The 87,693-nt window shown below is 40.8% G+C and carries 79 protein-coding genes; 68 read left to right on the plus strand and 11 right to left on the minus strand.

What is annotated here, in order from left to right:
• Positions 1 to 183: IS66 family insertion sequence element accessory protein TnpA (gene tnpA, locus BM398_RS12705; RefSeq protein WP_442857307.1), on the minus strand; the 183-nt coding region annotated here is incomplete at its 3' end.
• A gap of 323 nt (positions 184 to 506) precedes the next feature.
• Between tnpA and BM398_RS12710 the strand changes: the two genes are divergently transcribed.
• The 8 genes from BM398_RS12710 (at position 507) to BM398_RS12745 (ending at position 7,824) form a co-directional block, all read left to right on the plus strand.
• The gene (locus BM398_RS12710; RefSeq protein ID WP_242949816.1) at positions 507 to 764 is read left to right on the plus strand and encodes an IS3 family transposase; all 258 of its coding nucleotides are present in this window, start codon (positions 507 to 509) and stop codon (positions 762 to 764) included.
• 208 nt (positions 765 to 972) lie between these two features.
• Positions 973 to 1,776 (plus strand): hypothetical protein, encoded by an 804-nt coding sequence (locus tag BM398_RS12715; protein ID WP_092337995.1) that lies wholly within the window; start codon positions 973 to 975, stop codon positions 1,774 to 1,776.
• A 41-nt stretch (positions 1,777 to 1,817) separates the two neighbouring features.
• Positions 1,818 to 2,582 carry a class I SAM-dependent methyltransferase gene (locus tag BM398_RS12720; protein ID WP_092337996.1) on the plus strand — a complete coding sequence of 255 codons (765 nt, stop codon included), beginning with the start codon at positions 1,818 to 1,820 and terminating at the stop codon, positions 2,580 to 2,582.
• Positions 2,583 to 2,798: 216 nt separating this feature from the next.
• Entirely contained in the window at positions 2,799 to 3,404 is a 606-nt protein-coding gene (locus BM398_RS12725; RefSeq protein ID WP_092337997.1) for a DUF6088 family protein, read from the plus strand.
• Positions 3,401 to 4,399: a nucleotidyl transferase AbiEii/AbiGii toxin family protein gene (locus BM398_RS12730; RefSeq protein WP_092337998.1), complete on the plus strand. Its 999-nt coding sequence runs from the start codon at positions 3,401 to 3,403 to the stop codon at positions 4,397 to 4,399. Before BM398_RS12725 ends, BM398_RS12730 begins: the two co-directional genes overlap by 4 nt.
• Positions 4,400 to 4,617: 218 nt before the next feature.
• Positions 4,618 to 5,649, plus strand: coding sequence for a S66 family peptidase (locus tag BM398_RS12735; protein ID WP_092337999.1), 1,032 nt, complete (start codon positions 4,618 to 4,620; stop codon positions 5,647 to 5,649).
• Between the two features lie 79 nt (positions 5,650 to 5,728).
• Positions 5,729 to 7,123, plus strand: coding sequence for an MATE family efflux transporter (locus BM398_RS12740; RefSeq protein WP_092338000.1), 1,395 nt, complete (start codon positions 5,729 to 5,731; stop codon positions 7,121 to 7,123).
• A gap of 218 nt (positions 7,124 to 7,341) precedes the next feature.
• Complete coding sequence (locus tag BM398_RS12745) at positions 7,342 to 7,824, plus strand: hypothetical protein (protein WP_092338001.1); 483 nt, start codon at positions 7,342 to 7,344, stop codon at positions 7,822 to 7,824.
• Between the two features lie 81 nt (positions 7,825 to 7,905).
• Here BM398_RS12745 and BM398_RS12750 read toward each other — a convergent pair whose 3' ends face one another.
• The gene (locus tag BM398_RS12750; protein ID WP_026512717.1) at positions 7,906 to 8,271 is read right to left on the minus strand and encodes a metal-dependent transcriptional regulator; all 366 of its coding nucleotides are present in this window, start codon (positions 8,269 to 8,271) and stop codon (positions 7,906 to 7,908) included.
• A gap of 391 nt (positions 8,272 to 8,662) precedes the next feature.
• On the opposite strand from BM398_RS12750, the gene BM398_RS12755 reads away from it, so the two are divergent.
• The 20 genes from BM398_RS12755 to BM398_RS12855 all read left to right on the plus strand — a co-directional run bounded on the left by BM398_RS12755 (position 8,663) and on the right by BM398_RS12855 (position 34,760).
• Positions 8,663 to 8,875 (plus strand): FeoA family protein, encoded by a 213-nt coding sequence (locus tag BM398_RS12755; protein ID WP_026655145.1) that lies wholly within the window; start codon positions 8,663 to 8,665, stop codon positions 8,873 to 8,875.
• 47 nt (positions 8,876 to 8,922) lie between these two features.
• On the plus strand, positions 8,923 to 10,914 hold the full coding sequence (feoB, locus tag BM398_RS12760; RefSeq protein ID WP_092338002.1) for a ferrous iron transporter B: 1,992 nt from the start codon (positions 8,923 to 8,925) through the stop codon (positions 10,912 to 10,914).
• A gap of 43 nt (positions 10,915 to 10,957) precedes the next feature.
• A complete protein-coding gene (locus BM398_RS17620; RefSeq protein ID WP_092338003.1) occupies positions 10,958 to 11,107 on the plus strand; it encodes a FeoB-associated Cys-rich membrane protein in 150 nt (49 codons plus the stop codon).
• Between the two features lie 151 nt (positions 11,108 to 11,258).
• Positions 11,259 to 12,302, plus strand: coding sequence for a substrate-binding domain-containing protein (locus BM398_RS12770; RefSeq protein ID WP_175531941.1), 1,044 nt, complete (start codon positions 11,259 to 11,261; stop codon positions 12,300 to 12,302).
• Complete coding sequence (locus BM398_RS12775; RefSeq protein WP_092338005.1) at positions 12,295 to 13,776, plus strand: sensor histidine kinase; 1,482 nt, start codon at positions 12,295 to 12,297, stop codon at positions 13,774 to 13,776. Before BM398_RS12770 ends, BM398_RS12775 begins: the two co-directional genes overlap by 8 nt.
• Positions 13,777 to 13,797: 21 nt before the next feature.
• Positions 13,798 to 15,393 carry a helix-turn-helix domain-containing protein gene (locus BM398_RS12780; protein ID WP_092338006.1) on the plus strand — a complete coding sequence of 532 codons (1,596 nt, stop codon included), beginning with the start codon at positions 13,798 to 13,800 and terminating at the stop codon, positions 15,391 to 15,393.
• Positions 15,394 to 15,398: 5 nt separating this feature from the next.
• Complete coding sequence (locus BM398_RS12785; protein WP_175531942.1) at positions 15,399 to 16,466, plus strand: sugar ABC transporter substrate-binding protein; 1,068 nt, start codon at positions 15,399 to 15,401, stop codon at positions 16,464 to 16,466.
• Between the two features lie 216 nt (positions 16,467 to 16,682).
• Complete coding sequence (gene chvE / locus BM398_RS12790) at positions 16,683 to 17,831, plus strand: multiple monosaccharide ABC transporter substrate-binding protein (protein WP_026655140.1); 1,149 nt, start codon at positions 16,683 to 16,685, stop codon at positions 17,829 to 17,831.
• A gap of 96 nt (positions 17,832 to 17,927) precedes the next feature.
• Entirely contained in the window at positions 17,928 to 19,475 is a 1,548-nt protein-coding gene (gene mmsA / locus BM398_RS12795) for a multiple monosaccharide ABC transporter ATP-binding protein (RefSeq protein WP_026655139.1), read from the plus strand.
• Positions 19,475 to 20,665: a multiple monosaccharide ABC transporter permease gene (mmsB, locus tag BM398_RS12800; protein WP_092338008.1), complete on the plus strand. Its 1,191-nt coding sequence runs from the start codon at positions 19,475 to 19,477 to the stop codon at positions 20,663 to 20,665. The genes mmsA and mmsB overlap by 1 nt, the downstream gene beginning before the upstream one ends.
• 139 nt (positions 20,666 to 20,804) lie before the next feature.
• Positions 20,805 to 23,045, plus strand: a complete 2,241-nt coding sequence (locus BM398_RS12805; protein WP_092338009.1) for a DUF3160 domain-containing protein — start codon at positions 20,805 to 20,807, stop codon at positions 23,043 to 23,045.
• Entirely contained in the window at positions 23,036 to 24,598 is a 1,563-nt protein-coding gene (locus BM398_RS12810) for a CapA family protein (RefSeq protein ID WP_092338011.1), read from the plus strand. The genes BM398_RS12805 and BM398_RS12810 overlap by 10 nt, the downstream gene beginning before the upstream one ends.
• Positions 24,599 to 24,734: 136 nt before the next feature.
• Positions 24,735 to 25,898: a WG repeat-containing protein gene (locus BM398_RS12815; RefSeq protein ID WP_175531943.1), complete on the plus strand. Its 1,164-nt coding sequence runs from the start codon at positions 24,735 to 24,737 to the stop codon at positions 25,896 to 25,898.
• Between the two features lie 503 nt (positions 25,899 to 26,401).
• Positions 26,402 to 27,133 (plus strand): hypothetical protein, encoded by a 732-nt coding sequence (locus BM398_RS12825; protein ID WP_092338017.1) that lies wholly within the window; start codon positions 26,402 to 26,404, stop codon positions 27,131 to 27,133.
• A gap of 346 nt (positions 27,134 to 27,479) precedes the next feature.
• Entirely contained in the window at positions 27,480 to 29,156 is a 1,677-nt protein-coding gene (locus BM398_RS12830) for a M3 family oligoendopeptidase (RefSeq protein WP_026655137.1), read from the plus strand.
• Positions 29,156 to 29,728: a GNAT family N-acetyltransferase gene (locus BM398_RS12835; protein ID WP_092338019.1), complete on the plus strand. Its 573-nt coding sequence runs from the start codon at positions 29,156 to 29,158 to the stop codon at positions 29,726 to 29,728. Before BM398_RS12830 ends, BM398_RS12835 begins: the two co-directional genes overlap by 1 nt.
• A gap of 4 nt (positions 29,729 to 29,732) precedes the next feature.
• Positions 29,733 to 30,545: a TrmH family RNA methyltransferase gene (locus tag BM398_RS12840; protein WP_242949813.1), complete on the plus strand. Its 813-nt coding sequence runs from the start codon at positions 29,733 to 29,735 to the stop codon at positions 30,543 to 30,545.
• A 13-nt stretch (positions 30,546 to 30,558) separates the two neighbouring features.
• Positions 30,559 to 32,253, plus strand: coding sequence for a phospho-sugar mutase (locus BM398_RS12845; protein ID WP_092338024.1), 1,695 nt, complete (start codon positions 30,559 to 30,561; stop codon positions 32,251 to 32,253).
• 84 nt (positions 32,254 to 32,337) lie between these two features.
• Positions 32,338 to 33,768, plus strand: coding sequence for a GGDEF domain-containing protein (locus tag BM398_RS12850; RefSeq protein ID WP_175531944.1), 1,431 nt, complete (start codon positions 32,338 to 32,340; stop codon positions 33,766 to 33,768).
• Positions 33,769 to 33,800: 32 nt separating this feature from the next.
• Positions 33,801 to 34,760, plus strand: coding sequence for a D-2-hydroxyacid dehydrogenase (locus tag BM398_RS12855; protein WP_092338028.1), 960 nt, complete (start codon positions 33,801 to 33,803; stop codon positions 34,758 to 34,760).
• Between the two features lie 46 nt (positions 34,761 to 34,806).
• Here the strand turns inward: BM398_RS12855 and BM398_RS12860 are convergent, their stop codons facing one another.
• Positions 34,807 to 35,058: a hypothetical protein gene (locus BM398_RS12860; protein ID WP_026666643.1), complete on the minus strand. Its 252-nt coding sequence runs from the start codon at positions 35,056 to 35,058 to the stop codon at positions 34,807 to 34,809.
• A gap of 163 nt (positions 35,059 to 35,221) precedes the next feature.
• On the opposite strand from BM398_RS12860, the gene BM398_RS12865 reads away from it, so the two are divergent.
• Positions 35,222 to 36,079 carry a hypothetical protein gene (locus tag BM398_RS12865; protein ID WP_092338030.1) on the plus strand — a complete coding sequence of 286 codons (858 nt, stop codon included), beginning with the start codon at positions 35,222 to 35,224 and terminating at the stop codon, positions 36,077 to 36,079.
• Positions 36,080 to 36,175: 96 nt separating this feature from the next.
• Here BM398_RS12865 and BM398_RS17190 read toward each other — a convergent pair whose 3' ends face one another.
• Together BM398_RS17190 and BM398_RS12870 are read right to left on the minus strand one after the other, a co-directional pair.
• The gene (locus BM398_RS17190; RefSeq protein WP_155833748.1) at positions 36,176 to 36,349 is read right to left on the minus strand and encodes a hypothetical protein; all 174 of its coding nucleotides are present in this window, start codon (positions 36,347 to 36,349) and stop codon (positions 36,176 to 36,178) included.
• 176 nt (positions 36,350 to 36,525) lie between these two features.
• Positions 36,526 to 37,992, minus strand: a complete 1,467-nt coding sequence (locus tag BM398_RS12870; protein ID WP_092338032.1) for a methyl-accepting chemotaxis protein — start codon at positions 37,990 to 37,992, stop codon at positions 36,526 to 36,528.
• A 173-nt stretch (positions 37,993 to 38,165) separates the two neighbouring features.
• Here BM398_RS12870 and BM398_RS12875 point away from each other — a divergent pair, with 173 nt between their 5' ends.
• The 13 genes from BM398_RS12875 (at position 38,166) to BM398_RS12935 (ending at position 55,296) form a co-directional block, all read left to right on the plus strand.
• The gene (locus tag BM398_RS12875; RefSeq protein WP_242949814.1) at positions 38,166 to 39,086 is read left to right on the plus strand and encodes a glycosyltransferase family 2 protein; all 921 of its coding nucleotides are present in this window, start codon (positions 38,166 to 38,168) and stop codon (positions 39,084 to 39,086) included.
• 96 nt (positions 39,087 to 39,182) lie between these two features.
• Complete coding sequence (locus BM398_RS12880) at positions 39,183 to 40,412, plus strand: EAL and HDOD domain-containing protein (protein ID WP_092338036.1); 1,230 nt, start codon at positions 39,183 to 39,185, stop codon at positions 40,410 to 40,412.
• Positions 40,413 to 40,445: 33 nt separating this feature from the next.
• Positions 40,446 to 44,228 (plus strand): EAL domain-containing protein, encoded by a 3,783-nt coding sequence (locus BM398_RS12885; RefSeq protein ID WP_092338038.1) that lies wholly within the window; start codon positions 40,446 to 40,448, stop codon positions 44,226 to 44,228.
• 14 nt (positions 44,229 to 44,242) lie between these two features.
• On the plus strand, positions 44,243 to 45,001 hold the full coding sequence (locus tag BM398_RS12890) for a response regulator (RefSeq protein ID WP_092338040.1): 759 nt from the start codon (positions 44,243 to 44,245) through the stop codon (positions 44,999 to 45,001).
• A gap of 4 nt (positions 45,002 to 45,005) precedes the next feature.
• On the plus strand, positions 45,006 to 46,934 hold the full coding sequence (locus BM398_RS12895; RefSeq protein WP_092338042.1) for an EAL domain-containing protein: 1,929 nt from the start codon (positions 45,006 to 45,008) through the stop codon (positions 46,932 to 46,934).
• Positions 46,935 to 47,184: 250 nt separating this feature from the next.
• Positions 47,185 to 48,306, plus strand: coding sequence for a PrsW family intramembrane metalloprotease (locus tag BM398_RS12900; RefSeq protein WP_092338044.1), 1,122 nt, complete (start codon positions 47,185 to 47,187; stop codon positions 48,304 to 48,306).
• 128 nt (positions 48,307 to 48,434) lie between these two features.
• The gene (locus tag BM398_RS12905; RefSeq protein WP_026655121.1) at positions 48,435 to 49,511 is read left to right on the plus strand and encodes a TRAP transporter substrate-binding protein; all 1,077 of its coding nucleotides are present in this window, start codon (positions 48,435 to 48,437) and stop codon (positions 49,509 to 49,511) included.
• Positions 49,512 to 49,611: 100 nt separating this feature from the next.
• Positions 49,612 to 50,136: a TRAP transporter small permease gene (locus BM398_RS12910; protein WP_092338046.1), complete on the plus strand. Its 525-nt coding sequence runs from the start codon at positions 49,612 to 49,614 to the stop codon at positions 50,134 to 50,136.
• Positions 50,136 to 51,434, plus strand: a complete 1,299-nt coding sequence (locus BM398_RS12915) for a TRAP transporter large permease (protein WP_092338048.1) — start codon at positions 50,136 to 50,138, stop codon at positions 51,432 to 51,434. Before BM398_RS12910 ends, BM398_RS12915 begins: the two co-directional genes overlap by 1 nt.
• A gap of 11 nt (positions 51,435 to 51,445) precedes the next feature.
• Positions 51,446 to 51,916, plus strand: a complete 471-nt coding sequence (locus tag BM398_RS12920; RefSeq protein WP_092338050.1) for a YcxB family protein — start codon at positions 51,446 to 51,448, stop codon at positions 51,914 to 51,916.
• Between the two features lie 42 nt (positions 51,917 to 51,958).
• On the plus strand, positions 51,959 to 53,497 hold the full coding sequence (locus tag BM398_RS12925) for a sensor histidine kinase (RefSeq protein ID WP_242827147.1): 1,539 nt from the start codon (positions 51,959 to 51,961) through the stop codon (positions 53,495 to 53,497).
• 3 nt (positions 53,498 to 53,500) lie between these two features.
• The gene (locus BM398_RS12930) at positions 53,501 to 54,286 is read left to right on the plus strand and encodes a response regulator transcription factor (protein WP_092338052.1); all 786 of its coding nucleotides are present in this window, start codon (positions 53,501 to 53,503) and stop codon (positions 54,284 to 54,286) included.
• Positions 54,286 to 55,296, plus strand: a complete 1,011-nt coding sequence (locus tag BM398_RS12935) for a TRAP transporter substrate-binding protein (RefSeq protein WP_092338054.1) — start codon at positions 54,286 to 54,288, stop codon at positions 55,294 to 55,296. Before BM398_RS12930 ends, BM398_RS12935 begins: the two co-directional genes overlap by 1 nt.
• Positions 55,297 to 55,306: 10 nt before the next feature.
• On the opposite strand, the gene BM398_RS12940 is transcribed toward BM398_RS12935, so the two are convergent.
• Both BM398_RS12940 and BM398_RS12945 read right to left on the minus strand, forming a co-directional pair.
• Complete coding sequence (locus BM398_RS12940; RefSeq protein ID WP_092338056.1) at positions 55,307 to 55,870, minus strand: accessory gene regulator B family protein; 564 nt, start codon at positions 55,868 to 55,870, stop codon at positions 55,307 to 55,309.
• 26 nt (positions 55,871 to 55,896) lie between these two features.
• A complete protein-coding gene (locus tag BM398_RS12945; RefSeq protein WP_092338058.1) occupies positions 55,897 to 56,637 on the minus strand; it encodes a LytR/AlgR family response regulator transcription factor in 741 nt (246 codons plus the stop codon).
• 226 nt (positions 56,638 to 56,863) lie between these two features.
• Here BM398_RS12945 and BM398_RS12950 point away from each other — a divergent pair, with 226 nt between their 5' ends.
• Both BM398_RS12950 and BM398_RS12955 read left to right on the plus strand, forming a co-directional pair.
• Positions 56,864 to 58,177, plus strand: a complete 1,314-nt coding sequence (locus BM398_RS12950) for a sensor histidine kinase (RefSeq protein WP_092338060.1) — start codon at positions 56,864 to 56,866, stop codon at positions 58,175 to 58,177.
• Positions 58,178 to 58,284: 107 nt separating this feature from the next.
• Positions 58,285 to 58,422: a cyclic lactone autoinducer peptide gene (locus tag BM398_RS12955; RefSeq protein WP_092338062.1), complete on the plus strand. Its 138-nt coding sequence runs from the start codon at positions 58,285 to 58,287 to the stop codon at positions 58,420 to 58,422.
• A 73-nt stretch (positions 58,423 to 58,495) separates the two neighbouring features.
• Here the strand turns inward: BM398_RS12955 and BM398_RS12960 are convergent, their stop codons facing one another.
• The gene (locus tag BM398_RS12960; RefSeq protein WP_092338064.1) at positions 58,496 to 60,196 is read right to left on the minus strand and encodes a hypothetical protein; all 1,701 of its coding nucleotides are present in this window, start codon (positions 60,194 to 60,196) and stop codon (positions 58,496 to 58,498) included.
• Between the two features lie 183 nt (positions 60,197 to 60,379).
• Here BM398_RS12960 and BM398_RS12965 point away from each other — a divergent pair, with 183 nt between their 5' ends.
• The 14 genes from BM398_RS12965 to BM398_RS17540 all read left to right on the plus strand — a co-directional run bounded on the left by BM398_RS12965 (position 60,380) and on the right by BM398_RS17540 (position 77,866).
• Complete coding sequence (locus tag BM398_RS12965; RefSeq protein WP_092338066.1) at positions 60,380 to 60,634, plus strand: hypothetical protein; 255 nt, start codon at positions 60,380 to 60,382, stop codon at positions 60,632 to 60,634.
• Positions 60,635 to 60,823: 189 nt separating this feature from the next.
• On the plus strand, positions 60,824 to 61,096 hold the full coding sequence (locus tag BM398_RS12970; RefSeq protein WP_092338068.1) for a hypothetical protein: 273 nt from the start codon (positions 60,824 to 60,826) through the stop codon (positions 61,094 to 61,096).
• A gap of 154 nt (positions 61,097 to 61,250) precedes the next feature.
• A complete protein-coding gene (locus BM398_RS12975; protein ID WP_092338070.1) occupies positions 61,251 to 63,038 on the plus strand; it encodes a methyl-accepting chemotaxis protein in 1,788 nt (595 codons plus the stop codon).
• 50 nt (positions 63,039 to 63,088) lie between these two features.
• A complete protein-coding gene (locus tag BM398_RS12980) occupies positions 63,089 to 65,164 on the plus strand; it encodes a methyl-accepting chemotaxis protein (protein ID WP_092338072.1) in 2,076 nt (691 codons plus the stop codon).
• A gap of 38 nt (positions 65,165 to 65,202) precedes the next feature.
• Positions 65,203 to 67,248, plus strand: a complete 2,046-nt coding sequence (locus BM398_RS12985) for an ABC transporter substrate-binding protein (RefSeq protein ID WP_092338074.1) — start codon at positions 65,203 to 65,205, stop codon at positions 67,246 to 67,248.
• Positions 67,249 to 67,289: 41 nt separating this feature from the next.
• Positions 67,290 to 68,693 carry an ElyC/SanA/YdcF family protein gene (locus tag BM398_RS17535; RefSeq protein ID WP_092338076.1) on the plus strand — a complete coding sequence of 468 codons (1,404 nt, stop codon included), beginning with the start codon at positions 67,290 to 67,292 and terminating at the stop codon, positions 68,691 to 68,693.
• A 249-nt stretch (positions 68,694 to 68,942) separates the two neighbouring features.
• Entirely contained in the window at positions 68,943 to 69,701 is a 759-nt protein-coding gene (locus BM398_RS12995; RefSeq protein WP_092338078.1) for an amino acid ABC transporter ATP-binding protein, read from the plus strand.
• A 45-nt stretch (positions 69,702 to 69,746) separates the two neighbouring features.
• Positions 69,747 to 70,610, plus strand: a complete 864-nt coding sequence (locus tag BM398_RS13000) for a transporter substrate-binding domain-containing protein (protein WP_092338080.1) — start codon at positions 69,747 to 69,749, stop codon at positions 70,608 to 70,610.
• Positions 70,611 to 70,627: 17 nt separating this feature from the next.
• Positions 70,628 to 71,326: an amino acid ABC transporter permease gene (locus tag BM398_RS13005; protein ID WP_092338082.1), complete on the plus strand. Its 699-nt coding sequence runs from the start codon at positions 70,628 to 70,630 to the stop codon at positions 71,324 to 71,326.
• A gap of 4 nt (positions 71,327 to 71,330) precedes the next feature.
• Positions 71,331 to 72,041 (plus strand): amino acid ABC transporter permease, encoded by a 711-nt coding sequence (locus BM398_RS13010; RefSeq protein ID WP_092338084.1) that lies wholly within the window; start codon positions 71,331 to 71,333, stop codon positions 72,039 to 72,041.
• 21 nt (positions 72,042 to 72,062) lie between these two features.
• Positions 72,063 to 73,379 (plus strand): nitrogenase component 1, encoded by a 1,317-nt coding sequence (locus BM398_RS13015; RefSeq protein ID WP_092338087.1) that lies wholly within the window; start codon positions 72,063 to 72,065, stop codon positions 73,377 to 73,379.
• Positions 73,380 to 73,394: 15 nt separating this feature from the next.
• Positions 73,395 to 74,855, plus strand: coding sequence for a nitrogenase component 1 (locus BM398_RS13020; protein ID WP_092338089.1), 1,461 nt, complete (start codon positions 73,395 to 73,397; stop codon positions 74,853 to 74,855).
• 64 nt (positions 74,856 to 74,919) lie between these two features.
• Positions 74,920 to 75,660 (plus strand): LppM family (lipo)protein, encoded by a 741-nt coding sequence (locus tag BM398_RS13025; protein WP_092338091.1) that lies wholly within the window; start codon positions 74,920 to 74,922, stop codon positions 75,658 to 75,660.
• Between the two features lie 178 nt (positions 75,661 to 75,838).
• Positions 75,839 to 77,866: a glycoside hydrolase family 11 protein gene (locus BM398_RS17540; RefSeq protein WP_092338093.1), complete on the plus strand. Its 2,028-nt coding sequence runs from the start codon at positions 75,839 to 75,841 to the stop codon at positions 77,864 to 77,866.
• A gap of 110 nt (positions 77,867 to 77,976) precedes the next feature.
• On the opposite strand, the gene BM398_RS13035 is transcribed toward BM398_RS17540, so the two are convergent.
• Positions 77,977 to 78,852, minus strand: coding sequence for a YitT family protein (locus tag BM398_RS13035; RefSeq protein ID WP_092338095.1), 876 nt, complete (start codon positions 78,850 to 78,852; stop codon positions 77,977 to 77,979).
• Between the two features lie 87 nt (positions 78,853 to 78,939).
• On the opposite strand from BM398_RS13035, the gene BM398_RS13040 reads away from it, so the two are divergent.
• The 10 genes from BM398_RS13040 (at position 78,940) to BM398_RS13080 (ending at position 86,381) form a co-directional block, all read left to right on the plus strand.
• The gene (locus tag BM398_RS13040) at positions 78,940 to 79,368 is read left to right on the plus strand and encodes a hypothetical protein (protein ID WP_092338097.1); all 429 of its coding nucleotides are present in this window, start codon (positions 78,940 to 78,942) and stop codon (positions 79,366 to 79,368) included.
• A gap of 21 nt (positions 79,369 to 79,389) precedes the next feature.
• On the plus strand, positions 79,390 to 80,415 hold the full coding sequence (locus BM398_RS13045; RefSeq protein WP_139233824.1) for a hypothetical protein: 1,026 nt from the start codon (positions 79,390 to 79,392) through the stop codon (positions 80,413 to 80,415).
• 80 nt (positions 80,416 to 80,495) lie between these two features.
• Complete coding sequence (locus BM398_RS13050; protein ID WP_092338101.1) at positions 80,496 to 80,846, plus strand: hypothetical protein; 351 nt, start codon at positions 80,496 to 80,498, stop codon at positions 80,844 to 80,846.
• A 318-nt stretch (positions 80,847 to 81,164) separates the two neighbouring features.
• On the plus strand, positions 81,165 to 82,340 hold the full coding sequence (locus BM398_RS17195; protein WP_242949815.1) for an HNH endonuclease domain-containing protein: 1,176 nt from the start codon (positions 81,165 to 81,167) through the stop codon (positions 82,338 to 82,340).
• Complete coding sequence (locus BM398_RS17490; protein WP_255367732.1) at positions 82,322 to 82,453, plus strand: hypothetical protein; 132 nt, start codon at positions 82,322 to 82,324, stop codon at positions 82,451 to 82,453. Before BM398_RS17195 ends, BM398_RS17490 begins: the two co-directional genes overlap by 19 nt.
• Before the next feature lie 56 nt (positions 82,454 to 82,509).
• Positions 82,510 to 83,499: a hypothetical protein gene (locus tag BM398_RS13060; RefSeq protein WP_092338103.1), complete on the plus strand. Its 990-nt coding sequence runs from the start codon at positions 82,510 to 82,512 to the stop codon at positions 83,497 to 83,499.
• A 227-nt stretch (positions 83,500 to 83,726) separates the two neighbouring features.
• Positions 83,727 to 83,966, plus strand: a complete 240-nt coding sequence (locus BM398_RS13065; protein ID WP_092338105.1) for a hypothetical protein — start codon at positions 83,727 to 83,729, stop codon at positions 83,964 to 83,966.
• A 58-nt stretch (positions 83,967 to 84,024) separates the two neighbouring features.
• Entirely contained in the window at positions 84,025 to 84,456 is a 432-nt protein-coding gene (locus BM398_RS13070; RefSeq protein ID WP_092338107.1) for a hypothetical protein, read from the plus strand.
• Between the two features lie 20 nt (positions 84,457 to 84,476).
• Positions 84,477 to 85,595 (plus strand): ankyrin repeat domain-containing protein, encoded by a 1,119-nt coding sequence (locus tag BM398_RS13075; protein WP_092338109.1) that lies wholly within the window; start codon positions 84,477 to 84,479, stop codon positions 85,593 to 85,595.
• A 261-nt stretch (positions 85,596 to 85,856) separates the two neighbouring features.
• Positions 85,857 to 86,381: an L-2-amino-thiazoline-4-carboxylic acid hydrolase gene (locus tag BM398_RS13080; protein ID WP_175531946.1), complete on the plus strand. Its 525-nt coding sequence runs from the start codon at positions 85,857 to 85,859 to the stop codon at positions 86,379 to 86,381.
• Positions 86,382 to 86,412: 31 nt separating this feature from the next.
• On the opposite strand, the gene BM398_RS13085 is transcribed toward BM398_RS13080, so the two are convergent.
• On the minus strand, positions 86,413 to 87,351 hold the full coding sequence (locus BM398_RS13085) for an IS3 family transposase (protein ID WP_092338113.1): 939 nt from the start codon (positions 87,349 to 87,351) through the stop codon (positions 86,413 to 86,415).
• Entirely contained in the window at positions 87,315 to 87,614 is a 300-nt protein-coding gene (locus BM398_RS13090) for a transposase (RefSeq protein ID WP_092338115.1), read from the minus strand. Before BM398_RS13090 ends, BM398_RS13085 begins: the two co-directional genes overlap by 37 nt.
• Positions 87,615 to 87,693 lie beyond the last annotated feature (79 nt).

The following is an 87,693-nucleotide window of genomic DNA, read 5'->3' on the forward strand; positions in this document are numbered from 1 at the left end:
CATCGGCTTTGGTACAGCATAAGCCTTCTGACGAAGTCGCTTGATCGCACTGTATAAAGAATACTTTTTGATGCCGTTACATAAGCACCACTGTTCATCACTAAGACCGCTCTGGCGGCATTGAGTGACGAGTTTGTACCACTCATCAAGTGTTCTACGTTGTTCTTTGCTTGAATCTGACATAATAAACCTCCGGGATGTGACACCAAAGTGTTGTCTATTAGTCTTATACATAGACCACTTAAGTGACACCAAAATGTAGTTTATAGTTCAGATTCATTATGAAGGATTAACAGGCGGTTTTATATCCGTCGAAATATTTTGCGCTTACTTTTCAGCTTAGTGAATCACTTGAAATAGACTTTGTTCTTGAAACAGTGCGTCAACTAATGAGGAATCACTTATACTCATTGAATGCTACTACATTCATCCACAGTGACCAAGGCTGTCACTATACTAGCGTTAAGTTTAGAGATCTTATCAATGACACAATCCTCACACAATCCATGTCCAGAAGAGGAAACTGCTGGGACAATGCTCCACAAGAGAGTTTCTTTGGACATATGAAGGATGAACTTAGCCCATATATAAAAACCTGGAAGACATTCGATGAAGTCCAGAACAGAATAAATGACTGGATTAACTATTACAATAACGATAGGTATCAGGTGCAACTACAAGGGATGGCACCAAATGAATACTATCATTATAAAGTAACCAATCAACTACCATCAGCATTGGCAATAAATACTGCCAAAAAATAATGCGTGTGTCCTTGACACGGGGTTCACTTTAGATATGTATCACCTGTTGGAAATTTGAATATCCTTAATATCAACAGTGTGAGGAGGTGAAGAGGGAAAGTTGAAATCAAGCAAATTGGAATGATTACATGAAAATCAGACAGCATTTTGAAACATAAGAAAATCCAAATAACAAAACAAAACGTAAGTAAAGGAAAATCAATAAACAATGGAAGGTTTAAAAGAGCTTATATTGAAGGAAGAAAAAAGATTAAAGAGGATTAAGGAGATAGTAGATTCAAGGCTTGCAGATGTTCCTGAAGGAACACTTAGAGTGACTACATCAAAGAAAAATATTCAATATATACAATGTGTTGAAAATGGTACGGAGCAGGGGTACAAATTGTCCTACATCAAAAAGAAAGATATGCCCCTTGCTTATCGCTTAGCACAAAAGTCATACGATCAGAAAATAAAGAGACTTGTGGACAGGCGCGTAAAGCAACTGGATAAGCTTGTAAAAGAGTATGAGGATAATGAGGTAGAGGAGATTTATGATAAGCTTCATCACATCAGGAAGACGATGATCAATCCGGTAGAAATTCCATGGGAGAAAAGACTTGCAGAATGGAAGAGTGTTCCGTATGTTGGGAAAGAGTTTAAACCTGGTATGACTGAAATCTATACTAAGAAAGGCGAGAGAGTTCGTTCCAAATCGGAGAAAATTATGGCGGATACTTTCTATGATTTAGGAATAGAGTACAAATATGAATGCCCTTTGAAGCTAAAAGGCTATGGCGTTGTGTATCCTGATTTTACATTCTTGAGGAAAAGAGATTTCAAGGAAGTATACTGGGAACATGACGGAAAGATGGATGATGCGGATTATGCTGAGAAAGCAATACGGAAGATAAATACTTATATCGCAAATGGAATATTTCCAGGAGATAATTTGATAGTGTCTTTTGAATCATCAGGCGTTGTGATCAATGATAAGATTATTAAACAACTAATCAGTAAATATCTATTATAATATACTGATGAATAATAAATCGATAAAGAGGGAGACCACCTATGAAAGACTACACGGTTCAACATAAAAAAGCGTGGGAATACAATGCGTATGATTTTTGGGTAAAGACAGTAGGAACGCCTAAAGAGAGGGCGATAGAGGATAAAGAGAATCCGATAGAAATGCTTAAACAATATGCAGATTATTTTGATTCTTATGAAGGAGTGAAGGTTGCTAATATCTGCGGGTCATGCGGGAAGAAAGCAATTCCGCTGGCGTTATTGGGGGCAGAAGTTACTGTTTTTGATATTTCGGAAGAAAACAAGAGGTATGCGATTGAAGTGGCTGATGAAGCAGGTGTACATATTGATTTTGAAGTATGTGATATTATGGAAATCAATCTGCAAAAGTATACCGAATACTTTGATGTTGTGTTTATGGAAGGTGGAATACTTCACTATTTTCATGATATAAATGCTTTCATGGATGTGATGAAGGGCTTGCTTAAGCCGGGCGGGAAGATGATATGCAGTGATTTTCATCCTTTCACCAAGATTTCCGATATGTTAAGACTTGAACAGCCTACTATGAGCTACTTTTCTACTGACATCTTTGAGGCCGAGATGGCACATGCCAGATTTTACGATGCGGAAATTCGTAAGCAGATGCCAAAATGTCACTACAGGAAGTACACAATAAGCGAGATTATTAATTCTATAATTGAGAACGGATTTACATTGAAAAGATTTGATGAGCATCCTTCTTGGGATGATGGAAGACTTCCGGGAGAATTTACAGCAATTGCAAAAAAAGAATATCTAAAATGAAAAAGGATAAGAGAATGTATTTTTATTTATGTTATAGATATAAAAAGAAACGAGCAACCCGCTTGAGCACCTAGGTGCTGTACACGACACAAAACCCATTCCTTGATTCTTAAGGTACAAAGAATTTTGGGGTTAGTCAAGGTTTTTTTGAAAGAATTAGTCACATTGCAATTTCGTCAGATAAATTATATAATTTATCTGACGAAAGGGGCCGAGATGAGAGAAAAATACCAGAATGAAATCGAAAAAAGAATAGAAGATGCTGATTCAGGGTATGCTTTTTCTGCGATAGATTTTGCTGATATAGCAGGAACTGATCCTACTAATAAGGCTTTGGCTAGGCTTGGCGAAGCTGGAACGATACGAAGAGTCATAAAAGGAATATATGACAAGCCATTGTACAGTAAGCTATTGGCAGAGTATAGTTCGCCAAATATTGAAAAGGTGGCTCAGGCGCTTGCCAGAAAGTATAATTGGACAATTGCTCCTTCAGGAGAAACAGCTCTTAATTTTCTGCATTTATCAACACAAGTTCCTAATACATGGAGCTATATAAGTGATGGACCTTATCGTAAATATGATATTGGTTCGTATCAGGTTGAGTTCAAGCATTGTGCTAATAAAGAAATTTCTGGGAAAAGTTTCATTACGATTTCTATCATTCAGGCAATAAAGTATATAGGTAAAGATAAAATACAGCAGGAAGATAAAGAAAGATTATCAAAGGCGCTGTCAAGTTCAGATAAGGAGATTATTTTAAAAGAGGCAATAACAACGACTGCGTGGATATATAAAGTAATAAAGGAGATATGTAGTAAGTGAAGAAAATAGCATTACTTGGTAAAGAAGACAGGGAAGTCCTTTTTTCTCGTACAGCAGAGAAAATGAAAATGCATCCATCCATTGTGGAGAAAGATTTTTGGGTTTGCTTTATGCTAGATCATCTTTTTTGTGATTGTATGTACAAAGATGCATTTGTATTTAAGGGAGGGACGAGCCTTTCAAAGTCTTACCATGTGATAGAGCGTTTTTCTGAAGATATAGACCTGATCTTGGATTGGAGAAAGCTTACTAATGACACTGATCCTTGGGATGAAAGATCCAAGACCAAACAGGACCGGTATAATAAGGAAATAAATTCACAAGCGGCAGTGTTTTACAGAGAAAAATTGGTTCCGGCTTTGAATAAGGAATTGACTTTTAAGCTAGGTGAGGGTGATTGGGTTGAAGTTGATGCCAATGATCCTATGGTTGTGAATTTTAAGTATCCGAGAGATTTTTCTATGGAATATTTAGTTCCGGTGGTTAGGTTGGAGATAGGCCCTTTGGCTGAATGGATGCCATCTCACGTGACTGTGGTTGAGCCTTTTGTGGCCATAGAGTATCCAAATGCCTTTGAGCAGAGAACAACAGATATTCTGACTATAGATATTGAGAGGACTTTCTGGGAGAAACTTACCATACTCCATAAGATGGCATACTTCCCACATGGAAAGATTCTACCCAGAAGATATGCAAGGCATCTTTATGATGTTTATTGCATGGCAAATAGCTGGGTTAAGGAATCTGCTTTTGCTCGAAAAGAATTGTTACAGAAGGATGTTGTGTTCAAGCAAAAGTTCTATTATGCGAAGAGTGCACATTATGAAACTGCTACACTCAAAGAAATAAAGCTGATTCCTGCAGATTATATTATGGATGAAGTAAGAAATGATTATGCGGCCATGAAGAACATGATTTATGGAAACTATACCGATTTTGATAGTATCTTGAACTACCTAAATGACTTAGAAGTTGAGATACATGATCTCGCTTAAAGAGGCGATTCTTTCCAAAATGGAAAAATCGTATAAAAGGGAGGAAGGTGGCAATGTACAATATGTGTTGAAAATGAGTATGTAATGCCTGGAATTTATTGTAAAAATGTACTCAAAATCAACTTGATGTCATAAAAATCATGTGTATACGATGTCATTGTGAAATGCAGATAAAAAGAATTAGTTACCTTGTATCCTAAAAACAACGGAGGACCAAAATGATAAAACCAAACAGATTAACCCCCGGTGATAAGGTTGCGATAGTGAGCTTATCATGGGGTGGATTAGGAGATAAAGAGCTGATACATAAATATTATATTGCAAAAGAGCGTCTGGAGAAGATCTTTGGTCTGGAAGTGGTTGCTATGCCGCATGCTCTCAAAGGAAGTGACTTTGTATATAATAACCCTGAGTTGAGGGCAAAAGATCTGATGGATGCTTTTAAAGATCCTACAATCAAGGGAATTATCAGCGCAATAGGCGGAGACGATTCGGTACGAATCCTGCCTTATATTGATTATGATGTTATTCGTAACAATCCCAAGATTTTTATGGGGTATTCAGATACAACGGTTACTCATTTTATTATGAACAAATCAGGTGTTGTATCATATTACGGTCCTTGCATTATGAAAGAGTTTGCAGAATATGGTCAGATGTTTGATTATACCGAAGAGGCTGTAAAAAACATTCTTTTCTCCGATGCAGAAGGATATGAAGTTCCATCTTGCGATTATTGGTCTAATGACCATATCGAGTGGGCTGAAGAGAATATCAATGCCCGGTACAAGACTATTCCTGAAACGCATCATTATGAGGTGTTATCCGGAACGGGTAAGGTTTCGGGGCAGCTACTCGGAGGTTGCCTGGATGTATTTCCTATGATTGTCGGAACAGATATTTGGCCAAAAGTCGATGAGTGGAAGGGAAAAATATTGCTTCTTGAAACCAGCGAGGAAAAGCCAAATCCGGATTATGTGACATATTATTTACGGAACCTTGGCACGCAGGGAATATTGAATGCAATCAACGGAATAATCGTCGGAAAACCTCAAGATGAAGAATTCTATGAAGAATATAAGGCGGTTTATTTGTCTGTTTTAAAAGAATTCAATTGTGAGAACTTACCGATCATATACAACGTTAATATCGGACATGCTGTTCCTATCGGAATTCTTCCGCTCGGGATAGAATATGAGATGGATCTTGATAAAAAAATAATACGATTTTCTGAATCGGCAGTTATTTAAATATACTTCGCAAAAAAGATATAACCATAGAAACATTTGCAGATACAGTATAAGAGTAGATCGATAGAAAGTGAGACCAATGACAAAAGACACAGACTTAACAACGGGGAGTCCTTTTAAGCTAATTTTTTCGTTCGCTGCTTCAATGATGATCGGAAATATTTTTCAGCAGTTATATTCGGTTGTTGACAGCATTATTATCGGGAAAAAGATTGGACCTATAGGGCTTGCGGCGATAGGCGGGACGGACTGGCTGATATTCTTGGTAAATGGATTTCTGATCGGACTTATTCAGGGCTTTTCGGTACTTTTGGGAAATAAGTACGGTGAGAAAAATGAGAAGGCTTTTAAGCATTACTACAAAAAGGCGCGGCTAATATGTATTGTAATATCTACTATTCTTGTATTGATTCTGACCGCAGGTTCCGGATTATTGCTTGGAATTATAGGAACAAAGGCTGAAGCATTCGAGTATGCAAAAACATATGTAGATATAATCTTTTTGGGAATTCCGTTTCTTGTTTTCTATCAGCTTTTTGCCGCAACACTGAGAAGCCGAGGAAATAGCCATATTCCTCTGGTTGCAATGACAGTATCATCAATTTGCAATATTGTATTTGATTATCTTTTTATATGTGTGATACACCTTGGAATTGCGGGAGCGGCGCTTGGAACGATTCTGTCTGAATGCGTCGTTATGTTAATCTGCGGCTATTATATGTATAAAAACCGAAACGCCAATTTTAATGAATCCGGCGATGATAAGATAAATGCGCAAAGAGAAGATAGTGCATCTAAAGAAGACATAATAGAAGACATAATAGAAGACGGCACATATAAGAAACTGCTCACAGTCGGACTTCCCATGGCTTTGCAGAGCGTTATTACCGCAATCGGCGGGCTTATTGTCATAAGTAATGTCAACAGATATGATATTGATTTTTTGACAGGATATACGATTGCGGGGAAAATATATGCATTGCTTGAAATCGCGGCATCGTCTTATGGAATGGCTGTTGTTGCGTATGTTTCACAGAACTTTGGGGCAAAAGAGTATGTCAGGATCAGGCAGGGAGTAAGAGTAAGTCTGTTACTAGGTATTGCTACAGCTTTGGTGTGCTCATTCATTATGATATTTTGGGGTGAAAAGAGTATGCATCTGTTTGTTGATGCGGAAAATATCTCAGGCAGAGTTTTTGAATATGGAAAAGAGTATCTGTTTATTCTGGGGCTCTTTTATCCGCTTCTGTATATGCTGTACATTGAGAGAGCATCTCTTCAGGGAATCGGAAATACACTGGTTCCGATGATATCGAGCGCGGGTCAGCTTATTATGAGAGTTTTCTGTGCGGTAGTTGTGACAAGAATGATAGGATGCAGCGGCATTTATTTCGGAGAAATCGGAGCATGGGTACTGGCAGATATTATACTTGCAGTCACATATATCCGTGAAATTCGGCGCATGAATGCTTAGATTACCGGCATGTCTATAATCCCATAAATTGCATATGAGATAGCTTATGTATTGTGTTGGCGTCAACCGTCAATGTTTGTACATGCTGTTTGCTCAAGAAATCTGTAGTTTACGCAGTCGTTGTAAACTACAGAATTTTTTTGTGTAAAATAAATCTTGTACCAAATGTTGAATATATTGAAAAAACGGTTATATATTACATTTTGAGGGAGGCTTGAATGTTGGAAGAAGAGGGTACGAGTAAGACCGGCAAAGCAATAATGGTGATAGCAATTTTTGGTGTGGCAATATGTTATTTATTCTTTTCGGTTGCTGTAAGGAGGGTATGGGATTCACAGTATAAGAACGGGATATATCATCAACCTTTTTGCGGAGACATTGATGAATCGGGATTGACACTGCTTGGAGAAATTGATGGATGCGATGTCTACAAATACAACATGGATGATCTGTCATATGTAACATATATGGGAGACCGCAAGCCAATGGAGCAGGTCCTTGAGGATTTTAAGGAAAACAAGAAGGAAGATATTTTTCCGATTGACGGAGAAACAGAGGTGGAGATAATTGACGGTCATCCTGTCAGGGTCAACAGATATGATACTTTGGTTACCCTTGATCTTGGCGGAGCGTTGATATTCACGCATTATTCGCAAGATATAGAAAAAGCTTACAGAGAGCTTGATAAGAAGTATGATTGATCCGGAAATATAAACAAAAATACCGCCGAATCTCTTTTTAAACAAATGAGATTCGGCGGTTTATTTTCTTTAATCAGTGTTTTAGTGTTTTGCCATATGGGTCTTTATTGCTTCGAAGGACTCGTCGCTGATGTAGTGCTCAATACGGCACGCATCTTCTGCGGCGATCTTTTCATCTACTCCCAGATCGACAAAAAGCTTTGTAAGGACCGTGTGTCTTTCGTAGATACGCTTGGCAAGTATAGTTCCTGCTTCAGTAAGTTTTACAAAACCATACTCGTCTATTTTGACAAGTCCTTCGTCTTTTAACAGGTGCATGGCACGGCTGACAGATGGTCTTGAATAGCCTAATTCCTCACCTATATCGACTGATCTAACGTTTGTGTGGCTTTTTGAAAGCACATAAATTGTTTCGAGATACATCTCGCCTGATTCCTGTAACGCCATCGCTTTTTCACCTACTTTCTCTGCTTTTAAGAATACTACAAGAGATGCATAAACACAACCAAATGACAGAAAGAAAAAATCAATAATTTGATTTAAGGGTTGACATATGTGTTAGCAGGTGCTAACATTAACATCGTTAGATAACCTAACACGTGACATACATAGTCATAAGAAATCTCCTACCTGAAAAGCCGCATCTTGCCAGTGCGGCTTTTTTCTTTGCTTGAGGACTTTGGGAAGGTCGTTTATACGTATGAAAAAAGGATAAAATAACATAAAAATTCAGTGCCCCTATTGACAATAATTCTTAATAAGAATATTCTATGTTAGGAAAGTTAGCAATGACTAATTATGATTAACTATTACTAACCTGTTTTTTTAGGAGGCATATATGACACTTAACAATGCAGAGCTTGGCAAAGAGTATATGATCAATGCTGTTAACACAGATGGGGATGATGAGATGGAGAGCTTTTTATTCTCACTTGGTTGCTACAGCGGAGAGAAGATCACTGTTGTAAACAAGAAGCGCAACCTGGTGGTCGCTATAAAGGATGCCAGATACAACATCGATCCTGAGTTAGCTGATGCTATCAATATCTGATACTTTTGGTAGCGGATACCGATCATATATTTTTTGGAGGAACTGTAATGAGAATCGCACTGGCGGGCAACCCCAACAGCGGAAAAACGACCATGTTTAACGCTTTGACAGGAAGAAGCGAGAAAATCGGCAACTGGGCAGGGGTTACTGTTGATAAAAAAGAGAGTGTTATAAAGAAAAACTACTATGATGGTGACAAGGAGCTGATCGCTGTAGATCTTCCCGGCGCTTACTCAATGTCACCATTTACTTCGGAAGAGAGCGTTACAAGTGCTTATGTAAAAAATGAGCATCCCGATGCAATCATCAATATTGTTGATTCGACCAATCTGAGCAGAAGCCTTTTCTTTACAACACAGCTCTTGGAACTTGGGATTCCTGTTGTTGTCGCACTTAACAAGAATGATGCCAACGATAAAAAAGGAAACGAAATAGACGAGAAGCTTTTATCGGAAAAGCTCGGCTGTCCTGTAATTAAGACGATAGCAACTTCAGATACAGGTCTTAAGGAAGTTATAAAAACTGCAATGTCACTTGAAGGTAAAGCGCAGAAGATTACTTACAATCAGGGAGACGTTGATCTTAATGATAAGGCAGCGGTTGAAGCGGCCGACAGAAAGCGTTTTGAATTTGTAAATAATATAGTAGATGAAGTCGAAAGTCGCAGAGATAACTCGAAAGAGCACAATATTACCGATTCGATAGACAATGTCATCACTCATCCGGTAATCGGTATTCTGCTTTTTGCAGGGATCATGTGGTTTGTATTCTATATATCACAGACAACAGTAGGAACATGGCTTGCGGACATTCTTGCAGGTTGGATAGATGTTTTTAAGGGCTTTGTCGGTGAGGCAATGGCAGATGCAAATCCGCTTCTTTATGCACTTATCGTGGATGGAATAATCGGCGGTGTAGGCGCGGTTGTAGGATTTCTTCCGCTTGTAATGGTAATGTATTTTCTTATCGCACTTCTTGAAGACTGCGGATATATGGCAAGAGCAACGGTAGTTCTTGACCCGATCTTCAAAAAAGTAGGCCTTTCGGGAAAATCTGTTATTCCTATGATAATCGGTACAGGATGCGGTATTCCCGCTGTTATGGCGTGTCGTACGATCAGAAATGAAAGAGAAAGACGTGCAACGGCCATGCTTGCGACATTCATGCCGTGTGGTGCCAAGCTTCCTGTTATAGCACTTTTTGCAGGAGCTTTTTTCCCTGAATCAAAGTGGGTCAGCTTTATCTGCTATGTCGGAGGCATTGTACTGATACTTTTCGGAGCGCTTATCATCAGAGCAATCACTACTTCGAAGCATAGAAAGAGCTTCTTTATCATTGAGCTTCCCGATTATAAGGTTCCAAGCCTTGTATTTGCGGTTAAATCAATGCTTGAGAGAGGCAAGTCATACATCATAAAAGCGGGAACAGTCATACTTGTCTGCAACACTGCGGTTCAGATCATGCAGACCTTCAACTTCAGACTGCAGCCCGTGGAAGAGGGTATGGAAAACACCTCGATCCTGGCAGGCATTGCAGGACCTTTTGCATACATACTGGTTCCCGTTGTCGGAATCGTAAGCTGGCAGCTTGCTGCAGCAGCTATTTCAGGTTTTATAGCAAAAGAAAATGTCGTAGGAACCATAGCTACTGTATTTGCGGTTTCAAATCTCATTGATACGGAAGAACTTGAGCTTATAGGAGAAGGAAACGCGGTTGCTGCAGTAATGGGAATAACAAGGGTCGCAGCTCTTGCATTTCTGATGTTTAACCTTTATACACCGCCTTGTTTTGCGGCACTCGGAGCGATGAATTCCGAGATGAAGTCAAAGAAGTGGTTCTGGGGAGCAATTGCTTTTCAGCTTGCGACGGGATTTACGGTAGGATTTCTTGTTTATCAGATAGGAACTCTTATCACAGTCGGAACTTTCGGAGAAGGATTTGCTTACGGACTTATTGCAATCTTAGTATTTGCAGGTATTATAATATATCTGATAAAGAAGAATAAAAAAGAAATGCCGGTTGAATTCAGGGTAGGATAAGAAACATCGGCTTTTGCAAATATAGTTTTTGGAGATATGTATTATGGTAAATATAATTGCATTTTTGGCACTGGTATTGATATTGGGTCTGGCAATCGGATACATTTATAAAGAAAAGAAAAAAGGCACACATTGCATAGGGTGTCCTTCTGCGGGAAATTGCCGCAAAGCCCGCAATTGCAATCGTAAATAAATATATAAAAGTGCGGTATCTTACATAACCATAAATAGAAATTGTATTGAAACATGGGGAGTGTAAACGGTATAATCATTAAGTGATGAATACTGTGAACACTCCCCGTAGTAATAATAAGCGTAAACTTAATAACAGAGAAAGAGTTATCATGATAACGACAGTGATTTTTGTCATTGTCACGCTTTTTCTTATCGCTGTCAGTTTCAGCGTAAGTCTCAAGGGATTTAAGAGAAAAGATGAAGCACATGAGTATGACAAGTACTATGTCATGATAACCGATAATTATAAGTCGGATTTCTGGAAATCCGTCTACCGTGGAGCTTTCGCAGCGGCAAAAGAGGACAATATATATGTCGATCTTTTGGGAGAGAATTTTTCAACCAAGTATAAAACGGAAGAACTCATGAAGATTGCGACGGCATCTAAGGTTGACGGGATAATTCTTTATGCCAATGAGTCGGATGAAATGACGCAGCTCATTGATGCTGCAGCTGCTGAAGGCATTCCGGTTGTTACTCTTTACGGAGACAATACCCGTTCAAAAAGGCTTAGCTACGTAGGTATCGGAGGATACGCGATAGGCCGTGAGTATGCTAAGCAGATCAATAATATTATCCGGGAAAAGAAAAAAGAAAATACGGAAGAATCTGAAAAAAAAGAGCAGGATAAAGCTATGCAGGTTACAGTGCTCGTTAATTCGGATGCGGGAAGTTCCGGTGAAAACATTCAGAATATAATAATTGCGGCGATGCAGGAAGGAATCGCGCAGGAAGAAGCAGATGGAATGGAGGTTTCCATTTCTATCAAGACAGTTGATAATACCAATGACTTTTCGGCAGAGGAGTCAATCAGAGATATTTTTCATAATGAGAAGGTGCCGGATGTCATCGTGTGCCTTAACGAGCTCAACACCACTTGCGCATACCAGGCGGTGGTAGACTTTAATGAAGTAGGTAAGGTTAATATTCTCGGATGCTATGCTTCCGAACCTATAATCAATGCCATAGACATCGGTGTTGTTTATGCGACCATCGCCATAGATACCAATCAGCTTGGCGAGCAGTGCATAAAAGCTCTTTCCGATTTTTATGAATCGGGTAATACCAGTGAGTATTATGCCGCAGACGTAAGTCTTATCAATAAGAGTAACGTTGCGGAATACATAAAGAAGGAGGAAGAGCAGAATGAATAGATTCCTTGATCGTCCCCTTCAATACAAAATTGTAAGTATTTGTGTTTTTTCGAATGTAATTATCTTCGTCGTAAATATATTTTTGCTTCTTGGAATCAACAGTATGTCGACGGAAATGGAGATGGTGTACCAGGATAACAGGCACCTTAACAGGCTTTCGAATGCATTAAATGATGTTCAGGATTCCATGACGGAGTATCTTAGGTCGAAGACATCGGATTCGCTTAAGACATATTTCAGCTCGGCAGATGTTTTTTCCAATCTGACGAAAGAACTTGACGACAGAGTTACAGATCTTTCTTTCGGACGAATGGAAAGAAATATTAAAAATATGTCGCAGAATTATTTAAACGAGGTTTCGATGACGATAGATGCAAAGCGCGGAAGAAACGTTGAGAAATACCGCGCGTATTATGAGAGTGCGACAGATCTTTATAATTATATAAGTGAGTATATTACGAGTCTCAACATTGAGCTTTTTGTAAGTAATTCGGAGCATTATTCGGAACTCACCAAAATGTTTAGGACGTATGAATTTGTCAGCTTTATTGTTATCACCATCGTTATGGGCGGAAACATCATCATTATAACGAACCTTGTCAGCACGATCATTCAGCCGCTTAAAAAACTTGCGGATTCTGCAAATGAAGTCGCTGAAGGAAATTTTGATGCGGAACTTCTGAAAATCACATATAATGACGAGATTGGCATAGTGAGCAATGCATTTAACAAGATGGTCATAAGCATCAAGCAATATATCGAGAGACTTCGAATGAGCATAGAAAAAGAGCGCCATATGCAAGAGAGGGAGCTCATGATGGAATCGCATCTTAAGGATGCAAGGCTTAAATATCTGCAGGCGCAGATCAATCCGCATTTTCTTTTTAATACGCTGAATGCGGGCGCGCAGCTGGCAATGATGGAGGGCGCGGATAGGACATATGAGTATGTTCAGACAGTAGCCGACTTTTTCAGGTATAATGTAAAGGGAAAGAAAACTGAGGTTACGATCGGAGAGGAAGTTACGCTGGTCGATAACTACATAAGGATCCTGAATGTTAGATTTTCCGGTGATATCGGTTATGAGAAGCAGGTTGATAAAAGGCTTCTTGGCGCGTCGATGCCCAATATGGTTTTGCAGCCTATAGTTGAAAATGCTGTAAATCACGGCATCAGGGAAATGGGCGATAAGGGTAAGATCACTCTTAAGGTTTACAGAGAAGATGACAACATCTGCATCAGTATCGGCGATAACGGAAAGGGAATAAGCCGTGAGAACATCGATAAGATACTGAGCGGAAATTGGGAAAGAAAAAAAGATCAGAATGACAATAACGGAATTGGTATGGATAATGTTATTTCAAGGCTGAGGCTCTTTACCGAGAATGACAAAGCGGTTGAGATAAAGAGCGAAGGCGAGAATAAGGGGTGTGAAGTTATAATCCGTTTGCCGTTTAACGAAAAGGAAGAGTAGTATTATATCGAGGGGAAAAATATGTACAGGATAATGATCGCGGACGATGAAGGTATTGTCATCGATTCCATGAAATTCATAATTGAAAAAGAGTTCGGCAGTGACTGCGAAGTTCAGTTTGCCAAGACGGGAAGAAGTGTAATAGAGCTTGCTGAGCGTTTCAGACCGGATATTGCGGTGATGGATATCCATATGCCCGGAATAAACGGTATAGAAGCAATCAAGGAAATAAAGCAGTTCTCGGCGAATACGATTTTTATCGTGATGTCTGCATATGACAAATTTGATTATGCAAAAGAAGCGATAAAGCTCGGGGTACTTGAATATATCAACAAGCCCATGGACAAGCTGAAAGTTGTAAATGTCCTTAAAAAGGCAATGGAGCTCATCGACGGAGAGCGCGAAAAGCGAAGCAATGAGCTTATGATAAAAGAAAAGCTTGAAACCATCGAGCCTATTATCGAAAACGGTCTTATATACGATATCCTTCTTCAGGAGCATTTTGAGGAAGACATCGACAGTTACAAGACGATACTTGGAATAGAGCAGGATTACGGCTACATGATGGCTATTGTTTGCGGTGACTCGCAGGAAGGAAACCACATGACGAACGCAATCGGAAGTTCCGTCAAGGTTTCGGGGCGTTATCAGGAAATCCGTGAAGGGGTAAAAGACTTTTTTAACTGTAAGATCGGTAACGTAATGGCCAACAAGATCGCTGTACTGATACCGCTTGATTCTTCAAAGATAGAGTACAATGACAGAACGGAGCTCATCGACAAGGCAAGACAGCTCACAAGGATACTTAAGAAAAAAACCGATATAAGTTTCAGGATAGGAATCGGAGGCGTTAAGCCGCTCAGAGAGCTCGGAGAATCATACAGAGAAGCGCTTAATGCACTTATTGCGACAACCGGTTCTGTAGCGCATGTAGATGACCTTGCACTTGGCGACGACCATGAAGAAGATTATCCGGTAGAGCTTGAAAAGCCGATGTTTGATGCGGTTTCCAACGGAGATCTCAATGCAACCATGGTGACGGCGGGAAAGTATGCCGACTGGATGTATAACAGGTCAAAGAACGGTGACCTTATGTCGATGAGATTAAAGGTGCTTGAGATGACTCTTTACGCGGAGAGACTTGCTTTTAACAGTAGCGGAAAGAAATACATGTACTCAGGCCGTGACGACTATCTGCCTGAACTTATGGGACTTGGCACCGCAGACGGGCTCAGAGAGTGGTTTATGGGGAAGATTACGTCTGCCTGCAGAAACGTTATAGCCAAGAAAGAAGAGAAGTCCAACGATGTTATAAAGACAGCAAGAAAGTATATAGATGATAATTTTGCAAAAGACATATCGCTTGATGATGTATCCAGAAGGGTTAACATCTCGCCGTATTATTTCAGTAAGATATTCAAGGATGAGCTTGGGCTTAACTTTATTGAATACCTGACGAGTGTGCGAATAGAGAAGGCAAAAGAGCTTCTTACACAGTCTGATATGTCCATGAAGGAAATCTGCGGAGCGTGCGGATACACGGATCCGAATTATTTTAGCAGGAGTTTTAAGAAGAATGTAGGCGTTACGCCAACCGAATACAAAGAAGGACGGTGACGCATATGAGAAGGTATATGGGGAAAATGCTCGCCGGCGCGCTTGCAGCTCTTTTGCTGATGCTGAGTGTTACGGGGTGTGCTAAAGAGAGCGGCGAAGGCGAGAAAAAGAAAAGCTCCGATTCCGATAAGATCCAGATCGGAGTGTGCTTTGATTCTTTCGTAATAGAAAGATGGCAAAGAGACAGAGACGTTTTTGTTTCCATGGCAAAAGACCTTGGTGCCGAAGTTAACGTACAGAACGCGAACGGAGATATTGAAGAACAGAAAAAGCAGATTGACTACTTTATTAAGAACGGAATGGATGCAATAGTTATCGTCTGCATAGATTCAAGTTCGCTAGGCGATTCCGTGAAAAAAGCCAAAGATGCAGGCATAGTTGTTATTGCCTATGACAGGCTTATCTCCGATGCGGGAGTCGATCTCTACATATCTTTTGACAATGAAAAAGTAGGGGCGATGATGGCGCAGACCATGGTAGATAACGGACTTGCGGACGGCAAGGTGATAATGATATGCGGATCTCCTTCGGACAGCAACGTTTCTTTTGTCGAAAAAGGATTCAGATCTGTAATGACCCAATATAGAAATGAGATTGTTGATACAGTCTATGCGGATGGCTGGCGCGCCGAAAAGGCAAGTGAGTATATATATAAGAACACAGGGCTAGTCAGGGAAAGCGACGCGATAATGTGCGGAAATGATGATATCGCAAGTAATGTGGTAAGGGCTCTTTCAGAGAGAAGACTTGCCGGTGAGCTTATGGTAGCGGGGCAGGATGCCGATCTTGAAGCTTGCCAGAGAATAGTTGAGGGAACTCAGCTTATGACCGTTTACAAGCCAATCGAGAAACTTGCGCAGGCAGCAGCTGTATGCGCAGTCAAACTTGTTAAGGGAGAAGAAATAACGGAATATGATATCTCAAAGATAAGCGATGGTTCCAAAATGGTGCCTTATCTTAAGATAGAACCTACAAGTGTGACCAGGAATAACATTGATGAAGTGATAATAAAAAGTGGATTCCACCTAAAAGAGGATGTTTACTTGAATGTACCGGATGAGATGCCAAATTAGTCAGTAAACATGCGGGGTTGGAGCAGTAGCACAAAATTGACACGACCGATTATGCAGTGCAAAATAATGCTAGCATAATCGGTTAATTTTTTGTAACGATAGTAAAAATTTACAGAACATCGTAATTTATTCCTATTAATTTTGTGGTAAATTTTAGAATATAAACAACGCAGAAATATTTCTGCAGGAATCCAAAATAAAAGGGAGGATACATTTATGAAGAAGAAAATCATTAGTGCAGTTCTTTCAGCAGCTATGGTTGCAGCCATGCTTGTAGGTTGCGGATCATCTACACCCGCAGCACCTGAAGGTGGCGCAGAGGCACCTGCTGATGCAACAGCAGCAGAGGGTGGCGAGGCACCTGCAGCAGAGACTCCTGCCGGCGAAGGCGGAAGAGTTGGTGTTTCAATGCCTACTAAGGATCTTCAGAGATGGAACCAGGACGGTGCAAACATGGAGAAACAGCTCCAGGAAGCTGGATACGAAGTTGACCTTCAGTACGCTTCAGATGACGTTCCTACACAGGTTTCTCAGATCGAGAATATGATCAGTTCAGGAGCTAAGGTTCTTGTTATCGCCGCTATCGAAGGTGATTCACTTGGAACAGTTCTTGACCAGGCTAAGCAGGCAGGCGTATCTGTTATCGCTTATGACCGTTTGATCATGAACTCAGACGCTGTTAACTACTATGCTACATTCGATAACTACATGGTAGGAACAAAGCAGGGTGAGTACATCAGAGATCAGCTTGATCTTGAAAACGCAAAGGGACCTTTCAACATCGAGATCTTCACAGGTGACCCCGGTGATAACAACGCTAAGTTCTTCTATCAGGGTGCTTACGATGTAATCGAGCCTTACATCAAGGAAGGCAAGCTTGTTGTTAAGTCAGGACAGGTTGAGTTCGATAAGGTTGCTACACAGGGTTGGAAGACAGAGAACGCTCAGTCAAGAATGGATGCTATCATCGCAGCTAACTATGCAGATGGAACAAAGCTTGATGCAGTTCTTTGCTCAAATGACTCAACAGCACTTGGTGTTACAAACTCACTTGAGGCTAACTACACAGGTGATTGGCCGATCATCACAGGTCAGGATTGCGATAAGCCCAACGTTAAGAACATGATCGCTGGTAAGCAGTCAATGTCTATCTTCAAGGATACACGTGAACTTGCTGCACAGACAGTAAAGATGGTTGACGCTATCATGAAGGGCGGCGAGGCTCCTATCAACAACGAGAAGGATTATAACAACGGAACAGGTGTTATCCCTTCATACCTCTGCGAGCCTGTATTCGCTGACGCTAAGAACTATAAGACACTTCTTATCGATTCAGGATACTACACAGAGGACGATCTTAAATAATTTAAATTAGTAACAAAGCTGAGGCGGGCTTTTGTCCCGCCTCTTTAATAGAAAAAATAACAGAAATAGAAAAAAGAGATAGAAGGAGGGGTAAACTTGGCGAAGATATTATTGGAAATGAAAAATATCACCAAAACATTCCCCGGTGTGAAAGCCTTGGACAATGTAAATCTTCAGGTTGAAGAGGGCGAGATTCATGCGCTGGTAGGTGAAAACGGCGCCGGTAAATCCACACTGATGAATGTACTCAGTGGCGTGTATCCTTACGGAAGCTATGAAGGTGATATCATTTATGACTCCGAGGTTTGCAATTTTAACGCTATAAAGGATAGTGAACAAAAAGGTATTGTAATTATACATCAGGAACTTGCGCTTATTCCGTATATGACAATTGCTGAGAATATGTTCCTTGGTAACGAAAGAGGATCAAAGTACAAGATTAATTGGACAGAGACGGGTGTACTTGCTCGTAAGTATTTGGATACAGTGGGACTTAAAGATAGTACCCAGACATTGATTAAGGATATTGGTGTTGGTAAGCAGCAGCTTGTTGAGATTGCGAAGGCACTTTCAAAGAATGCAAGACTTCTTATTCTCGATGAGCCGACTTCATCACTTAACGAGAGTGATTCAAAGGCGCTTCTTGATTTGTTACTTAAACTGAAGAAAGAACAGAATCTTACTTCAATTATCATTTCACATAAACTTAATGAGGTATCTTATGTTGCTGATAAGATCACGGTTATCCGTGACGGATCAACAATCGAGACACTTACAAAGGGTGTGGATGATTTCTCAGAAGCACGTATCATCAATGGCATGGTAGGCCGTGAATTATCAGATCGTTTCCCCAAGAGAGTACCAAAGATTGGGGATGTAATGATGGAAGTCAAAGATTGGAATGTTTATCATCCTTTATATAGTGATAGAAAAGTTGTCAATAATGTTAGCATGAACGTCAGAAAGGGAGAAGTTGTAGGTATCTCCGGACTTATGGGTGCCGGCAGAACAGAGCTTGCAATGAGTATCTTTGGAAGAAGTTACGGCGAAAACATTACAGGAACACTTAAGATAAATGGTAAAGAAGTTAAACTTAAGACGGTTCAGGATGCGATCAAGCATAAGCTTGCGTATGTTACTGAGGACCGTAAGGGTAACGGACTTATCTTAACCAATCCTATTAAGATTAACACTACACTTGCAAACCTTGATGCAGTTAGTAAGAATACAGTAATCGACAAAGATAAAGAGTATGAAGTAGCAGTTGATTACAAACAGAAGCTTAAGACAAAATGTCCTTCTGTTGAGCAGAATGTTGGTAACCTTAGTGGTGGTAACCAGCAGAAGGTTCTTCTTGCAAAATGGATGTTCGCTGATCCGGACATACTTATTTTGGATGAACCTACAAGAGGTATTGACGTAGGAGCTAAATACGAGATTTATTGCATTATCAACCAGCTTGTAGATGCAGGAAAATCAGTTATCATGATCTCTTCCGAACTTCCGGAAGTATTGGGAATGTGTGACAGAGTCTACGTAATGAATGAAGGTAGGATGGTTGGTGAACTTGATGGCAAAGAAGCCACTCAGGAAAAAATTATGACTTATATTTTACAGTCATCCGGAAATAAGGAGGTCAAATAATGAATAACGATTCGGTACTCGGATTCATAAAGAAAAATACAATGATACTCGTTCTTATAGCAGTAGTTGCTTTCTTCTCTTTCCAGACAAAGGGAGCAATACTTCTTCCTATGAACGTAAGTAACTTAATTTCACAGAACGCTTATGTGTTCGTTCTTGCAACCGGTATGCTTCTCTGTATCTTAACAGGTGGTAACATCGATCTTTCGGTTGGTTCGGTTGTATGTTTCGTTGGTGCAGTTGGTGCAACTCTTATGGTTAATAAGAACGTTCCCATCTGGCTTTCAGTTGTTATTATGTTCGTTGTAGGAATCATGATCGGTGCTTTCCAGGGATTCTGGATCGCGTTTGTTAGAATTCCTCCTTTCATCGTAACACTTGCTGGAATGCTTGCATTCAGAGGACTTTCAAACGTTGTACTTAATGGTCTTACAATTTCAATCAAGGATAAGTCTTCATTCGTTAACCTTTTCGGTGGCGGTGCTGATTGCTATATCCATGATTTCTTCGGAAACGGATCACTTAACCTTACATGTCTTCTTGGCGGACTTGTAGCTGCTACAATCTTCGTTGTTGTACAGGGCACATCTCGCATCAAGAAAAAGTCAAAGGGTTATGAGATTGAGCCCGTTTGGAAATTCCTTGTAAAGACAGTTGGTATTGTTGCAGTTGTTTTGGCATTCTGCTACAAGCTTGCTCAGTACAAGGGTATTCCTACAGTTCTTGTTTGGGTTCTCGTAGTTGTACTTATCTATGGCTACATCACAAATAACACAACTGTTGGACGTTACTTCTACGCAGTAGGTGGTAACGAGAAGGCTACAAAGCTTTCAGGTATCAACACAAACAAAGTTTACTTCATCGCTTACACAAACATGGGATTCCTTGCAGCACTTGCAGGAATGATCACAATCGCTCGTCTTACATCAGCTCAGCCTACATATGGTCAGAACTATGAGATGGATGCTATCGGATCATGTTTCATCGGTGGAGCTTCAGCTTACGGCGGAACAGGTACTGTTCCCGGAGTTATCGTAGGTGCTGTACTTATGGGTGTTATCAACCTTGGTATGTCACTTATGGGTGTAGATGCTAACATGCAGAAGGTAGTAAAGGGTGGCGTTCTTCTTGCAGCCGTTATCTTCGACGTAGTATCAAAGCGTGGTGGAAAGCTTATCGTAAAGAACTGATAGAACTAAGTTTCTTTGATATTGACACAAAAAGCCGTTGGTCGCTTCGACCGGCGGCTTTTTTGCGTGTGGGAGGTTCGAGGGGTATAATTAGGGCTAGAGGGAAATATTGTATTAGGAAAAATTTTTAGGAGAAATTATGAAGAAGAGAATTGTGGTATGTGTTTTGGTACTTTCGATGGTGATGTCGGGATGCTCTTTTGGCAAAAATGGAGGTAATGCGGCTTCGGATGCGGGGAGTGTCGCTGCAAGCAGTGTTGCGGCGGAGAGTACCGATGAGGGGAAGAATGCGGCGGATGGTGCTGTGAGCGGTAAGGTTTATCTTCTTGGCAATTCTGAAGAGAAGTATTATGACGAGAATCTTGTTCCGGCAATTCCGGATTACAGCATAAAAGAAGACTTTTCCAATGTTGTATATAATTCGCATCAGGAAGGCCGTTTTAGCCTTGAAAATCAAAGCGAGTACAACGATGTACAGGGCAGAAGGAATGCTCTTATTAAGAATGGCTTTGTAGTTGAGGGGACGGGATCTGATGAGTTTTTTGACGAATATGAGAACAACAGATACGATCTAAGGCCCAATTTCGTGACCGTGGATTCTCTTATGCATACGTATCATCTCTATTTTTCATATCTTATGAAGCAGACAGAGAAGAACCACATTTCAGGTGAGCTTAAAAAGCTTGGTGATCAGATGCTTGAAAGTTCCAAGAAACAGTATGATGCACTTAAAGGTACTGAGTTTGAAGCTGCGGCGCTTAGGAATGTAGAGTTTTTCTATATCGGAAGTAAGCTACTTGATGACAGCGTTGCCACTCCTGTAAGTGACGGCTCTTTTGACCAGATTGTAAACGATGAACTTTCTAAGATAGCAAAAGCGGAATCTATCGCAACATGTGGGATTACCGGCAAAGAAGAGGATTATTCCCAGTATAAACCAAGGGGTTACTATGAGGGTGATGCCTGGCTTGAGAAGTATTTCAGGGCAATGATGTGGTACGGAAGGATTGCTTTTGCATTTGATAATGAGGATCTTGTGCGTTCGGGACTTCTTCAGAGTCTTGCGATTGCGGAAAATGCAGAGTCTTGGGAGCGTATTTACAGTATAACGAGCTTTTTTGCAGGAACATCGGATGATCCCGGATATTACGAGTTATCGAATATAGCAAAAAATTGCTATGGAGATAATGTTGATGCAAGCGCGGTTGCAGGTAATGCGGATGCGTTCGGCAAATTTGTGAGTGCAATAAAGGAACTTAAACTTCCCGAGATAAACTCGATTCCCGTAAATGAAAAAGAGGAGAACGTGATTCCTTCTTACAGATTTATGGGACAGAGATTTACGGTTGATGCTGCGATCATGCAAAGGCTCGTATATAGAGCTGTTGAAGAAAACGGCGCGGGACAAAAGCGTATGCTTCCCGATACGCTAGATGCGGCTGCGGTACTTGGCTCTGAGAAAGCTATGGAAATACTGACTTCGCAGGGTGCTACGGAGTTTAAGAATTATTCGGAGAATATGGCTCGCGCAAAAGAACACTTTAATAACAATGAGCCTTCGATATGGAACGTCAGTCTGTATTCCGGTTGGCTCAATACTTTAAGGCCTCTTTTTGAGAAGAAGGGAACGGGATATCCCAAGTACATGCAGAATGATGAGTGGGTAAAAAAGAACCTTGAGACATTCGCGGGATCTTTTGCTGAGCTTAAACATGATACGATCCTTTATGCAAAGCAGATAGGTGCCGAGATGGGCGGCGGAGATGAGGAAACGCCGGATGACAGAGGATTTGTAGACACGCAGCCTGTTGTGTTTAGCAGATTCAAGTTCCTTTCCGAGAAGACCAAGGAAGGTCTCGACAGATATGGAGTTCTTGATGCAAAAGAAAAAGAGAACCTCGATAAGCTTTCGCAGCTTGCGGGAACTCTTTTAACCATATCCGAAAAAGAGCTTAAGAATGAGAAACTTACCGATGATGATTATGAGTTTATCCGTTGCTACGGCGGAAATCTTGAGCATTTCTGGAGAGAAGTAAATGCCGATGTTGATAACCTTACCGACAGCTATCAGGCGCCTTGCCCTGTAATTGCGGATATCGCGACAGATCCAAACGGAAGCGTTCTGGAAGTCGGAACGGGCAAAGCAAATACGATCTACGTGGTATTCCCGATAGACGGCGAGCTTCACATCGGAAGCGGAAGTGTGTACTCGTTCTATCAGTTCGAGCAGCCTTTAAGTAACAGGCTTACGGACAGTCAGTGGAGAGAAATGATCAACGGCGGCCATATGGACGATGACTGGAACTGGGTTGAGAATACGGATAAGCCCGTTCAGCCCGAGTGGACACAGAGCTACAGATTGGAAGAAAAATGGAATTGATACCCGAAAAATTTAAGGCTAAAAAAGTTATCATGAGGCTACTGCCATTCTTCGGAATAGCGGTAGCTGTTTGCGTTATTTTTGTTTTTGTGAGAAATAACTATATTCCGGCGTGGATTGGCTGGAATGATAAAGAGATGGCTGTGTACGGTGATGAAAACGCTTCGCCTGATGAGGGCGGTGTTGAATCATCTGACAATGCTTCAAAGGTAATTGTAAAGCTTGGAAAAAAGAAACTTGAAGTCGTAAATTCAAGCGGAGAGACTACTTTTATCAGCAAAAAAGATTTCAAGGTTCAGGACGTTCTCGTAACCGATATAGACAGAGACGGCGATAATGAGATGATAGTTCTTTTATGGAAGCATGGGAAATATGGCATGCACAAGCCGTTCTGGGTTGAGAAGGATGAAAAGAACTACTCCCAGCACGTGTTTATCTATGATGTCGATGAGGATGGCAAAGTCACTGAGAAATGGTGCGCGTCGGACATGGGATTGGTTGCAGGGCGCATCAAGCTGATGGAGAAAAACAATTCGATCTTCATGATGGAAGACAAAGATAAAAACTGCACCCTCTGGATGTGGGAAGGTTGGGGAGTTAAGACCATCGATAACAAAGTCAGAGTTGTAGCGTTTGGAGATAACCTGATCCATGAGCCTATCTATGAATATGCAAGAAACAAGGAAAAGGGAGAATTTGACTTTTTGTACGAACCTTTTCTTGATGAGATACAATCTGCGGATATAGCCGCACTTAATGCAGAGACAGTGCTTGTCGACAAAGACAGCATGGTTGGAGGATATCCAAGTTTCGGTTCGCCGAGCCAAGTCGGTGAGGCAATCCGTCGAGCCGGTTTCGATGTTGTTTCTTGTGCCAACAATCACGCCCTCGACAGAGGAATTCAGGGAATAGATACAACTGTAGACTTCTATAAAGACGCTGAGATTACCTGTGTTGGAATACAGAATAGTACCGATACGGAGTACAGACCGTATGAGCTTATCAGCCGCAATGGTATGCGGATAGCACTTTTTTCCTACACCTACGGAACTAATGTGGGGGATATATCTGGGGATTATCCTAACGTGGTGCATTATCTGCCCGGAAAAGTTGAACCAGAAGCAGGGAAGAATGAGACTGCTTCTGGTGGGATGAAGGAGCCGGCGACAAACGAACAAGAGAATAAATTGATAAGTGATATTCAAAGTGCACGCAAAGAGGCAGATTTTGTCATAGTTTTTGTCCATTGGGGCGAAGAGTATCAGCAGGACGTAACCGAAGAGCAGAAGCATATTGCAGATCTCTTTGCACAAGGCGGCGCCGATGTAGTAATCGGCACACATCCACACGTCATCCAGAAAACCGAGACTATGAATAGACCCGACGGCGGCAAGATGCTTGTATATTACTCCCTCGGAAACTTCCGCGCCGACCAAGCACAAAGCGAAGAAACCAAACGCGGCGCTGAAGCTGCCTTCACAATCGCTCACACATATGATGGTGTTGCGCTTATTGACTATGAAACCAAGGAGATTGATGCTTACTGGAAGTAAATATTATCTATAAAAAGGCTGGAGATTACTCCGGCTTTTTTTCATTGATAAAGAATTATATAAGTGATAAAATCGTCAATAAACTATTAAGAAATAATTCATATTAAGAAGTACCATGCTTCAGAAGGATAATGGAATGAAGAAGGTTAAGTTTGATAAGAAAATGATCTTTTGGGGAGTAGCGCTTTTAGTGGTAATGCTTATTTTTAATATTGTTTATTGGCATAATAGGGCATTAAAAGATGGATATTATTACATTGATATCAAAGGAAATATTGTCAGTGGAAGATATGAACAGACCGGAGGATTTAGGGATGGTATTGCAGTTTACTCTGAAAAGAAAGGTGATTTGGAAGAACATTTTTGTATAGATACTGATTTTAAGGTGCTAGGGGATAAAATAACAGATTGGAAAAAAGAAACCTTTTGCATTTATGATGGCGAAATATATTTCAGTGTTATGAAAGAGGAAAGTATTGATTTGATGGATAAGGGTAGGAATACTATTTTGAGTATTCCTTATGTGACTAAAGATATTTCAGATATAAAATGCGTAGTTGGTGAAGTGGGAGCAAATGGATTATTCGCTATTAAAGATTTCCAAAGTGGTAAATGGGGATATATGGATCTGGGCGGTAATATGGTTATTGTTCCACAATTTAGTACTGCAGGAAAGTTCAATGAAGATAACGTTGCAGTTGTAAGTATTCAAGGCGGAATGGATGGGGTAATAGATAGTAAAGGGAACTATAAAATAGAACCATCATTTCTTGATATTGAGTTATATGGAAGTGGGATTGCTATTGCGAGAAAAACAGAAGATGAAGCGGCTCAGTTTATTGATCTAGATGGAAATGTATTGTCTGATAAGCAATTTGATTATTATGCCGGTGATAAGAGTGCTAGTGAGGGATTTATTCCGGTAAAAAAATATAACCGTTTTATGAGGGATATATATGGATATGTCGATTTGAAAATGAATTATTTGATTGAACCTTGTGAACCTAGATATGCGGATGCGGATGATTTTTCACATGGAATGGCAGTTGTGACTAATGCAGATGGATTACAAGGATATGTAGATACAACAGGCAAGGAAGTTATACCATGCCAATACGAGTATGCCGGAGATTTTGGTGAATATGATTTGGCTGCAGTTAAAATCAATGGAAAGATGGGATTGATTAGAAAAGACGGCTCATTCTTTGTTAATCCGGATTATGATACATTAGGAGCTTTTTCAAGCGGATACTCAGTAGTATATTTACATAAAGGTCAAAAAGTAAAGTTATGCAAGTAATACAAAGTTTCTCAAGACTTATACAAAGTAGTTGCTATAATTCCGTGGCTTATACGGAGGAAGAAACATCGTTTAGTAAAGCGCATGCTGGTAAATAAAAATGAAGAACATAAGTAAAATTTGTATTATTCTTGCGACAATGGTGTTGTTTGATTGGATAATCCTTGGAATATTAGATATGATATATCTTAAAACTTCATTGAACATTGATTACTATTATCATCTATTAACTATTGTAATCGCATTTTTGGATTTCTTTTTCTTGAGGCATTATATATATATACGTAATGCAATACTAAATATCTTTTGCATATTCGGGATTTTGCCGTTTAATTTTATGGTTTCTATTCTGGCTGCATACTTTGCACCTAGAAGTTGGGGATTTGAGACGGTTGAGTTTTTCTATATAATTTCTAATGTGCAAGTGATTTTAATTGTGCTGATAATTATAGAGTGGATATTGTCAAATATAAAAAAGAAAGAATAACCGTAGGATAAGGGCTATGACAAGAAAATTCTGTATTATACCAATTTTAATTATATTGCTTGCGATTCTTTCAGCTTGTGGTCCAAGGTCCTATGTTAATAGATTTAATATTAAAACATCTTACAAAGAATGGGTTAAAGAAATTGGCCTTTTCTCACATAAGAATATAAAAGTTAAGAACTATGAAGAAGACGGAAATGAAATAACAGTATCTTTGGAGTATGATAATGGTTTGGTCGGATATGAGGAATTATGCGATATAGTCAATAAGCATAATAAATTTGTAGAGAATAATTCTGATTATTTCAAGCCTGATACAAGCATTTTTATAATTAATGAATATGCAAGTGAGCAAAACATTTCTAATTTCGGCAATTTTACAAGTGATGATTCATTCGCTTTGGAATTAGGTAGAGACAGTAATGCCAAGATACAATGTATGACTATAGACTTGAATGACGCTACATGTGAAAAAGATAAAGACGATAACATTGCTTTAGATATTCCGGTTATATCATTAGGATATAAGGGAATGGAAGCACCTCATGCCGAAATGTATGAGTTTTTGTCTGAATTTAAAAATGCTGAACAGATTATACTTTACTATTGTGATACAGATAATAATTTGCTTGTTTTTGATAAGAATGAAACATGTAAATACATAAAGAATATATTGCCAAATGTTGAAATCTATACCGAAGTTTTGGATGATCAGCAGAATGAATATCATTTAGAACGCTTGGATTGAGTACATGCTTTATTCATCACAGTGTGAATTGAGAGAAGCAAAAGATTATGCACCGGATGCGGAGGCGTATATATGCAATATTTTGCGACTTTTTGTGCCACGGAAATGAGACCAAGTAATCGTGAGTGCCTTTGCACGAGCGATTACTGCTCTGGGCTCATTGGAGTGTTCGGCACAACATGAGCAAAAATTGCATATATATGCCGCAGCGTCCGGTGCATAATCTTTTGCCCCTCCTCCCCCCACAGCCCCCATGGATAAATGATATAGAAATTCTGTAGATGCTATCTTCGATATTTATGGTAGAATTAATACGATATAGAAATTGAAAGAAGGATTAATATCTATGAAATTTTCTGAAATTCCATACAAACGTTTTGATATGGACGAAGTAAAAAAAGAATATGAAAGCCTTATCGAGAGCAGTAAGAATGCTGCAAGCGGTGAGGAACAGTTTGAGATTCATAAGAAGTACTATGAACTTAGCAGCGATATAGTTTCGACTATAAGAATCGGAAACTTCAGACATGACATCAATACAGCGGATGAATTCTACGCTGCAGAGAAAAAATATATAGATGAGCAACTTCCTGTTATTGAACAGCTTGAGAACGAGTACAAGAAAGTTCTTTTTAATTCTCCGTACAGAGCTTATCTTGAAGAGAAGATCGGCAAAGTCGCATTTAAGAATATCGAGCTTTCAATAAAGTCGATAAGCGATGAGATACTGCCTCTTATGCAGGAGGAGAATGCTCTTGTCAGCAGATACGACAATATCATCGCGGCTGCGAAGATTCCTTTTAACGGAGAGATTTATAACATATCTCTTTTGAGAAAGTTTCTTACAGACAACGACAGAGAAGTCAGGAAGAAAGCTTGGAAGGCTTATTCCGATTACTTCCTTACCGTTACGGATGAGCTTGACGAGATCTATGATAAGCTTGTAAAAAACAGAACGGCGCAGGCAAAGGCACTTGGCTACGAGTCTTTTGTTGAGCTTGGTTATAACAGAATGATCAGAAATTCTTACAGAAGAGAAGAAGTTGAGAATTTCAGAAAGCAGATAAAAGAGTCTTTTGTCCCTCTTGTATCGAAGATACATGAAGAGAGAAGAAAGCAGCTTGGCGTAGATAAGCTTAAATACTACGATCATGAAGTTTATATCAAGGGAGGCAATCCTTGCCCCATCGGAACTCCCGAAGAGATAATGAAAGCCGGACAGGAGATGTACAGAGAGCTTTCGCCTGAGACGGCAGAGTTCATCGACTTTATGATCGAGAACGAGTTTTTTGACGTACTTGGAAGAAAGAACAAGAAGCAGGGCGGATACATGGAGTATTTGCCAAAGTACAAGGCTCCGATCATATTTGCCAATTTCAACGGCACAAGCGGAGATGTAGATGTTATCACACACGAGTGCGGACATGCTTTTCAGGGCTATGTGACAAGGAATGAGGAAATCCTTGAAAACCTTGATATAACAATGGAGACAGCTGAGATCCATTCAATGGCCATGGAGTATTTTACATACGGATGGATGAAGAAGTTCTTCGGAGATAAGGAAAAAGATTATCTCAAGATGCATATTGCGGATTCAATCTGTTTCGTTCCTTACGGTTGCATGGTTGATGAGTTCCAGCATATCGTTTACGACAACCCCGATATGACTCCGAAGCAGAGAAAAGAAGTATGGATGGAGCTTGAAAAGACCTACAGACCCGAGATGGACTATGAAGACGACCCGTTCCTTGGACAGGGCGGCTTCTGGCAGAAACAGCTTCACATATTCGGACTTCCTTTCTATTACATCGATTATGTACTTGCAAGCGTAGTTGCTATGCAGTTTAAAGTGTGGATGGACAAGGATTTCGATGATGCGTGGAAGCATTATCTTGAGTTGTGTAAATTATCGGCTAAAGATTTTTATGAAAATGAACTCGCACAGGTTGGACTTATGAGCCCCTTCAAGGACGGAACAATAAGCAAACTTGCAAGTGAAATGGAAAGAGAGGCTCTTAAGTAATGACCGTTGAGAAAGTAAGTGTAGAAGATGCGGCAGAGCTGCTTAAAATCTATGCACCTTACGTTGAAAAGACAGCAATTTCTTTTGAATATGAAGTACCTTCACTTGAAGAGTTTGAGGGTAGGATAAAAAATATTTCTTCAAAGTTTCCGTATATCAAAGTAGTTGAGAACGGAGAAATCCTCGGATATGCTTATGCGACAAGCTTTAAGGGAAGGCGCGCGTATGACTGGTCGGTAGAGACAACCGTTTATGTCAGAGAGGATGTGAAAAGAAAAGGAGTAGGAAAGCTTCTTTACATCACACTTGAAAACTCTTTGAAGGATATGGGCGTTTTGAATCTGAACGCCTGCATAGCGTATCTTTCCGGTGATAAAAAAGATGACAATCTTACAAACGACAGCTACCATTTTCACCAAAAGCTGGGATACAACCTTGTCGGAACCTTCCATGACTCCGGTTACAAATTCGGAAAGTGGTACGACATGATCTGGATGGAGAAGATGTTGGGAGATCACACAGGAAATCCCGGTGAAGTGAAATTCGGAAATTGGGACATAAAGAATGCATGAAAATATGATATTTGTTGATACGCTTGAAGTGCCGGAACTTGAGATTTACAACGTTCTGTCCGAGAACAGGCTGTATCACATAAATGAGCCGGATGAAGGTCTTTTTATCGCGGAGAGTGCAATCGTCATAGAGCGTGCGCTCGATGCGGGATATGAGCCGTTTTCCCTTCTGGTTGCTGAGGAAGAACTTGATAGGGAAGCAAAAGACATAATAACGAGATTAAACGATTTTCCTCTTGCAAAGATATATGTTGCCAAGGAAGCAGTCCTCAAACAGATCACGGGATATAACATTACTAGAGGCATTCTTTGCGCGATGAAGAGAAAAAAGCTTAAGAGTGCGCAAGAGATCTGCAAGGATGCAAAGCGCATCGCGGTTCTTGAAAATGTTTCAAATCCCACCAATGTCGGCGCGATAATGAGGAATGCGGCGGCGCTTAACATGGATGCGGTTCTTTTTACAAAAGGAAGCAGCGATCCGCTATACAGGAGGGCTATAAGAGTCAGCATGGGAACTGTTTTTCAGATCCCGTGGACATTTCTTTCGCAGGGAAAAGAGCTTGAGGAAATTGCCGGAATGGGATTTAAGACCGTTGCGCTGGCACTTACCGATAATACGCTTGATATTGATGACAAGAGACTTGCTGAGGAAGAAAAACTTGCGATACTTCTTGGCTCTGAAGGCTACGGCCTGAAACCTGAGACCATCAGATCTTCGGACTATTGTGTTAAGATCCCGATGGCACACGGAGTTGATTCTCTTAATGTCGCGGCGTGCAGTGCCGTTACTTTTTGGGAACTACAAAAGAATAAATAACGGAGGATGCAATATGGATTACAACAAGAGATATGATGAATGGATGTCACATCTTTCAGAGGAAGATCCACTTAAGGCAGAACTTTACAAGATAAAAGACAATGAAAAAGAAAAGGAAGAAAGATTTTATCAGGATCTTTCTTTCGGAACAGCGGGACTTAGAGGTAAAGTCGGTGCGGGAACAAACATGATGAACTTCCTTACCGTCGGAAAGGCTTCTCAAGGAATCGCTGATTATATAGTAAATTGCGGAAAAGAAGCTATGGAGAAGGGCGTGGTTATCGCGCACGATCCAAGACATTTTTCTAAGGAGTTTTCACATCTTGCTGCGGGAATTTTTGCGGCAAACGGAATAAAAGTATATACATTCCCCGATCTTAGGCCTACTCCTGAGCTTGCATTTATGATCAGAAGACTTAAAACAGTTTCGGGAATCAATATCACAGCGTCTCACAATCCGAGAGAATACAACGGATACAAGGCATACTGGGACGATGGATGCCAGGTTTCAGCAGAGGTTGCTGACGGAATGACTGAGATGATCTCTAAGGTCGACATCTGGACCGGAATCAAGAAGTCTGATTTCAATGAAGGAGTAGCAAGCGGAAAGATTGTTGTTCTCGGAGATGAGTACGACAGAGAGTACCTTGATAAGATTGAAGGAATGGCTATCCATGAGCATGATGAACTCGATCTTTCGATTCCTCTTGTTTACACACCTTTGAACGGATGCGGTTCCGTGCCGTTCAGACAGATGCTTAAGGACAGAGGATTTACCAACTGGAAGATCGTTCCCGAGCAGGAACATCCGGATCCTGATTTCACAACCGTAGGATATCCCAATCCCGAAGATCCTAAGGCATTTAAGTTAAGCGAACAGTACGGTCGTGAGTTTGGAGCCGAGCTTCTTATGGCTACAGATCCCGACGCGGACAGATTTGCGATAGAGATTAGAGATGACAACGGCAATTATGTGCCGCTTAACGGTAACCAGACGGGATATCTTCTCGTTAATTACATCCTTGAGGGACACAAGACCGCCGGCACACTTCCTAAGAAGGGTGCGATGGTAAAGAGCATCGTTACGTCAACTCTTTCTACTGTTATGGCTAAAGCGTACGGTGTTGAAATGTTTGAGACACTCACGGGATTTAAGAATATCTGCGGAAAGATTCCTTATCTGCATGAAAACGGATATACATATCTTTTCGGATATGAGGAGTCCGTAGGATATGCGGCATGTGAGGATATCAGGGATAAAGACGGAATCTCAGCCGGCATGCTTGTTGCTGAGGCTGCTGCATATTACAGAAAACAGGGCAAGACGCTCTTTGACGTATTGCAGGAAATCTATGCAAAATACGGATTTTTTGCAGAGGATGAACCCAATATCATACTTGAGGGAATTCCCGGAGCGCAGAGAATACAGCGCATGATGAAGTGGTTTAGAGAGAATATCCCCACGGAAGTTGCGGGCTCAAAGGTCTGCAAGGTTATAGATTATCTTGGAGGATATGAGGATATTCCGCCGCAGAACGCAATTAGACTGTTCCTTGAGAACGGCTCATGGTTTGCGATAAGACCCAGCGGAACAGAACCTAAGATAAAGTTCTATTTTTATTCAAACACAGACTCAAGAGAGAATGCTCTTAAGGTCAATAAAGTTATAAAAGAAGAGGTATTTGCACTGATTAATTCGGTGGAATAAATTATGAAAAATTGATATTTTTTTAATGTATAATTGTATATGCCTGTGCTATCATTTAAGATAGAAAGCTGTGAGGTGCATTGGATGAAAAAATATAACAATTCACTTAGATACAGAGTTATTTGGGTTTGTCTTGTATTTATTGTTATTCTTTGCATGGCACTTGGTACAATAAGCTTCATGATATTTAGAAATACCATGCTTGATGAGTACAGGACAAGGCTTACTTATGTTGCCAATTATACAATGAAAAATATTGATGTAGAGGATCTTGAAGAGCGTATCAAGACAAAAGAATATTCTGATACGTTTAATAATCTTGTGGATCTTATGAGCAGGGTAAGAGAGAGCTATGATCTTGATTTTATCCTGCTTACGGTTCCATGCAAGGTTGGCGATAAATTTGACTGTATGCAGATTGCATCGGGACTTACGGAAGCCGAAAAGAGCGGTGAAGATCTGATAAATGATATTCCGATTCCGTATCTCGGAGATATGATCGGACAGTTCCTCGGAGAAGAACTGTGTGAGATTTCATACAATGTTATGAAGAATAACACAGGGATAAATTATACTACCGCAAAAAGTGATTACGGCGAAGATTTCAGTGCCAGCGCTTCGATAAGAAATGCATCCGGCGAAGGAATAGCTCTTTTTAGCTGCGGATTCAGTACCACGGATATTGCCACCAACTTAAGGAAATATATTATAACAATGGCTGTGTGCGGTGTTGTCCTTGCCGTTATCTTTATAAGCGGAATGATATTCTGGCTTAATGAAAGAGTTATCGTGCCTCTTCAAAAGATTGAACGTACTACCCGCGACTTTGCAGAAAACAGCCATTCGCAGAAAAATCCTGAGTTTTTGCTTATGGAAAATCCTGATATACACACAGGGGATGAGCTTGAATCACTTGCTGATACAATCGTTTCGATGTCTCAGGATATGAGGGATTATGCGGAGGATCTCATGAGGTCTTCCAATAAGATCCAGAATATGTCGCTTGAGATGACCAAGGTTAATGAGTTCGCGCTTAGAGATGCTCTTACCGGTGTAAAAAATAAAGCGGCGTATGATAAAGTAGAAGTAAGGCTTAATTCCGATATTATCACTCAGACTGCGCAGTTTGGCATGCTGATGATAGATATAAATTATCTGAAGAAGATAAACGATACATTTGGACACGAGGCGGGCGATCTTTATATCAAGAATATGTGCACACTTATATGCGATACCTTCGAGAATTCACCGGTATTTAGGGTGGGCGGAGATGAGTTCGTTGTACTTCTTGAAAACAAAGACTTTAATCGCAAGGATGAACTTATTGATTCGCTTAAGAGTCACATGGAAGAGCTTCAGAACAATAAGAGCCTGCAACCGTGGGAGAGACTATCGGCTGCCATCGGACTTGCCATATTCGATGAATCTATGGATGACGATGCGGACAGCGTACTTAAGAGAGCTGACAGACTGATGTACCAGAATAAAAAGGATATGAAGGCTGTTAGAACATAAAACATAAAAGAAAGGCATAAGTTACACAGAGTATGAAAATTGTTGTTGCAGATGTAGACAGTGTCGGATCAGACATGGACTACAGTATTTATGATGAACTTGGAGAAGTGTCCTACTACGGGGACAAGATCACCGATGAGAATGCAAAGGAGAGACTTGAGGGAGCGGAGATACTGCTTATCAATAAGAGTGCTATAACCGAAAAGGTTTTAAATGACGCTCCCAATCTTAAACTTATATGTGAGTTTGCGACAGGCTTTGACAATGCGAATATTGAAGCATGCAAAAGACACGGCGTAAAAGTGGCAAACGTAGTCAATTATTCAACAGCTTCAGTTGCCCAGCATACCTTCGCATTACTGTTTTATCTCATGGAAAACTCACGCCATTATGATGAATTCGTAAAAAGCGGCGGATATGCAAACCAGCCGCATTTTTGCTGTCTTGATATTCCTTTCGAAGAACTTGATGGCAAAGTATACGGAATCGTAGGAATGGGAAATATCGGAAGAAAAGTTGCCCAGATCGCAACCGCCTTCGGAGCAAAAGTAATTTTCTATTCCGCTTCCGGAAACAGCACATGCACAGAATATGAGAGAGTATCGTTTGATGAGTTATTATCACGTTCCGACGTTATATCTCTTCATTGCCCGCTCAGCGACAAGACCAGAGAACTCTTCAATAAAGACGCTTTCGCAAAGATGAAGAAAAACGCAATCCTCATCAACGTAGCAAGAGGCGCTGTCGTAAACGAAGCTGACCTCTGCGAAGCACTTGAGAACGGCGAAATAAAGGCAGCAGGCCTCGACGTGCTTAACCCTGAACCCATGGCCAAAGATTCACCACTCCTCAAGATTCAAGATAGTGGAAAGCTTTTCATTACTCCACACATGGCCTGGGGCAGCACAGAATCCAGAACCAGATGTCTCGAGGAAGTTAAAAAGAACATCCAAGCCTTCATGGCCGGAACACCTCGCAACATAGTGAATTGAAACCAATAAAAAAGGGTGCAGAGGCACCCTTTTTATCGTCCACCATTCACATAAGTTCAACCGGCTCCCCGGAGAAATCGGCTTTCCCGTCGTTGTACAGAGTGCGCACGAAATCGATGGCTCTCTGGCCGGATTTCTCGATAGGAATGTTCTGGTCATAGACATATTCAAGTCTGTCACCGCTTGTAAGAGTGAAATTTATCTGCGTTCCGACAATTTTGCCTTCTCCTATATCCATGGGTTTTACTTCTACTGCACATACATCTTTGATTACACCTTCTCCAAAAAGAACTAACATCTAAAAATCCCTCCTTATTGCGGCTGCGTTGCCATTTACTATAATCTATATTTTACCACTATACTAACGAAAATACGATATTCTTTGATTATTTATCCAAATATGCTATACTTAAGGTTGTGTTTACATAAAAATTTGTTATAGGGTACGGAGATAGACATTTATGCGTTTAGGGAAAAAATTAGTATCTGCGATCGTTGTTCTTTCAATGAGTACAACTGCTCTTACAGGATGTACATCTTCTAAGAAGGCGATTTCTGAAACAGTAGAAAACTTTTTGGAAGTAATAGAAAGTGGTTCTTCTGAAAATATCGAGCAATATGCAAGCCGAAATGTTATTGAGGGAGAATTTGTACATAGATTCGATGCATCTTTCTTAACAGATGACCTTAAGGCCGGTATTGAGCAAGAAAATTTGGATGAAGGAACTGCTCAAAGACTTGATAATCTCTGTGCAAGCTTTTCAAATATGGTGACAAGCCACGAACTTACATCTGTTACTGTTAAAAAGGGCGTGGGCACGGCTATTGTTACACTGAAGACAGCGTTTCCGATCAATTTAACTATGAATGATACTATTTCCGAACGCGTTTCAGCAAAGGTTGCTGATTACAATGAATCGAACGCTGAAAAAATAAATAACACCGATCCTGAAATTCAGAAGCAAGTTTATAATGAACGTATTAACCTTGTTTTAGAGACTTATGAAGACGTCATTTCTGAAAGCTCAGAAGTAGATAATATTTTTGTATTTACCGTTTCAAAAGATTCAGATTCACATGATTGGCTTGTAACTGACGTACAGAATTACGACAGTGCGGCAAACGGCAAGGTAATTGCCGAGACTAACACAGAGGCTGATACATCGGAAGATGAAGAGCAGCCGGCAGATGAAGAAGCACCTGCTGAGGATGAGAACGCAGAGAATGCTGAAGAAGCTCAGCCTGAAGAAACAAACACAGAAGCTGAGGGCGATGCTCAGAATGCTGATGTGGAAGAAGTAGATCTTTCAATTGACTAATTAAGTGATATAAATAAAAGTCCTATGCTTAGTGAGCATAGGACTTTTATTCTTTTATAGAATCATCCATTACAATTCTCCATTTTCAATGGCGAATCATCTCTTTCCGAGACAACCCTGATTTTTCAGTTCTATGAGCAGATCAAAAACATCCCCTAACGGTAAGCCGGTAATGTGAGCTACTTTCTCGGGATCCGGATAAAATTCGTCTTCACAATCCTTTCTGATGCAGTCCAGAACTTCATTTCTTAAGTCTAATGTAGCTGTCATACACGTGATTCCTCCTTTCATAAATAGTCAGATAATTTCATCGGTGTGTCTATCTGTTACTAAATATTATATCGGAAAAACGTATAAAAAGTTAATTAATTTGTGTTAAAAAGTATGAAAATTTAATAAAATGAGGGCAATTCCATTTTGTCGGAATTGCCCTCGTTTCAAGGTTTTTATCTTGTTGCGTTGATTTCGCGAAGCTTGTTTGCCTGATCTGAGATATCAACAAGAATTGCTTTAAATGCATTGAATTTCTCTGTTGCTTCATCGGATGCCTTTGCGCCTTCATGTGAAAGAGAAGCAACCTCCTGGCTTGTTGCCGAGAGAGTAGAGATACTGTCGTTGATCTCGTTTGTTGAATCGGCGATTGATTTCATTCCCTCTGCGATGTGAGAGAAGCGTGTGATCATTCCCGATACGTTGTTGTTAATGCTGTTGAAGCTTTCGCCTACTGACTCGATCATCGCGTTCTGCTTATCAACTGTTGTAACAGTGTCGTCTATACTGAACATTGCCTTCTGAACATCTTCGTTAAGCTCGTTGATGATGTTTGTGATCTCGTTTGAAGCCTTGTTTGTTTCTGCTGCAAGTTCGCGGACATTGTTTGCGACTACTGCGAAACCTTTTCCGGCTTCACCTGCACGAGCAGCTTCGATGCTTGCGTTGAGAGCAAGGAGATTGGTCTGTGTTGAGATCGCCATGATCGAGCTAACGATGTTCTTAACTTCTTCGACCTTATCAATAACTGCCTGTGTTGCATCAACCGTTATCTGGCTAGCCTTTGATACGTCCTGTGACTTGAGCTTAAGTTCAGAGATGATGTTTATTCCTTCATCAATTACTGTCTGAGTGCTTTCTGAAGCTTCGGTCATTTCGATTCTGTCTTGCTCTGTTGTAGATGTTTTTTCCTGGATTGACTGAACCTTCTCGGCCTGTTTGATAATGGACTGAGATGTGTTCTCCATGTTGGTTGCGATGTTCTGCATTCCCGACTGCTGTGATTCAAGGATCTTCTGAAGTGAATAAAGATCGTCCTGTGAAGCGTTGAACAGCTCGGTAATCTTATTTGCGATGTCTGCCATGTTGTTTCCGGCATCAAGTGTCTTTTTCGCGGTCTGACTCATTAGAAGTCTCTTTTCATCGATGAAATTCTTCTGAAGAGAAACTGTCATGATGCATGATACAAATGAGAGTATCAGTGTAGCTATCGCAGGAACCAGAATGTTATTCTGAAGCCCCGATGTGAGCAGGTTGGTGATGATCGATATTATAAAAGAAACTGAGATAATACCGACTCCGGTACCGCAGAGTGCTACGTTTGAGTAGAGTGTACTGCAGATGAGTATCGGAAGTCCGAATGCGAAATATGCAAGATCGTTTCCTGCAAGAACAAGAGTGAGATAGAATACGCTTACTCCGCACATTATCAAGACTGCACCTGTTTTTTCTTCGTAGAACTTGAAATTACCGATAAAGATGATGATCAAACTGACTACGGCACTTGCAAATATGACCGCCTTTCCTATGTCAAAACCTTTGGTGATTAGCGATAACAGAGTTAATACGATTCCTGTTACTACCGTGATGATACTTACGTAAAAACTGTTTGCGTTTGCGCGCTTATACTGCTGAGCGTCCATGATATGCCTCCGTAGAAATGGATATAAATTTTTAGAACAATGGAAAGATTCTATCACAAAAACGTTTGCATATCTAGAGTAAAACCTACAGTATATCTGGATAATCGGTTTTTTTGAACCGTGAAATATGCTATAATATGCAATTAGTAATAGTCAGTTGGAGGAATTTGCTTATGCTATCTGTAATAATTCCCGCATACAATGAAGAGGAAATGATAAAAAAAACATCCGAAACAATATCAGGAATATTGGATGAGGAGAATATAGATTTTGAGCTTCTTTTTATTAACGACGGCTCAAGTGACAACACATGGAAAGCGATTAGTGATGAGTCTGCCCGCAATAAAAGAGTTAAGGGCGTTTGTTTTTCAAGGAACTTTGGAAAAGAATCCGCTGTCTTTGCAGGTATTGCCGAGGCAAGCGGAGATTGCTGCGTGGTTCTTGACTGCGATCTTCAGCACCCGCCGGAAAAAATCGTTGATATGTACAGACTCTGGGAACAGGGTTATGAGATAGTCGAAGGTGTTAAGACAAGCAGGGGAAGAGAGTCCGCTATGCATAAGTTTGCGGCAAAGAGCTTCTACAATATCATGAGTGAATCGGTAGGCTTTGATATGTCCAGAGCTTCTGACTACAAGCTTCTCGACAGAAAGGCCATGAACGTACTTCTTAACATGAATGAAAAGAATGCCTTTTTCAGAGCACTTTCATCATGGATCGGATTTAAGAGCACCGAAGTTGAATATAATGTCAGAGAAAGAGAAGCGGGCGAATCAAAGTGGAGCACCAAATCTCTTATAAAATACGCGATCACGAATATAACATCTTTTACATCGGCACCGCTTCATCTCATTACAATATCTGGATGGATTGTTGCCCTGTTGGGATTCGGATTCAGTGTTGAGGCTTTGTACAGACACTTTTTTATTGGTAATGACCAGCCTGGATTTACAACACTCATAGTCCTTGTTTGCTTTACATCGGCCATGATCATGATAGGACTTGGAATCATAGGTATATACATTTCCAAGATTTACGATGAGGTTAAGGGAAGGCCTCGTTACATAATCGATAAAACTACATACGAAAAATAAACGAAATTTTGAAAAAAACTTGGTAAAAATCCGCTATTTAGGGTAAAATGTAATTGAGCGGATTATGTCTTTTTTGGAGGAGAAAGGAGACAGGCAATGTTAGCTACTTTAATTCCACTGTTCGACGATAAAATGTCTGTTTGTGCATATTCTGTGTTTGCGCGTAAAGATAACCACTTTTTGAATCCTGAAATGGAGGGTGGCGCGCGATATGACGGTGCAGGAACGGTCCATGAACTGGAAGTTGTAAGTAGTATGGGGATGTCTATGTTATCCGGGGGAAAAGAAGTATTTGTTCCGGTCAATCAGTTTTCTGTGTTCGCAGAAATATCGCTTCAGTGCACAGTTCCCGCAAATAAAGTTGTTCTCCTTATGGATAACAGTATCACACCCGAGCCCCATTACGTTAAGAGGGTGAAGGAACTCAAAATGCAAGGATACAAACTTGCTATCAGAAAACTTCCTATTTCCGGTTTTGAACCCTACAAAGAAATCCTTAATCAGTGCGATTACATTTTGCTTAATCATGCAAAGATCGATATAGAGAAAGCCAAGATCTATTTTGGCAAAGTTTATCCGAAGATCAAACTGTGCGCGGTAAACGTCGATACTCAGGAGCAGTACGACATGCTTATCTCGCACGGAGGATATGACCTTTATGAGGGCGGATTCTTTAGAATGCCCGTGCGTGAGTCTGAGACAGAGGTCAATCCTCTCAAAGTAAATTACATAGAACTTCTTAATGTCGTTAATGCTCCGGACTTTGACCTTACTGACGCTGCGGATGTTATCGGCAAAGACCCTGCGCTTACAATCTCACTTCTTGAGATAGTAAACCGAATGGCACTTAATTCCGAGATCACATCCATCAGACACGCAACAGCCATGCTTGGTCAGAAAGAGTTAAAGAGATGGATAAATACCGCTGTGACAAAAGAGCTTTGTGCAGACAGGCCGACTGAGATAACAAGGCTTGTAATGATAAGAGCTAAGTTTGCGGAGAATCTTGCAGAGAGTTTTGAACTGGCCCTTATGGGACAGGAGCTCTTTATCATGGGATTGTTCTCTGCTATAGATATAATGCTTGGTAAGACAATGAAGGAAGCTCTTGATATGGTACTTGTTCCTAAGGATGTCAAGCTCGCGCTTCTTGATAATGAAGGAGATTTCGCACCTGTTCTCAATTTCATAAGGAGATATGAAGATGCGGACTGGACTGAGATTTCAAGACTGATGGTCCTTGGAAATATGGATATGACAAAGGTTTACGAAGCCTATCTGTCAGCGCTCAGATGGTATAGAGATCTTTTTCCTGTAAGACAGTAACCGGATGATAGCTTTGTGCAACGGGGTGACTTTATGGTCGGTACTGAAGTGATAGGCAGTAGTGCCTTCAATTTATCCGCCCTAGTGATCAGCGTTACGTGCATTGTTTATAAACTGATCATCAGAGGTAAGGTAAAGCTTAAGAATTGGCTTTTCATTGCCTTCATAATGATAATCGCCATTGATTCCTTTTCGGGGATCGTGGAGCAGTTTTTAAGATACAGTAGGCTTACGTTTGAAACTAAGCTTATAATTGGTCATGCAAATCTTTTTGTGTATTTTCTTACACATTTTGCAATGGCGCCTATTTTTGTGTATTACATAGTGATGGAGTGCGGAGTTCAGCACAAGTTTACGGGGAAGGTACGCCTTTATTTAGGCATACCTTTTATTTTTATGGAGCTGCTTGTTCTGATAAATCCGCTCTTTGATATCGTCTACGAGATAGATGACAGCATGAGCTACATAAGAAGAGGCGGCGTATACGTTGCCTATGTAATAATAGGTTTCTACACTGTTTTTTCTATAATCGTTCTTTATCTCTACTGGGGCGTCCTTAATAAACTCAAGAAAATAGCTATCATATACTTCTATATACTTGCGCTTGTGGGAATAGCGGTTCAGATGATCTGGCCCAATGTCACATGCGAGCTTATGTGCGAAGCAATCGGCGCAATGGGCATTATGATAATGCTTGAAGGTGATGATGACAGAAAAGATTTTTCGACGAAAGCACTTAACCGAAATGCCTTTATTACAGATATTGGCAATTATTTCAGATATGACAGACGGTTTAACGCCATATGCGTGAAAATCTTAAACGGCGATATTCTGAGGAAGATTTCGAGTCATGAGAATTATGAAAAGATACTTTCGCATGTTGCCGGTTATCTTGGCGATGTGAATAAGAAATTCGAAGTATACCGTGTCGGAATCGAGAGCTTCTTCCTTGTGTGCCCCGATATCACGGATGCTTATGCAAGGGGAATTGCGGACGAAGTGTTCTTTAAACTCGGAAAGAGCATAATGCTTGACGGAAGCAGCGTGCAGTTAAAGACACTGGTCATTCAGGCATCTTCGCCTGATAAGTTTGAAACTCTCGATAACCTGCTTCTTTTGTCGGATACGGATATTGAGGTCGATAAGGGAAGACCCATTTACTGCGATGAGCTTGGCTTTGTCATAAGAAGAGCGGACGTTGAAAAGGCGGTAAGAAGAGGAATAGAGAGCTCGAGCTTCAGAGTTTTTTACGAGCCTATTTATACGAAGGAAGATCTGTCTATCTGTGCGGCTGAGGCTGTCCTTAAGTTCAACGACAAGGAGCTTGGTGAAATATCCAAGGAAGAATTCATTCCCATCGCGAATCAGACGGGAACCATAGAAAAGCTCGGCCTTTTCATGATTGAAGAAGTCCTGTATTTCATCGGCGGCGGAATCGTAGAGGAGATGGGGCTTGAGTTCATATGCATCAAACTTACGTCGGCGCTGATAATCAAGACAGATTTTATTGCTCAGGTAAAAGAGCTCTTTTCCAGATACGGGGTAAAACCTGAGAACATAGTGTTTGGCATAACGGAGAATGCTGCGGTCACGGACAAAAATCTGATCTATCAGGTAATCTCAGACCTTGGCGATATGGGAATCAGGTTCTATATGGATGAGTACGGAACCAGTTTCTTTGGCATGCAGTCGTCGACTTCGTATCTCTTCGAGGGTATAAAGGTTAATGCGGGACTTCTGGTTGAGTCGGATTCATCGGCGCAGAGAAAACTCATACTCGAAAACCGTCTTTCTACAATGAATCAGACGGGTAAAAAAATTGTCATGGGCGCAGTTAATTCAAAGGAGCTCGCAGAGCGCATCCAGAATGTAAAAGCAGATTACGTGCAGGGTAAATATTACTCGAGAGCGGTAAGTAAAAATGACTTCATCGCTATCCTTAAAGCAACGGAAACTGCAAGAATGGAGGAGAGAAGAGCAAAGGCGGCCAACGAGGCAAAGAGTAACTTCCTTGCCAATATGTCGCATGAGATTAGAACTCCCATCAATGCTGTTCTTGGAATGAATGAGGTTATATTAAGAGAGTGTACGGATGAGAAGATCCTTGAATATTCGAGAAATATCGAGAGCGCAGGAAAGACTCTTTTGTCACTTATAAATGATATCCTTGATTTCTCCAAAATCGAAGCGGGCAATATGGAGATCAGCGAGAGAAACTACGAGCTGAGCTCCGTGCTCAACGATGCTTATAACATGATATATTTCAAGGCTATGCAGAAAGCGCTCAGCTTGATATTTGAGGTTAATGAGGACCTTCCCGACAGCCTTTGCGGCGATGAGATGAGACTTAGGCAGATCATAGTAAATGTCCTTAACAACGCCGTCAAATATACTGCTGAAGGAAGCGTTACTTTGAAAATCAGGGGCGAAGAGGTCTCGGATGATAAAGTAAATCTTTTCATAGATATCATCGATACGGGAATCGGAATCAAACAGGAAGATATCCAGGATCTTTTTGCCAAGTTTAAGAGGCTTGATATTGATAAGAACAGAACTATCGAAGGAAGCGGACTGGGCCTTGCAATCACAAGTAATCTCCTTAAGCTGATGAACGGTTCTATCGAAGTTGAGAGTGAATACGGCAAAGGATCTGTATTTAAGATCGTTCTTCCGCAGAAGAAAGTGGGAGATGTGAAGATCGGAAACTTCAAGAACAAGATCGCGGAGCTTAACAAGATTCACAAGAAATACAGAGTTAAGTTCACGGCGAAAGATGCCAATATTCTTGTTGTTGACGATACGCCAGTAAACCACGTGGTCATGAAAGAGCTTCTTAAGAATACGCTCGTTAATATAGACACTGCAAGGAGCGGCGCGGAGTGTCTTAAGATGCAGAAACTGAAAGAATACGACATTATTTTCCTCGACTACAGAATGCCCGGTATGGACGGAGTTGAAACGCTTCATTTCATAAGAGAAGACGAAGAGAGCAAGAACAGCTTCACACCTATAGTCGTACTTACGGCCAATGCGATATCTGGGGCAAAAGAAACTTTTATAAGCGAAGGATTTACGGATTATCTGAGTAAGCCTGTTGAGAGCGATAAGCTGGAAGAAGCGCTCATTAAATATCTTCCGGAGGAAAAGATAGAATATAATCCTGAAGAACCGGAGAAGACTGAGGAGGCGGAAGAACTTTCGGAAAACAATGAGTTTAAGGATTATGTTTCGGGGCTTACGCAGATAAAGTCAGATGTGGGGCTTAAGAACAGCGGAAGCGAAGAGAGCTATTTTAATATCCTGAAAGTGTACTACGAGTCTATTGAATTTACAAAAGCAAATATCGAGAAGGCGTACGAAGATAAGAACTGGAAGGATTACACGAGCTTTGTACATTCGCTTAAGAGTACGAGCAGAGCAATCGGAGCGACTATACTATCTGATATTGCGGAAAAGCTTGAAAATGCCGGAAATATCGGCGATACGATGTATATCAAGGAACATCATTCGGAGCTTCTTAACAGGTACCTTCTTGCGGAGTATGAAATAGCGGGAGTGCCGGGAATCGCAGGTGATGAAGTAAAGGAAGAGACAGGCGAAAAGATTGATATTACAGAATCTGAAATGAAAGATGCTTACGGAAGCATGGTTGAAGCCTGCAAGGGACTTAACTATGACACGATGGAGCTGATACTTGATTCACTTAAGGACTACAATCTTTCCGAAAAAGACATGGGAAATATCGGAAAGATAAAGGACTATCTTACAAAGCTTGATTGGGAAAGTATAGAGAAAATTGCACAGAATGAGTTGTAGACGGGAGCAAAGGAATGTTTGATAAAAAAATTCTTTTAGTCAGAAATGATAAGACGTTCATGGTGAATGCAATTAAAAAGAGCTTGTCCGATAATCATTTTGCTGTGGCTGAGTCATCATATTCAATATCTGATATCAGTGCCAACAAGGACGATGCGAGTCTTGCGATTCTTTATACGGATTCTGATTTTGTGGAGCATCAGGATGCAATCATATACTTCAAGGATCTGTGCATTGAAGAGAATATGATCGTCATAATAATTGGCGATAACGATGCGTTCAAGTTCATCCACAGATTTATACCAAAAGAGGACATCGCGTGCGAGCTTACGAGGCCTCTTGATATGGATGAGCTGCTCGGTAAGATATTTATCGTTACCGATGATGAGTACATTCAGATGAAGAGGAAATGCATCCTTATTGTAGATGATGATTTCACTTATCTTCAGATGCTGAGAGAGTGGCTTAAGGATGATTTCAGAGTCGGAGTCGCAAACTCAGGCGCACAGGCGGTTGCGTGGCTTGCAAACAACAAGGCCGACCTTATACTTCTTGATTATGATATGCCTGTAATAGACGGACCGAAAGTAATGGAGATGCTTAAGAAAGAGTCTTTTTCAAGCGGAATACCCATTATGTTTCTTACGGGAAAAAATGACAAAAAGAGCGTTACCGAAGTACTTGCTCTTAAACCTGCCGATTATCTTTTGAAGACTATAGACAAAGAAAAACTGTTGGAAACACTTAGGAACTTTTTTGATTCAAAGGAATAACACTATGATTGAAGGTAATCCAAACGGCGGACTTACGTTTTGTATAGCGGCGTTGATAGTCAGTTTAACAAGTATCTTTTGTGCGATAGTGATCAGGAAAAAGAAAAGTCTTAAGAACACTTTATTACTTGCGCTTCTTTCGATAGTTCTTTTTGATTCCTGTACAGGTATCGCTTCTTATACTGCCTATAACTATGATTTTCCTTATGCGGTCAAGTTCTTCGTATGTTATCTGAGCAAATACATTTATTACGCGACGCATTTCTTGATGATGCCCGTCCTGTTGTATTACATAATCGTAGTCTGCGGTATTTTGCATCTTTTTTCAAAAAGATTCCGTGTTGCATTTGCGATTCCGATGGTTGTTCTTGAGACTGTTCTTTTCTCTAATCCCATGACACAACTTGCGTTTACGGCGCAATCAGATCTTGTGTTCCACAGAGGACCTGTCGTTTATGCGGCTTATATTCTAAGTGCGTTCTATTTTATCCTTTGTGTCCTTTTGCTTGTGAGATACTGGAAGAGCATAAATCACCTTAAAAAGGGCGCAATGGTGTACTTTTTGTCACTTGCGATCATGGGAGTCATCATACAGATGCTTTTCCCTACGATCACATGTGAGCTTTTGTGCGAGTCGATCGGACTTATGGGAATCATGATCATTCTGGAAAAAGACGACGACAGGGTTGATTCGGGAACGGGACTTTATAACAGAATGGCGCTGTTGCAGGATATTAAGAATTATATCGACCTTAACAGGAGTTTTAGGACTATCTGCGTGCGCATAGAAAATGCGGATGCGTATATAAATATTACGGGATATGCGGATTTTGATTCGATAATAAAGCAGATATCAAAATATTTGTTTGATGTTGCTGATAAGTACGACGTGTACATAAGCGGTGCTGCCTGCTTTTATATTCTGTGTCTGGACGAAAACGAGAGTGAGAGCAATAAGCTTGCGTATGCGATAAGAGACAGGTTTGACAGAGGTTGGCTTCTTGATGATAACCAGATGAATATCAACGCACTCATAATGTGTGCGGGAACGCCCGATATGTTTGGCAGCGAAGAGGATATTCTGATGCTGTCGGAAGCACATATCGAGGATACGGGCAAAAATCTTTTGATCGACCATGATCTTGATTTTCTTCTTAGGAAGATTGAGGTTGAAAAAGCTATTGTCCGCGGAATGAATGAGAATTATTTTAAGGTTAAATACAGGCCGATCTTTGATAAGAGCGGAAACAAGGTATGCGGAGCGGAAGCTCTTCTTAATCTGGACGATGCGGTGCTTGGCGTGATATCTTTCTCAGAGTTTATGGGAGTTGCCGAGAAGTCGGGATTTGCGGAAGAGATAGAGAACAGGATGATAGGTTCGATCCTTAGATTTACGGGAGAGCTACTTGAGGAAAATCCGGATTGTATAAATTTCATCATGGTGCATACGGTGTCGGATAAGGTTATCAGTAAAGAACTTGTCGGAGTGGTGAGAGAGTATGCGAAGCAGTACAATGTCGACCTTTCCAAGATCGCGCTTGATATAAATGACAATGTCCTGTATGTTGAGACGGACTCCGTGGACTATGTAATAGAGAGGCTAAGCGAGGACGGAGTCAGGATCTTTATGGGAAATTACAAGAACGACTCAATGGGCGTAAGGTACGATATGCTTAGCGGATTTAACGGAGTTATAGTAAATATCAAGCACTTCATGGAGACAACCGGAGGTTCAAAGCGCGGCATTATCCTAAAGAACAGAATGGATATGCTGAGGCAGATAAATAAGACCGTTGTGGTATCGGGAGTGGATTCTTTTGAATACTATGATAAGATGAAAGATATTTACGCTGATTATATTTTGGGCGACTATCTGTCACCGGCTGTATCAAAGATTGAGTTTGTTGAGATTGCAAAAGCGGGAAGAGTGTGATATAAACTATAATACGTAAATTGTGTTTTTGAGAAATACGGATAAATACAGGATTTATGCCTCTTTGTTGGATAATAGTCTGACAAAGAGGCTTTTTGTCTGATATTTGTTACATATGATAATTTTTTTGATAATTATAGTATAATTCTGCGATTAATTATTGACATTCTGGTGCAAATATAATACTTTTTTTAAAAGAGCTTTAAAATTATTTTTAACATTTGCTTATAAGAGAAGGGGATTGATTCTAATGGATATAGTTTTGGCGATTCTGGCTGTTTTACCGGCAGCTGTTTTGTTATGTATTATCTACAAGGCGGACAAAGTCGAGAAAGAGCCTCTGGGACTTATGGCGGCAGTGTTCTTTTTCGGGGCGCTGACAACGGTAAGTGCGGTGGCTTTGGAATATTTTGGAATCCTTGTCCTTGATATGGTCTTTCCTAAGCAGAACGTTGTTTATCATCTTATAGAAAATTTCCTTGTAATCGGTGTGGCTGAAGAAGCAGGTAAATACTTCGTTTTAAAGAAGTGTACCTGGAATAATGAAGAGTTTAACTTTGCTTTCGACGGAATAGTTTACTCAGTGTGCGCATCTCTGGGCTTTGCGACGATTGAGAATGTTATGTACGTATTTCAGTTTGGATTTATGACGGGACTTATGCGCGCGGTACTTTCGGTTCCCGGACACTGCATATTCGGCGTGTTTATGGGCGCATATTACGGACTTGCCAAAGGATATGAGTGCAGGGGAAGGTTTGACAAGAGAAATGCCAATACACAGAAGGCGTTCTGGATACCTGTCGGACTTCACGGATTGTATGATTTTTGTCTTTCGACGGAACATACTCTTACAATGCTTGTATTTATCGGACTTGAGCTGTTTATGGTCATAAAGGCTATTTTATATGTTAAGCGTATTTCAACAAAGGATCTTCCGCTCAGACCGGGCATGATGCCGGGGCAGATGATGAATGGCGGATACTTTGGTATGAATCCCATGCAAGTACAATTTTATCCTATGAGGCAGCCGGTAGCGAACGGACAGTTTATGCAGCCTCAGTTCTATCAGGGGCAGCAGATGGCCGGAAACAGGCAGTTTATGCAGGAACAAGGACAATTCTATCAGGGGCAGGTTGTAAACGGACAGCCCATGCAGCCGCAGTTTTACCGTGAGCAGCAGCCTGTAAGGAATATTCAGCCGATAAATGCACGTCCCGTGCAGGAGGAAGAGGTACAACCTTCTGAGGATTTCAAGGTTATTCAGAGTTATGTGGGCTATGAAAACGGCCCCGCTACAGAGAAGTTAAGTGATGGAATATGTGACGGATTGACCAATCCGACACCCGTATTTTCCGTATCTGATTTCGATTGATAACAAAAATGTAAAAAAAGTGCTAGATAATATTAAAATTATCCGCTTTTTTATATACGTGTAATCAACTATAATGACATTGTCGAATAGACTATGTCATTATTTTTTTTATTTTAGGGAGGTAAAAAATGAAGAAGAAACTTATTTCGACACTATTAACAGTAGCAACAGTTGTATCAATGACAGCTTGTGGTGTATCAGCACCTGAGACACCCGCAGCACAGCCTGCAGCTGACGCACAGGCATCTGATGCACAGGCAGCTGACGCTCCGGCAGAGCCTGCTAAGGACGCAATCACACTTGTTATGGCTGAGGTTAACCCTCTTGATTCTATTTCAGGTATGACAGATGCAAAGTTCAAAGAAGAAGTTGAGAAGAGATCAAATGGATCAATCATCATCGATCTTCAGGCTAACCAGGTTCTTGGTGCTGAGCAGGACGTTCTTGATACAATGCTTGGTGGCGGCGGAACAATCGATCTTGCAAGAATTTCCGCTTTCTCACTTACAAGCTACGGCGGAGAGTCATCAATGCTCCTTTCACTTCCTTACACATTTGTAAGCCGTGAGCATTTCTGGAACTTCGCTACATCTGATCTTGCTAAGCAGTTCTTGCTTGAGCCCTCAGAGAACGGAAGCGGTGTAAGAGGACTTTTCTATGGTGAGGAAGGTTTCCGTCATTTCTTCACAACAAAGGAAATCTCAGGTATCGATTCTCTTAAGGGATTAAAGCTTCGTGTTTCTAACGACCCTGTTATGAACGGTCTTGTAGAAGGTCTTGGTGCTTCTCCTACAGTAGTTGCTTTCACAGAGCTCTATGGTGCACTTCAGACAGGTGTAGTTGATGGTGCTGAGCAGCCTATCGCAAACTATGCATCAAACTCATTCAACGAAGTTGCAGGCAACATGATCCTTGATGGACACACACTTGGTGCTATCCAGGTTATCATCACAGATGACGCTTGGAACAAGCTTTCAGCTGATCAGCAGGATATCCTTATGGCAGCCGGTGAAGAGGCTTCTAAGTACAACCGTTCAATCTCAGAAGAGAAGGAGAAGGAAGTACTTGAGCAGCTTAAGGCTAACGGAACAAAGATCACAGAAGTTGAGGATATCAAGCCTTGGCAGGACGCTGTTAAGAAAGTTGTTGAAGAGAACATAAAGGGCAAGGAAGACGTTTACCAGCAGATCCTTGATATGCAGTAATTTTTTACCACCTTTAGTTGTAACTTATCAATTTATTATTTAACGCCGGCATGGGGAGGGTATCCCTTCTCCATGCCCTTTTTAGAAGAAAAGAGGAATTATGGAAGGCTTTTTTAAACAGGTAGATAAGATCAAAGTTTTATATGACGTAACATATAAGATTATGCTTTTTATCTGCAAACTCTTGCTTATTGCAGATATCCTGATCACCTCGATGAGTGTTGCAGGAAGATATATTTCTTTCATTCCGGATCCTGCATGGAGCGAGGAGATTGTACTTACACTTATGGCTTATATGGCTGTATTATCTGCAGCATTAGCCATCAGACGCGGTGCTCATATAAGAATGACAGCATTGGACGTTTACTTACCTAAGAAACTTATACAGGCACTCGATATCCTTAATGATATTTGTGTACTTGGCCTTGCAATCGTTATGATCGTGATTGGATGGGGGTATGCTTCAACAATCGGAGCGAAGGGATCATATGTTAGTATGCCTTCACTTTCAAAGTTCTGGTTGTATTTCCCAATTCCTGTAGCAGGTGTTGCTATGTTTGTATTTGAACTTGAGGCAATTTACAATGATATCAAACGCATAGTATTAAAGGAGGGAAATAAGTAATGGCAGTAAATTCAACAGCTATTGCAGTATTGCTTGTGAGCTTTCTTATAATGATTATGCTCAGATTTCAGATTGCTTATGCAGTGGCATTATCTTCACTTTTTTGTTTAATGTATCAGGGACTCCCTCTTACAAGCATCTGTCAGCAGATGGTTAAGGGAATCAATTCGTTTAGTATGATGGCAATTCCGTTCTTTATTACAATGGGATGCCTTATGGGTACCGGTGGTATTTCTGAAAAGCTTATTGCTTTGGCCAACGCTTGTGTTGGTTGGATGACCGGTGGAATGGCGATGGTTAATATCGTTGCTTCATATTTCTTTGGTGGTATTTCAGGATCGGCAGCTGCTGATACTGCATCACTTGGAAGTATTCTCATTCCTATGATGGTCGAAGAAGGCTATGATGATGATTTCTCAACAGCAGTAACAATTACATCATCATGTGAGGGACTTCTTGTTCCTCCCAGTCATAACATGGTAATTTATGCCATGAGTGCCGGCGGTATCTCTATAGGAAGTTTGTTCCTTGCAGGATATATACCGGGAGCAATTCTTGCAATATCACTCATGGTTGGATCATATATTATTTCTAAGAAGAGACATTATCCCAAGGGAGAAAAGTTCAGCATTGTTCGTCTCTTAAAGCAGCTTGGAACTTCATTCTGGGCACTTGCTGCAGTTATTATCGTAGTATTTGGTGTTGTAGGCGGTGTATTTACAGCAACTGAGTCAGCCGCTATCGCAGTTCTTTACAGCTTGATTGTAAGCGTTTACATCTATAAGGGACTTGACTGGAAGGGTGTTTGGAAGACATTGGAATCTTGTATCGATACACTTTCAATCGTACTTATCCTTATTTCAACATCAAGTATTTTTGGTTATTGCCTTACAACACTTCATGTTCCTGCCATTGCAGCTAACTTGATTGTAGGATTCTCAAGCAATCCTGTTGTTATCGCACTTTTGATTGATCTGATTCTCCTTGTACTTGGATGTATCATGGATATGGCTCCGATCATCTTGATCGCTACACCTATCCTTCTTCCTATTGCACAGTCAATCGGAATCGATCCCATACAGTTTGGTATCATGATCGTTCTTAACTGTGGTATCGGACTTTTGACACCTCCCGTTGGAGCCGTTCTTTTCATCGGTTCTGCTGTTGGTAAGGTTAAGATGGAGAAAGTAGTAAAGGCAACACTTCCTTTCTACATTTGCATGATCGTTACACTTCTCCTTCTTACATTTATTCCTGAGATTAGTATGTTCTTACCTAATCTGCTTGGAGCAAAATAAGGTGATTAATTATGGAATATCGTTACATATCTGATGTTAAGCCTAAGGATTTATGGTTTATAGCCATGATTCGTACATACAGGTCACTCGCGGGGGTCGTAAATGTTGTATTTACAGTTGCGATGATCATGTTGTCGATTAGGTTTTGGGGAACGTCAGGACCATTTATCAGAGCACTGCTTATGTTTGGATGTATGCTGTTCCCGATTATCCAGCCTTTTCTAGTTTATTTACGGAGCATTAAACAGCTGGAGACCCTTCCGGGAAGAGTAGAGCTCTTGTTTGATGATAACGGAGTTCATGTCAGCAGTGACGGGAAGCAGGAAGACATCAAGTGGAACAAAATCGTAAATGCGATCAAACAGTCCAATATGATAATCGTCATGTCGGACAAGAGCCACGGATACATGTTGACTAATCGTATTCTCGGTGATGAAAAAGATGAGTTTTATGATTTTCTTTGTAAAAAGATCAGAAACTAACGAATATTAGAAAAATGATGACGGCAGCGCTATAATACTTTTATGAGTAAGTATAACGCTGCTGTCTTTGTAAAGATGAAAAACTTAAAAAACTTTTGGTATACGATCACAATCAAAAACAAAATATCACTTTTCACGGGAAGTGTATTTTTGACAATCCTGGTCGCAGTATTCTTTGATGCGATCCTGATCAGGCTGTTTATGATCGACGTTAATGACATAATGGAGGACAATTCCAGATGCGGTGAGATAATTACCGTTATCGACAGGGAGAAAGAATTGTTCGATCAATACGTAAACAGTACTACCAGTGAAAACGAGGATGCTTTTAAGCTTGCGATGAAGCAGACTAAGGCTGCTGTCTATGCGATTCCGCTTAATTATTCCAGATTGGGAGAAAACAGATATGCACAGCTTTTTTCGCTTCAGACCTGTTATGACGTTTATTGCGGATACAGAGATGAAGTCCTTAGCGGTAAATTACCGAGAAGAGACTATGTGAGCAGATTGTATGCCGTTTATAATATGCAGAATTATCTGCATACTTACGCGCAGCGATTTATAGACCTTACGCTTAAAGAGGGTAATGCCAAGTATAATGAGCTGTTACCGAAAGTTTTTATGGTTCCGGTGATTGCAGTAATAATGGGGATTTTGCTGTTTTCAACGGTACTTGAGATTTCAAGGATGATGAATAAATCTATTACTGAACCTGTGCTTAAGCTTGCGCATGCGTCCAGAAGGATTGCGGCAAATGATTTCGACGTGGATGATGTTGCCGCAAACAACAGGGATGAACTTGGTGAGCTGATCATTGCTTTTAACAAGATGAAATACGCGACAGGTGAGTACATAGGTGCTTTGGAGGAGAGAAGACAGGCTCTTGATAAGCTTCACGCAAAAGAAGTTGAGACTCTTGAAGCAGAGAAGCAGCTTGATGCAATGAATCTGGAACTTCTTAAGAATCAGATCAATCCGCATTTTCTTTTTAATACTCTTAATGTAATAGGTGGAATGGCTAACCTTGAGGGCGCATCGACGACAGAGGAGATGATAAGCGCACTCAGTTCGCTCTTTAGATATAATCTGAAGCATCAGGAGAAGGAAGTACTTCTTTCTCAGGAGCTTAAGGTTGCAGCCGATTACATGTATTTGCAGAAAATGCGTTTCGGGGAAAGAGTTAAGTATACGGTTGATTGTAGGGTGAACGCAGACAATGTAATGGTTCCTACATTTACATTGCAGCCCATAATCGAGAATTGTATTATTCATGGAATTTCACCGAAAGTTGAGGGCGGTAGTGTATCTGTTTTGGTTGGCAAAAAGGCTGACAAGCTTATAATTTCCGTCACCGATACGGGAAAGGGAATGGAACTTAGCCAGCTTAGGGAGATACGTGGAAGCTTGGGCGGAAAACAAACCAGTACCATGGGTATAGGCATGGGAAACATTTTCAGGAGAATAAAGGCTATGTATGAGGACGCGGATATGAGAGTTAACAGCGTTCTGGGAAAAGGTACACAGGTAATTATTATTCTTCCCTACCGTGCAGGAGATTCAATTTATACTCGAGGAGACTAAAGAATGTATAGAGTACTGATTGCAGATGATGAGCCTATTGAGAGACAGGTTATATCAAAAAAATTAAACGGATTTTTTAAAGATCAGATAGAGATATTTTTGGCGGCTAACGGAGTTGAGGCTGTCGAGCTGGTAAAAGAGAAGCATTGTCAGATCGCGCTTCTTGATATTTCCATGCCCGGAAAGAATGGACTTGACGCCGCAGAAGAGATCAGAACTTTTGATGAGAAATGCAGTATTATCTTTCTCACGGCTTTTGATGAATTCAGCTATGCCAAAAAAGCTATCGAAGTAAGAGCGCTCGATTATTTACTTAAACCGGGTGCGGACAATGAACTTATAAATGTATTGGAAGAAGCATTTTCAATCGCGGACAAATATGAAACAGAGGTAAAGAACGTAGATACTATAAAAAAGAGCACTCCTTCTTCAGACTTTAATCTTGATGAAAAGGATTTCTCAAAGTCTGGAGAGATAGTGCGTGAAGCAAAAAAATATATAGACGAGCACTATAAAGAAGATATTTCACTACAAGACGTTGCCGGAGTTTTAGGGTACTCAGATGTATATTTCTGCAAACTTTTCAAGCAGAATTTCGGCAAAAGCTTTATAGTATACTTAAATGAACTTAGAATCAGCAAGGCAAAAGAATTTTTGGCAAATCCTGCGATCAATATCAAAGATATCAGTTCTGAAGCGGGTTACAGAGATGCCAATTATTTTGCGAGAGTCTTTAAACGTATGACGGGGCAGACACCCAGTGAATACAGAAACGGAGTCATTGACTGATGAAAAAAAGATGGCCCATTGTGGCGATGATAGCATGCATAATTTTGATTATGGTCGCTGTCTTATTCTTTTTTAATAACAGAAAAGATAAAGCTAATTCTCCGGAATACGTTCTATTGTATGCAGAGAACCAGACCGCTGATTATCCGACTACACTCGGTGGACAGAAATTTGCGGATCTTGTATATGAGAGAACAAACGGAAGGATTAAGATTATCGTAAAACATGACGCGGAACTTGGAAGCGAAGCGGAAGCAATAAACCAGATGAAATACGGCGGAATTGCTTTTGCCAGAGTATCACTTTCACAGCTGGCAGAGAGAATACCTTCGATGAATGTTCTGCTTATGCCGTTTTTGTATAATGACTCAGATCATATGTGGAGAGTACTTGAAGGCGATATCGGAGACAGGTTTCTTTTAAAGACAGATGAATACGATCTTGTCGGACTATCATGGTATGATGCGGGCGCCAGAAATTTCTACAGTAAAACAAAGCCGATCACCTGCATTGAAGATATAAACGGAATGAAGATAAGAGTTCAGGAATCTTCGATGATGGCGGATATGGTTGAGGCTCTCGGTGCTAAGCCTGTAGAGGTTGTATATTCTGAAGTATATTCGGCGTTTGAACAGGGACTGGTTGACGGAGCCGAGAATAACTGGCCGTCATATGAGAGTATGAAGCACTACAAGGTTGCAGGGTATTATACGATCGACGAACACATAAGAGTTCCGGAGCTGCAGGTGTGTTCCAAAGTTATCTGGAACAAGCTCAGTGAAGAGGATAGGAATATAATACACGATTGTGCGCTTGAATCATCGGCGTATGAGAGGCAGCTTTGGAAGGACAGAGAAGAAAGCTCAAGAAAGATCGCTGTTTCCAACGGAACACAGGTTATCGAGCTTACTCCCGAAGAGAGAAAGAAATTCAGGGATGCTATGACCGGCGTCTATGAGAAGTATTGTGGTGATTATATGGACGTTGTGCGCAGAATAATGACATATTGATAATGAGTGCTTATCTGTGTGCAAGTTTCCCGGCTATTGCAGTAATGCCGAGAAAAACGAAGACAATGGCTTCGAGCATCAGATAAGAGTTGTTTTTATAAAAAAGAAGAAGGACGGATATAACGGTTGAAACAAAGATCGTTATATTCGTCTTTTTTTTGAATATATCATTTTCACAGTCATCGACATTCCTGTTTGGGTGATCTACAGGACCTGTAAGGAGAATCAGGGTTGCAAAGAAATGGTAGATCAAAAAAGATATAAAGAGCGGAAGAGTAACATATTTTACCGCAAGGAGTGTTACGGTAAGGATGAGGCAGGAAGCTATGTAGCACGCGAAGTAGCTACTTAGATGAAGCCCCCCTCCAAACGAACGCATCGGGATGAAAATCAGAAAAAAGAAGAGACACGGGCGCAGCATACCCAGAAAAAGAGCTATGATTATACTTGTCATGGTGCTCAGTGCAACTTCAAGGAAGCACACAAAGCCGTAATTGTATATATCATAATCTTTTTCTTCGATAACGCCTTTATTTAATATATAATCTGTGAGTCTCTTTGATATGTAGTCCATAAAGAAATCCCATTAACCAATCAGGTTTATTCGGTGTAATTGCCGTCGCCTATCATCTCGACGATCTTTCGCCTTACTTCTTTTTGTCTGTTTTCGCTGATCTTCAGACAGAATTCGTTATTGCCGTAATTTATCGTCATGCTACTGTAATTCATGCGGCATACATATTTGTAATTAACAAGATAAGACTGGTGGATCCTAAAGAAATACTGACTTGAACTTTCGAGTTCTTTTTGAATATCGTTTAATTTGTCGTAGAAGACATCGCTTGTGCCGTCATTTAGATGAATCGTTATCACGCGGTTTTTGCTTTCGAAGTAAACGATATTGCCTATTGAAGTTTTTTTCACCTTCCTGTTATAGGTGTACTGAAAATAGCCCTCGGCTTTGTCGATTCTGGTGAGAGCCTGAGAGAAGTATTTTTTGAATATTTTCTCGTCTATCGGTTTTGAAAGAAATCTGAAAGGCTCGACTTCAAAAAGTTCCTTGAGATAGCTTTCGTAGTTTGAAACGTAGATTATGAGCGAGTCCTTGTCTATTGTACGGATCATGCGGGCTGTGGTTATTCCGTCCAGTTCTTTCATCTCGATGTCGAGAAAGATTATGCTGTAGCGGTCGCCTTTAATGATGCTGCGTGCAAGTGGGGAACCGTCGTAGAAAACATCAATTTCGGGGCGTATTCCTCTTGCAAGGCACTCACCGTTTAAAAGCGTTTCAATTTTGCCGGAAAGCTTTACATCGTCATCACAAATTGCAATCTTAATCATATCCTACCTCCAAAAATCGGGTAAAAAATCAAAGTAAGTAACAAAAGTGCAGGATTAGTAATCATTATTCAATATTGTCTAAGAAAGTATACATTTTTTTTCTGAAATATGCAAAAACCGCGATTCTTACATGAAACGCCGTAAATATTACAAATTGGAAAAAGCCCGTTGTTTTTATGTTATGATTTATAACAGGTGGTTTTATAAGGAAAGAAGGGGCTTATAAATGGGTGAGTACATGTCGATTATTACTGGAGTTTTCTTGGCTTTTCTTTTTATCATGATCGTTCGGAAATGTATGGACGTTTTCTTGCCTGAACGCAGCAACAACATAGTCAGATATGTTGTGTGGGCAATGTATTTTACTTTTTCTTCGGCGTCAAATCTGACGAATATAGTAAGACCAATCGTCTTGATATCTACGAATATTCTCTTTATCTTTACACTTGCGATGCTGGACAGAAAGGCGTCGGTAAAGATTGCCTGCTTTTTCTCATTTATCGTATGTGCGGTCTGGATGCTTGTGGAAGTCGGAGCCGTGATCGTAGTTGAGATGTACGGCATTAATTTCGTAGAAAACAGGGACGCTGTGTGCTTTGTTTCACTTCTGATAATGCTTCTTCTGGTAGTAGCTTTGGATAAGACATGGAAGGGGCCGAAATACGGTGAAATTCCGCTCAAATATTTTTTAATGATTCTTTCTATACCGCTTATCAGCATATTTCTTACAAACCGCATTTTTCTGATAGCGACGCATCACCATGAGTACAACGACTTTGCGGTTATTTCAAGTGCTTTTCTCCTAATGATGAATTACATAATCTTCGAGGTATATACGTGGATGAGCAGGGACGCCGAACTTAAGTCACTTAATAAGCTTTACGGCCAGCAGCTCGAACTATGCAGCAGACAGGCGGCAGAGCAAGAGCAGCTCTATATGGAAATAAAGAGGACGAGGCACGACATGAAGAGCCATCTGGCCAGTCTTTTGGGAATGGTCGAGTCGGGGGAAAAAGATGAAGCGGTAAATTATATACAGCAGCTTCTTGCCGACGGGCTCGGAAGGTCAAGTGAAGAAATATCAAAGAGCGGCAATATAGTCATTGATTCGCTTGTAAATTACAAATATTCCATAGCAAAAAAAGAAGGAATAGCATTTGAGGCATCAACCTTTGTGCCGTCGGTTCTTCCGTTTAAGAGTGAACACCTCGTAATTATCTTAGGCAACCTTTTGGAAAACGCATTTGATGCATGTATGAAGGTTCAGCCGAAGGGCAGATTTATCCGTCTTGATATGAACTATGAAAAGAACATGCTCAAGATCAGCATAAAGAACAGCTGTATCTATGAAAACAGACGAGACAGATACGGAAGATTCTTTTCGACAAAACATGATGCGGAGCATCACGGAATAGGGCTTGCATCGATAAAACAGGCGGTTTCCGGATATGACGGAGATGTTATCATCGATGACAAAGGAAATCAGTTCGGCGTTGATGTAATAATGTACGGAAAAGAAGAGAGTGAAAATCCGCAATAATTACATGAATATCCGCTTTTTCTACATGAAGTGAATAATTTGCGCAATATAAAGTATAATTATTGCGGGAATATAACACTTTTTAAGGATTAAGGAGGGTATTCAAGATGAAAAGAGAGAAAACGTTTATTGCAAAAATGCTCAGAGAAATTGCCCGCAAGTCAGTAAAGGTAAGTAGCGACAGCAGGTGCATGTATATTATGCATCAACCTAAGATGCCTTCCGATGTCGGGAGAATACAATAAAGAATAGACATTAAAAATCCCCGTAAGCATGACGCTTAAGGGGATTTATCTTTTATAATATGATACTTAATTCTTACTTTTCTGAGAGCCAGTCGTAGCGCTCGATGTCGATACTGCTGATGATATTCTTGTCATCGCTTAAATAGATCTCAATGGTTTCCTTAGGAAATTCCGATTTATCAGCCTGATCGAAAGGAATCTTGTAAGTGTTGAACTTCTCGTTGTATGTGAAGTTCTTGATTCCCTTTGCATTAAGTGCACTCTCAAGGTCTGCCTTGGACATTCCGAGCTTAATGTCTCCCGCCATTGTAAGGTCGAGAGGATTAAGTGTGCTGTTAAATGCTGAGATAAACACAACTATTGTATTATCAAGTGTCACAGCGTTCGGAAGGGGATTAACCACCTTTGCCGTAATGTTGAAATCGCCTTTCTTAAGTGTCAGAATCACACCGTTCATTGAAGGAACAGATTCTGATTCGCCTGTGCTTGTCCAGCCCTGCTCGGCAAGTGTCTTATACGGAACGGGTAAATTGTAGGTTGTTCCGTCAAGAGTGAAGTTACCGGATAAAAGGTCATCTCCGAGTGTCAAAGGAGCTTTGTAAAGACCAAGGTAATCAGGTGTCTTGGAACTTACGGCAGGCTGCACGAAATCTGCAGGCATTGTCTTGTTACGGATACTGATAAATGTCAGTACATTGTTCTCAAAGCTGTATGTAGCGGAAAGGTTAAATTCGTCTTCCTTACCCTTTCCTCTGTATGTAAGAGTAACCGAATTGCCGCTTGTGTTGGTACTGCTGGGCTCTCCGAGTTCGTTCTTTACTTCGTCAACGGTAGTCTTCTGTAAAGTAAATTTATCGTTGTAGAATTTTACTTCTGCGCCTGTCTGCTTTACAAATGAATCCGAAAAATCACAGTCATAAACAAGGCACTTTGAAAGCGGCTGAGCATCAATGGAATGATTGATGACTCCAAAATACTGAGAATCCTTACCTTTTCCCGAATAGTTAAGTTTTACGGTCTCACAGTCGCCGGCGTACAATGTCTTGTTTGCATCTTCCTTGTCATCATATGTCCAACCGTTGGCAAGAAGCTCGTCGATGCTCATCGGGAGAGCATACTGCTTGCCGTTTACGCTGAAACTTGAGAACATTGCAGATTCGTTAACAGATGCCGGAGTCGACTTTGTGATAGTCTGTCCCGGTGTGCTCTGGCTACTTGTGGTAGTCGGACTCTGCTTTGTAATAATGTTCTGATCGTACGGGTTGGCACGAGATGTTGTAGTGCTGAAAAACAGCGCTGTCAAAACAATCACTGCGGCTATAGATGAACCCAGTGCAACTGACTGGGGAGTTAACTTATTCTTTTTGGGCTGACCGTATCCCTGATATGGATTCTGTCCCATATTCATCTGATAAGGCTGTCCGTACATGCTGTTCATGACCTGCATGGGTTGACCGTATCCGCCTGACATAGGCTGGCCGAACTGATTGTTCATAGGCTGCTGATATGATTGTCCGTATGGATTCATGGCAGGCTGCTGATATCCCTGACCAAAAGGCTGCCCGTTTGGATTGCCAAAAGGCTGCTGAAATGAGAAATTTTCCTGTCCCCAAGGATTCTGCTGATAACCCTGCTGATAAAACTGATTGAAATCCTGTCCGGCGCGGTTTTCTGACTGAAATTTGTCTAATTCTATAGTCTGAGCAGCATCATATGATTGCTGATTATTTGTAATTGGTTGTCCTGTAATAGGATCATAAATTCTTTGGTTCATTTCAGTGTGTCCTCCACATCCATTAATCACTATAAATATTTTATTGTATAATTAACAATTTGTAAATATAAATTAACAAAAAATAAATATTTAGATTAGAAAAAAACGTAAAAAAATATGATAAGATATTAGTAGATTTTTTATTGAAGATTTTTGTGTGTTATAAAGTAGGAGGTTCGTATTATGATGATCTCGGCTGAAGGTTATAAGTCCATGCATGAATCTGATTCAATCGATGAACTTATAGCGGAACGTAAGCAACTTGTAGGCGAATTGGAGCAGCTGGAAAAGATAGTACGCAAGAACGATAAAAATGATGATTCGTGGAATGAAAGTCCGGGTCCGGATGTCCGTTACCAGATGACACTTACCTATCTTATACAGATCTGTGAGCTTTTGTGGGCACGGTTCAGTTCCGAAATGTCATGGGACAAATAGGGTATAGACTATAACGAAATGTGATGATATAATTAACATGTTCACATATATGTTATCACATGTGCGTGGACAAACGTGCAATTTGAAATAGCAATACAAGGTGGTATTTATCAAAAAAACTGTTGATAGATACCGCTTTTTTGTACTAATGAAACATAACACTTTTATAACTGGAAGGAGACTTTAAAAATGGATGCACAAAACTTTTTGACGATGAGTATGGACGAACTTGCAAATGAGATTTCTGAAACAAAGAAGAAATTATCTGCACTTGAGCAGCTTATGAAGATTCGCCAGCAGCTGGGTGAGAGAACAACCAGACAGATAGAAGCCAAAAAGAAGGCTGAGAAGAGAGCAGCTTTAAAGAATAACAGAACTGCAAGCACTTCCATGCCTGCATCAGATACGGTTGCCGAATCACAGTACGGACAGGATTTCTTTAGCGAACGCGAAGACTATTAAAAACGCATGATCAGGGGAATTGTTTGGCAATTATAATAAGAGTATAAACAATTTCTTAATTATCGGTATATCGCATACTTATTTATTCTTATTGCGCTATAATTGCTTATATGACGAAGTGTATTTTCTTTTTGGAGGAAAGGAGTGCATGTAAGTGAATAATAGCGCAGAGAACAGAACAGAAGGAATTAGTTTTTTCAAAAAAATCGGTTTTCAGAATTTAGCTGTAAATGTAGTTATGCTTGTGATGTTTATTGTTGCGATAGGCATTATGGATGCAAATATGAAGAACATTATAAGCATTTCCGTTGGGGCAAGTAATGATGAGATACAGCTTTTGAGTAAAGAAGCGAGACTCAGAGAAAATCTTATAACCATTGACGGTAATCTTTCAGCCTTGCTCGGCGCGGTATCGATGGGAACTAACGATCCGGCGAATTATGAGGTGTATTTTACAAATATTGATGCGGTAGAAAAAGAGATGCCGGATCTTCTTACATATTTGCAGGGAAGTATTTTGGTTACTCAGGCGGAAAACGGTCCTGCACAGATGGATGAGATCAAGAAGACTACAGATTCTTTTTTGGCCATTACCGATGATATGGTTGTTGCACTTCGTGCTGCGGATGCCGCAAAAGCGATGGATATATATATAAACCAGTATATAGATGCGCAGGCGGCTGTATACGCAGCTTATGATGCTGCGGAAGCTTCAATCGCGGTGCTTGGAGATGAGCTTAAAGAATACCTTGATATGATGTATGGCAAGGCGGTCGTAAAGACTGTAGTGCTGGTGGTTGCATTTGTAATCATAATTGTTATCAGTCTTGTTCTTAACGAAACAAGAATAAGTAAGAAGATAACAGGTATTGTTTCTGAACTTCAGAAGATCATCAGGGGAATCAACAATAATGAAGGTGACCTTACCGCCAGAATTGAAACAAAAACAAGCACGGAGCTTACCTTTATAGTTGGCGGTATCAATAACTTTATTGAGACTCTTCAGGGAATTATAAAAGAAGTTAAGGATGGCTCTGTTGTTCTTAATACATCTGCCGATTCAATGACGGATAAGATTGAAAAAGCAAGCGATAATATCACCAATACATCGGCTGCTCTTGAAGAGCTGTCCGCAAGTATGGATACCGTATCGACAACTGCGGACCAGATTTCGGGAAGGCTTGATGAAGTTAAAGAAGCAACTTCCGAGATCAGACAGGAAGCTGCAAACGGAGCAGAAACTGCCGAGAATATCAAGAAAGAAGCCGATGAGATCAAGAACGAAGCTCTTAAGAAGAAAGAGAATACCGGCGTGAAGGTCGAAGAACTCAGTGCGGTTCTTGAAAAATCCGTTAAAGACAGTGAGAAGGTTGCGCAGATCAATGAACTTACCAAGGTTATCCTTGATATTGCGTCACAGACAAACCTTCTTGCTCTTAATGCTTCGATTGAGGCTGCAAGAGCGGGCGAAGCGGGCAAAGGCTTTGCGGTTGTTGCCGAAGAGATCAGTGCACTTGCCGAAAACAGCAGACAGACAGCAGGAAACATCCAGACGATCAGTAATGAAGTTACTGAAGCGGTTAATACGCTTTCAACCAACGCCATGGATGTTATAGAGTTTATAAATAATGACGTATTGAATGACTATGATACATTCGTTGAGACCAGCGATAAGTATGAAAATACCGCGGTTGTCATGGATGATATCCTTGATAAATTTAACAGAAAAGCAGATAACCTTAACACAATCATGGATAAGATGGCTGACTCAGTTGAATCCATTACTGAGTCTGTAAAAGAGAGTACTCAGGCAATCAACCTTTCGGCAGCAAATTCTTCCGAGATTGTCGGACAGATTCAGGGTATCAGCGAAGCAATGGGAGAGAACAACAAGGTTACAGACCAGCTAAGCAACAGCACAAAGAGATTTGCAAATCTCTGATTTGGGGACGGGGGATCACCACCTTTTGTACATGAAAGGAGAGCCGCTCAATGAAAAAGCTGAACAGCCTTAGGGTTAAGCTGACTGCATTCTTTCTGATACCTGTCATCTTTATAATTATTGTTGGGTATACCGCTTACTCTATAGCATCAAGTGGAACACAGGAAACTTATGAAAGTAATGCCGTAACTGCGCTGCAGCAGATGGCAAATTACTATGAGCTTACCTTTTCGGTTGTTGAGGGTAAGACAGAGCAGCTCTCCGGTCTTTCTGAGCTTAAAAACTATTACGGCGGGGCATATACGGATACCGAGGAGTCAAGGAATGCTCTTTCCGAGATATACCGAAGTGCCAGAAACCTTGCCCAGTCGGACAATATAGTCGGAGATATGTCTATCCTGGCCTATAAACAGACATCGTTTTCCGTGGCAAACGGAAACTATCTGATGTTTAATTATGGCGGATCATCGGCAGCAGATGAATTTGATAAGACAGGTGATTCTTCTTTATTATCTGCAAGTCCCAATGCAGGTGCATGGATGGGAACGAGAGTATTCATCGATTCCTATCAGGGCGCCAATGCCATTGAGGGCACTCCTTATTGTGCGGTCTATGTAGAGCCATTTTATGATTCGCTCGGTGAAAAACTCGGCTATATTTCCACAGATATAAGACTTGATACATCTCTTGTTGCGCTTGAAAGAATCAACCTCGGCGAAGGAAGCACATTTGCATTTATAACTTCCGACGGCGTTGAGACCAACATGAACGGCAAGAGTAACGCAAACGAAACAATCTTTGCCAATACAACATTCTTTGAAGATATTAAAGCATCTTCCGAGGCATCGGGAGTTGAGTGGATGAAAGATGCCACAGACAATAAAGTATATCTATATGTCTATGCAAAAGTAGGAGAGTCCGGAGCGGTTATTTGTGGCCGCATTCCCGAGACTGTGATAAGCGGAAGCGTAAATAACATAAGAGTTGCATCTGTTATCGCAGTGATCCTTGCAACTGTTGTTTCTTCGATAGTCGGAATTATCGTATCGAACAGCATCGGAAGCACGGTTAAGGGAATATCGGATGGATTCGAACAGGCTGCACAGGGCGATCTTACAGTTTCAATCAGTTCAAAGCGCCGTGATGAGTTCGGTGCACTTTCAGGTTCAGCAAGCAAAATGATAGAAAATACCAAGCGACTTCTTCTTAAGATATCAGCAACCGCCGATTCCCTTAAGAAGTCCTCGGATGATATCGGAGGAGCATCAGAGTCGCTTGTTACTGCGTCCGAAAATATTACATCATCTGTCGACGAGATCAGACTTGGTCTCGATCAGCAGGCGAATGATGCTCAAGGTTGTCTTGATGAGGCCGACGTACTGACGGAAAAGATCGAAGTTGTAAGAAAGAATGTACAAGCGATCGGAGATATGGCATCAGATGCGGATGAATCTGTTAAAAATGGTATCGAAGCGGTAGAAAACCTTAAGATAAAGGCAAATGAGACCAGCGAAGTTACCAATGGCGTTATAGAGGATATCGAAGCTCTCGCAAAAGAAACATCATCTATCGGAAACATCATTGCTACGATCGATGAGATTGCAAGAAGGACAAATCTCCTTTCTCTTAACGCATCGATTGAGGCTGCAAGAGCGGGAGCTGCCGGAAAAGGCTTCTCCGTAGTTGCGGAGGAAATCAGAATGCTTGCCGAACAGAGTGCAGTTTCCGCGGGTGAGATTGGAAATATCATCACAACGGTTACGGCAAAGACCGAGCAGACGGCGACCGCAGCCAAGCATGCGGAAGAAATCGTAAAACAGCAGGAAGAAGCGGTAGAAGCAACGCTTTCGGAATTTAATGTAATAAATGAAAACTTCAAGACGATTGCCGATCATCTTAAAGAGATCGGACTTCAGGTGGCCGATATGGAAAAGGCGAAAGTCAATACACTTTCTGCTATTGACGGTATCTCGGCAGTTTCGGAAGAAGCGGCTGCTTCGTCTTCGGAAGTTGGAAATACGGCTCTTGATGCACAGAATGCTGCAAAGAATCTGAATGATGTCATCAAGGATCTTAGAGGCGCAGCTGATTCACTGACAACAGAGCTCACGGGATTCAAGTTATGATGACCGGCGGACAATGATCAATAAGGAGGATTACACGCATGAATAGAAAACATATTGCGCTGTCTCTTGCGGTGGTTATAGTCTTGACGGTATCAGGATGCGGCAGCAGAAGTGTAAAATTAAATCAAAGAACAGAGTCTTTTACCGATACATCGTATGAGCAACCGGCTTCTGAGGAAGCCGCAACGTCGCAGGCAGTCTCTGAAGTAAACAGAGGAAGCCTCAACTATTCGGAAGCACCTGAACTGTCAGCAAAGGTAGGTGACGGAAGCCTTCCTGCTGTTGATAGCAGGCTCCCTATTAAAGAAGATGTCTTTATCGCACAGACGGATGCAACGGGAAATGCCCTTGAGATTGGCGAGTACTGCGGAAATTGTAATATGCAGGGAGTTTCGGGTTCATGGGGTATAGCAAGACCTGTGCTTGAGAGTATTATCAGGTACAACTGCGACGGTAGCTACGTTCCGAACGTAATTAAGAGCTATGAAGCAAACGAAGATTATACAGAATGGACGTTCAAATTAAGACAAGGAATGAAGTGGTCCGACGGCGACGACTTTAATGCGGATGACATTACATTCTGGTACTACATGGTTCATATCAACAATTATGATACAAAGGCAAGCTGGGAAGCGCTCAAGGATAATGAGACGGGCGAATTCGCCGTGCTTAAAAAAGTTGACGATTATACCGTAACCTGGAAATTTGATACGCCCAAGTATCCCGGTGCTTTTATTGAGAACGGTGATCTTAAGTGGTGCTGGGCGCCTTCACATTACCTGATAGATCTTATTCCTGCGTCGCTATATGTAGAGAATGAATATTGGGAAAATACGGGACTTTCCGACGGACAGGTATTGGCTAACGCCGCAGCTAAGGGAATGTCCTTTGAGTCTGTAGCCGATCTTGGAAAAAATGCCTGCTACTATTTCTGGAATGTTTCGGGTATCCCGACAGTAAACTCCTTTGTTCTAAGTACAGAGGAAGGGCATAACTCAAAAAGCTCGGAAATATGCATACTTGAAAGAAATCCGTATTACTGGAAAGTTGATGCGGAGGGCAAGCAACTTCCGTATTTTGACAATATCTATATGTTCAATGAACTCGAAGATAAAACGGCGGCTTTTGCAAATGGCGAGCTCGATTACATGGATGTAGGAATGGAGCAAATAGGTTCAATGCTTTCGGAGCTTGGAGATGCAGCTATACTTAAGACGGTGCTTGGCTCGAGCTGGGGAGCGGATCAGCTGACATTTAACTATACATGTAAAGACAAGAACTATGCAGATCTTTTTGCAAATCCCGATTTCCGTCAGGCGGTTTCCATGTGCGTTGACCGTCAGGAAATATCGCTCCGTATCTCGGAAGGATTCATGAGACCGGGACAGTGTGCGCCGTCAACGGGAAGCATGGGATATGACGAAGAGTGGTCCAAGAAGTGGACGGATTATGATTTTGCTTCGGCGCAAAAACTCTTTGAGGGATGCGGACTTAAGCTTGGAAGCGACGGATATTATCACTTTGCGGACGGTTCGGACCTTTCGATTGATTTTGTATCTCTTGAAGGAAATGCAGATACCATATACAGCGCATTAAAGAGATATTTTGATTCCGCACACCTTAAGACAACTCTTACGGATTATGATACGGAAACCTATGATCAGCTTATTGACGATAATGACTGGATCGCATCGATGTGTCCTCATATGGACGCCGGTGGACTTTCGCTAAGTGAGAGAGCAGCTGCTTTTGTACCGATAGCACAGGCTGCCGAGTGGTATGGAGAGTACGGAACGTATTATACCGATCACAGCCTGGGAGTTGCACCTACGGGAGATATGGAAAAGCTCGTCGAATACTATGAGCAGTGGATCAACACGGCGGACAGCGCCAAGAGAGATGAGATAGCATCTAGCATCTATGAACTTCACAAGAATAACCTCTGGTCCATAGCTTATGTAGAAGGCGCCAATTCCTACTGCCTCATAAATCCGAAGTTCCACAACTTCGCAAATAAGCTCGTAAGCAATGACCTGTATCAGTATATGAATATTTACCACTTTGAGACTTTATTCAAAAAGTGATAGAATTTACCATTATCAGTGCCATTAAGTGTAATAGCTTAATGGCACTTAAGATTAATGGGATGGTAAAAATGACTTACAGGATTATTGCTTTATTTTTTATGCTTGTGTTCTACGGCATATATTTTACTAAGATGATGCTTCAGAAAAAGAAGGGCATTGTCACCGATCAGATCGCAAAGGGGAAAAGTCGCGACAAAGGCTACTATATTGAGCTTACAATGAAGATTGCGACTTACCTTGCTCCGCTTGCCGAGGTTATATCGATCGTCCTCGGAACGGTGGGCTTTCCGTTGATGTTTAGGATCATTGGAATGTACTTTGCGTTTGTAGGGGACATTGTCTTTTTTACTTCTGTATATACGATGCGCGACAGCTGGAGAGCGGGCGTTGCGGAAGATGATAAAGAGAAAAGAAATCTTGTGACGATAGGGATATATAACTACTCAAGAAACCCTGCGTTTCTCGGATTCGACCTCGTGTACATCGGAATCCTTCTGATGTTCTTTAATCCGGTACTTCTTGTGATCTCTGTATTTGCAATGGTGATGCTCCACCTGCAGATCTTACGTGAAGAGAAATTTCTTGAAAAAACCTACGGAAGCGAATATACGCAGTACAAAGGCAGAACAAGCAGATATGCCGGAGTGGGACGACCTACGCCGTCAAAGATACTCATGTATATCTACTTTGTACTTACTATCTGGTCGGTTCTGTATTATTTTACATGCCTTGCGTACGGCGGAGGACTGACACTCTCGTGGGTATGGCTGTGGCTGATAATCGCAGCATTTTCCGCACTTAGAGTCTTTATGCTAAAGCGTCGAATAGACGGAAGGGAAAAGAAAAAGCTCCCTGCGGCGGTTAAATGGGGATATCGCATTGCTTTCACGGTATTTCTGACATATTTTGCAATAACCGAAGTTAAGATAATCCGTGCAATGAGCGCAAGACCAAAGGAAGACCTTGATTACATCATAGTTCTCGGCGCCGGACTTAAAGGAACCGAGCCTAGCAATCAGTACAAAGCAAGGATAAGAAAGGCAGCAGAGTACCTGGATGAAAATGAAAATACGAAGATCATTGCATCGGGCGGTCAGGGCAGCGATGAGGAGATAAGCGAGGCTGAGTGTGCAAAGAGAAAGCTCATAGATCAGTACGGTATCGATGAAAACAGGATCATCCTCGAAGAAAAGTCTACCGACACGGAGGAGAATCTTAGATACAGTCTTGAGATTATAGGTGACCCTACGATATCAACAGGCATAGTGACCAACGGCTTCCACGAGCTCAGAGCAATGTCGATAGCCAAAAGAGAAGGGTATAAGAACGTTTCTTCCGTTCCTGCGAAAACTCTTTTCCCATGCGGAATTCACTATGTTGTCAGGGAATTCTTTGGGATGACGGAGTTCTATCTTAAGGAGATTTGTTATAGCCAGCGATAAGTAAAGCGTAATATCAAATACTTTCAAAATTATTGACAGATAAAATTGAGAAATTATATAATCCCTATCAAGATGGTAGGAAATAAAACTACTTGAAATAATAATCATATAAAGAAATTAGTTAACTGCAAGAAACAAAAATGCAACTGACTGGAAAACCGGAGGTGACACATAAGCATAGTGTGTTGTCTTCGGTTATTTAGTTTCTTGCGTTATTTTTTTACCCAAAAATAAGGAGGAGTCGGGCAGATGATAGCAGTAGAGCACGTGAAAAAGAGCTTTGGCAAGCAAAGTGTGTTAAAGGATGTTTCTCTTGAGATAGATGATGGGGATGTGGTGGTTATTCTTGGACCCAGCGGATCGGGAAAAACGACGCTCCTTAGATGTATCAATTTTTTGGAAAGAGCGGATGAAGGAAATCTGCTGATAATCAATGAGAGAATCGATCTTCACAGTGCCAAGCGCAAAGAAATTTTGAATGTCAGAAAAAGAGTAGCTTTTGTATTTCAGAACTATGGTCTGTTTGCGAACAAGACGGCTCTTCAGAATATAACAGAAGGCCTTATTGTAAGTAGGAAAGTGCCGAAGGATGAGGCCAATAAAAAGGGAGAAGAGATACTTGAATGGGTAGGGCTTCTTGATAAAAAAGATTATTATCCTAGTCAGCTTTCGGGCGGGCAGCAGCAAAGAATCGGCATAGCCAGGGCTGTTGCGCTTGATCCTGAACTTATTCTTTTTGATGAGCCGACATCAGCACTTGATCCCGAACTTGTGGGTGATGTGCTTTCGCTTATAAGAAAGGTTGCCAAAAAAGGAATTCCAATGGTGATAGTCACACATGAAATGTCTTTTGCGCAGGAAGTCGCCAATAAGGTGGTATTCATGGACGGAGGAGTCATTGTGGAACAGGGAACACCTAAGGATATCTTTTACCATCCGAAGGAAGAAAGAACCAAAAAGTTCCTTGAGAGAGTGCTTATTCAGGAAAAAGAGATTTATTACATATGATAAAAAAGCTTTTTTAATAAATAAAAATCAGAAGGAGGTTTCAGTATGAAAAAATTTATCACGACGACAAAGATTAAGAAAAAAGGTTTGGCAGTCATAATGCTTGCTGTGCTTAGCGCGGGGATTTTGCAAGGGTGCGGAAGTAATGCGGCTTCTGCGAGTGCAAAAGGTAAAATCGATCAGGATGGTGTGGTAAAAGTCAAATTTGCGAGCGGAACGAACAACTGGCCGTTTTGCTACGTCGATGAAGAGGGAAATCCTGCGGGATTTGAATTTGATCTGATAAAAGAAGTGGACAATCTGCTTGAAAATTATGAGTTTGATATAACGAGTACGGAATGGGAAGACCTGGTAACATCCGTAAAGCTGGGAAAACTTGATATTGCCAGCTGGACTATAAAGAAAACACCTGAGAGGGAAAAAGAATTCCTGTTTGCCGATGAGTGGGTGACGACGCAGAAATTTTATCTGACGGTTGGAGCCAATAATGAAGAAATTCATAGTACAGATGACTTGCAGGGAGCAACCGTTGACGGATCTCATCCCGATGAATACATATATGTGCTTTGGGATAAGTACATCAAAGAACATCCGGAGCAGAACATTAACCTTATTGCATCGGGTAATCCTTTGAATGACGCGGGTATAGAAGCTCTTCAGAACGGTTCTACGGATGCGGTGTTCATGGATGATGTGACTGTTGCGGGACAGAATGAGAAGCGCGGAAAAGTTCTTAAGATACTCGGAGAGCCTGTTTCGGAGGAACATGGATTTTACATATACAGCGAAGGTAACGAGGAACTCAAAGAGGCTGTCGATGAGGCGATAATTGAGCTTAAAGAAAACGGAACCTACGATGAACTCTATGATAAGTGGTTTTCGTTTATAACGGATGAACTTATCAAATAAAAACAGGAGATGGGAGTATGGGCAAGTATTTTACATGGGAAGGCTTCTTTAAAGCCGCTCCTCTTATCATTAAATATCTTCCTGTAACGCTTGGAATCACATTCATTACACTTGGGATTGCGACCGTGATCGCTGTGCTTGTGGCGGCGATACGCGTATATAAAGTTCCGGTCCTTTGCGGAATTTGCAAGGGATATCTTCATATTATCAGAGGACTTCCGTATGTGGTGCTGCTTTTGCTTGTGTATTATTTCCTTCCGTTTCTTGTTTTTAAGCTATTCGGAATAGATATAAACGGATGGGATAAAAAAGTATTCGTGATCATTGCGTTTGTGATTCATGAAGGCGCGTATATAGGCGAGATATTCAGAGCTGCGGTTGAAGCGGTTCCGAAACTCCAGCAGGAAGCGGCATACTCTGTAGGACTTACGCAGTATCAGGCTTTTTTCAGAATAATCCTTCCGCAATCCGTTAAAGTTGCGATTCCGGCATATGGGGCGAATTTTGTAGAGCTTTTTCATAACACGGCGATAACATACATGATCGGTGTTATGGATTTTATCGGAAGAGCTACGTCGCTCGGAGGAGCATCATTTAACTATATTGAGACATACTTATTTGTTGCTGTCGTATATGCGGCAATAAGTATAGCAATTGAATTTTTATTCAAATATGTGGATGCGAGATATCAATTTGGGGCGAAAGTAAAGGTGTAAAAATATGGAAATACAATTTGATCGAGTGGTGTCAAGCTTACAATCAGGGCTTTCGTACCTTGGTAATACTTTAAAAATCTCGGTAATAGCAATATTACTTGGGACGATAATTGCCTTGATAATTGCATTGGTTCGCTTTTACAGGATTCCTGTCCTGTCGCAGGTTTTTGCATTTTTTGTTACGGTATACAGAGGAATCCCCATCATGCTGATTCTTCTTATAGGGCACCTGCTCTATGTCATGTATTTTGATTCGGTCGCAAGAGCCTTGCATCTGTCTGTGACGATAAAAGACGTAGACATAATACTTCTAGGCTACATAATACTTACGATAGGAGGAATTCCCTCAATCAGTGAAACTTTCAGGGGAGCGATGAATTCCATTGATAAAACCCAGTTTGAAGCATGTTATTCGGTTGGACTTAATACATCTCAAAGCCTTAGACGCATTATACTTCCGCAGATGCTTCCTGTGGCGTTTCCGGGATATATAAATAATATTCTCGGCATAGTAAAAGGAATTCCGCTACTTTCCGCAGTCGGGATAATGGAGATAATGAGCGGAGCGCTTGTTCCGTGTAGTGTGAGTTACAGCTATCTTGAGGGATATGCGGCCACAGCAATAATATATTTTGTTTTGATAACGATCATACTTGCGGCATCAAAGAGGATTGAGAAATATCTTATGAGATACCGGGTCATAACAAATGAATAAATTAAGATCTTGGAGGAAAAAATGTCAACAATAATTGAACAACCACGATATTCATGTGCTATCTCTGCTCAGCAGACCGTGCTGGCAATTCCAAGAGCACATCCAATACTTCATTCGGGCCCCGGATGTTCCGAGCGAAGTACGTATTTTAATACAACGGCAGGTGGTACAAGAGGAATCGGATATACCGGAGGGCCGCATGTATCATGTACTAATTCTACGCAAAAAGAGATTGTGTTCGGAGGAATACAGAAGCTTCGCGATACGATATCGGGCGCGCTTAAGATTATCGATGCCGATCTCTATGTGGTTCTTACCGGATGTACGTCGGAAATTGTAGGAGACGATTCTGTTTCTACAGCAGCAGAATTTGCAGATAAGGGATATCCTGTTGTGGGAGCTGAGACTGCAGGGTTTAAAGGAAACGTGTACTTTGGATACAAAGAAGTTTTATCTGCGATCATCAACCAGTATGTGGGAGATGCTAAGCCTGAAGTGAGAAAAGGTCTTGTTAATGTCTTTTCCGTAGTTCCGTATCAAAATCCGTTCTGGCAGGGGGATCTTCAGGAGATAAAAAGAATCCTTGAAAAGCTCGGATTGTCCGTAAACATTTTGTTTGGTGCGGAGTCAAAAGGAGTGAGCGAGTGGAAAGATATACCGAATGCTGAATTCAATATCCTGTTGTCACCCTGGGTTGGAAAAGATATCGTGAAGCTTCTTGAAAGTAAGTACGGCACGCCGTTTATCGAGTTTCCTTATGTTCCCGTTGGGGCGCAGAGTACCGGAGAGTTTCTTAGGAAAGTCGGCGAATATGCGGGACTTTCAAATGAGCACGTTGAAGATGTGATAGACGATCTGGAAAAAGTGTATTATGCCTATTTTTCCGATCTTGAGAATTTTCTTTTGACCTTTAACAATGAGTTTGCGTGGGAGTACTTTGCTGTTGCCGACAGCAATTATGCGCTTGGAGTCGGCACCTTTTTGACAAATGAACTGGGACTTACACCCAAAGGAGTGTACATAACGGATGATGCTAAAAAGTCATACCGGGAAGAAATATTAAAGCGGTTTAATGAGGAGAATGAGCTGTTCAATGACGTTGTTGTATTTGAAAACGACGGAGGTATTATACAGGCGGATATAAGAAAAAAACAGGGCGATGACAGGGAACTTATTCTCGGAAGTACCTGGGAGAAGATCCTCGCCCGTGAGACAGGGAAATATTATACATCTTTAAGTATTCCTTTGACGCAGGACTTTACGCTTGATACATCCTATGCAGGATATAAAGGAGGAATCAATCTTCTTAAAGAGATTACCAGAGATGTTTTTCGATAAAAAAGGAGCAATGAGATGAGTGTTTACAAAAATTCGACAGAAGTCGAGATCCGTGAACGAAGGCTTGGATCGGTGCTTAGCTATCACGGCAATCTTACAAATCTTATAAATAAATCCAAAGAACGTTCGCTTTGCGCAAACTGTGCCAATTACGAGCAGTGCGGTAACTGCGGTCAGGAGAATGCGGGCACTCTTACGACTTGGATAAAAGAGAGCGTTGTTATCAATCATTCGCCTGTGGGATGCGGACTGGACGGAATAATGTATGCGGCATCGGTAAGAGAAAATGCGATAGGGCAGGACAGACGCGTAAGGAGACTTAGCACAAACCTTCAGGAGAAAGATACGATATATGGAACGACCCGAAAACTTGAAAGTACTATCGATGAAGCAGTAAAGCGCTTTAATCCAAAGGTAGTGTTCGTATTATCCTCATGCGTTGCGGGAATAATAGGTGATGATCTTGAAAGCGTTGCGGGAGAAAAATCCGTGGAGCATGGGATTCCCGTTGTGCCGATCTACTGCGAAGGTTTTAAATCCAAGATGTGGTCGTCGGGATTTGATGCGGCTTATCACGGGATCCTTCGGCATCTTGTAAAAGAACCTGAGAAAAGACAGACGGACCTTGTGAATGTGTTTAATTTCTGCGGAGCAGACAGGTTGGAAGATCTTCTTAAGAAAATCGGGCTTCGGACAAATTATGTCACCACGTTTGCGACCGTGGGTGATATAGAGAGTATGTCGGCAGCAGCTTGCAGCGTACAGTTCTGCGATACGTTATCGTCTTATATAACGACGGTGCTTGAAGAAAAATATGGTGTTGTGAAAATTAAAAATGCACCTCCGTTTGGAATAAGCTGGACGGATGACTGGCTTCGTGAGATAGGAGAAGTGACGGGACGAAGCGATGAAGTTGAACGTGTAATAGAGGAGGAACATAAGAGAATCGAGCCTGAACTTGAAAAATATCGGAACATACTTCGCGGTAAGAGAGTGTTTATCATGACGGGCGATCAGTTCGCTTTCCAGCTTGCAAATGCAGCAAAAGATCTTGAGATGGAAGTGGTCGGAATAGCGGCGCTTCATCATGATCAGGTTCCGGACGGAAGCAGTGAATACGGTGCACTTCAAAAATATGAGAAAGATCACGGAAACTTCGGAAATGTAAATGTGTGTCCGAAACAGCCGTATCAGGCCGTTAGATTTATTAAAGAAGCAGATCCCGATCTTCTTATATGCAGACATCCCGGTGTCGAAAATGCTGCGATAAGACTTGGTATACCTGTTGTCCCCGAAGGAGACAAGAACTTTTCTATAAGCTATGACGGAATCTTAAAGCTTGGAAGGAGGGCTGCAAGAGCTCTCAGGACGCAGAAGGTGATAAAAAATCTGTCCAAACATACGAAACTTCCGTATACGGACTGGTGGCTAAGTGACGAGGCAGATACATATGCTTTTGAAGATGCACAAAATTAGGAACAAAAAGAGATGAATATGCGAACCGTGACAGAATAGCCTAAAATGTTATATAATAATTTACATGAAGAAAATCAGATCATTATTTATTTTTATTATTTGCATATTGGCGCTTACAGGCTGTGTCAGATTCGATGCAACGATGGATGTTAAGCTTAACGGCAAGATGGATGTTTCCATATGCTATGCGATGGTCGACATGGGCGACCGTGACCTTGAAGAAATCCTCTCTGATGAGCAGATGGAAGATTACAAAGAGAATGGCTGGGATGTCGAGGGATACAAGAATGGAGGATATTCCGGATATATTATCAGGAAAGAAAACGTCTCTGCGGATGAACTCAGCGATATTTCCGATGAATTCAAGTCGCTTAAGCTTACGAGGAAAGGCCTTAAATACTCGCTTGAGTGGGATATATTCCGCGATGCGAGAGACAGGGATTTCTCAGGTGATTACAGAAGCTATGTTAAAATGAGCGGTGCGCAGATGAAGCTTACCGTCAATCTTCCGGCAAAAGCTCAGGCACACAATGCCACGCATGTTTCGAGGGATGGAAAGACCTATGAGTGGGATCTTCTTAACTTTGACGATCCCGACGGAATATACCTCGATTTCATGCTTATCGATTTCAAGTTGATGGCAGCAGCTGTGGGCTTATTGCTTGCTCTGATCATAGTTGAGGTCGTAATATTCAAATGGCTTAAGAACAGAAAAAAGTCAGGAAAGAGCGGGGGAAACGCAGGTGGCAAACTCCTAAGTTCGCTTAAATCACTGGCTCCAAAAGGCAAAGGTAAGAAAAAATGAGAAAGTGCGGTTGCTTGAGATATGTATACTCTTGCAACCGCGCTTTTTTTCTATCTTTATAACGCACATATCGCATCTAATGCGATAGCTGAGCGGATATATTGCTTTCACATATGTAAACAACATGTTACAATACGATTAATGTTTTAAGAGGTTTAGATGGAGGAGGATATCGTAGATGAAAAACGGTTTAAAAGTAGCGCTGCTTTCCATTGCGTTATGTGCCCAGTTATTCGTCCCTGCACTTAAAGTTCAGGCGGCTACGACAATAACTGAGAATAAAACTGGTAATCAAGACGGATATGATTACGAGCTTTGGAAAGATGGCGGAAACACAAGCATGACGCTGAATTCCGGTGGAACATTCAGTTGTCAGTGGAGTAACATAGGAAATGCACTTTTCAGAAAGGGTAAGAAGTTCGACAGCACAAAGACATATCAGCAGTTAGGCAATATTTCTTTTGATTATGGCTGTGACTACAAGCCGAACGGAAACTCTTATCTTTGTGTATATGGTTGGACCAAAGACCCTATGATCGAGTATTACATCGTAGACAGTTGGGGCTCATGGCGTCCACCCGGAGGATCACCAAAGGGTCAGATCCAGGTTGACGGTGGAACATATGATGTTTACGAGACAACTCGTGTAAATCAGCCTTCAATTGAAGGTAACAAGACATTCAAGCAGTACTTCAGTGTTCGTACTGAAAAGAGAACTAGCGGAACTATCAGCGTTTCTGAGCACTTCAAGGCTTGGGAAAAGATGGGAATGGGTCTTGGAAAGATTTACGAAGCAGCTTTGAATATCGAGGGATATCAGAGTAGCGGATCTGCCAATGTTTATAAGAATGACATGAAGGTTGGCGGTTCATCTTCAAGCAATAACAACAATAATAATAACAACAGTAACAAGAACAATAATAATAACAATAACAACAGCAACAACAATAATAACAGTAACAAGAATAATAACAACAATAACAACGGTGGCAACAATAACGGCGGAAACAACGGCTGGAATTGGGGCAACTGGTGGAACTGGGGAAACAACAGCGGAAACAATAACAACAGCAATAGCGGCAATAACGGCGGTAGTGCTCAGAGTTCCGCAACAGTTCAGTGTGAGTCCATGACTAAGAGCGGACAGTACGCTGATACCATCGGATCACCTTTTAACGGAATGGCTCTTTATGCAAATAATGATAAGCTCAGCTTTACTCAGAACTTTGCAAGCGACACAAGTGATTTCACACTTCGTGGATGCTCAAATAACAACAACATGGCAAGAGTTGATCTTAAGATCGGCGGCCAGAACAAGGGTACATTCTATTACGGCGGACCTTATCCCGCAGAATATACAATCAAGAACGTAAAGCACGGCACAGGAAACCAGACTGTAGAGCTTGTTGTAACAGCTGATAACGGTCAGTGGGATGCTTACGTAGATTACCTTAAGTTCAGTGGTGCGGGCTCAAATTCAAGCTCAAGCAACAACGGACAGAATAAGAACAATAACAATAACAACAATGCTGCAAAGAATAACAACAATAACAACGCAGCAAACAATAATAACAACAACGCAAACCAGAACAAGAACCAGAAGCTTATCGCTCTTACATTTGATGATGGCCCTACAAGCACAACAAACGAAGTGCTTGATATTCTTCAGAAGTACAATGTTAAGGCTACATTCTTCCTTATTGGACAGAATATTAACCAGAACACAATCAACACAATGAAGAGACAGGTTAACATGGGATGTGAGCTTGCAAGCCATTCTTTCACTCATCAGGATATGTCAAGAATGAGCGCTCAGCAGATTAAGGATGAGCAGCAGCGCACAGCATCAGCAATCAAGAATGCGGTAGGCACAGATGTAAAGTTCTTCAGACCACCTTACATCGCAATCAGCAATACAATGTATCAGAACATTGATGTTCCTTTCATTCAGGGAACAATGCACAATGACTGGTTAGACAATACTTCAGCTTCACAGAGAGCTCAGTCAGTACTTAACGGGGCAAAAGACGGACAGATCGTTCTTCTTCACGATTTCCAGGGAAATTCGAAGACAGTCCAGGCTCTTCCTCAGATCATCGAGGGACTCCAGAAGCAGGGCTACACTTTCGTAACAGTAAGCGAACTTTTCGAGAAGAAGGGTGTTAATCCTAACGTTGAGTACAAGATCTGGTCAGCAACATATTGATCATATAAATGGGGATAAAATAAACAGGTAGGTTACAATATATATATTAAAAGAGAAGGCAGCTAAATATGGCTGTCTTCTCTTTTTGCTCTTTCAAGATGAGATTTGATTTAATCTTCCGGAATACGATAGAAGCGTCCCGAGACTCTTTCGGATTTGAATACATTTACGAATGAGGCGGGATCCAGTTCTTTTATTGCATTGATTATCTGGGTTACCTGAGTGGCGGTGATTACTGAATATACGACAGATTTATCTTTGTCGCCTTCGTGTGAGCCTCTGCCGTAGATAATCGTAGAGCCGTGGTTTGACATCTTGTAAATCAGGGCACTGATCTCGTCAGGGAACCGCGTGACTATAAACAGCGTAGTTTGTTGGTATTTACGGTACAGAACGTGGATCACTGTCGTGGATGCATATTGGAATATAATGGAATAAAGAGCTCGTTCCCAGCCGAACAAAGCGCCGGCGGTAATGAGGATGCAGGCATTAACATATAATGCAACGTTGAAACCATCAAATCCTTTTTTGTACAGATAAATAGCTATGAAATCAATTCCTCCACTCGTCGCGTCCATTAGAAGACAGAGGCTTATAGCAACTCCGTTTATGATGCCTCCAAAGATGCTGATGAGTATAAGGTCGTTGGTTATTACATAGCCCGGAATAAGATCGGCAAGAATACCTGTGAGCAAGATAACAATGCATGAAAGTGAAGTGAACTTTTTTCCGATATACTTAAAGCCTATAAAAACGGGAGCAACGTTTATGGCGACGTTAATAGGAGTATAGGGAATCTTGATCCCTATAAATCTATCCGCGATCTCCTGTATCAGAAGCGTCAATCCGGTCGCTCCTCCGGGTAAGATACCTCCTGTTCTGACAAAAGATTTGATATTAAGCGCAAATACCACAGAAGCAATAGTCACCACAACAAATCGAAGCGACATCCATCTGTAATTATTTCCTTTAATCTTTTCGTTCATTTTAGACCATCCTTAAATATTCATTTCTACCAAATAATTATATCATTAGAGTATAATTAAATAAAAATAATCAGGAGGCAATACGCTATGGCGTTTAACATTAGCAAGATCTTCGAAAGTTATGAACCTTTTAGCAGGATAACGACTAAAAAAGAATACGAAGAGAGGATGAATACGTTTCTGACTGAGAGATACGCTTATCTTATAGAACTTACTGAGGCCACAGATACAGCTGCTGCCTCAAATGCCTTTTGCGACGGAGTGCATGAGGAGTTTAAGAAGTTTGGAAAGGTCCGCACGGGAGAGCTGATGGATCTTAACTGCTTCCTCATTTACTATATTTTCCCCGCTATTCTTAAGAATGAGGGGGAAAGAGCTGCAGCGATATGCGACACTCTCAAGGATACATGGAACAGCCGTTTTAAGTGCGACATAAACTATACGAATTATGAGAGCTTAATGGGAGGATTTAAGAAAAAACTCCTGGGAATCATGGTTGAAGAAGAGGACAAATGATAGACGGGGAGGAGTATGCGCATGACACGAAATAGATTGAAATTCATGGGGCTTTTGGTTTCATCTGCTTTGCTTGTAGCATGTGGTGAAAAGAATGTAGAACAGGCAGCAGTTGAAAGTTCGGAAGCGGCAATCGAAAGCACAAGTGAAGTTGCAGAGAGCACCGGCGAGACGAGCGAAACTCCGGAAGGCGGAAACATTTTTGCTCAAATGCCGAAGGGCTTCACGTTTTCAAGCGGTGCGGGTGCATGGGCTACATCTCTTGAATTGTCTGAGGACGGCTCATTTACAGGAGACTATCACGACTCGGATATGGGGGACAGCGGCGACGGTTATCCAAACGGAACAATTTACGTATGCGGATTTTCGGGCAAATTCTCAGATCCCGCGCCTACGGAACATCAGAATATCTATTCAATGAAGCTCCAAGAATTAAATATAGATGATAAGGAGAAGCTTAATACAGAAGAAATCATAGACGAAGTTAAGTATGTCTACTCTGAGCCCTACGGACTTGAAAATGCCGATGAGCTCCTTATCTATACGCCGGGAGCGCCTCTTTCCGAAATACCTGAAGAATGCATGTCATGGACATCTCTTAGTGCTTCGGTTTCAGATGTCGTACCTGACGGCTATTATGTAATTTATAATGTCCACGACGAGGAAGCATTTTGCGGAATGACTGACGGCTGCATATGGACACGTGATTTTAAATACCAGAATGGCGAAGCATATGCAAACTTTAGTCCGTCATGTTCGGGAAGTTATCTGGTGTTCTTTGCCAAAGAAGGTACTCCCGCTTCACTCTCTGTAAAGGTTCCGTGGGACGGAAAGAATGAAGAGCCGATGGTATGTGAGAGTTATTGGCACGACGATGCCGACAATACCCAGGTTAAAGTCACAGTGAAAAAAGATGCGACCTCAGAACCTGATAAGCTGAAATATGTACTGACACTGGAACATGTTTCAGATCCGCAGTTTGATTTTTTAGCGTGGGGAAGTGACGAGCCGGGGAAGTTGAGTGTAGTGTTTGAAGAGGGGGAGTAGGAATAGGCTGATGGGATTTCTTAGAGTAATAGGCTAAGCTTGCTGGAGGAGAATGTTTATTTACTATTTGTGGAGGATTTATGGAGAATTCTGTTAAGGTTTTTTTTGATTGGAAAAGCAATAAAAAAAGAAAATCAGTGGAAGAAAAAAATATAGACAATAAAATCGTTGCTAAATGGGACAAATTAGACGTTTTATATTCATTTATTGGGGTTTACACGATTGGAATATATGTTTTTTATAAGCAGTTGTGCAAAAGAACGGCTTATCAAATTAAACGATTGGATAATGAGTTTTTTAGCATAGATTATCTTTCAAATAACTATATGAGTTTCCCTGATTTAAATGAGGTGATTGTGAAATCTGAGTTTATAAGCGAATATGATTCTGTGGGAAATGTGATACCTATATGGCCGGGGGGGGAATGTTGACCGAGGGGTATCGGCAAAATGTTTTGATATTCCAGAAATATATTTTGGAAAAAACATCCCGAATGGTTTAAAGTTTTATGTAATAATTATCCTGAAGCAAACGTGCACTTGATTATAAAGGATGAATATATACTTGATACTAAGGAGTTCTTGGATTACATGGATAAAGATACATACGTGCGGTATCTGAACCATATAGTTGATGTGATTAAAAAAAGAAAAAAGATACTACTACGCGTAGAAGAATAGTTATGATTATGAATGACTTATGGAAAATTTGGATATAATTTTACTTTAGATGGAAAATAGGAGGTTGTCATGCCTGATGATTTCACTTCAATTCCATATGAATTAAAAATCAATGGAGACTACTATAACCATCTGGATATAGAGGGATTCTCACATATGATGGACTCGCCGTCTTCGTGCTATAAGTTTTATTGGCTTGAGGCGATAGTGAATCTTATCTCGGAAGGTGTTTCTCGGACTACTTTTGATGAGATTATAAATGAAATGATTGCTAACGCTTGGTATTCTGTTCGTGAGTATCATATTAATCTAAGCGGTATCTACTATGGCGATAAGGATGCGCTTCAAAGGGCTGTGAATAGACTTGCTGAAGTGAGTGGGCTTGCAGCGAATGCTTCAAAGGTTGAGATAAAGAATAAGATCAAAGAATATGATAAGGAACTCAAGGAAGCAAAAGATCAGCTGATTAAGATGGTACCATATAGGGCATTGTCCGGCTTTTTGAGTAAGTTGGATGGTTATAACGGCGATGATGGTATAAAAAGAATTACTGCCTATATCGAGCTCGTGAATAATATTACTGTTCTTCCATACACATTTGGAAAAAGTCTTGCGCTTAAGAAAGAAGTCTTTTTTCACCCGGACTGGATGAAGATGATTCAGGATAATACAGTTCCCATATTGGGATGGATTCAGTATAAAAAACTGAATTGGCTTCAAAATAATAATCCTGAGGTACCGGGAATGATCTATAAACTTACTCCTATGGATGCAACGAAACGTAAGTTGAATGCAGTAAGAAAGCTATGGGATGCAATTTTTGAATTGAAGCCGATTAAAGATGTATTTACTGAAGAAAATATAGATTGCGGTAATTATGATGTGGACCATTTTATACCGCGCAATTTTGTTATGAATGATGAGTTATGGAATCTTATGCCTATGGATCCGTCGCTCAATTCGTCTAAGAGTGATAAGCTTCCGAAGTGGAAGCCTTTTTTCAAGAGATTTTCCAATAATCAGTATCAACTTTATAGCCTGATACATGATGATAATTATCCCGGCATACATAAGCTTTTTGTGAATTGCTATAAGGATAATTTGCATTCGATATGGGCAAACAAGGAATTATACAATCCGAATAATTCGATTGAGAAATTTGAAAAAGTTTTGGAAATGAATATGCGGCCTGTTTATGATTCTGCCAGAAGACAAGGGTATGAGTTATGGACGGGTGGAAGATGAAGTTTAGATGCATGGGAGAAGCTATGCTTGTGAACATGGAAGTGAAGTTTAAAAAGTATCTTGAATCTGAGAGCGGTGCTTATAAGTGTACAGAAACTTTATGGGGTGACTGATGGATTAGTTGATGGAAATCTTTCTAAGATTATAAATAATACAAAGGGGAGTAAATATGCATGATATTTTGGATATAAAAATTCTATTTAGGGGGATGTATTTTATTTCTTGTGCGATTTTAATGGTGTTTGTCTATAATCTAAATCTATATTGGAGGAATCAAGGCAAGCCTCCAAAATCTGATAACGTCGATGCTGTGGGAGAGTTTTTAAGATATAAACAACTTATTATTTTTATAAGTCTTATTGCCATCATGGCGTTTATTGCTGCTTTTTTATTAAAAAATAATGATATCTTTGAAGCTGGAGTTGCTATCTGTCCTATAGTATTATATAGCTTGATAAAAGCGGATAAAGGTTGCTTTTTTATTGAAAACGATAAATTTTATGTGGATGAATTAGAAAGATTTTTTGGCGGAATAATGTTGTTGGGGATATCAAATTTGCGTGTATTTCAGAAAGCATACGTGATAGATATTAGTGATGAACACAAATTACAATCCTTAGTGGCGATTGTATTGTTATCTTTTTTTTCGTATTTGGCATTATATTACTTTTTTATGAATCTTTATATTTTATGCGGCTTAAAAAAATGGGATGAAAAGGATTGCATTCATAAAAGAATAGCAAAACATAATAACAGAACGGCGCTCTTAAAAGACAATATGCGTCAATACTATATGAAACATGTAAATGGGTACGAGAATAAATCAAAAATAGTAAAGATTATCTTTTTTGTTCCGGTATATATCGGTTTGACCATATATTCATTTATAAATTGTTGTAAGCAGTTGATAAATGCAATATATATTTTTGGTAATAAAAAAATGTGTGATTTTATTGAGGCCAGTAAGAGCTACTTAGATAATGATAAGTTTTTACTTTTTAAGAAAAGTACTAAACAGCTTTGCGTTATGATTGCACTTTGCTTTATATATTTTTGGATGAACTTCTCTGTTGGGGAGAATTCTTCTTTGACAAAGATTGTAAGTGGTTTTGCAACTATGATAATTATTCCTATTGCAATTAATAGATATACATCATGAAAGAAATCTCACTCAATAGATATACTGGATACTTTGATTAAGGATACTCTGATTATTAATGTTTTCTGTTATATTTATTTTCCTACCTGCTATTGAACTGTCTATGTTTCTTCTAGGATAATTCTTTTATTAGAAAGAATTATCCTATTATGGGAGAGAAAAACAGATGATAAAAAGAGTGGAACGTTTTTTGTAAAAAAGATTTCTGAGTTTTTGGATATTCCTTTTTGGGAATAATATTTAATAATTGGAATTGGCCAGATTTTACTGAGATTAAAGACATGTATATGGCTGGATTGCTGCTTACATTAGAGATAGGTGTAGTTGGGAGTCTACTTATTATTTATAATATTTTTGCTTGGATAATAAAAAGTGATACAATAAAAAATTTCTTAGGGAAAGTATTGCTGACTGTTATTGCGAATGCTTCTGTTGAATGGATAAAAGAGGGTTTGGCGATAAAATGAATATTTGATGGGAGACATAGAAGGCTTAACTGTATTTACGTGGCAGGAATTATAGATTATGTACGAGAATCTTTTTGTTTATGCGCTTTTGTATTCTGTTGGCTATGATACGATACAACAGTATCGAGAATTACTGGATGCCATCGTTCTGGCTAATCCGAAAGATTACGAGGCAATGGAACTTCAGGATATGTCTGATAAAGAGACAATTCTACATACTTTGGCAATTATGGATTCTGTTGATTTTGATAAGGATTCTTTTGGTCAAAAGCTTATGGGTGCGCTCAAAGAAATCTATGAGGGGATATCTGACATAACGGTGTTTGGAAATCGTATGTATGAACTGTGGAATCATCTTCCGGGGAGATTTAATATGGAGGAGCCTTTTTATACACTGAGTTACGCTGATGATTGCTTGTCTATTGGAGATGAGAAGCAGTGTCGCGAATTGTATGAGAAATCATTTGGATTTTACGGAGATTGTGAGTAGATTATGTATGAGGATGGCAAATGATGTTTTTGTTTGGCAAGAAGGCAGAGGAAAAAGTCGATACTCCTCCTAAGAAGAGCGGGAAACAGAAAAGGAAGACTCTTCCTAAAGATATTGAGGAATACATAAACGATGATGATGCTGTCAAAGCGGTTTTTGATATGTGTGATATAAACGCCTACGGAGGCTATCGCAAGGGGAACATTTTCTTTTACATGATCTCGGAAGAGATGATCAAATGGTGCCTAGATCATGGGGCGGATATTGACTATCAGGACCAATTTCATACTACTGCTTTGATGGAGCATGTGGGAGTTGCGAACAAAGAACATGAGAAGCAAGCTCTTTTGCTGATAAAATATGGTGCAGATGTGAATTTCATGGGAGGGACCATGAAGGATTGCGCTCTTTCTCGCGCTATCGGAAGCGGGAGCGTTAAGGCTGTGGAGGCACTTCTCACTGCCGGAGCTGACTTAAACGCTGAGGATTTTCGTCATCATACTCCGCTTGAATCTGCTTTTGCAAGAGCGTTGCCAATTGATCTTATAAAGCTCGCTCCTGTAACTGAAATGTTTCTTGAAAGGGGCGTTACTGCAAGTGATACTGTTAAAGCAGAATTTTTAAGGGTGGCAAAAGATATTGAGTTCAGAAGAAGCGATGCCGACACGGATTTCATTAAGCGAGTCGATGCGGCAATGGATAGGTTGTATGAGATTCTTGATGTACCTAGAGTGCCGAAGAGGCAGCAGTATGATGGCGTGAGTGAAATCAGGCCCAAGGCTGATACTTGGCAGAAGCAGCACGCAGAGTTGTGGGAACTTCTTGTTCCGGGCAGTGGGCATGCGACTACGGTTCAGGGTGAGGTTATCAGAATCTCAGGTAAGCTTGCCTATGAGATTTTGGATAATGGCAGCATGAACTGGGATGCTGATTTTGCGGAGCTGGTAAAGGTGTTTGTGTCTTATCTTAAGATGGGGCAGCAGCTTTCGGATGCAGAATATGCGGAGATAGATGAGATTGTTAAAGGCATCAAGGATAAGGATGATGAGGAGCTTAACAGGCTCACGGAGCTTGGGGTAAAGTGGGTGACTTTGAATCCTATGCCTATGAAGCTTGAGAGTGTGAAGTATAGAAGATAGAGGTTTCGCTGTGTTTTGGGCGAGTTTATGATTACTTAAGAAAATTGCGGACTTTAGTGGATTTGCTATAATGTAGTAATATCAAATTTTGAATAGCAGCTTTTTCTGTATTTACGGAAGAAGCTGTTCTTTTAATCCTACTATGGAGTTGAATTTTTATTGGGTCACGCTGACCCGATAAATGACCCAATAAATGACCCAATAAAAAGGTGACTGTTAATTTAGAAATGAATGATAACATTAAGGAGATTGGCTAGAAGTATGAAGACAGTAGAGAAGGCTATGAAGGGGATGAACTTCATAAAAGGCGAGGTTTACAAAGAATTTGCACAAAGTGATGCAGATGAGATCTGGAAAAATGCTACAGATAAACTTGAGAAGATAATGGCAGATCATTCGAATCTTCCCAAGGGAGTTGCGGCGCACACAGACAGAGTAATATTTCCCTCAGCTGCAATTTATCTTTCTATGAAGGAAAAAGATGAAGATAAAGCATTTGAAGTAATGAGAGTAGCAATGAAAAACAGAAGCGAGCAGGCGGGAGCGTCTTTAGCAAGAACTGCAAAGGTTCCGGGATTTACAAGATTCTTTCTCGCCATGTGGGGGCCAGTGGCTCGTAAGAGTTTTGGAGAAGCTTCAGGGTTTAAAAATGTCTTTTACCCCAAAAAGAAAGGTGAGTTCTGCATGGACATAACACAGTGTCCATATCACACATATCTCACTGAACTTGGGTGTCCTGAGATAAATAAGCTGTTTTGTGATAATGATATGCTCCTATGTCAATAAATAGTACAAATTAAAATGAGAAGTTTGCCTGCTAGGCTGCAGGCAAAGTCATTACTTTCTCATAAAGTTTTTCAAACTCGTTAGGAGACATGTAGTCACAATGGCTGTGAATCCTAACAGTGTTATAGAAGGTTTCTATATACTCAAATACAAGCCTGTATGCATGGCTATAGTTGTAGATTGTGAAGCGGTTGAGCCACTCCCTTTTAATCAAGGAATGGAAGGATTCTATACAGGCGTTATCGTATGGATAACCGCTATGAGAATAGCTGCGCTGCATCTTTTCAGTAGCTTCTCTCCATGCATTTGAAACATACTGGCTACCTCTGTCACTGTGGATTATTAATGGCAGATCAGTGTTACGACAGGCTTTTGCTTTATTTATAGTTTCAATTACTGTAGATACATCCATTGTGTCTGCAAGAGTCCAGGCGATGATTTTCCTGGCAAATAAGTCCATAACGCAGTTGAGATATGCAAATCCGTCCTGAGTCCATATATATGTGATATCAGTGCACCAGACAGCGTTAGGGCGCTCTGGATTAAACTGTTCGTCGAGAATGTTGTGAAGTTCACTGCTGAAATCAGAGTCTCTGGTAGTGGTGGTCCAAGGTTTGATCCACTGAGCTTTAATACCCATTTCGCGCATGTATTTACCTACTGTGCGTTCCGAAATGGTCTCACCAGATTTACGAAGTTCCTGAGTTATCTTTGGCGCTCCGTAGTTCTGTTTAGAATCATCATAGATTTGCTGGATCTGCTTTTTCACAGCCTCTTTTCTTTGCTTGGAAGGAGAGACTTTACGGTTGAGAAAAGCTCTGTATCCAGATCTAGACACGCCTAGAGATTTCAGCATTCCGGAAGTAGAGACACGGCGTTTTGTAACTTTAGATGCCTCTACCTTAGCAGTAACTTCCGTGTATATGATTTCCGTTAATCGTTCCCCAGAATGCTGATAGCTTTTTTTAATACTTCAAGCGCATCCTGAGTATCTCGTAATTCGCGTTTAAGACGTGCTATTTCTTTGGCTTCGTCTGAAGAGTAGTTACCTGATCCTCTTGTAGGAATGTCACCATCATTGTTTCTGAACTGGGTTTCCCACCTTGCTAAGGTGCTGGTTCCTATTCCGAGATTCTTGGCACATTCAACCTGAGTGAGATCAGGGTGTTCCTTGCGATAGTTGACAGCATCCAACTTGAACTGCTTTGTATGTTGCTTGTTTTTTCTAGGCATAATGAGTTCCTCCTCTTGTATTATATGATATTTAAGGGATTAACTCATTTTAAAATGTACTAATTAGATGCTAGCACTA

It is taken from the genome of Butyrivibrio sp. M55 (genome assembly GCF_900116865.1).
In the GTDB taxonomy this organism is placed as follows: domain Bacteria; phylum Bacillota; class Clostridia; order Lachnospirales; family Lachnospiraceae; genus Butyrivibrio.

Excerpts from the sequence above, each read along its gene's own strand:
- BM398_RS12710 (WP_242949816.1), top strand. The coding sequence starts at position 507 with ATGTCCAGAAGAGGAAACTGCTGGGACAATGCTCCACAAGAGAGTTTC.
- BM398_RS13005 (WP_092338082.1), top strand. The coding sequence starts at position 70,628 with ATGGGCAAGTATTTTACATGGGAAGGCTTCTTTAAAGCCGCTCCTCTT.
- BM398_RS13025 (WP_092338091.1), top strand. The coding sequence starts at position 74,920 with ATGAAGAAAATCAGATCATTATTTATTTTTATTATTTGCATATTGGCG.
- BM398_RS12745 (WP_092338001.1), top strand. The coding sequence starts at position 7,342 with ATGTTGGAAGAAGAGGGTACGAGTAAGACCGGCAAAGCAATAATGGTG.
- BM398_RS12890 (WP_092338040.1), top strand. The coding sequence starts at position 44,243 with ATGTTTGATAAAAAAATTCTTTTAGTCAGAAATGATAAGACGTTCATG.
- BM398_RS12930 (WP_092338052.1), top strand. The coding sequence starts at position 53,501 with ATGTATAGAGTACTGATTGCAGATGATGAGCCTATTGAGAGACAGGTT.
- BM398_RS12805 (WP_092338009.1), top strand. The coding sequence starts at position 20,805 with ATGAAGAAGAGAATTGTGGTATGTGTTTTGGTACTTTCGATGGTGATG.
- BM398_RS12900 (WP_092338044.1), top strand. The coding sequence starts at position 47,185 with ATGGATATAGTTTTGGCGATTCTGGCTGTTTTACCGGCAGCTGTTTTG.
- BM398_RS12865 (WP_092338030.1), top strand. The coding sequence starts at position 35,222 with ATGCGTTTAGGGAAAAAATTAGTATCTGCGATCGTTGTTCTTTCAATG.
- BM398_RS12935 (WP_092338054.1), top strand. The coding sequence starts at position 54,286 with ATGAAAAAAAGATGGCCCATTGTGGCGATGATAGCATGCATAATTTTG.
- BM398_RS13070 (WP_092338107.1), top strand. The coding sequence starts at position 84,025 with ATGTACGAGAATCTTTTTGTTTATGCGCTTTTGTATTCTGTTGGCTAT.
- BM398_RS12880 (WP_092338036.1), top strand. The coding sequence starts at position 39,183 with ATGTTAGCTACTTTAATTCCACTGTTCGACGATAAAATGTCTGTTTGT.
- BM398_RS12875 (WP_242949814.1), top strand. The coding sequence starts at position 38,166 with ATGCTATCTGTAATAATTCCCGCATACAATGAAGAGGAAATGATAAAA.
- feoB (WP_092338002.1), top strand. The coding sequence starts at position 8,923 with ATGAGAATCGCACTGGCGGGCAACCCCAACAGCGGAAAAACGACCATG.
- BM398_RS12855 (WP_092338028.1), top strand. The coding sequence starts at position 33,801 with ATGAAAATTGTTGTTGCAGATGTAGACAGTGTCGGATCAGACATGGAC.
- mmsB (WP_092338008.1), top strand. The coding sequence starts at position 19,475 with ATGAATAACGATTCGGTACTCGGATTCATAAAGAAAAATACAATGATA.
- BM398_RS17540 (WP_092338093.1), top strand. The coding sequence starts at position 75,839 with ATGAAAAACGGTTTAAAAGTAGCGCTGCTTTCCATTGCGTTATGTGCC.
- BM398_RS13080 (WP_175531946.1), top strand. The coding sequence starts at position 85,857 with ATGAAGACAGTAGAGAAGGCTATGAAGGGGATGAACTTCATAAAAGGC.
- BM398_RS12835 (WP_092338019.1), top strand. The coding sequence starts at position 29,156 with ATGACCGTTGAGAAAGTAAGTGTAGAAGATGCGGCAGAGCTGCTTAAA.
- BM398_RS12775 (WP_092338005.1), top strand. The coding sequence starts at position 12,295 with ATGAATAGATTCCTTGATCGTCCCCTTCAATACAAAATTGTAAGTATT.
- BM398_RS12910 (WP_092338046.1), top strand. The coding sequence starts at position 49,612 with ATGGAAGGCTTTTTTAAACAGGTAGATAAGATCAAAGTTTTATATGAC.
- BM398_RS12815 (WP_175531943.1), top strand. The coding sequence starts at position 24,735 with ATGAAGAAGGTTAAGTTTGATAAGAAAATGATCTTTTGGGGAGTAGCG.
- BM398_RS13045 (WP_139233824.1), top strand. The coding sequence starts at position 79,390 with ATGACACGAAATAGATTGAAATTCATGGGGCTTTTGGTTTCATCTGCT.
- BM398_RS17190 (WP_155833748.1), bottom strand. The coding sequence starts at position 36,349 with ATGACAGCTACATTAGACTTAAGAAATGAAGTTCTGGACTGCATCAGA.
- BM398_RS12970 (WP_092338068.1), top strand. The coding sequence starts at position 60,824 with ATGGATGCACAAAACTTTTTGACGATGAGTATGGACGAACTTGCAAAT.
- BM398_RS12965 (WP_092338066.1), top strand. The coding sequence starts at position 60,380 with ATGATGATCTCGGCTGAAGGTTATAAGTCCATGCATGAATCTGATTCA.
- BM398_RS17535 (WP_092338076.1), top strand. The coding sequence starts at position 67,290 with ATGGCACTTAAGATTAATGGGATGGTAAAAATGACTTACAGGATTATT.
- BM398_RS17195 (WP_242949815.1), top strand. The coding sequence starts at position 81,165 with ATGCCTGATGATTTCACTTCAATTCCATATGAATTAAAAATCAATGGA.
- BM398_RS12940 (WP_092338056.1), bottom strand. The coding sequence starts at position 55,870 with ATGGACTACATATCAAAGAGACTCACAGATTATATATTAAATAAAGGC.
- BM398_RS12715 (WP_092337995.1), top strand. The coding sequence starts at position 973 with ATGGAAGGTTTAAAAGAGCTTATATTGAAGGAAGAAAAAAGATTAAAG.
- BM398_RS12825 (WP_092338017.1), top strand. The coding sequence starts at position 26,402 with ATGACAAGAAAATTCTGTATTATACCAATTTTAATTATATTGCTTGCG.
- BM398_RS12980 (WP_092338072.1), top strand. The coding sequence starts at position 63,089 with ATGAAAAAGCTGAACAGCCTTAGGGTTAAGCTGACTGCATTCTTTCTG.
- BM398_RS12860 (WP_026666643.1), bottom strand. The coding sequence starts at position 35,058 with ATGTTAGTTCTTTTTGGAGAAGGTGTAATCAAAGATGTATGTGCAGTA.
- BM398_RS12850 (WP_175531944.1), top strand. The coding sequence starts at position 32,338 with ATGAAAAAATATAACAATTCACTTAGATACAGAGTTATTTGGGTTTGT.
- BM398_RS13040 (WP_092338097.1), top strand. The coding sequence starts at position 78,940 with ATGGCGTTTAACATTAGCAAGATCTTCGAAAGTTATGAACCTTTTAGC.
- BM398_RS12725 (WP_092337997.1), top strand. The coding sequence starts at position 2,799 with ATGAGAGAAAAATACCAGAATGAAATCGAAAAAAGAATAGAAGATGCT.
- BM398_RS12740 (WP_092338000.1), top strand. The coding sequence starts at position 5,729 with ATGACAAAAGACACAGACTTAACAACGGGGAGTCCTTTTAAGCTAATT.
- BM398_RS12985 (WP_092338074.1), top strand. The coding sequence starts at position 65,203 with ATGAATAGAAAACATATTGCGCTGTCTCTTGCGGTGGTTATAGTCTTG.
- BM398_RS12750 (WP_026512717.1), bottom strand. The coding sequence starts at position 8,271 with ATGGCGTTACAGGAATCAGGCGAGATGTATCTCGAAACAATTTATGTG.
- BM398_RS12845 (WP_092338024.1), top strand. The coding sequence starts at position 30,559 with ATGGATTACAACAAGAGATATGATGAATGGATGTCACATCTTTCAGAG.
- BM398_RS12810 (WP_092338011.1), top strand. The coding sequence starts at position 23,036 with ATGGAATTGATACCCGAAAAATTTAAGGCTAAAAAAGTTATCATGAGG.
- BM398_RS12945 (WP_092338058.1), bottom strand. The coding sequence starts at position 56,637 with ATGATTAAGATTGCAATTTGTGATGACGATGTAAAGCTTTCCGGCAAA.
- BM398_RS12915 (WP_092338048.1), top strand. The coding sequence starts at position 50,136 with ATGGCAGTAAATTCAACAGCTATTGCAGTATTGCTTGTGAGCTTTCTT.
- BM398_RS12840 (WP_242949813.1), top strand. The coding sequence starts at position 29,733 with ATGATATTTGTTGATACGCTTGAAGTGCCGGAACTTGAGATTTACAAC.
- BM398_RS12920 (WP_092338050.1), top strand. The coding sequence starts at position 51,446 with ATGGAATATCGTTACATATCTGATGTTAAGCCTAAGGATTTATGGTTT.
- BM398_RS12770 (WP_175531941.1), top strand. The coding sequence starts at position 11,259 with ATGATAACGACAGTGATTTTTGTCATTGTCACGCTTTTTCTTATCGCT.
- BM398_RS12895 (WP_092338042.1), top strand. The coding sequence starts at position 45,006 with ATGATTGAAGGTAATCCAAACGGCGGACTTACGTTTTGTATAGCGGCG.
- BM398_RS12870 (WP_092338032.1), bottom strand. The coding sequence starts at position 37,992 with ATGGACGCTCAGCAGTATAAGCGCGCAAACGCAAACAGTTTTTACGTA.
- BM398_RS13010 (WP_092338084.1), top strand. The coding sequence starts at position 71,331 with ATGGAAATACAATTTGATCGAGTGGTGTCAAGCTTACAATCAGGGCTT.
- BM398_RS13050 (WP_092338101.1), top strand. The coding sequence starts at position 80,496 with ATGGAGAATTCTGTTAAGGTTTTTTTTGATTGGAAAAGCAATAAAAAA.
- BM398_RS12995 (WP_092338078.1), top strand. The coding sequence starts at position 68,943 with ATGATAGCAGTAGAGCACGTGAAAAAGAGCTTTGGCAAGCAAAGTGTG.
- BM398_RS13090 (WP_092338115.1), bottom strand. The coding sequence starts at position 87,614 with ATGCCTAGAAAAAACAAGCAACATACAAAGCAGTTCAAGTTGGATGCT.
- BM398_RS17620 (WP_092338003.1), top strand. The coding sequence starts at position 10,958 with ATGGTAAATATAATTGCATTTTTGGCACTGGTATTGATATTGGGTCTG.
- BM398_RS13000 (WP_092338080.1), top strand. The coding sequence starts at position 69,747 with ATGAAAAAATTTATCACGACGACAAAGATTAAGAAAAAAGGTTTGGCA.
- BM398_RS13020 (WP_092338089.1), top strand. The coding sequence starts at position 73,395 with ATGAGTGTTTACAAAAATTCGACAGAAGTCGAGATCCGTGAACGAAGG.
- BM398_RS12955 (WP_092338062.1), top strand. The coding sequence starts at position 58,285 with ATGAAAAGAGAGAAAACGTTTATTGCAAAAATGCTCAGAGAAATTGCC.
- BM398_RS12960 (WP_092338064.1), bottom strand. The coding sequence starts at position 60,196 with ATGAACCAAAGAATTTATGATCCTATTACAGGACAACCAATTACAAAT.
- BM398_RS12780 (WP_092338006.1), top strand. The coding sequence starts at position 13,798 with ATGTACAGGATAATGATCGCGGACGATGAAGGTATTGTCATCGATTCC.
- chvE (WP_026655140.1), top strand. The coding sequence starts at position 16,683 with ATGAAGAAGAAAATCATTAGTGCAGTTCTTTCAGCAGCTATGGTTGCA.
- BM398_RS12720 (WP_092337996.1), top strand. The coding sequence starts at position 1,818 with ATGAAAGACTACACGGTTCAACATAAAAAAGCGTGGGAATACAATGCG.
- BM398_RS13015 (WP_092338087.1), top strand. The coding sequence starts at position 72,063 with ATGTCAACAATAATTGAACAACCACGATATTCATGTGCTATCTCTGCT.
- BM398_RS17490 (WP_255367732.1), top strand. The coding sequence starts at position 82,322 with ATGGACGGGTGGAAGATGAAGTTTAGATGCATGGGAGAAGCTATGCTT.
- BM398_RS12885 (WP_092338038.1), top strand. The coding sequence starts at position 40,446 with ATGGTCGGTACTGAAGTGATAGGCAGTAGTGCCTTCAATTTATCCGCC.
- BM398_RS12830 (WP_026655137.1), top strand. The coding sequence starts at position 27,480 with ATGAAATTTTCTGAAATTCCATACAAACGTTTTGATATGGACGAAGTA.
- BM398_RS12785 (WP_175531942.1), top strand. The coding sequence starts at position 15,399 with ATGAGAAGGTATATGGGGAAAATGCTCGCCGGCGCGCTTGCAGCTCTT.
- BM398_RS13035 (WP_092338095.1), bottom strand. The coding sequence starts at position 78,852 with ATGAACGAAAAGATTAAAGGAAATAATTACAGATGGATGTCGCTTCGA.
- BM398_RS12925 (WP_242827147.1), top strand. The coding sequence starts at position 51,959 with ATGAGTAAGTATAACGCTGCTGTCTTTGTAAAGATGAAAAACTTAAAA.
- BM398_RS13060 (WP_092338103.1), top strand. The coding sequence starts at position 82,510 with ATGCATGATATTTTGGATATAAAAATTCTATTTAGGGGGATGTATTTT.
- BM398_RS12905 (WP_026655121.1), top strand. The coding sequence starts at position 48,435 with ATGAAGAAGAAACTTATTTCGACACTATTAACAGTAGCAACAGTTGTA.
- BM398_RS12950 (WP_092338060.1), top strand. The coding sequence starts at position 56,864 with ATGGGTGAGTACATGTCGATTATTACTGGAGTTTTCTTGGCTTTTCTT.
- BM398_RS12755 (WP_026655145.1), top strand. The coding sequence starts at position 8,663 with ATGACACTTAACAATGCAGAGCTTGGCAAAGAGTATATGATCAATGCT.
- BM398_RS13075 (WP_092338109.1), top strand. The coding sequence starts at position 84,477 with ATGATGTTTTTGTTTGGCAAGAAGGCAGAGGAAAAAGTCGATACTCCT.
- BM398_RS12735 (WP_092337999.1), top strand. The coding sequence starts at position 4,618 with ATGATAAAACCAAACAGATTAACCCCCGGTGATAAGGTTGCGATAGTG.